Below are 109,190 nucleotides of genomic sequence, written 5' to 3' on the forward strand. Positions count from 1 at the left end.
CAAACTACGTCGGGAACAACAAGCCCCGAGGCTTCATGGCCAACCAAACGTCCACGAAGTGCTGAGACAGGAAACGTCCACGAAGTGCTGAGACAGGAAACGTCCACGAAGTGCTGAGACATCAACTGTCCACGAGGTGCTGAGACATGACAGGCCCCCAATAGGGCAGTTACGGAGCAACCGATGGGTGGCTGACGACGGCGGCTGTCGCCTCGGCGATCGCGCGCTCCTCATCCGTGGGCACCACGAGCACCGGGATGGCCGAGGACGGCGAGGAGATCACGCGGGGTTCCTTGGAGCGTTCGCGGTTCAGGCCGTCGTCGAGCTGCACGCCGAGGGCGCCCAGCCGCTCCGCCACGAGGGCGCGGAACTGGTGCGAGTTCTCCCCGATTCCGGCCGTGAAGACCAGGGCCTTCGCCCCGCCGACGGCCACGTGGTAGCCGCCGATGTACTTCGCGAGCCGGTAGGACGCGACGGCGAGCGCCATGGCCGCCCGGGCGTCGCCGGCTTCCGCGGCCTCCACCACGGAGCGCATGTCGTTGCTGCCGGCCAGGCCCTTGAGCCCGGACTGGCGGTTGAGCATGGCGTCGAGGTCCTCCGGGGACCAGCCGGCCCGGCCGAGGAACACGAGGATGGACGGGTCCAGGTCCCCGGAGCGGGTGCCCATCACGAGGCCCTCCAGCGGGGTGAAGCCCATGGAGGTGTCCACGGACTGCCCGCCGCGGATCGCGGTGACCGAGGCCCCGTTGCCGAGGTGGGCGATGACGGCGTCGAACTCCTCCAGCGGGACGTCCAGCAGCGCCGCCGCACGGTGCGCGACGTATTCGTGCGAGGTGCCGTGGAAGCCGTAGCGGCGGATCCCGTGGTTGGCGTAGAGCTCCTCCGGCACCGCGTAGCGCCAGGCGTGCTCGGGCAGGGTGCGGTGGAAGGCGGTGTCGAACACGGCGACCTGCGGCATGTCCGGCCACTTCTTGGAAATTGCGCGGATGCCGAGCACGTTCGCCGGGTTGTGCAGGGGCGCGAGCGGGTTGAGCCGCTCGATGGCGCGGGTGATCTCGTTGTTGATCAGGACCGGCTCGGCGAAGCGCTCCCCGCCGTGCACGACGCGGTGGCCGACGGCGTCGAGCACCCGGTTGCCCAGGGCCGCGTGGATCTCGGCATCCACCTGTTCCAGCGCCTCGGCGTGGTCGCGGGGGCCCTCGATCTGGCCGTCGCCCTCGCCGCCGGTGCCCATGCCGATCTTTTCGACCAGCCCTTCGGCGAGCACACTGCCGGCCTCGACGTCGCGGACCTGGTACTTGAGCGAGGACGAACCTGAATTGATAACGAGCACGAGCATGGGGCCTCCTACGCCTTGGGTTCTGCGCTGACCCCTGGGGGCGCGTCGGGACGGGCAACACGGCGGAGCCTGGCGGAGCGCTCCATGGGACCCACTATAAATTGCCGGACTATCTTTTGCCGGAGCGGCAGGGCGCCAATCCGTTGCGTAAGCCGCGGCGGGCGCCTAGAGTCGGCGGAGCAACTGGACCACTCACGAAGGGACTTCCATGACCGACGACGCGACGCAGCCAGACAGCACCCAGCCTGAGGGCACCGACCAGGACAGCACGGCCAGCGGGTCCGGGAAACCGGATCCCACCGGCGTCGAAGGCGCGAACCCGGCACTGGACGACACCGGGGACCTCAAGGCCGCCGAGACCGGAGAAGCCCCCAAGGCCCCGGAGAACCTGGAGGACCTGGACCTCACACCGGCGGGCCTGGCCAATGAGCCCGCCAGCCAAAAAGATCCCGACAGCACGGCGGAGCCGGAAAACACTGACTAGGCATGCGCGGCCGCGGACTTGGCGTCCGCGGCCGGCTCGGCGGCCGGCTCCGCTGACTGCGCCTGGATGGCCGTGATGGCCACCGTGTTCACGATGTCCTCCACGGTGCAGCCGCGCGAGAGGTCGTTGACCGGCTTGCGCAGGCCCTGCAGCACGGGCCCGACGGCGACCGCCCCGGAGGACTGCTGGACCGCCTTGTAGGTGTTGTTGCCCGTGTTGAGGTCCGGGAAGATGAAAACGGTCGCCTGCCCGGCCACGGACGAGCCCGGCATCTTCGACTCGGCAATGGCGGCGTCGACGGCGGCGTCGTACTGGATCGGCCCCTCCACGGCGAGGTCCGGGCGGCGCTGGCGCACAAGCTCAGTGGCCTGGCGGACCGCGTCCACGGCCTCCCCGGCGCCCGAGCCGCCGGTGGAGTAGGACAGCATGGCCACCCGCGGCTCCACGCCGAACTGGGCCGCGGTTTCCGCCGAGGCCACCGCGATGTCCGCGAGCTGCTCCACGTTGGGCTCCGGGTTCACGGCACAGTCGCCGTAAACCAGCACCCGGTCCGGCATCAGCATCAGGAACACGGACGAGACGATCTTGACGCCGTCGCGCGTCTTGACGAACTCCAGCGCCGGCCGGATGGTGTGCGCGGTGGTGTGGGCGGCACCGGAGACCATCCCGTCCACCACACCCAGCTGGACCATCATGGTGCCGAAGTAGCTCCCATCCAGCATGACCTCCAGGGCCTTGGCCAGGTCCACACCCTTGTGCGCCCGCAGCTCCGCGTATTTCTCCGCGAACCCCTGCCGCAGCTCCGAGGTGGCGGGGTCGATGATGTTGATACCGGAGAGGTCGATGCCCTGGGTGGACGCGAGCTCCCGGACATCGGATTCGCGGCCCAGCAGGGTCAGCTCGCAGACGTCGCGGCGGTGCAGGATTTCCGCGGCACGCAGGATGCGGACATCCGTGCCCTCCGGCAGCACGATGTGGCGGCGCTCGGACCGGGCCCGCTCGATCAAGTCATGCAGGAAGCGCAGCGGCGTCATCCGTTCCAGCCGCGGCAGGTGCAGCCGCTCCAGCAGCTCGGCCTCGTCCACCCGGCGGGCCCACAGGCCCAGGGCCGAGGCGACCTTGCGGCGGTGCCCGGACCAGATCTCGCTCCGCACCTCGGAGACCCGCTTGGCGGTCACATAGGTGTCGTCCGGGGCGGCGAAGATCGGGAACGGGGCCTGCGCCAGCAGTGAGTAGATGGTGGGATCCGGGGCCAGGCCGCCGGTGAGGATCAGGGCAGAGGGCACCGGGAATTCCGGCGAGAACGACGACGCCAGGCACGCGACGAGCACGTCGGCGCGGTCACCGGGCACGATCACCAGCGCGCCGTCGTCGAGCACGTGCAGGAAGTTGGCCACGCTCATGGCCGCGACCTTCACGGAGCGGACGTCGCGTTCCAGATCGGCGAGGCCAGCCACCTGGCCGATCCCCATGGCGGCGGCGACCTCGCCGGTGGTGGGCCGGGCGATCTCCTCCAGCTCCGGCAGCACGTACACGGGACGGCCGGAGGCGCCCGGGCGGACCTCGGCGGCGATGGCCTCCAGGTCCTCCGGGTCGGCGCGGTTGACCATGATGGCCAGCAGCGTGCACCGCTCGGCGACGAGTTCCTTGCGGGCCACCTCGACGGCGTCGACGGTCTCCGCGACCGTGCGGCCCTTCGCGCCGACGACGGCGACGACCGGGGCGGCGAGGTTGTTGGCCAGCCGGGCGTTGAGGTCGAACTCGACGGCGGCGTCCTGACCGGTCAGGTCCGTCCCCTCCACGATCACGACGTCGCAGTGCCGGGCCATCTCCGCGAAGATCTCCACGCAGCGGGTGTCGATCTCCTCGCGCTTGCCCTCGGCGAGCAGGCTGCGTACCTCGGCGAAGGTCAGCCCGCCGCGGCAGCGCTCGTCGCCGAGGTTGAACCGGGCCTTCATCAGCGCCACCATGGGGTCCGAGGCGGGGTCGTGGCCATTGACGACGGGCTTGAAGAAGCCGATCCGGTCCGCATGCCGGTGCAGGGTGTCCGCCAGTCCCAAGGCGATGAGCGACTTACCGGAGCCCGGGGTGGTCGCGCTGACGTAGATTCCTTTGGCCATGGTTCGCCCTTTGCTGTGAAGTGGTGCTGCTTCCCTCCCAGCCTACTTTCTCTTGCCGGGGGCCGCGTGCCGGGCGGCGTTTCGGGTGGTTTCCGGCCGATTTCCGGCTCCCGGACGGTGTCCGCCGACAGCTTCATACGCCCGCCAACTCTTGACAGTGACGACCAAATGGGATTACCTAATGAACATTCGGTAAATAAAGCTGGAGGCAATGACGCATGGCTGAACTGACGATTTCCGGTGACACCCACCCCATCCTCAAAGACGACCCCGCCTCGGAATGGATGGGCATCGAGGTAGTGGCGCTGGACGACGGACATGCCACGATCCGCATGACGCTCCGGCAGGAAATGCTGAACGGCTTCGGCATGGCCCACGGCGGAATGATCTTCGCCTTCGGCGACACCGCTTTCGCACTGGCCTGCAACCCGGCCAACCCGGGCCCGGCCGACGAGGGCAACATCACTGTGGCGTCCGGCGTCGATATCAACTTCCTCAAGCCGGCGTTCCGCGGCCAGGTGCTGACCGCCGTCGCCAACCGCCGCGCCAGCACCGGACGCAGCGGCCTCTACGACATCCAGATCTACGCCGCCGACCCCGTCACGGGCGCACCGACGTCGGCACCTGCCGCCGTCCCGGCCGCCGTCGTCCCCGCCACGGCGCACGCCGCCACGGTGCCGGGCGAACTCCCCACAGACCTCCCCCCGGGCGAACTCGTCGCCGAGTTCCGCGGCCGCAGCCGCACCATCTCCAAGAAATAGAAACAGGGAACCCCAGATGACCCAAGAAACCGTCGCACCCACCAGTGATGCTGTCCTGGACCGCGAAGAAACCATCTCCCGCGACGAGCTCGAGGCCTTGCAGCTGAGCCGCCTGCAGCACACCGTGGCGTACGCCTACGACCGCGTTCCCCTGTACAAGCGCAAGTTCGACGACGCCGGCGTCCACCCCACGGACCTCCGCGAGCTCTCCGACCTGGGCAAGTTCCCCTTCACCACCAAGGAAGACCTCCGCCTGGAGTACCCCTTCGGCATGTTCGCCGTGCCGCAGCACGAGGTGGCCCGCATCCACGCGAGCTCCGGCACCACCGGCCGCGCCACCGTCGTCGGCTACACCAAGAAGGACCTCGCCGACTGGGCCAAGCTCGTGGCCCGCTCGCTGCGCGCCTCCGGCGTCCGGCCCGGCATGAAGGTCCACAACGCCTACGGCTATGGCCTGTTCACCGGCGGCATGGGCGCCCACGCCGGCGCCGAGGCCCTCGGCTGCACGGTCATCCCGATCTCGGGCGGCCAGACCGAACGCCAGATCACCTTGATCCAGGACTTCAAGCCCGACGCGATCCTGGCCACCCCGACCTACCTGCTGACCATCGCCGACGCGATGATGAAGCAGGGCATCGACCCGGCCTCCACCTCGCTCAAGTACGCCGTGCTGGGTGCCGAGCCGTGGACGGAGGAGATGCGCCACGAGCTCGAGGTGACCATGAACATCAAGGCCTGCGACATTTACGGGCTCTCCGAGGTCATGGGCCCGGGCGTTGCCGGCGAGGCCGTGGAAACCCAGGACGGCAGCCACATCTGGGAGGACCACTTCCGCCCCGAAATCATCGACGCCTTCGACCCCTCCGTGGTCCTGGGCGACGGCGAACACGGCGAGCTGGTCTTCACCTCGCTCACCAAGGAGGCGCTGCCGATCATCCGGTACCGCACCAAGGACCTCACCCGCCTGCTGCCCGGCACCGCCCGCCCCGCGCACCGCCGCATGGGCCGCATCACCGGCCGCAGCGACGACATGATCATCCTGCGCGGCGTGAACCTGTTCCCCTCGCAGATCGAGGAGATCGCGCTGCGCATCCCGGAGCTGAGCCCGCACTTCCAGCTCGAGCTCACCCGCCCGGAGGGCCAGCGGATGGACCAGTTGACCGTCAAGATCGAACGCCGCGAGTCCGTCACGGTCGAGGGCGTCGCCTCGGCGGCCAAGGTCCTGCAGCAGCAGATCAAGATCCACGTCGGCTCCTCCTGCACCGTCGACGTCGTCGAGCCCGGCTCCCTGGAGCGGTCCAACGGCAAGCTCCGCCGGATCTACGACCTGCGCCCCAAGGCCTGACCATCTGAAGTCCAGCCCGCCGGACGGCCCGCCAAGGCCGCCCCGGCGGGCTGACTGATCTCCTGATCGTGAGAAACTAGCGACTATGCCCACAACAGCAACCACCACCAAACGCGGCCGCCCCGGTTATGACCAGCAGTCGGTCCTGCTGATCGCTGTGGACGTCTTCAACCGCCATGGCTACGACGCCACGTCCATGGGCATCCTCGCTGAAAACCTGGGCATCTCCAAGTCCGCCATCTACCACCACGTGCCGTCCAAGGGCGATCTCCTGAAGCTCGCGCTGGACCACGCCCTGGGCGGCCTCGAGGCGATCCTGGACCAGCCGCAGGCCCAGACCGGCACCGCCGAGGCGCGGCTGGAGTTCGTCCTGCGCCAGACCATTTCGGTGCTGGTGGAGCGGCTTCCGTTCGTCACCCTTCTGCTGCGGCTGCGGGGCAACACCGAAATCGAACGCGACGCGATGGAACGCCGGCGCACCTTCGACCACAAGGTCGCGGCCCTGATTTCCGCCGCCCGCGACGAGGGGTCGCTCCGCCAGGACATCGACCCCCGCACCGTCACCCGGCTGCTGTTCGGCACCATCAACTCCATCGTCGAGTGGTACAAACCCGGCGGCTCCCTCTCCCCCGAGAAACTGGCCGACGACGTCATCACCATGGCCTTCCACGGCCTCCACGTCCCGCAGTAGGCCGGCCCCGCCGGCCCTGCACCGCGCGCCTCCCGACGCCCGCGGGTCAGGGTCCGGGACAGCGGTCCGGGGGCAGTTTAAGGGCCGCAGCACGGGTTTCTCCCTCTAATGCCGGCGTGCCCGTGTCAAAGTGCCCCCGCACGGCCGACGACACGTGATGGCTCCTCCCCCGCCCATTGACGGCGTCCGAACCCGGGCCCCGCGGTGAGGACGGCGCCCCGGCCGGCGGACCAGCCCACGGACGCAGAGCGGCGCCCCGCTGAGCCGGGACGCCGTGATTCTGTCAGGTGATCAGAACTCGGTCAGAGCTGGTAGTCAGCTATCGAAGTGATGTTCTCGTGGACGCAGAGAATGTTGTGCTCGGAGTCCATAAACCAGGCGCACTTCTCGGAATCTGTTGTACAAATGTGGTTCTCAGTCTTGAGATTGGGAAGGTCGTAGTCCTGGAACTGGACGCCCTTGGACTCCAACTCCTGGACAGCCCGTTCGATCTCGGAGACTTCGAAACTCAGGGTCGTGTGCTCGGAATGTTTACCGTCCCTGACGGGCATCAGCTGCAGCATGGGGCCGCCGTCGGTGCCGAATAGGTCGCTTCCGTCCTCTGCCACGCCACGGTGCGGGAGACCCAGAGCCTCTGCATAGAAGCGGTGGGCACGCTCAACATCATCGACCGGCAGGACTGTTGTGGCTTTGTTCAAAACTAGGGTCATAACGCCACCTCCTACGTTGAAAATTTTACGCCGGAGCGGGTCGGAAAGAGCCTGCAGATTCCATGCCAACGACCGACGCTCCCGCACCTCCGGCAGCCAAACGACCGACGCTCCCGCACCGAATGCGGGAGCGTCGGGATCGGAACCGCCAGAGATGAGGGAGCGTCGGGACCGGAACCGCCAGAGATGCGGGAGCGTCGGAGGTGGCTACTTCTCTACGAGGGTGAGGACATCGTAGGTGGCCACGATTTCGTCGTTCTGGTTGGTCAGGACGGCGTCCCAGGCCACCTCGCCGTACTCGTCGGTCTCGCGCGGGGTGATCTTCTTGGCGGTCAGGGTGACCCGGATGGAATCGCCTGCAGCCACCGGAGTGATGAAGCGAAGGCTCTCCAGCCCGTAGTTCGCCAGCACGGGGCCCGGAGCGGGCTCCACGAAGAGCCCGGCGCCCCAGGCCAGCAGCAGGTAGCCGTGTGCGACGATGCCCGGGAAGAACGGGTTCGCCTCGGCGGCCTCCTGGTTGGTGTGGGCGTAGAAAGTGTCGCCGGTGGTGTTGGCGAACTTCGTAATTTCATCCAGGGTCACTTCGCGGAGCTCGGATCGGATAGCGTCCCCGATGTGCAGGGTGCTCAGGTGCTTCCGGAACGGGTGCTGGCCCTCGGTCTCGACCGTGAAGTTGCGGTCGGCGCCGGTGTGCCAGACGCCGGTGACCGCGGTCAGCATGTTCGGTGAGCCCTGGATGGCGGTGCGCTGCATGTGGTGCAGGACGGAGCGGATGCCGCCGAGTTCCTCGCCGCCGCCGGCGCGGCCCGGGCCGCCGTGGACCAGGTGCGGGACCGGTGAGCCGTGGCCGGTGGAGCTGCGGGCATCCTCGCGGTTGAGCATGTGCACGCGGCCGTGGTGGGCGGCGATGCCGGTGACCAGTTCGCGGGCGACCGCGGGGTCGTTCGTGCAGACCGAGGCGACGAGCGAGCCTCCGCCGCGGGCGGCGAGGCGGACGGCGTCGGGCAGGTCCTTGTAGCCGATCACCGAGGAGACCGGGCCGAAGGCCTCCAGCGAGTGGACCTCGTCGGCTTCCGGATCCGCCCAGCTCAGCAGCACAGGGGACATAAAGGCGCCGTCGTCGACGACGCCGACCGTCCCGTCCGCGCTGGTGACCTTCGGCGAATCGAGCGTGCCGTACGCGAGTTCGCCGCCAGCGTCGAGCATGGACTGGACGGCTGCGCGCACATCGGCGAGCTGCTCAAGGGACGCCAGGGCGCCCATGTTGACGCCCTCGGCGCGCGGGTCACCGAGGACCACACGCTCTTGGATCCGCTCCCCCACGGCGGTGATGACGTCCTGCACCAGCTCCTGCGGCACGATGGCCCGGCGGATCGAGGTGCACTTCTGGCCGGCCTTGGCAGTCATTTCGGTGACGAGGGACTTGATGAAGGCGTCAAACTCCGGGGTGCCCTTGACGGCGTCCGGGCCCAGGATCGAGGCGTTCAGGGAGTCGGTTTCCGAGGTGAAGCGGACCCCGCCCTTGACCACGTTGACGTGGGACTTGAGCGTGTTGGCGGTCGATGCGGAGCCGGTGAAGGCCACGATGTCGCGGTAGTCGAGGTGGTCCAGCATGGTGCGGACCGAACCGGAAATCAGCTGCAGCGAGCCCTTGGGCAGGATGCCGGACTCGATGATGGCCCGGACCACGGCGGCGGTGACATAGCCGGTGGGGGTGGCGGGCTTGACGATGGTGGGCACGCCGGCGATGAACGCCGGGGCCAGCTTCTCGAGCATCCCCCACACCGGGAAGTTGAAGGCGTTGATCTGCACGGCGACGCCGGGAATGCGGGTGTAGATGTGCTCGCCGGCGAAGGAACCGTCCTTGGACAGCACCTCCATGGGCCCGTCCACGATCACCTGGGCGTTGGGCAGTTCACGCCGGCCCTTGGAGCCGAAGGTGAAGAGCACGCCGATTCCGCCGTCGATGTCGACCATCGAGTCGATCTTGGTGGCGCCGGTCTGGGCGGAGAGCGCGTAGAACTCCTCGCGGCGGCCGTTCAGGTACTGCGCGAGCTCCTTGAGCTTGAGCGCGCGCTGGTGGAAGGTCAGCTTGCCGAGTTCCGCCTGGCCGGTGGTGCGTCCGTAGTCCACGACGGCGGCGAGGTCCAGTCCCTCGGTGCTCACCTTGGCGAGGAGTTCACCCGTGCTCGCGTCCAGGACGGACGCGGCGCCGGCTGCGGAGCCGGCGTCGGGAGTCCACCAGGAATCCCGGATGAAGCTGGGAACGATCTCGACAGTGTCTACTGTGGGTTCCGGAGCAGTTGCAGTGGTGGTCATCGTTGACGGGTCCTTCCAACAGGGGCAAGATCAACACGGCCAGCATTACTGACCGTCCGTTCGGTAATATGTCTACAGTACATGAATGAGGCCTGCCGCACACTAGCTGCGGCGGCACTGACCCGCCGGAACCCCTGGATTTCCGGCCACAGAGGAGACGTTATGACGCCCGAGCCCCGCAGTACCGAGCTGTGGAAGATCACTCTCGGCGAACTCGACGAGAAAATGGGCGTGAAGATCGTTGAGGAATCCGTCGAGCGGGTCGTCGCAACGATGCCGGTGGAGGGCAACCGGCAATCCTTCGGGCTGCTGCACGGCGGCGCGTCGCTGGCGGTCGGAGAGGCCGTGGGCTCCTGGGCCGCGGTCATCCACGCCAGCACCCTGGGCAAGACCGCCGTCGGCGTGGACGTCTCCGCCACCCACCACAAGTCCGCCCGCGAGGGGCTCATCACGATCATCGCCACCCCGATCCACCTTGGCAGCACCGTGACCACCCACGAGGTGCTGATCAACAACGCCGCCGGCGAACGGCTCTGCACGCTGCGGATCACCAACCTGCTGCTGGACCGCAAGGGCTGAGCGGGCGAAGGCTGCGGGGGCGGGGACTGTGGGGGCTGACGGCCGAGGCAACGGGGGGCGAACCCGCCGAGGTCGCCGGAAAGCTGCCCAGTCGCCGGATCCGCTCGGAGCCAAACCGCCGAGGTCGCCGGAAAGGTGCCGGGTCGCCGGATCCGCTCGGAGCCAAATCGCCGAGGTCGCCGGAAAGGTGCCGGGTCGCCGGATCCGCTCGGAGCCAAATCGCCGAGGTCGCCGGAAAGGTGCCCAGTCGCTGTAAGGCTACGGCGACTGGGCAGCCTTCCGGCGAACCCGGCCAGCACGAGCCCGGGTCCGGCGGGTGCCGGTCCGTGGGCGGGAGCAAAGAATCCCGCCGGCTGCATCCAAACGGGGCCGCCGGCCGGTAGTAACGGTGTAAGCAAATCACCGCCCGGATTCGGGCAACTCAACGAGGAGTTTGAAATGCGCAAAACCGTATATGCCGCCGGGGCCCTGTCCATGGTGGCGGCACTCGCCTTCGCCGCCCCGGCCCAGGCCGGCGGGAATCACGACGGCGGCAGGCACCACAGCGACGATGCCCTCCTGTCCGTTTTGCATGGCGTCCCTGGCCTCACCGTGGATGTGTGGGTGAACGGCGAGCTCACCCTGGACGACTTCGAGCCCGGCACCCTCGCGGGCCCGCTGAAGCTCGACGACGGCAGCTACGAGATCGCCGTCACGGCCGCCGACGCCACGAGTGCCGACAGCCCGGTAATCGGCCCGGTCAAGGTCCATCTCGAGGAGGGCCGGAACTACACCGCCGTTGCGCACCTGGATGACTCCGGGGAGCCCACTGCGACCCTGTTCAAGAACGACACCTCGGCCAGCCCCAAGGGCGAGGGCAAGCTGACGGTCCGGCACGTGGCCGCGGCGCCCGCCGTCGACGTCCTGGCCGGCGACACCGCGGTGATCGAGGACCTGGAGAACGCCGAGCAGGAGGTGCTGACGCTGGAGGCCGGAACGGTGCCCGCCGCGGTTGCGGCCGCTGGCACCACCGAGGCCCTGATCGGCCCGGCGGATGTCCCGGTCGAGAAAGGCAAGAACACGATTGTGTACGCCTGGGGCAGCCTGGAGGACGACACCCTCGGCGTTGCGGTCCAGGTGGTCGACTCCAAGCGGCACGGCCACGACCGCTGAGCGGTCCGTCCGGTCCTGAAGCGGCCCGGTCCTGAAGAGCGCACCGGCCAGCGGCGCCTACGGGCAGCACCCACCGGCAGCGCGTCCCACACGGATGCGCTGCCGGTCCGGCGTACACCGATCCCGCCCGCTGATGTAGGGCCGATGGACCCGGTAGGCCCCGGACCCGGACTGTTAGCTTGGAAGGGCTGATTCACCCGACACCGCCGGGTAAGACCGGTCTCACCGGAAGGGATCCACCATGCTCTCAGACACCTCACTTCCCGTCATCAAGGCAACGCTGCCCGTCGTCGGCGAGCACATCGAGGAGATCGCCAAGCGCTTCTACAAACACATGTTCGAGGCGCGGCCGGAACTCCTGGACGGACTCTTCAACCGGGGGAACCAGGCGGACGGACGCCAGCAGCAGGCACTCGCCGGGTCCATTGCGGCGTTCGCCGGGCTGCTCGTGGACAACGTGGACCAGGTCCCGGACCACCTGCTCTCACGGGTCGCCCACAAGCACGTCTCGCTTGGGCTGAGCCCGGACCAGTACCAGATTGTCCACGACCACCTGATGTGGGCCATCGTGGATGTGCTGGGGGACGCCGTCACGCCCGAGGTCGCCGCAGCCTGGGACGAGGTCTACTGGCTGATGGCGAACATGCTCATCAACAAGGAACGCGGGCTGTACAACGCGGTGCACCTCACGCCGGACACGATCTGGCGCACCTGGCGGGTGGCCGAGCGGATTCAGGAGACGGACGACGTCGTCCGGTTCGTCGTCGAGCGCGTCGATGAGCGCGAGGTCAAGCCGTCCCTGCCGGGGCAGTACGTCACGATCAAGATGCGCATGCACGACGGCGTGCACCAGCCCCGGCAGTACAGCCTGACGAAGGCCGACGACGGGCAGCACCGCCAGTTCGCGGTGAAGCGGGTCCGCGGACTCGGGACCCCCGACGGCGAGATGTCCAACCTGCTGCACAACGAGGTCCGGGTGGGCGACGAGGTGGTGCTCTCGGCGCCCTTCGGCGACGTGGTGATGGAGTACACGGACCGGCCCCTGGTGCTGGCCAGCGCGGGGATCGGGATCACCCCGATGGCCGGCATGCTCTCGCACCTCGTCAAGTCCGGCTCCCAGCGGCAGGTCATGCTGCTGCACGCCGATGACAGCGAGGAGTCCTTCCCGCTCCGGGGGCAGGTCCGGGAGGATCTGGCCGCCCTGCCGGACGGGACGCTGAAGACCTGGTTCCTGAACACCACCGTGGGCGGAACCGCGGCCGGATCCGAGTTCTCCGGCTTTATGGACGTCGGAGCGGTGGACCTCCCCGACGACGCCGAGTACTACCTCTGCGGTCCCCTGCCGTTCCTGAAGTCCGTCCGGAGCGCGCTGGTGGCCGGCGGCGTGCCGGCCAAGGACATCCAGTACGAGGTGTTCGGCCCGGACCTCTGGCTCGCCGACTTCCAGTAGGCGGTTAACGGTTCGCTCGAAGCCGGGCGGAGGCTGGGTAACTCCGCCGGCGCCGCGCAGCGGTAGTTAGCGGGCCGCCCGGCGCCGCGTGGCGGCCAGCAGGACACCGCCCAGCAGGAGCGCTCCGCCGGCAAGTCCCGCCGTCGGAAGGATTGAGCTGGCGCCGGTGTCGGGCAACTGGCCGGAGGCGGCCGGAAGGACGGCGGGCGGCGCGGCCGGAAGGACGGCGGGCGGCGCGGCCGGAAGGACGGCTGCCGTGACTACCGGCTCTGCCGGGACAGGCTCCGACGGCGCCGCCGTTGGGGCTGCGGTAGGCTCTACGGGCTCTGCAGGGGCAACGACCGGAGCGTCAACGGTGAAGGTCCGGGTGGTGGCGGGGCTGTCCACCTTCCCGGGGGATGTTTGGACGGCACGGATGGTGAGCAGGCCGGCCGCGGGTTCCTTGAGGGGGATGGACCATTGGCCGTCCGCCCCGACGACTGCGGAGCCGCTGACATCGCCGGTGAGTTCTACCGTTAGCCCGGGGGTTCCGGTGCCGTCGATGCGGGCGGCGGCATTCAGTGCCGCCCCTTCGGCTGGCGTTGTGATCGCCGGTGCGTTCAGGTCAGAGACGTTGACGGTCAGGGAAACTGCGCCGGAGCGGCTGAATCCGTTCACCGTCTCCGCCGTAAACTTCAGCTTTCCGCTGGTGCCGGGTGCGGTGTAGGCCCAGTTGCCGTCGGCATCGACCGGCACTTCAACCGCGTTCTCGTCAACGGTGATGCGGACACTTGAGCCGGCGGCAACGGCAGACGCCGGGGAGGCCGGGACCCGGCCCATGATGGGTCGGCCCGCCATGACAGTCAGGCCTTCCGGCGCCACGAGCCTGGGCTTGTTCAGGAACAGCTGGAGTTGCACACCGTTCGGAACCTTGGTGAGGGCATCCTCGAGGGTGGTGGCGATGGCGAATTTCTCTCCGGACGTCTCGCCGGCCGAATGGGTGCCCACGGCGAAGTTTCCGCTGATCCAGGGTCCGCCGGAGTCTCCCCCGCGGGACTCGACGTTCTTGGACAGGAAGCCGCGGAAAGCCCGCAGGTCCGCGGCTGCGGTGGTTCGTCCGGCCGCCACGTAGATGCCGGTTTCCTCCACCTGCCCGCAGGACCAGCCCTCGGTGCGTCCGGAGCGGCACACTTCCTGGCCCTGGAAGGGCGCAACCGTGCCGATGATCTTTACGGCGGTGGCGCCGGGGTTCGCTGCGTCGGCCCAGGTGCTCGCGGCCGGCTGCAGTTTGATTCCGCCGTCGAGCTCCTCGATGACGGCGATGTCGGTACCCACGTTGCCGGGGGATTCTTCCGTGCCGGTGATCCAGGAGTTGTTCGGTCCGCCGAACTGGCTGAAGCCAAAGCTACCAAGCGGGGCGAGCGTGCCGGGCAGGGGCGCCGACCCTCCCGCAACGGCGGAGGCCGGCGGTTCCAGCTCGGCGGTCCTTGCCGTGCCGTCCTCGGCGCAATGCCCCGCCGTCAGCACGACCGGACGTCCTGCACCGCTGAACGCGCCAAACCCCGTTGAGCAGATGGTCCGCCGGTCAATGGCGAACCCCTCCCCGCCAAAAACATCCGCCTCCGTGGTGACCGGGGAACCCTGCTCCAGCTCAACATTGGCGTACCGGGCCACGAACGCAGCCGGGGAGATCTTCCCGGCCGCCGTGGCCGCCGTCGTCGGGGCAGCTTGCTGGTCCGGGGCCGGCGGCAGGCCTGCTTCGGCCATGTTCGTGCCGCCGGTGCGGATGATGAAGCTTCCTCCGGAGTAGGCTACGGCCTGCAGTCCGGCGGTCCCGACCTCGCGCACGTAGGCCTGGAAGAGCTGCTCGGTGCTGGACGCCAGCAGTTCCGCCGCCGAGGGGGCGGCGGAGGGTGCAGCCGCCGGAGTGGTCGAGGGGTCAACGGTCGGTTCAGCGTCCGGAGCGGCGAGCACGAACTCTGCGGCGATCCCGGCCGTGTTCAGTTCCTCGACCCTGGCCTGCAGCTCGGCGCCGCCGCCTGCGACGCGAATTTTGCCGTCCCGCAGGCTGATCCCCACGTAGCCGGGCAGCACTTGCAGGGAAGGAAGCGCGTCGGCGGCGGTCCTGCCCAGCTGGCCGGCGGCGTTGAACTCCCCGAGGGTCATGCCCAGGTCGCGCCGGACGGCCTCCGCGAGTCCGGCGTCGCTGATGTCCGGAGCCGCTGCAGGCGCCGTCGCCGTCGCGAGAGCCGCACCACCCGCCGTCGTCTGCTCAGCCACCGCCGGGCTGGCGGCCACCGAGGGCGAGGCTGCAGAAACGGGTTCCGGCGCCCCGGCGTCGGCCATCGCAGGAACAGCGTGGAACGAGCCCGCAAGTGCCAGGGCGGCTACCGCGACCGCCCGCACTGTCAGCTGATACTTCGGAGTCTTCACCCGGCTACTCTAGCGCCCCAATTTGGCCAGAATGGCAGTGACCTCCGGGTCCGTTACCCCATTGTGGCGCAGGAACTCCCCGGTCTTCACGTGGCGCACAAACCGCAGCAGGCTTTCCCGCCGCGTTTCGAGCAGCGGCGCGAGAACCTCCTCGGGCAGATACCGCTCATGCGGATGCGGGACCGCCGACACCCGGTGGTGTTCGTTGATGCCCCGCATGGCGCGCTCATAGCCCCCGGCAATCGCGTCCTCGCCGGCTCCGACGAGGTCCTGGAGCATCGCCGCGATCATCCCGCTGCGGTCCCGGCCGGCCGAGCAATGGATCACGACGCCGCCGCGTGCCTTCGCCACGGCCTTGAAGACCCCGGCGAGCTTCTCCGGGAAGATCCGGACATTGTCCGCGTACGACGCCGGATCGTTCAGGTAGGGCACGCAGAGCTCGCGGAATTCGCTGTTGCCGGGGTCCTCGGTGGGGGCGTGCACGACGTCGAACGCCGCCAGGATCCCGGCGCTCACCGGGGGATCAGTATCGCGGCGGCGGATCTCGTCCGGGTTGCGGAGATCAATCACCGTCCGGATGCCGCCGTCGTAAGCCTGCTGCCAGCCGGCGTCGGTAAGCCACTCGCGGCGGCCCATCCGGAACACGCTGCCGGCTACGTGCCAGGCGTTGACGGCCCCGTCCCAGTCCATGGCTCCGGGCACGGTCGCGCCTGGCACGGCCGGCCCCCGGGTTTGGCCGCCGGGCGGGGCAGGAATCGTCATCCTGAAAGCTAAGCACACGTACTGGCGCCGATCCACGGGCTGGATCCATGAAAGTTACCCACAACGGGACTATAACCATGGTGCGGGGCGCAGGCATCCGCGTAACGTAGCGGTGAGCCCGGTAGCCTCCGGGCTCTTTTCAGCTCGCCGGCCACCGGGACTGACACCTCGGCGCGGGGACTGAACCTACGTGCTACTGAGGGGAACACCATGGGAAATCTGAAACTTCGACGCCGGCGAACGGCCCTCGCGGCCGGTCTCGCCACCCTGGCCATGGCGGTCGGTGCGGCGGCGGTCCCGGCGCAGGCCGTGGACAAGACCAAGTACATCGCACTCGGCGACTCCTACGCCGCCGGGCAGGGAGCGGGACCGTACCTGGACAGCTGTTACCGCAGTGACAACACCTATTCCGAGCTCGCCGCTGACACCAAGGCCATCAAACTGGTCAAGAACGCGGCCTGCAGCGGCAAGACGACCCAGGAAGTCGTGAGCACCCAACTGCGCCAGCTGAACAAGAGCACGGAACTGGTGACCATCACGGCCGGCGGCAACAACCTCGGGTTTGGGGCCATCGTCACGGCTTGCGGCGCGGTCATGGTCAACCACACCGAGGCGGCGGCTGCGGCGTGTGATAAAGCCAGCGCGGACGCGGCGGCCATGCTGGGCAGCGGCCAACTGGCAGCGGAGGTGGGCTCGATGATCCAGAGTGTGAAAGCCGCCGCGCCCAACGCCAAGATCGTGGTGACCGGCTACCCCTACCTCTACGACCCGGTACCCGTCTCGGGCGATCCGATGTCCGTGTTCATCAACAAGGCCAAAGAGCTGGCTGACGGGCTGAACTGGGCCATCTACGCTGCCGCCGGGACCGACGCGACGTACGTCGACGTCACGACTGCTTTCGCCGGCCACGGCATCAACTCGCTGACGAACGACCCGTGGATCAACGGAGCCACCGGCACCGCCGACGGCTTCCATCCGACCGCCAAGGGCTATAAGGCGTACTTCGCCGCCCTGAACGCGGAAAAGATCTATTCGGCCCGCTAGCGAGGCTTAGTCCGACTGGCGCCGTCAAGGTGCCGCCTGGTCCAGGCTGGCCGGCCTCTTACCGCCGGGCCAGCCTGGACTCCAGGGCGTTCCGGACCATCGGCCACTCGTGTTCCAGGATGGAAAACACCACGGTGTCCCGCAGCGCGCCGTCGCTGCTGCGGGTGTGGCTGCGGAGCACACCGTCCTGTTTGGCGCCCAGCCTTGCGATCGCCTCGCGGGACTGGTGGTTGAGCCAGTGCGTCCGGAACTCGACGGCGGGGCAGCCCAGCGTTTCGAAGGCGTGCCGCAACAGGAGCAACTTGGAGTCCGGGTTGCTGCCGCTGCCGTGCGTTGACGCCGCGTTCCAGGTGGAGCCGATCTCCACCCGGGGCGTGGCGGCGTCGATGTTCATATAAGTGGTCATGCCGATCACGCGGCCCGCTCCGCCGGTGGCGCGGTCAATCAGCCGCGTGGTGAAGGGCAGCATGGAGCCGCTGTCCTGCAGGGCCAGGCGCCGCTCAATCTCGGCGGCCATCTGCTCCGGGGCGGGCACACTCGTGTACCAGAGGCGCCACAGTTCGCCGTCGCGGGCCGCCTCGACGAGGCCGTCGTGATGGTCCGGGCTCAGCGGCTCGAGGACGACGAACTTGCCGGGCAGGGTGATGGGGGCGATCGCGGGCCGGTCCAAGGAAGTCACCGCACCATCCTACGGGCGGTCGTTCTGGTTAGGCTGGGGCCATGATCACAGTGACCGGCACCGTCCATACCGCCCTTGAGCCCGCCCGGGCCTTCGACTACCTGTCAGCGTTCGAGCACACCCCGGAGTGGGACCCCGGGACCCCGGTGGTGGACAAGCTCTCCGACGGGCCGGCCGCCGTCGGGCACCGGTACCACGCGGAGGCCGAGTTCCGCGGCAAGCGCCAGGCGCTAATCTACGAGGTGACCGAGCTGACGGCGAACCGCATCACGCTGCGCGGCGAGAACAAATCGGTCATCTCCGTGGACACCATTGACGTGTCGCCGGCCGGGACGGGCTCCGAGGTGAAGTACACGGCGGAGTTCCAGCTCAAGGGCTTGCTCAAGGTCGCCGAACCCTTTGTCCGGCCGGCGTTCCGCTCCCTTGCCGGCCCCGCCATGGACGGCATGAAAAAGACCCTCGACTCCCTGGCTGCGTCGTAGCGAAACGCTTTTGAGCGGCCCCGGCGGCGGTCACTGTGGCCGCCTCCGGCGCAGCTTACGAGGTCCAGTCGAAGAAGCCCTTGCCGGACTTGCGGCCGAGTTCGCCGCGGGCCACCTTGTCGCGCAGGATCTGCGGCGGGGCGAAGCGCTCGCCCAGCGTGGAGGCGAGGTATTCGGCGATGCCGAGGCGGACGTCCAGTCCCACGATGTCCGTGGTCCGCAAGGGTCCGGTGGGGTGCTTGTAGCCCAGGACCATGGCGTTGTCGATGTCCTCCGCGGACGCCACACCTTCTTCCACCATGCGCATCGCCTCGAGGGCAATCGCGACGCCCAGCCGTGAGGACGCGAAGCCGGGGGCGTCATTGACGACGACGGCGGTCTTGCCCAGCGCCTCGACCCAGCCGCGGGCCGCCTGGGCCAGCGGCTCCGAGGTGTGCTCGCCGAGGACGACCTCGATCAGGGTGGACGCCGGCACCGGGTTGAAGAAGTGCAGGCCCAGGAAGTTCTGCGGGCGCTGCAGCTCACGGGCCAGCGCGTTGACCGAGATGGAGGAGGTGTTGGAGGCGAGGTAAGCGCCGTCGTCGAGCCGTTCCTCGATCCCCCGCAGCGAGGCGACCTTCAGGTCCCAGTCCTCCGGGACGGCCTCGATGACCAACTGGCGGTCCCTGAAGGCGTCGTAGTCGACCGTGACCGAGAGCCGCGAGACCATCTCGTCCAGGTTGCCGTCGATGGCGCCGCGCTCGATGCTCTTGGCCGCCGCGGATTCCACCCGCTCCCGGGCCGCCTCGGCCGACTCCTCGTCGCGCTCGACGACGAGGACGTTGGCGCCGTTGATCAGGAAGGCGTGCGCGATGCCGGCGCCCATGCGGCCGCCGCCGAGGACGCCGACGGTTGCGGGAAGGTTCGCGGGAAGTGCGGAGTTGCTCATCGTCAGTTCTTCTTCCGGTCTGAATCCTGCTCGGACTTCGTGGCTGATTTCTTGGCCGACTTCTTGTCTGTTTTCTTATCAAGGAAAGCCTGCATGCGGTCGAACTTGGCCTGGGATTCAAAGAGGATCCCCTGCGCCAGCTGGTCGATCAGCGGATGCGCCTCGGCGGGCGCGTGGAACACCGACTTGGTGATCCGGACCGCGAGCGGATCCTGGGCGGCAATCCTGTCGGCCAGGGCGTGCGCCGCCGCCATCAGTTCCGGGGCCTCGTGGATCTCGGTGATGAGGTTGACGGCGAGGGCCCGCTCGGCGCGCAGCACAGTGCCGGCCAGCAGGATTTCCTTGGCCACCGGCTCCCCCACGAGCTCCTTCAGCCGCCAGCTCGCACCGGCGGCGGCAAGGATGCCCAGGCCGGTTTCCGGGTTGCCGATCCGCACCGACGGTGTACCGATCCGGAAGTCCGCGGCGTACGCCAGCTCGGCGCCGCCGCCCAGGCAGAAACCGTCCAGGGCCGCGATGACGGGCATCGGCAGCTTGGCGATCCGCACAAAAATGGTGGAGTTGATGCCCTGCAGGGCGTCGTCGCGGCGGCGTTCGCGCAGCTGCCCGATGTCCGCGCCGGAGGCGAAGACCCCCTCCGTTCCGGCGATGATCAGCACCTTCGGGGTCTGTTCCAGCGCGGCGCAGACGGCGTGCAGCTCATCGACCATCTGCTGGTCGATCGCGTTGCGGACCTCGGGCCGGTTGAGGAGCACCACCAGCCGGTCCCCGCGCTCGTCGACCAGCAGGGTGCTGAAGTCCTGCGGGTTCAGACCCGTCGTCGCGGCCGCCACTACACCCGCTCCAGCAGCATCGCGGTGCCCTGGCCGACGCCGATGCACATGGTGGCGAGGCCGATCCGGGCGTCCTCGCGCTCCATCCGGCCCAGCAGGGTGATCGCGAGCCGGGAACCGGACGAACCCAGCGGGTGCCCCAGAGAGATGGCGCCGCCGTCGCGGTTTACGATCTCGGGGTCCAGGCCGAGCCGCCGCATGGTGGCGAGCGACTGGGTGGCGAAGGCTTCGTTGAGTTCGACGGCGCCGAGGTCGCCGACGCTGAGGCCGGTCCGCGCGAGCACCTTCTGGGTGGCCGGGACCGGGCCGATGCCCATGATTTCGGGTTCGCAGCCGGCGGACGCGCCGTCGATGATCCGGGCGCGCGGGGTGAGGCCGAGCCGCTCGATGGCGGCCTCGGACGCGACGATGATGGCCGAGGCGCCGTCGTTGAGGGTGGAGGAGTTTCCGGCCGTGACCACCGAGCCGCCGGCGACGACGGGGCGGAGGGCTGCGAGGACGTCCATGGTGGTGCCGGCGCGCGGGCCCTCGTCGGTGTCGACGACCGTTTCGCCCTTGCGGGTCTTGACCGTGACCGGGACGATTTCGTCGGCGAAGCGGCCGGCGGCGATGGCCGCGAGGGAGCGTTCGTGGGAGCGGACGGCGAAGGCGTCGGCGTCCTCGCGGGTGATGCCGTCCACGCGGGCGACTTCCTCGGCCGTTTCCGGCATGGAGTAGGTCATCTTGCCGCCGCGGGAGAGTTCGCCCTTCCGGAACAGGGGGTTCACGAAGCGCCAGCCGATGGAGGTGTCGAAGATTTCGCCCGGCTTCGCGAAGGCGGTCCGCGGCTTCTCCTGGACCCAGGGGGCGCGGCTCATGGATTCGACGCCGCCGGCGACCACGATGTCCGCGGCGCCGGACTTGATCATCTGGCTGGCCATGATGATGGCGCTCAGGCCGGAGGCGCAGAGCCGGTTCACGGTGATGCCGGGGATGTGCAGCGGCAGGCCGGCCAGGATGGTGGCCATCCGCGCGACGTTGCGGTTTTCCTCGCCGGCGCCGTTGGCGTTGCCCAGGATGACCTCGTCGATGCTCTCGGGGTCCAGCCCGGCCCGGGCCACAGCCTCGCGGACCACCAGGGCGGCCAGGTCATCGGGGCGGACCGCGGAGAGTGCCCCGCCGTAGCGGCCCACCGCAGTGCGGGCACCGCCTACGAGAAATGCCTGTGGTCCTGCTGCTGCTGATGCCATGGGTACACCCTTCACGCGATAAACGTCACTGTCATCGAATCTGTCATCGAAAGAACTCCCGGCGGCGGCGTCCACGGTTGACCCGCCGGCGCGCCAATTTACTGACCGTTCGTTCTATAAAGATTACACGGCGCGGCAAGGGGGTCAATCAAAGCCCCGCCGGATTACGCGACGACGACGCCGAGATGGCTCGCCATGAGCGGGGCCAGCAGACCGAGCTGGTAGTCGTCGATCACGAGGCCGGAGAGACTTTCCAGTCCGCTAATGGCGCGGAAGTCCGTGCCACGGATGTCGAAGTCCTTGAGCCTGGCGCCGGCGACGTCGAGGGTGCCGATGGTGCAGTTCTTCAGCGCCACCCGGGTCGCGGCGCACGAACCCAGGTCCAGTTCGGCGATGATGCAGTCGCTGATCTGCACGTCCGTGAGCTTGGAACCGCGGAGGTTCACGTAGTCGAGCTTCCCGCCGTCGATCCTCACGGACTGCCAGCCGCTTTCGTAGAGTTCCGCGGAACCCCAGCGGGGGTTGCCGATCTCGACGTCGCGCAGGGTGCTCCGGGCCGCCATGAACACCGGCGCGTACACCTCGGCCAGGATGCAGTCGCGGAAGGTGGCGCCGCGCAGCTGGGTCTCGTTGAAGGACACGCCCTGGAAGTCACACTCGGCGAAGTCGGTGCCGGCTAGCTCCAGTCCGTCGGCGGAGGCCCTGCTGTACCGGACGCCGTCGTACTTCTCCCCGGACCGGAACACCGGGGACGGGTCGTCCCGGAGCTCCGCCAGCCGGACCGGGCTGAGCCGCGGGGCGGTGACCTTCGGCGCCTTGGACGCGGTGCCCCGCGCCACTAGAGCGACTCGGCCTTGGCCGCGATTTCCGCCAGGTCCTTGGCGAGGGCCTTGCGGGTGATGCGCATGCCCAGTCTTCCGAAGAGCGCCATCGCCAGTTTGTTCATCCGCGAGGGATTGACCATGTCGGCGCCGAACGTCATGGTCAGGTCCGTGCCGCCGTCGCGGTCGGCCAGCGTCATGCGGGAGGTGTAGTCCGCCCCGCCCTGCAGCGCCTTCACCGTGGTGCTCCGGGGCGGCTCGGCCTGGGACACCCACATTTCCACGGTTTCCGACCTCCCCATCATGGTGCGGGTCTCCTTCCAGCGCGTGCCCTCGCCGTAGGGGCCGTCGCTGAGCATCTGGATCGAATCAATGCCGGAGAGCGTTGCCGCCGAACCGGGAATATCGGAAATGACCGCCCAGACCTTGTCCGCCGGCGCGTTTACATGCTGGGTCAGGCTGATTTTGTGGTCCATGGCATCGAGCCTAGCCCGGCTCCGGCGCAGATTTCACCCTTGCGGCGCCGGACATCCCCTTGATACGCCTCGACACGAATTTCCCCTCAGGCACCGGACACCCTTGATTTAGTAAGCATGCTTTGTGTTATGGTGAAGGAACGTTGAATTTCAACCGGAAACGAAAGGTGTTTGCACCATGGGTATCGGAGACAAGATTCAGAACGAAGCAGAGCACCTCGGCGGCAAGGCCAAGGAAGCTACTGGAAACGCCACGAACAACGACCAGTTGCGCGCCGAGGGCCAGAAGGATCAGGTCGTCGCAGACGCCAAGAAGGTCGGCGAAAACGTCAAGGACACCTTCAAGAAGGATTAGTCCTTAGCAAAGCGCGGCGGCGGACATTCCTTTGGGGGATGCCCGCCGCCGCTTTCGTGTGCCCGGGTATCGCGGCGCTCGGGACCACATTTTCGTGGCCGCCCGGGCCACCCATTCACCACAAATGGCCGCTAAGCCCGGCTGGGGAGCGGCCCGGCCCCACCCATTCACCACGAATGGCCGCCAAACCACCACGAATAGCGGCCACTTGTGGCGAATCGTTGAAGAACGTCGGGCCGCCGGCCACCCATATGACACGAATGGCCGCCAAACCACCCTGGACAGCGGCCCGAGCTCGCCCATTCACCACGAATGGCCGCCAAACCACCACGAATAGCGGCCACTTGTGGCGAATCGTTGAAGAACGTCGGGCCGCCCGGCCACCCATATGACACGAATGGCCGCCAAACCACCCTGGACAGCGGCCCGAGCTCGCCCATTCACCACGAATGGCCGCCAAACCACCCTGGACAGCGGCCCGAGCTCGCCCATTCACCACGAATGGCCGCCAAACCACCCTGGACAGCGGCCCGAGCTCGCCCATTCACCACGAATGGCCGCTAAACCACCACGTTTAACGGCCATATGCGTCAGATGGATGCATCGTTGGCTCGATCTCCGCTCCTGATCCTGCTCCGGCCCCGGCCCGGCCCCAGAGGGACTTCGGCGCCGCGTCTGACGGCTGCCTCGCCACTCTTGCCCCGGTGGGGGCTGCTCGCAGGATCTTGAGCCTGCCGCTGCTCGCCTGGCACCCTCGCCTGGCCATTTAGCCCAGTCGGGGACCTCTTGGTCTCAGTAATACATCCAAGTCCGAACGAAAAAGTAGGGTACTCACTACTCATAAGAAGTCTCCAGCCTCATTCGTAGACGGCAGCAACGGCATTAACGAGCTTCACCGCTCCGTGCAGGGACCTGGCGATCGGCGCCTGAGTAAAACTAGAGGGGAATTGGTCTCATGAGTGGGAAATCTTTCGTGTTAGCTGCCACTGCGGCGGCCTTCGCGGCATCACTGACCCTGGCGTCACCGGCAGCGGCGACCGTCACGTTCGACCCTGCCACGGGTACCGGCTTTGTTGGCAAGGGGGACGTCCAGGACGTTTTCGCATGGAACAACAAAGCACTCCAGACGCACGCTTCAACGGTCGACTTCCGCGTGGAGTCCGTGAGCGATACGACGTGGACCTGCACGAAAACCCTCACGACGGGGAACGGGCAGACCAAGGAAATCGTCCAGGAACGCAGCACCACCACGAGCGTTCAGGGTCTGGTGGCCACCGCTCCCCGGGTCAACTCCCAGGGCAAGGACGGCCCCGTGACCGGCTTCTACCTCCAGGGCTACGAAGGCACCACGACGCTTGCGACCGACGGCCCCGCGGTGGGATCCTGCCCCGCCACCCAGAGTGGTTTTGTTTACGACCAGAACGCCCAGACAACCCAGTCCGGCGGCGGCCTGGAAGTTACGCATGACGGGACGAACTGGTACAGCATCGGCTAGCCACCTGCGTCGGCGAAGTTCGCATGCGGGCCCGGGATCAACCCGGCGCCCCGGGTTCCTCAGGCCTCGCGCGGCAGTTCCCCAGGCCTCACGCGCTGCCCCTTAACCCAACGACGGCGGACCCCCGCACTGGGGGCCCGCCGTCGTCGTCCGCTTGGATGTTGCCTGTAGCGGTTAGTTGAAGAGTGCGTTCTTCGGTTCGTTGTTCTTGACCTTGTGCCAGCCGAGCCACAGCATGAGCGCGAAGAACGGGATGGTCGCCAGGGTCCAGAGGCCGAGGTGGAACACTTCACCGGTCTTGCTGGTCATGGTATCGAAGCCGATCAGCACCGTGATCGCCAGCAGGGCAATCAGGCCGGCCCAGCTGGCCCAGATTCCGCCGGGCGCGGGCAGGGAGGAGACCTTGCCCTTGGTCTTGCGCAGCGCGATCTGGCTGGCGAAGATGGCGCCCCAGGTGAAGATCACGCCGATGGACGCGGAGTTCAGCGCCAGGTCGAAGGCGTGCGAGCCGCCGAGCCAGATGTTGAGGAGGATGCCCACCAGGTAGACGCCGCCGATGGCCAGGATGGCCGCATAGGGCACGTGGCTCTTGGACATCTTGGTGAGCCACACCGGAGCATGTCCATTGTTGGCCATGGTGCGGAAGATCCGGCCGATCGAGTACAGGCCCGAGTTGCAGGAGGACAGCGCGGCGGTGATGACGATCATGTTCATGACATCGCCCATCCAGCCGAGGCCCATCTGGCCGAACACGGTGACGAACGGCGAGGTGCCGGCGACGTACTGGTCCGAGGGCAGCAGCATGGCCAGCAGGGTGACGGAGCCGACGTAGAACACGACGATGCGGAAGACGACGGCGCGGATGGCCTTGGGCACTTCCTTGGCCGGGTCCTGCATTTCGCCGGCGGTGATGCCGACGAGCTCAATGCCGTTGTAGGCGAAGATGACGGCGTTCAGGACCAGGATCATGACCAGCGCACCCTTGGGGAACATGCCCCCTTCAGCGGCGAAGAGGTTGTTGACCGAGGCGTTGCCGTCGCCGACCTGGGCGTTGGTGATGACCATGAAGGTGCCCACGGCCAGGAAGATGAGGATGGCGCCGACCTTGAGGCAGGAGGCCCAGAACTCGAATTCACCGAACGCCTTAACGCTCAGCAGGTTCACGCCCACGAGCAGCAGCAGCGCCGCGATGGCGGACAGCTCGACCGGCACGTTGGGGAAGAAGAACTGGAAGTACAGGCCGATCGCGATGAGCTCGGCGATGCCGGTCATGGCCCAGTTGATGAAGTACATCCAGCCGGAAACGTACGCGCCCTTTTTGCCGAACATTTCGCCGGCGTAGCTGACGAAGGAGCCCGACGTCTGGCGGTACATGATGAGTTCGCCGAGGGCGCGCATCAGCAGGTAGGCGATGACGCCGGCAATGGCGTAGGAGAAGATCAGCGCGGGGCCGGTGGAGGCCAGCCGCCCGCCGGCACCCATGAAGAGGCCGACGCCGATGGCGCCGCCCATCGCGATCATGGTGACCTGGCGGCCGCTCAGGGATTTCTTGTAGCCCTCGGCGCTGAGGGTCGAGTCGACGACGGCGGGTTGCGCCGTGGTGCTCTTAAGTTCTGTGGGGGTAATTGAAGGCACAGCTGATTCCTTGTAGGTCGGAGTATGGCCGGGAAGTGACCGTGGATTCAAGTACACAAAATTCGGGCCAAGGCCCCTTGTGGGAGCCCAGACATGTACCGAACCTCACAAGTGTCGAAGCTCGCGCGGCTCATCCATCGTACTAGCATTAGCGACCAAGTCGTGACGCGGGCAACACTGCGCGGGTGTTATGCCTAATTTATGGCGCGATTTCGGCTGGAACACCGAACGATATTCGAATTCAGTCCATCAGGCCCCGGCGTACCCGTCAGTTAGGCCGATTTCAGGCCAAGGCGCCGTCAGATAAGGCCGGCCACTAGGCCAAGGCGCCGTTCCGCATCGCATAGCGGAGCCATTTCCCGGCCCCGGCCGCGGTCCCGGCGCGGCTCGCAGCCCGGCTCCCGGTGCTGCTTTCAGCGGCGCACGTGTCGAACCATTCCCCCAGCGCGCGGTCGTGGCTGACCATAACCAGCGTCCCGGCAAAGTCCGAAAGTGCCGCTTCCAGCTGTTCCACCAAAACGGGCGCCAAGTGGTTGGTGGGCTCGTCGACCAGCATCGTCCCGTATCCGCCCAGCAGAAGCCGGGCCAGCGCCAGCCTGCGTTGTTGCCCGGCGGACAAGCTTCCCACCGGGACGTGGAATTCGCTGGTCCGGAAGAGCCCCAGCCGCAGCAGCGCCTCGGCGTGCTCATCGATGTTGCCGCCCAGGCCCGCGGCGAAAGCCGGCAGGAGGCGCAGCCCCGGGCGCTGCGGGAGCTCCAGCTCCTGCTGCAGGTACCCGATCCGGCCGTGCCTCACCACAGTGCCCTGGGCCGGTGCCAGCGTGCCCGCCAGGACGGAAAGCAGCGTGGACTTGCCGGCACCATTGGGGCCGGTGATGAGGATCTTCTGGCCCGCCTCCACCCGGATGTCCGTCGGTTCCAGCCGGGCGGGCACCGACACTCCCCGGGCTTCGAGGGCCGGTCCCGCCGCACCATCCGCCAGCAGTTCCGCCGCCAGCTTCAGGGGCACCGGCGGGCGGTCGATGGGGTTGGCCTCGAGCCTGCGGAGCCGCTCCTGGGCATTCCGGACCTTGCTGGAGGCCGCCTTCTGCCACGTGCCGGCCTTGAAGTCGAAGCCCATTTTGTCGTTGTCGCGCTGGCGGGCGTAGCCCATCTTGTCCGTGACCGTGTCCGCCTGGAGCCGTTCGGCCGCCATCGCGTCCAGCCACCCGCGGTACTGCTGCGCCCAGCGCTCGCGTTCGGCGGCCTTCTCGCGCAGGTAGCCCTCGTAACCGTTGCCGTAGCGGTTGACTGTCCGGCGTTCGGCGTCCACTTCGATAACGGTCGAGGCGACTTTGCGCAGCAGGACACGGTCGTGGGAGACCACCACCACGGTGCCGCGGTGCGCCGCGAGCCGCGCCTCCAGCCATGCCGTTCCGCTGGCGTCAAGGTGGTTGGTGGGTTCGTCCAGGAGCAGGATGTCCGCGGGATCGGCCATCACGCAGGCCAGTGCCACGCGTTCCTGTTCCCCGCCGGAGAGCGAGCCCAGTGTCCTCATCCGGTCCAGGCCGCCCAGGCCCAGCCGGTCCAGCGCCGCCTCCACCCGGGATTCCGCGGCGTAGCCTTCCCGGAGCTGGTACTGCGTCTGCAGGTTGCCGTAGCGCTCCAGTTCGTCCGCTTCCGCATCGGCCAGCCCGTCCTCCAGGCGGTCCAGCTCGGCCTCCAGTTCGCGGAGGGACTCCAGTGCGGCATCGACGGCGTTGCGCACAGTGAACGCATCAGGCAGGCCCAGAGTCTGGGCGAGGTAGCCGACGCGGCCCCGGCTGACCGCGGTGCCCTCGTCCGGGGCCTCGAGCCCGGCCAGAATCCGCAGCAGCGTGGATTTGCCGGCGCCGTTTTCGCCGACGATCGCCACATGTTCACCGGCCGTGATGGCAAGCTCGACGTCGGCAAACAGCTGGCGGTCCCCGTAGCCATGGGATACGCCCGAAAGGCGGAGATGTTCGCTCAAGGAGTCCTCGCAGGTAGTGGCGAGCCTGGCGGCGGCTTGCGTCGTCAAGTATGACACCGCGGCCCCCCACGCGACGCGTGTGCCGCCGTCGGCCGCCGTCCGGCCGGGAACGCCGGCGCCCGGGCGGGCAACGTCAGGCGGCGAGCGCGGCCGCTTTCCGGCGCCGGGCCATCGCCAGCCGGGTGCCGATCAGCCCCTGCCGGGGGCTGAACAGATAGACGACGGCGAACGCGGCGCCCTGCGTCAGGACCACCATCGCGCCGGAGGCGGTGTCCAGGTAGTAGCTGAGGTAGATGCCGGCGATGGAACACAGCGCGGAAATGACCGGCGCGATCACGAGCATCCGGGAGAACCGGTCCGTCAGCAGGTAGGCGGTGGCGCCGGGGATGATCAGCATGGCCACCACCAGCACCACGCCCACGGTCTGCAGCGCCACCACGGACGTCAGCGCCAGCAGGCCCAGCAGCAGGGCCCCGAGGCGCTTCGGGGACAGCCCGATCGCATGGGCGTGCGTGGGGTCGAAGGCATAGAGCGTGAGGTCGCGCCGCTTGAGGATCAGGATGGCAAAGGCGACCACACCCAGCACCAGGACCTGGATGAGGTCCGGGACGCTGACGCCGAGCAGGTTGCCGAAGATGATGTGGTTGAGGTCCGTCTGGCTGGGCGTGACGGAGATGAGCACCAGGCCCAGGGCGAACAGCGAGGTGAAGACGATCCCGATCGCCGCGTCCTCCTTCACCCTGCTGGTGTTGCGGACCACCCCGATCAGGGTCACGGCGATCAGCGCGAACACCAGCGCGCCCAGCGCGAAGGGCGCCCCGACGATGTAGGCGAGCACCACCCCGGGCAGCACGGCGTGGGAAACGGCGTCCCCCATCAAGGACCAGCCGATCAGCACCAGCCAGCAGCTCAGTACCGCGCACACGATGGCGGCGAGCGCCGTGGTGACGATGGCGCGGACCATGAAGTCGTAGCTCAACGGTTCCAGCAGGAGGTCAAAGAGATCCACGGCTCAGTTCCTTCCCGGCTGGTTCGAAACGCCGGGGGCCGACAGGCCGGTCTCCGGAACGTCGCGGTTGAGGACGTCGAGGCCGAAGGCCATGGCCAGGTGCTCCGGCTGCAGCACCACCTCGGGCGGGCCGTGCATCAGGACCTTGCGCATCAGGAGCACCGCCTCGTCGCAGAGCTGGGGCAGGGCGTGCAGGTCATGGGTTGAGACGAGGATGGTGCAGCCGTCCGCGGCGAGTTCCTTCAGCAGGCGCGTAATCGTTGCCTCGGAGCGCTTGTCCACGCCGGCGAACGGCTCGTCCAGGAGCATCATGGTGGCGCCCTGGGCGATGCCGCGGGCCACGAAGGCGCGCTTCTTCTGGCCGCCGGAGAGCTGGCCGATCTGCCGGTTGGCGAATTCGGACAGTTCCACCCGGTCCAGGGCGAGGTCGACGGCGTCGCGGTCCGCCTTGGACGCGCGGCGGGTGAAGCCCTGGTGCCCGTAGCGGCCCATCATCACCACGTCGCGGACGGACAGCGGGAATTGCCAGTCCACGTCCTCGCTCTGCGGGACGTAGCCGATTCCGCCCTTTTTGCGCGCCTTCGCCGGTGATTCGCCGTTGATGAGGACGCGGCCGGCGTCGGGCTTGACCATGCCCATGATCGCCTTGAACAGCGTGGATTTGCCGGAGCCGTTCATGCCCACCAGCCCGCAGATCCGGGCCGCCCCGACGGTGAGTGAGGCGGCGTCGAGCGCCAGGACCTCCCCGTAATGGACGGTGACGTTTTCCACCAGAATGGCCGGATTGCTCATGATGCTGCTCCCGTCAGGCCTTCAGTGATGAGCTTGGAATCGTGCCGGATGAGGTCCAGGTACGTGGGCACCGGGCCGTCCGATTCGGAGAGCGAGTCCACGTACAGCACGCCGCCGAAGGCCGATCCGGTGGCCCCCACCACCTGGCGCATCGGTGCGTCCGAGACCGTGGACTCGCAGAAGACGGCCGGGACGTTGTTGGCCTTGACGAATTCGATGGCCTTGGTGATCTGCTGCGGGGTGGCCTGCTGTTCGGCGTTGACCGCCCAGATGTAGACCTCGCGGAGGCCTGCGTCGCGCGCCAGATACGAGAAGGCGCCCTCACACGACACCAGCGCCCGCTGCGCTTCGGGGACCGTGGCGAGCTTCTGGACCATTTCGTCCTTCACGGACTGCAGCTGGGCCTTGTACGCCGCGCCGTTCGCCTCGAAAACCGCGGCGTTCTCCGGATCAAGCTTCGAGAATGCCTTCACCATGTTGTCCACGTACAGCTGCACATTGACCGGCGACATCCACGCGTGCGGGTTCGGCTTGCCCTCGTAGGAATCTTCACTGATGGACAGCACTTCCACGCCTTCGCTCACCACGGCGTGCGGAACGTCCAAGCCCTCGACGAACTGGGCAAACCAGGCTTCCAGATTCAGCCCGTTGTCCAGGATCAGGTCCGCCTTGGACGCCTTGCGGATGTCCCCGGGCGTGGGCTCGTAGCCGTGGATTTCGGCGCCGACCTTGGTGATCGATTCGACCTGCAGTTTGTCGCCCGCCACGTTCTGCGCCACGTCGGCGAGCACGGTGAAGGTGGTCAGCACGACGGGCTTGTCGTCCGCGGAACCCGGCCCCTGGCCCGGGATGGCAGCACCGCATGCGGCCAGGGACAGTGAGAGCAGGACGGCGGCGACGGCGGCTCCGGCAGTGCGGCGGCGACGCGTTCGGCCGACAACTTTGGCGGACCGAAACAAATTATTAGGCATACCGAATATTATACGGGACCCGGCCGTCCGGCCGCGGCGCTAGGCTGGTGGCATGGGCACTGTTCTCCGCACACCACCGGCGCCGCGGCCGGAACTTTACCGGTTCTCGCGGCTCGATTTCATCACGGCGGGCCTGTACGTGGCGGTGGCCGCGTTCTTCGCCGTGGCCGGCGGGCTGCTGGTCCCGCTGCTCCTCGAGCTGTCCCCGAACCCGGCGGTGGCGTCCTACACGGTCAACCTGATCTTCTACGGCGTCATCGGCCTCCTGGCCCTGGCCGCCGTCCGGCACGTCGCCGCCCGGGACCTCAGGGTGCTCGCCACCAGGCCATGGTTCACCGCGCTCATGGTCCCCTTGGCCGTCGTCGCCATGATGATCCTCACCGCGGTCCTGGTCTCCATCACCGGAACGCCGCAGACGTCGGCCAACCAGGCCGGCCTCCAGGCCCTCATGCAGCAGGTGCCGGCCTGGCTGATGGTGCCGCTGCTGGTGATCGTGGGGCCCTTCGTGGAGGAGTACATCTTCCGCCACCTGCTGATCGGCAAGCTCGGCCGGCGGGTCAACATCTGGGTGTGCTGCTCCCTGTCCGTGGTGCTGTTCGCGGCCCTGCACATCGTGGGCCAGGAGGACCTGAGCCTGCAGGTGCTGATGCCCTACCTCGCGATGGGCGCCGTGCTGGTGTTCGTCTACGTCTGGACCGGCAGGAACGTCATGTTCGCCTACTTCGTCCACGCTTCGAAGAACCTCCTGGCGGTCATCTTCATCTACGCCATCCCGCCGGAACTGATGGAGCAACTCCAGCAAGTGCAGGGCTAACCAAGAGCAACGCGGGCGGAGGTCACCTCTGGCCGTTCGGCGGCATATGGACTATCTTGGGGGCACTTCGCGATAGTTTGGGCGGGCTAAAGCGGCAACCTTTGTTGTGGGAAAGGACCGCCATGAAAGCCCCAGTCCGCCGAACCTCCGCCCACGCCGCACTCGCGGCGCCCGCAGCGCTGCTGGTCCTCGTCCTGAGCCTGTCAGGCTGCATCACAATTCCCGGCGCACCTTCCGCTCCTGCCCCCAGTACGACGGCGGCAGCATCCGGCCCGCCCGCACCGCCGCCGCCGTCGTCGACCCCGGCCGTCACGACGACGACGGCCCCACCGCCGGCAGGCTGGGCCGACACCGTGGCGGCGGTCCGCTCCGGTGTCGCGAAGATTAACGTCACGCTCTGCGACGGAGGCGGAGTCGGTACCGGATTTCTCGTCAGGGATGACCTGATTGTGACGGCGGCGCATGTCGTCACGGACCAGGCCGACATCAGTGTGAGCATGGGAACGGAAATCGTGAGCGCCGAGGTGCTGGGCGTCGACGAACCAGCCGACCTCGCCCTCCTGCGCACATCCCGTCCCGTCGACGGCCACGTCTTCGACTTCGTCACGCTTCCGCCGGAACTCGGCCAAGAAGTGGCGGCGCTTGGCTACCCGTTGGATGCCGACCTCACTTTCACCGCCGGCCGTGTCAGTGGACTCAACCGGCAGCAGACCATCGGCGAACGGACCGTCACCAACCTGGTCCAAACGGACGCCGCCATCAACCCCGGGAACAGCGGCGGCCCCCTGCTGACGCTGGAGGGCGAAGTGGCCGGTGTCGTCAGCTCCAAACGGGCTTGGGTCTTCGGCACCAACCGCGCCGACGATTTCAGTGCCGAGGGCACAGCCTACGCCGTCGATGCCCGCAAGGCTGCCCTCGCCGTCGAGAGCTGGAGTGGACGCACCGAAGCCGTCGCTCCGGCCAGCTGTGGCCTGCCGCCGGCAGACGAGGCCGGCTCCGTCGCCGTCACCGTCAGCTCCGACCATCCCGAGGCCGTCAACGTCGCGCGGAGCCTGGTATTCCATGGCCAATCAATCAATCTGGGCGCCTACGACCTCGCGTTCGCCATCCTGAGCCCGGAAATGCAGGAGCGGATGGGCGGGCTGGAAACCTGGCGCGCAGGCCTGGCCTCTTCCTTCTGGCGGACCCTGGACATCGCCGACGTGACGACGTCGGGAGCGGAGGTGATAGCGGCCGTCCGGCTGCGCACTGTCCAGGACCCTGCGGATGGGCCCGCGGGCCAGGCGTGCTCGGATTGGGCTCTGGAGTACGTCATGCAGTGGGACGGGACGATCTGGCGGATCGCGGATTCCTACACCCCGCAAGGTCCGCCGTCAGCGTGCTGAGACACACCCCTACCGCCGCGCGCGCCGACGTCGTAGTTTCTTTCCATGACACTGAACATCCAGATCGCCGTCGACTGCCGGGACCCGCATACGCTCGCCGACTGGTGGGCCGAAACCCTTGAGTGGGCGGTGGAGCCGCAGGACGAGGATTTCATCCGGTCCATGATCGCGCAGGGCTTCGCCACGGAGGCGGAAACCACGCGGCACCACGGAAAGCTGGTGTGGGGCGCCGGGGCCGCGATCCGCCCGCCCGAGGAACTCGACGCCAAGCCGCCTGCCCGCCGCATCCTCTTCCAGACGGTCCCGGAGGAAAAGACCATCAAGAACAGGATCCACTGGGACGTCAACCTGGCCGGCGCGGACAAGGATGAGGCGCGCGCCGCCCTCGAGGCCCGCGGCGCCACGTACCTCTGGTCCGCCAGCCAGGGGCCGCATTCGTGGCACACCATGGCGGACCCGGAAGGCAACGAGTTCTGCATCAGCTGAGGCGATTACTAGACTCGGACTGTGAGCAACGAAATCCCCGCCAAGGTGTCCGACGTCTTTGACCCCACCCGCTGGCGCACTGTGTCCGGCTTTGACGACTTCCAGGACATGACCTACCACCGGCAGGTGGAGCGTTCCGACGACGGCAGCGTGGTCCGGGACCTCCCGACGGTCCGCATCGCCTTCAACCGGCCCGAGGTGCGGAACGCCTTCCGGCCCGGCACCGTGGACGAGCTGTACCGCGCCATGGACCACGCCCGGATGACCCCGGACGTGGCCACCGTGCTGCTGACCGGCAACGGTCCCTCCGCCAAGGACGGCGGCCACTCGTTCTGCTCCGGCGGGGACCAGAGGATCCGCGGCCGGGACGGGTACCGCTACGCAGAGGGGGAGACCACGGAGACCATCGACCCGGCCCGCGCGGGCCGGCTCCATATCCTCGAGGTCCAACGACTCATGCGCACCATGCCCAAGGTGGTCATCGCCGTCGTCAACGGCTGGGCCGCCGGCGGCGGGCACTCGCTGCACGTCGTCGCCGACCTGACCATCGCCTCCCGCCAGCACGGGAAGTTCAAGCAGACCGACGCGACGGTCGGCAGTTTCGACGCCGGCTACGGCTCCGCGCTGCTGGCCCGCCAGATCGGCCAGAAGGCCGCCCGGGAGATCTTCTTCCTGGCCCGCGAATACTCGGCCGAGGACATGGTCCGCATGGGCGCCGTCAACGAGGCCGTGGACCATGAGCGGCTCGAGGACGTGGCGCTGGAATACGCCGCCGACATCGCCCGGCAGTCCCCGCAGGCCCTCCGGATGCTGAAGTTCGCCTTCAACCTGGCCGACGACGGCCTGGCCGGCCAGCAGGTCTTCGCCGGCGAAGCCACCCGGCTGGCGTACATGACGGACGAGGCCGTGGAGGGCAAGGAAGCCTTCCTGGAGAAGCGCGATCCGGACTGGTCCAGCTTCCCGTACTACTTCTAAGGCGGCCCGATGACTTCCGGAGCTGTGTCTTCCCAACCCCCGAACATCGAACCGGCGCTCAAGGCGCTGGCGGACGCCCTCCACGGCGAGGGCCCCGCCGTCGAACTTTCCGCCGACGCCGACGGCAACGTCGTGGTATCCGCCGTGGAAACGCCGGGCTATGAGGACGCCGCGGTGGTGGTGCGCACCTCCGGCTCCACCGGCGCGCCCAAGGCGACGGTCCTCGCGGTGGACGCGCTGGCGGCGTCCTCCGTGGCCACCGCCTTCGCGCTCAAGGGCGAGGGCCAGTGGCTGCTCGCGCTGCCCGTGCAGTATGTGGCCGGGGTGCAGGTCCTGGTGCGCTCCCTGTTCGCCGGCACCCGGCCGTGGGCGATGGACATGTCCAGCGGGTTCACCCCGGAGGCGTTCACCGCCGCGGCCCTGGAACTCACGGACAAGATCCGCTTCACCTCGCTGGTGCCCACCCAGCTGCAGCGGCTGCTGGACGCGCCGTCGGCCGAAACGCTGGCCGTCCTGCGGCGCTTCAACGGCATCCTGCTCGGCGGCGGCCCCGCCACGCCCGGACTGCTTGCCGCCGCCCGCGACGCCGGCGCCCGCGTGATCACCACCTACGGCTCGGCCGAGACCTGCGGCGGCTGCGTGTACGACGGCTTCCCGCTCGAGGACGTGCTGGCCCGGGTGGACGGGGACGGCAGGATCCTGCTGGGCGGCGCCACACTCGCCGCCGGCTACCTCGGCGAACCCGGGCTCACGGCCGCCGCTTTCCTCGAGGAGGACGGCGTCCGCTGGTACCGCACCAGCGACCTCGGCTCCATCGACGCCACCGGGAAGCTGACCGTCCTGGGCCGGGCCGACGACGTCGTCATCACCGGCGGCGTGAAGGTCTCCGCCGCGCACGTGCAGGCGGAGCTGGAGAAGCTCGACGGCGTGCGGGCCGCCTTTGTCGCCGGGGTCCCCTCGGCCGAGTGGGGCCAGGCCCTCGCCGCCTATGTGGCGCTGGCCGACAGCTCGCCGGAAGGCATCCGCGACTTCACGGCGGGTGCTGCCTGGGCGCCGGCACTGGGCACGCTGGCACCGAAAACCGTGCTGGCCGCCGGTGACCTGCTGATGCTGCCGAACGGGAAACCCGACCGCCTGGCGATGACGGTTCGGCTCTCAGAGCTGCATCAGGGAAAATAGACAGTCCGGGCACTCCCGGTTTAGCCAAACCAACACGAGGTACTGACCGTGGCAACAGCCGCTCAATGGATCCAAGGCGCCCGACTGCGCACCCTGCCGGCCGCGATCGCGCCTGTCCTGATCGGCACCGCGGCCGCGTACGAGATGGACGCCTTCCTGCCGCTCCATGCCGTGCTGGCCGCGCTGGTGGCTCTGCTGCTGCAGATTGGCGTGAACTACGCCAACGACTACTCCGACGGCATCCGCGGCACCGATGAGGACCGGGTGGGCCCGCTCCGGCTGGTCGGCTCCGGCGCCGCGAAGCCCGAGCACGTCAAGTACGCCGCGTTCGCAGCGTTCGGGCTGGCGATGGTGTTTGGCCTGGCCCTGGTGATCCTCTCGCAGACGTGGTGGCTGATCCTGGTGGGCCTGGGCTGCGTCCTCGCCGCCTGGGGCTACACGGGCGGGAAGAATCCCTACGGCTACATGGGCCTGGGCGACTTGTTTGTCTTTGTGTTCTTCGGCCTCGTCGCCACCCTCGGCACCACCTACACGCAGGCCGGCCAGATCAGCCTCCCGGCCATCATCGGCGCCATCGGCACCGGCCTCATCGCCTGCGCGCTGCTCATGGCCAACAACGTCCGTGACATCCCCACCGACCGGAAGGCCGGGAAGAAGACCCTGGCCGTGCGGCTCGGCGACAAGCATGCCCGGGAAAGCTACGTGCTGATGCTCGCCGTCGCGATCCTGCTGCCGATTGTGCTGGCCCCGACCCGGCCGTGGATGCTGATTGTGCTGCTGCTGATCCCGGCCAGCCTGATGCCGTCCTGGCTGATGATCTCCGGGCGGCGCCGCAAGAGCCTGGTTCCGGTGCTCAAGCAGACGGGGCTGATCAACCTCGGCTACGCGGTGCTGTTCTCACTGGGGCTGGTGCTGAGCCACGGGTTCTAGGGGGCTGCGGGGCGCCCTTGGGCTGCCCGCGGCACCACGGGCTCCAGAGTCTGCTTCCTGATACCCGTTGCTTCGCAGGAGGATCGTGTGCCAGCCTCGAAGTGATCCTGTCGCCGGGGCGACGGCGGGCGGCTGAGAGGAGCACGGCATGGGACTCATCCAGATCGACCTGTTCACCACGCTCGACGGCGTCGCGCAGGCGCCCGGCGGGCCGGACGAGGACACCGACAACGGTTTCGCGTTCGGCGGCTGGCAGGCGCCTCTCTTAGACGAGGTCGTCGGCGGGCAGATCGACGCCGGGATGGCCGGGATGGACGCGCTGCTGCTGGGGCGCCGGACCTACGACATCTTCGCCGGGTACTGGCCGCACGCCCACGGGGACATCGCAGAGCTGTTCAACCGGCTCCCGAAATACGTGGCCTCGCGCCAGACGCCGGCCCTCGAGTGGGCCCACTCCACACTGCTGGGTCCTGATGTCGTCGCCGCCGTGCGCGACCTGCGCGACCGGTACGCGGACATCCACGTCATCGGCAGCCTCAACTTCGTGCAGACGCTGTTGGCCGAGCGGCTCTTCGATCGGCTCAACCTCTGGGTGTATCCGATCCTCCTCGGCGGTGGAAAGAAGGTCCTCGCCGGCGGGGTCGTTCCGACGAACCTCAGGCTCATCGAGCCGGTAGTCGCCTCGCCGAAGGGTGCGGTGCTGCATCGCTACGCCCTCGCCGAAGGCACTCCCGGCGTCGGCGACATGTCGGCCGATATGTCCGCCGGCGGCCAGAAGGGCTAGAGGAGCTAGGCGTCCTTCGGGCGGTTGTCCGTGTGGACCGTGATGTCCGGGTGCGCGTCGACCAGGCGGTCCTCGGCGTCGGCGTCGTCCACTTCCCCGGCGCTGCGCAGCGGCTTGGCCTTGCCGGAGAACCGCTGGTGGAGCGAGGCGGCGGCGTCGTCCCGCTGCTTCTGGAAGAAGAGGAAGCTGATCGCGAAGGCCATCATGCCCGCGCAAAGGACGGCCAGCAGCCATCCGAGCTCAAGGTAAACGAACAGCGCGAACAACGGCGCAAAGAGCGCCAGCCGGATCAGGGAGTATTTCAGGAAAGCCACTCTCCAAGTTTAGCCGCCGGCGGCCGCCCCGGCCCACCGAGGCCCTTCTCCCGCACCACCGCAGGACCACCTGCCGCCCACCCGCGGGGCTCCGGCGGGCCTCGTTCGCGGGCCTCGTCCGCGGGCGCGGCAGGCTTCCAGGGTCGCGTCACACTTCCCACCCGGACCAGCGATCAGTAGAAGCCGGAGACTCCCCCGGAGGCTAGACTAATTACATGCTCCGTGTAGTGGTTGTTGTCGCCGTTCTCGTCGTTTTCGTCTACGGACTGGTCGACGTGATCCGCACTGACCCTCGCCAGACCAAAGGCATCTCCAAGCCGGCCTGGATTGTGGTGCAGATCGTCCTTCCGGTGATCGGCGCCATCCTGTGGTTCCTCATTGGCCGGCCGCGCGGGACCAGCCCGGTGGGCACCAATTACAGCCACCCCATCGCGCCCGATGACGACCCGGAGTTCCTGCGCAACCTCGAACTCCGCCGCCGCAAGCAGGCCGAAGCGGACCGGCTCAAGAAGCTCAAGGACGAGCTGGACGCCAAAGAGCCCAAGGCCGACGACTCCAAGGGCACGCGCGGCTCCGAGTCCGGCGAAGCCTCCGGCAGCGGCGACACGCAGGGCACCGACGAGGTCAAGTAGCACCGGTCCAACTTCCGGCGTCACGCAACGGCGCCAGTCAACCCCGCCCCCCGTTTCCGCGCGCGCTCCAATCAGCGCCGCCACTGCACCCGCTCCAATCAGCGCCGCCCCTGCGATCCGCACCAATCACACTCGCCCGTTCCGCACACGCGCCCCTTCATTGCCGATTCCAGGACCCACTCCTCCTCCACACTGTGGATAACCTCCGAGCACCTTCCTGACGGGCGCAGAATGCTCGTATGCACCCGCCCAGCGAGCTTCTTCCGCAACTTCTCAACCAGCCCTTCACGGTGGCCGAAGCCCGCGCCGCCGGGCTGAGCCGACGTCGGACCCGGGCTCGGGACCTCGTCAACCACTGCCACGGGGTGCGCGCCCCGGCCACCACCCAGAACAGCTTGCTGGATCGATTGCGCGCCCTGACTGCTGCGACCGGCGCAGTCGTGAGTCACCTGTCTGCGGCAGTGCTTTGGGGCTTCCCCCTGCCGCTGGCGTTGGAGAACGTGGCTGTTGTCCATCTGACCAGTGATCCGGGCCGGCGGGCCGTGCGGTACAAGAATGTCGTGGGCCATCAGCAGTCACTCGAACCGGACGAAGTCGTGGCCGGGGCCTGGGTGAGGTGCACGTCCCCACTGCGGACGTGGTTCGACCTCGCCGACATACTGAACCTCGACGATTTGGTGATTGCCGGCGACTTCCTGCTGCGCCGGAGGAACCCGCTGACCACGGTCGATGCCCTGGACGCATTCCTCGCCGGGAAACGGGGCAGGCCGGGATACCGGCGTGCCGTGCGTGCCCGGGCGCTGATGCGCGCCAACACGGACTCACCCAAAGAGACCGAGCTCCGGCTGCTCCTGACTCGCCATGGCCTGCCGGAGCCCGGAATCAACGTCCCGATTTTCGACGAGACCGGCGGATGGATCCAGGACCCGGACCTCTCCTACGAGCGGGAAAGGATCGCGATCCAGTACGACGGCGCGCATCACGCCGATCCGGGGCAGCGTCGCAGCGACATCTTCCGAGATGAAAACGCCAGGGATGCCGGATGGCGCGTTGTCGTGTTGACGCAGACGGACCTGGACCCGCTGGCACCCGGCATGACGCCGACTGCCGTGACCCGGGTGCGGGCGGCGCTAGAGGAGCGCGGCTGGACCCCCGAGCCGGGCCGGAGTCCAAGGGGTTCCGCGCCCGCCTCGCGCCCATATGACACGAATGGCCGCTAACCGGGTCCGCATAGCGGCCACTCGTGGTGAATGGGCGAGGAGCCGGGTGGCATAGCGGCCACTTGTGGCGAATCGATGAAGGGAGTCGGCAGGCTCTGCCATCCATCTGACACGAATGGCCGCCAAGCGGGTCGGCATAGCGGCCACTTGTGGCGAATCGATGAAGGGAGTCAGCAGGCTCTGCCATCCATCTGACACGAACGGCCGCTTCCCGAGCCGCCCAAGCACCCATCTGACACGAATGGCCGCCAAGCGGGTCGGTATAGCGGCCACTTGTGGCGAATCGATGAAGGGAGTCAGCAGGCTCTGCCATCCATCTGACACGAACGGCCGCTACCCGAGCCGCCCAAGCACCCATCTGACACGAATGGCCGCCAAGCGGGTCGGTATAGCGGCCATTCGTGGTGAATGGGCGCGGAGCCGAGTGGCTTAGCGGCCACTCGTGGTGAATCGATGGAGAGAGTCGGCCCGCCCGCCCACCCATCTGACACGAATGGCCGCCAAGCGCGTCGGTTTAGCGGCCACTCGTGGTGAATGGGCGCGGAGCCGAGTGGCTTAGCGGCCATTCGTGGCGAATCGCGGAGGCGAATTGGGGGGCGAGTCGCGGAGGCGAATCGCGCAGAGGTGAGGCTGCGGGCTAAAGCCCCGAGTAGGAGTGCAGGCCGTTGAAGAACTGGTTCACGATGGTGAAGTTGAACACCACGCAGAGGTAGCCGACGATCGACAGCCAGGCCGCGCGGGTGCCGGTCCAGCCACGCGTGGCGCGGGCGTGCAGGTAGCCGGCGTAGACCACCCAGATCACGAAGGTCCACACTTCCTTGGTGTCCCAGCCCCAGAACCGGCCCCAGGCCTTCTCGGCCCAGATGGCGCCGAACATGAGCGTGAAGGTCCAGCCGACAAACGCGATGGCGTTGATCCGGTAGGAGAGGTTCTCGAGGCTCAGCGCGGACGGCACGAGGCGCATGAAGCCCAGCTTGTCGGCACCGCCGGCGGCGATGGTCTTCTGCCGGTGCGTCTGGACGAGCTGCAGCGCCGACATCGCGAAGGTCAGGGTGAACAGCGCGGAGGACAGCACGGCGATCGAGACGTGGATGATCAGCCAGTAACTCTGGAGCGCTGGAACGAGGTGCCCCACCGGCGTCCAGTACGCCACGGAGGCAGCCACTAGCATGATGATCGACAGGCCCACCACGAAGGTGCCCAGGAACCGCAGGTCGCGCCGGATCAGGACCAGCAGGAAGACGGCCACGGCCACAAACGCGCCGGTGGTGAGGAACTCGTACATGTTGCCCCACGGCACCCGGCCCGCGCCGATGGCCCTGGTGATGACGCCGGCCGCGTGGATGGCGGCACCCAGCACGGTCAGGGCGACGGCGACCCGGGCGGGCGCGCGGCGCTCGGCGGAGTAGCGCATGGCGCCGTCGGCGGTCTGGCCGATGCCGGCGGCGTTCCCGGAAGCAGCCGCCACGGACGACGACGGCCGCTCGGCCCGGCCGACAGGCCCGGCCACGTCAGCGTCGGCCCGGTCAACAGCGCCGGCGGAAGAAGAGGAGGAAGAAGAGGCCCCGACGCCGGCAGCCACCGGAACGCGGGCGGACGCGGCGCCGGAGAGCTCGGCGGCCTTGAGGTCCACCGCGCGCAGCGTCTTGCTGCTCTTGGCCAGGTCCCACGCAAAGGCGATGAACGCCACCGTGTACGTGCCGGCTGCGAGGAGCATGAACAACTCGCTGTACTGGCCCATGGTTTCGTTGATGGGGAGCATTACTGTTCCTTCTTTGACTCGGAAGAGCCTGCTGTGGACTGGATGAAGTCTGCTGCGGGATGGTCCGGGGAGGCCTGCCCGGCACCGGCACCGGCACCGGCACCGGCACCGGGAAGCTTGGCATCCGCCCGGTCATTATCCGCGCCCCCGCTGGGAGCCGGCTGGGAGCCGCCGTCGTCGTCGAGATCCCAGGCGCCGGCCAGCAGCTTGCGGATCGCGGCGGCCTCGCCGGCGAGCCGGTGGTCCTCGCCGCGGGCGAGGAGGCCGTATTCGACCATGGTGCGGCCGTCCGCGTGGGTTCCGGTCCGGACCCAGACTCGGCGGCGGTTCACGTACAGCGAGGTGACCAGGCCGGCCACCGCCAGCAGCGCGAAGATCAGGGCGTAGAGCTGGCCCGGGTTGTGGTGGATATCGACGCCGATGTAGCGCTTCACGCCGTCGAAGCTGATGGTGCCCTTGCCGTCCGGGAGGGTGTAGCTGGCGCCCGGCGAGAGGGTGATGCCGCCGGCGTCGAGGTTGCGGGCGTTGAGCGGGGTGAGCTTCTTGACGTCGAGTTCGAAGACGTTCTGCGGGGCGCCGTCGTCCAGTCCGAGGTCGCCGTAGTACGAGTTCAGGGTCAGCTGCGGGTTGAACAGCTCCGGGTCCCCGCTGAAGGACACGCCTTCCTCGGTGACGAACGCGGTGGGCAGGAAGAAGCCGGCGAAGGCGAGCTGCTCCGGCTTGGCGTCGGGGACCTTGATGACCGCGGAGGAGTAGTAGTTGTCGCCCTGCAGCTTGGCCACCACCGGCCCCTGCATGGCGATGTTTCCGGCGCCGTCGCGGATGGTGACGACCGGGGCGTAGCCGTTGCCGGTGAGGTACATGCTGGTGCCGCCGAGGGTGAGCGGGTCGTTGACCTTCAGCACCTCTTTCTGGGCGGGCGCGTCCGGGGATTCCTTGGTGGTGACGTCGGCCTGGAAGTCGATGGGCTGGCCGATCTTGCCCTGGGACTCCCGGTCGAACGTGATCTGGAACTTGTCCAGCTGGACCGAGTACGGCTCCAGCTGGCTGCTCTGGAAGTTGGTGCCCGGGGTGAACTGGTCGTAGCCGACGAGCGTGTTCACGAAGGTGTCGCCCTCCACCAGGATGCGCTGCCCGCTGTAGCCGAACAGCCCGCCGATCGCGACCGAGACGAGCACTCCGATCAGCGAGGTGTGGAAGACCAGGTTGCCGACTTCGCGCAGGAAGCCGCGCTCCGCACCGATTGACGGCCGGGCGCCGTCGCGGTCGCGGACGTCGACGCGGTAGCCGCGCCTCTTCAGCAGTCCGGCGGCATCGTCAATGGCGCGCGACGCCGGGATCCCGGCACCGGCGGGAATCACGAGGGTGCCGTATTCGGGCAGCCGGGACAGCCGCGCGGGCGTCCGCGGCGGCTGGGAGCGCATCGCCTTGTAGTGCGCGATGGCGCGCGGGACGACGCAGCCGATCAGGGAGATGAACAGCAGGATGTAGATCGCCGAAAACCACGCCGAGGAGTACACGTCGTAGAGCTGGAGCGAGTCGAGGATCTTGCCGTAGTCCGGGTTGTCCTTGATGTACTGCGTGACGATCGAGGGGTTGGCGGGCCGCTGCGGGAACAGCGAACCGGGCACCGCGGCCACGGCCAGCATCAGCAGCAGGAACAACGCGGTACGCATGCTGGTCAGCTGGGTCCAGGCCCAGCGGAGCATGCCCATCGGCCCGAGCGTGGGAAGGACAGCTTCCGCCTTGGCGGCGGCCACGGGGCTGGCACCGGACTTGGCTCCCGGCTTGCTGCCGGATGTGCCGCCGTGCTGGCTGCCGCCAGGCTGGGAGCCGGGGCGCTTCGTGCCGTCGGCTGGGAGATTCGTCTCTTCGTTCACTCGCTCGCTCATCAGATCGGCAATTTCACATCGGTTTGGAACCAGTACTGCAACTCGGACACCCAGGTTCCCCAGACGCCGCTGGCCATCAGCAGGCCCAGCCCCACCAGGATGCCGCCGCCGATGCGCTGGATGGCGAGCCGGTGCTTGCGGAAGAAGGACATCACGCCGATGCCGCGGCGCACGGCCAGGGCGATCAGCAGGAACGGGATGCCCAGGCCCAGGCTGTAGACGAACGCCAGGAACGCGCCCTTGGCGGCCGAGGACCCGCCGGAGAGGCTCAGCAGCTGGACCGCGGAATACGTCGGGCCGATGCAGGGCGCCCAGCCGAGGCCGAAGGTGATGCCCAGCAGCGGCGCGCCCCACAGCCCGGCGGGCGGCTTCGACTGGATCTTGGCGTCGCGCTGGAGCCAGCCGAAGCCGCCCATGAACACCACACCCATGATGATCACAAGGACGCCCAGCACCTGCGTGATCCACGCGTTCTCCGAGCCGGTGATCAGCGTCCCCAGCTGCCCGAACGCCCCGCCGAGCAGCACGAAAATCACCGAGAAGCCCAGGACAAAGAGCCCGATGCCGGCCAGCATCCGGCCGCGCTTCTGCTTCTGGAGGTCGACGCCGGTCAGTCCCGTGACGTAGCCCAGGTACCCCGGCACGAGGGGCAGCACGCAGGGCGACAGGAAGGAGACGAAGCCGGCGAGCAGTGCCACGGGGATGGCAAGCAGCAGCGATCCGCTCAGGATGGCTTCGGCGAAGGGGCTGTTCACGGTGGCTGGCCCGCTACTCGGCCACGGCAGCGGCGATGAGGGACTTGAGGGTGCCCCTCTGGATCTCGCCGAGGACACGGGAGGCCACGCGTCCCTGCTTGTCGAGCACGAGCGTGGTGGGCACGGCTCCCGGGGGAACCAGGCCGGACACGGCCAGCAGAACAGCGCCGTCCTTGTCGTTGAAGCTCGGGTAGGTCAGGTTGAACGTCTTGTCGAACGCTTCCGCCGTCGCCTTCTCATCACGGAGGTTGACGCCGAAGAACTGCACACCCTGGGGCTTGAACTCCTGGTGCAGGGCCTCCAGCGAGGGCGCCTCCACCCGGCATGGCGCGCAGGCGGCGAACCAGAAGTTGAGCACGGTGACCTGGCCCTGGAAGGCCTCGGCCGTCACCGCGGTGCCGTCAAAGAGGGTGCCGTTGATCGCAATGGCGCTCTTGCGGTCCGCGGCGGCGAATTCCGTCACCGAACCGTCTCCGGCCACGTAGTTCTTGTTGTCGCCGGCCTTGGCCTGCTGTGCCAGCGCGTCCTCCTGGGCGCAGCCGGAAAGGCCCAGCACGACGGCGAGGGCGGCACCGCCCGCCGTCAGGACGCTGCGGCGGGACATCGGTGACGCGTTGGCGTTGTTCTTGGTCATGTTCAGGCTCCGGGGGTGGTGGAGGCACCGGGGAGAAGGGCGGCAGCAGGCTCGCTGTACTCGACGCGCAGGAGGTTCCCGGCGTCGTCGAACACCAGGGAGGTGACCGAGGTGAGGGTGCATTCGCGTTTGCGCGGATCATGCCACAGCGGCTTGCCCTCGGCGCTGAGCCGGGTGGCCCAGATGGGCAGCTGGTGGCTGACGAGGATGGCCTCGGCGCCCTCGCCGCCGAGCTCGATGGCGCGCAGCCGGGCGTCCTGCACCGCGGCGAGGACGCGGGCGGCCTGATCCTTGTAGGGCTCGCCCCAGGACGGCCGGAACGGGTTGCGCAGCATGGGCCAGTGCTTGGGCCTGAAGATCTCGCCCTTGTTGACGTGGAGGCCCTCGAAGTAGTTGGCCGCCTCGATGATCCGGTCCTCCGTGGTGATCCCGAGGTTGAGCGCCTCGGAGATGGGCTGCGCCGTCTCCTGCGCGCGGGTCAGCGGCGACGCGACGAGGTGGACGATATTGGCCCCCTGCGCGGCCCTCGCGCTGAAGTGCTCCGCGAGCATCCGGGCCATCTCCTGGCCCAGCCCGGAGAGGTGGAACTCGGGCAGCCTGCCGTACAGGACGCCGTCGGGATTGTAGACCTCGCCGTGGCGGAGCAAATGAACAGTGGCTTGGGGCATGTGTACCAGTTTCTCAAAGGGCAGGGGCAATGACGAAATCTTCTACGCGAAGTAGAACTGAAGAGTTTCGAGAAATGTTCCCCGGAGTTGGAATAAAAGATGCAAATGCATGTTTATACTGGGTGAAGCAGTTAGTTGAGACTTCAACAAATGATGTTTCAACTGACGATCAGACCACCTGCACGACCCACCCGACACAAGGAGCAACACCATGGCACTTCCCGCTAACGTCACCACCGGCACCTGGACCCTCGACAACTCACACAGCGAGATCGCCTTCACCGTCCGCCACGCGGGCATCAGCAAGGTCCGCGGTCAGTTCAAGGACGCGGAGGCCACCCTGGACCTCGCCGATAACGTGGCCGACTCCAAGGTCAACGCCACGATCAAGACCGCAAGCTTCGACTCCGGCGACGTCAACCGCGACGGCCACGTCCGCGGCGAAGACTTCTTCGACGTCGAGAAGTTCCCGGAAATCTCCTTCGTCTCCAACAGCATCGTTCCCAAGGGTGACAGTTACGAGCTCCAGGGCGATCTGACCATCAAGGGTGTTACTCGCCCGGTGGCGCTCGAGACCGAGTTCAACGGCGTTGCCGTGGACCCGTTCGGCATGACCCGCGCCGGCCTGTCCGCCGAGACCACGATCAGCCGCAAGGACTTCGGCCTGACCTGGAACGCAGTCCTCGAAGCCGGCGGCGTGCTGGTCAGCGACAAGGTTGCCGTCAACCTGGAGCTGGCCTTCATCGCTCCCGCAGCCTAGTCAGTCAACGCTTGACCGGCAGGCCCCCAGGGACCTGGCCGGAACCCCGGCCTCCGGCCGACGGCACCCCGCTTCGTCCGAGTGACGGAGCGGGGTGCCGTGCTTAAGCCAAGCGCGGCGGCACCTCCCAAACTGCGCCCCCGTGCACCGGGTAACCGGGCCGTGGCAGACGGATCCCGACATGCTCCGCAACATGCCGAAGTTCCCTCGATGCGGGCACATTCGCGGTCTAAAGTGAGAGCCATGAGCAACCCCAATGAGGTACCTCAGCCGCAGCAGCCGGGTGCCCAGCCCCCGCATGGCGGCAACGTTCCTCCGTCAGGTTCCCCGCAGCCTCCAGTCCCGCCGCCAGCGCCCGGAGGCTACCAGCCGCCGGCGGGCTACCAGCCGCCACCACCCCCGCCGTCGCGCGGTTTCCGCTTCGAGATGCCCTCGGACCGGCCGAGGAACTTCAATGACGCGATGCCTCGAGGCGGACTCTCCGGCATGTTTACGGTCTCCTGGCTGCCTGTCGAACTCAAAGTCGCCTACTGGATTTGGCTGATCAGCGGGCTGCTGGGCCTGCTGGGCGGGGTCATCGGACTCTTCGGGGCATTTGTGCTTTTGGCCGTCGTCCCGGGCGTGGGATTCCTGGTGCTCCTCCTGGTGCTGGTGGCCCTGGTCCTTGCGGGGGCACAGGTCATCCTGGCGATGAAGATGAAGGAAGGCCACGAGTGGGCACGCTTCGCCCTCACGGTCGTTGCCGGAATTTCCCTGTTGCTGGCCATCCTCAACACCAGCGCGGCCGAGGGCCGGGGTGGAGGCAGCTGGCCGAGCTTCACCATCAGCCTGGTGGCCACCGTGCTGATGTGGCTGCCCAACTCCCAGGCGTGGTTCGCCTCGCTGCGGGGCCGGGCCTGAGCTGCATCAAGCAACGTCCGGCGCCGCCCGTGCCCCGCGAAACCGGCCGCTTGTCGGACGCCCAGGACCGCGTCGAGAATACCTCTCCGGAATGATCCGCGCGGGCGCCGGCCCGCGGTACGGTGGACATAAACCATGCTGGGGGCAGGGCAGGAAGCTGTTTCCGGTATCTGAACCAGACCGCCACGCAAAGGAACGCCCATGAGCACCCCGCCAGTCCCGCCGTCGAACCCGGACTCCCCCGAGCCCGGCGAACAGCCGGCCCCCCGCTACGGCCAGAACGCACCCCAGTACGGCCAGCAGCCGCCGTCGGCGCCCCAGTACGGGCAGCAGCCGCCGTCGGCACCCCAGTACGGCCAGGCCCCGTCCGCGCCGCCGTACGGACAGCAGGCTCCGCAGTTTGGGCAGAACGCCCCGCAGCTCCCCCAGTACGGCCAGAACCCCCCGCAGTACAACCAGCAGGCTCCGCAGTTCGGACAGCCGGGGTACGGGCAGTCCCCTTACGCCCAGTATCCTTCCGACCAGCCGCAGGCCCCGTCCGCGATGCCCAAGCTCGTCAACACGGCGTTCTGGCTCATCGTCGCGTCCGGCGCGGTTTGGATCATCTCCATGTTGACGGCGCTCGGCACCTTGGATTCCCCGCAAATGCGGAACATGTTCGAGGAGCAGATGGCCGCGAGCGGCGCTGACATCAGGTTCGACGACCTCCGGGGATTCCTGGTCGGCAGCATCGTGGTGTTCGCCGTCATCAGCGCCGGACTCTACGCCCTCGTCGCCTTGAATGTTCGCAAAGGCAAGAACTGGGCCCGGATCCTGGGGACGGTCTTCGCCGCCCTGTCGATCTTCAGCATCTTCCCGCTGAGCCTCGGCACCCTGGCCGTTCTCCTGGGCATCGCAGGCATTGTGATGCTGTACCTGCCGGCCGCGTCGCCGTACTTCAGCAAGCGGCAGCCGTTCGCCAACCCCTACGGGCAGCCGGGCGGACCGTTCTAAGCCGCCAGGCACCAGCGCAGCGGGCGCGGGAGCCGGACGGGCCGACTGAAGCTAGTCTGCATCCTCCGGGTCCTGCGCCCGTTGTGCGTGATAGGCGAGGATCTGGAGTTCGGTGGCCATGTCCACCTTGCGCAGGTTGACCCCGGGCGGCACCTGCAGCATCACCGGGGCGAAGCTGAGGATGCTCCTCACGCCGGCGGCAATGACCCGGTCGCAGACGTCCTGCGCCACGGCGGCCGGCAGGGCCAGCACCACCATGTTGGCGCCGGTCCGCTGCAGCACCGGCTCGAGATCGGCGGCGTCGCTGACCCGCAGCCAGCCCACCTCGCTGCCCACCACCATCTGGTCCGCATCGAAGATCGCCACAATGTCAAAGCCCCGGGATTCAAATCCGCCGTACCGGGCCAGCGCCTTGCCCAGGTTGCCGGCGCCGACGATGGCGACCTTCCAGTCGTGCGTCAGGCCCAGCGCCGCGGCAATATTCCGGTTGAGGTACTGAACTTCGTAGCCGACGCCACGGGTCCCGTAGGAGCCGACGTAGGACAGGTCCTTGCGGAGGGTGGAGGAGCTGACCCCGGAGGCCTCGGCCAGGGATTCGGACGAGACCCGGTCGATGCCTTCGGCCAGCAGGGTGGTCAGGGCGCGCAGATATATGGTCAGCCGGGCCACGGCCGCAGGCGGAATCTGCTTGGCGGCAGCCCCTGCTCCCCCGGGCATCGCGTCAGGGGATGAATCCAGCGAAGTCACTATCTGCTCCATTGAGTCGCGTTGTGACTTCCACTCTAGAGCCCCCGCAGTTCAGCGAACAAAGCAGCCGTCCCCACGGCTCCGCGCGCCTCAGGCCTGCTGGCCCAGCGTACGCCGCAGCGTCCGCTCCAGGCGGGCCTCGTCGATCTTCCAGAAGTCCCGCTGGACGCCGTCCACCAGGACCACGGGGATCTCCTCCGCGAAGCGTTCCCGCAGGTCGGCGTCGTCATCCACGGATTGCTCCCGCCAGCCGATCCCTAGGCCCTTGGTGACATGGTCGACGGCGGCGCGCGCCGCCGAGCAGAGATGGCAGTCAGCTTTGGTGATGAGGACGACGTCGGGGCTTGGCATGGCTCCACGGTAGCCCGGCCGCCACTCCCGCGTCGATCCTCCGGACATGTCCAGCGCCGCCGCCACAGCCCCTGCGACGAGAACCGGGTCCGGCGTTGACTAGACTCGTGGCATGCCCGAAGAGAAGTACGCCGCTGTGGTCACTGAGCCTGTTGCCGCACCTCAGCACGGCGAAGCCGCGTTCTTCGACGTCGACAACACCCTCATGCGGGGGGCAAGCCTGTTCCACGTGGCCCGCAAGATGCACCAGCGCGGGGCATTCACGATTCCGCAGGCGCTCGGTATTGCCTGGAAGCAGCTCATGTTCGTGCTGCGCGGGGAGAAGATGGATGACATCCACGCCGTCCGCGACACCGCGATGGACCTGGCCTCCGGATTCACGGTTGAGGACATCGAGGCCCTCGGCGAAGAGGTTTATGACGAAATGATCGAATCCCGGATTTGGCCGGGGGCCAAGGCGCTGGCCGAGCAGCACCTCCGGGTGGGCCGCAGGGTCTGGCTCGTGACCGCGACGCCGATCGAGGTCGCCACGGTGATCTCCACCAGGCTGGGCCTGACCGGCGCGCTCGGCACGGTGGGCGAAATCCTGGACGGCTCCTATACCGGCCGGCTCGTCGGCGAGATTCTGCATGGACCCGCCAAGGCCGTCGCTGTCAGGGCGATGGCCGACGCCGAGGGGCTGGACCTGGCCCGGTGCTGGGCCTACAGCGATTCGCGCAACGACATCCCGCTGCTGAGCATGGTGGGGCACCCCGTGGCCATCAACCCGGATTCCGGTCTCCGCCGCCATGCCCGCGACCACAACTGGCCGGTCTACGACTTCCGCGCCGGACGCCGCGCGGCCACGCTGGGGCTCAAGGCCGCGACCGTCGGGGGCGCCATCTACGGCCTCTGGCGGGGGTTCTCCCGCTTCCGGGGCCCCACCGTCTGACCGCGGCACCACGTTCCGCTGCGCTTCCGGCCCAGCGCTACAGTTCCGGCCCAGCGCTACGCTTCCGGCGGGACGCTGCGCTTTCGGCCCAGCGCTACAGTTCCGGCCCAGCGCTACCCGGATCCGCGTAGCGTCCGTCCGAACGCGCGTCACTCACCCCAACGCGCGTCGCCAGCCCAATACCGCTACCGCTTCGCCACTTTCCGCACCACTTTTCGCTATGCTTCCGGACCGGCGCTACAGTTCCGGCCCAGCGCTACCCGGATCCGCGTAGCGTCCGTCCGAACGCGCGTCACTCACCCCAACGCGCGTCGCCAGCCCAATACCGCGTCGCCCGTCCGAACCAGGCGCGCGATGCCAAGGAAAATGCCCGCTGCCGGGAAGGCAACGGGCATTCACATGATGCGAAGTATCTCTACTTCTTATTGCGACGCTGGTGGCGCGTCTTGCGAAGCAGCTTGCGGTGCTTCTTCTTGGCCATACGCTTGCGACGCTTCTTAATAACTGAACCCACGAAAGTTCCTTACCGGCTAGATGCAGTACCTGCCTGTTGGAAAGGGTCCGCGGGCTAAGCAGCAGACTGTACAACTGACAGGTTCTTACAATGACGTAAAACGTTCCTTAACAGGGTACCGCCTATCGGGGGCACACCACGACCGCAGGCACCGTCCGGCGCCCGCAGATCCTTATTCCGGCCGCAGAAGACGGCGGACGCTCAGCCTGTTTCCGTCTTCCCGTCGACCACAGCACCCTTAAGGTACTGCTCGACGGCGGTTTCCGGCACTCGGTAGGAGCGCCCGAAGCGGACAGCCGGCATCTCGCCGGAATGAACAAGCCGGTACACGGTCATTTTCGACACGCGCATCACATCCGCAACTTCGGCCACGGTCAAGAAGCGCGCGTTGGAGAAGTTAGCCTCCGGAGACATTTCCCTATTCCTTTGCTCAAGCAAACGGCAGCCCCATCTGAACGACATGGCGGTGTGCCGATGCTGAGCCATCAAACAACCATGTGCTAGATACTCTAGGGGCTGATGGTGCCAATGTGAAAGAGCTGCGCGGGAATCTCCGGGGCCGGAAGCGGTTTTTCTGCCGCTCCAACTGGCCACCGCACCGGCCGACCGTGTGACCGCAGCCCGGCCTGACCGCCCCACCGGCCGACCGTGTGACCGCCGCGCCGCCTAGCCGCGGGTCCGGCGGACGCGCGCGGAGGCTGCCAGCTGCGCCAGGACCGAGGCCGTGACATCCCACTCCATGCAGGCGTCCGTGACACTCTGGCCGTAGACGAGGTTATCGGTCCCTGCCGCGTGCTCGGCGACGTCGAGGTTCTGCGCGCCGCCGACGAGGAAGCTCTCCAGCATGACGCCGGCGATGGCACCTGCCGGGGTGCCGCCGCTCTCCAGCTGCGCGCCGATTTCCAGGGCGACTTCGGCCTGCCGGTGGTGGTTCTTGCCGCTGTTGGCGTGGCTCGCGTCAACGATCAGCCGCGGGTTGAGCTGTTTGCCGGCCAGCTTGGTGGTGGTGGCCTCCACGTCCGGGGCGGAGTAGTTGGGTCCCTTGCGTCCGCCGCGCAGGATGATGTGCGTGTCGGGGTTGCCGGCGGTGGAGACCAGGGCGGCCCGGCCCTCGCCGTCAATGCCGAGGAAAGCCTGGGCGGCCCCGGCGGCGCTGCACGCGTCGAGCGCGACCTGCAAGTCGCCGTCGGTCCCGTTCTTGAACCCGATCGGCATGGACAGCCCCGACGCCAGCTGGCGGTGGATCTGGCTTTCGGTGGTGCGGGCACCGATGGCGCCCCAGGAGACGAGGTCCGCCATGTACTGCGGGCTGATGGGTTCCAGGAACTCGGTGCCGGCGGGCAGGCCCAGCGCGGTGACCTGCTGCAGGAACCGGCGTGCGGCGCGCAGCCCGGCGGCGATGTCGTGGCTGCCGTCGAGCCGGGGGTCGTTGATCAGGCCCTTCCAGCCCACCGTGGTGCGGGGCTTCTCGAAGTAGGCCCGCATCACGATCAGCAGGTCTTCTTTGTGCTTTTCGGCCTGGCTGACCAGCCGGCGGGCGTATTCGAGGCCGGCCTTGGGGTCGTGGATGGAGCAGGGGCCGACAATAACGAGCAGGCGGTCATCGACGCCGTCCATGATCGCGCGGACCTCGTCGCGGCCCCGGGCCACGACGTCGGCCAGGCGCGTGTCCAGGGGCAGCTCCGTGACGATCTCCTGCGGGGTGGGCAGCGGGGTGAACTCGCTAACGCGCAGGTTGGATGTGGACTGCTGGGATGCGGGGGCTGCTTCGATGCTCATGGGGGTCCTGTTCCGGGGTGCGGAGCGGGCCCTGATCAGAACCCGCCGGGAAATGGCGAAGGGCAGAGAATGATCTCTGCCCTGTTGGCTCTGAAGGAACGTTGGATGCGTGTCAGCTAGACGCGGGCCCCTCCAGAGCCAACGAAAAATACGCATACCAACGGTTAGTCATGTTTTGACGATAGCCCGGTGGTTGTCTTCCCGGCAAAATTGGGGTCGTAACATTCCGTCCTTGCCGGCGGACCAAGGGCAGATCAGCTCGCGGACCGGCTGGCGGCTCAGGCGGGAGAACAGGGCGGACCAGGCGGGAAATAAGCCCAGGGTCAGGTCCCGGACCCCAGCCCGGCCTCCGCGTAGTAGCCCTCGATATGGTCCGCCACCAGCCGCGCCGCGCGGCCGCCGTCGTGCCCGGAGATGGCCGCCAGGATGCCCCGGTGCTCGGCGCGGAGCCGTGCCGCGGTGGTTTCCCAGTCCGGCAGGTTTCCGGTCAGCCGGCCGGCGTAGTCCTGGATGGCTTCGCGGAGGGAGCCCATCATGGCGCTGACGACGGCGTTGCCCGCGGCGTCCGCGAGGGCCAGGTGGAAGCGGACATCGAGGGCCAGGAACGCCTCCGTGTCGGCGCAGCTGTCCATCTGTTCCAGCAGCCGGGCCGCTTCAGCCAGCGACGGCGACTCCGGGCGCGCCCGGGACGCGGCCCAGGATTCGAGCAGCACGCGCGTCTCCACGATGTCCTTGACGGGCAGGTGCGAGGTGGCGACGTGCAGCCGGAGCGCCGAGCCCAGCGCCGCCGTCGGGTCGGCGATGACGACGGTCCCCGCCTCCGGGCCCGACCCCACGCCGGCCCGGAGCACCCCCATGGCCTCCAGGACCCGGATGGCCTCGCGGACGGAGGTGCGGGAGACCTGGAGCTGTTCGGCCAGGGAACGCTCGGCCGGAAGCCGTCCGCCCAGGGCCAGCTGACCGCTGGAGAGCTGGCCCTCGATCCACTGCAGGACAAGCTGGTGGGTACGCATGGGTCCATCCTACTTGATGTGGTTGGACCACACGCCTAGACTGTGGTTGGACCACACTCCCCCGGTGGCTGAGTTTCGGATTTTAGTCCGGCGGGGATACCGACATCCAGGAACACGAGACCTGCCCGGAGGCAGCAATGACGCAGACCATCGAGCCCGGCAACCCCGAGGCGCCCACGCAACCCGAAGACACCAGCGCGGGCACCCGCTCCACCGCAGCCGCCCCGGGGAGCATTCCGGCCTTGAAGCGCCGCGTCCCTAAGTACTCGGACCTCGCCCCGCTGATGCAGTTCAAGAAGCCCGAGTTCAGCCGCGCGTCCAGGCTGCGGCGTGCCAGCACCATCTGGGACCTCCGCGACATGGCCAAGCGCCGCACCCCGCAGGCCCCCTTCGACTACACCGACGGCGCGGCCGAAGCGGAGATCACCCTGCGCCGCGCCCGCGAGGCGTTCCTGGACATCGAGTTCCGGCCCGGCATCCTGCGTAATGTCTCCAAAATAGACCTGACCACCGACATCCTCGGCAAGTCATCGAGGCTGCCGGTCGGCATCGCGCCCACCGGCTTCACCCGGATGATGCAGTCCGAGGGCGAGTACGCCGGTTCCCAGGCCGCCGCCGCCGCCGGCATCCCCTACACGCTCTCCACCATGGGCACGGCCTCCATCGAGGATGTGGCCGCCGCCGCACCGGACGGCCGGAACTGGTTCCAGCTCTACCTGTGGACGGACCGCGACCGGTCGCTGGAGCTGATCGAGCGCGCCGCCAAGGCCGGCAACGACACCCTGATGGTCACAGTGGACACCGCCGTCGCCGGGGCCCGGCTGCGCGATGTCCGCAACGGCATGACCATCCCGCCGGCGCTGACCATCAAGACCGTACTGGACGCCTCCTACCGGCCGGCGTGGTGGTTCAATTTCCTCACGCACGAGCCGCTGACCTTTGCGTCGCTGTCCCGCTACACCGGAACTGTCGCGGACCTGATCAACTCGATGTTTGACCCCACCCTGACGTTCGATGACCTCGACTGGCTGCGCGAAACCTGGAAGGGCAAGCTCGTGGTCAAGGGGATCCAGACCGTGGAGGACGCCCGCCGGGTAGTGGACCACGGGGCCGACGGCGTCGTGCTCTCCAACCATGGCGGACGCCAGCTGGACCGGGCCCCGATCCCGTTCCACCTGCTCCCGGGCGTCAAGGCGGCGCTCCTGGCGGACAACAGCGACGCGGCGATCATCCTGGACACCGGCATCATGAGCGGCGCGGACATCATCGCCGCGCTGGCCCTGGGCGCGGACTTCACGATGATCGGCCGCGCGTACCTCTACGGCCTGATGGCCGGCGGACGGGCCGGAGTGGACCGGGCCATCGAGATCCTGGAAAAGGACATGGTCCGCACCATGGCCCTGCTGGGTGTCAGCCGGATCTCGGAGCTGACCCCGGACCACGTGCGGCTGCTCTCCAAGTAGCCCGCGCTTCCGCGAGCGGGCAGGTCGCGGCAGTGTTCGTCGGAAACATTGCCGCGAACTGCCACCTCGGCGCGGGAGGGGGCGCGGGGGCGCGGAATCGGCCCAGGAGGGCCGGTTCTAGATGAGGCCCTGGGCGAGCATCGCGTCGGCCACCTTCACGAAACCGCCGATGTTCGCGCCGAGCACGTAGTTCCCCGGATCCCCGTATTCGTCCGCGGTGGCCGCGCAGCGGTCGTGGATGCCGACCATGATCTCGGTGAGCCGTTCCTCGGTGTGCGCGAACGACCACGAGTCGCGGCTGGCGTTCTGCTGCATTTCCAGCGCGGAGGTGGCCACGCCTCCGGCGTTGGCGGCCTTGCCCGGGCCGAACAGGATGCCGGCGTCCTGGAAGACCGCGACGGCCTCGCGGGTCGAGGGCATATTGGCGCCCTCCCCCACCGCGAGCAGGCCGTTGCGAACCAGCCGCGCGGCAGCGCCGCCGTCGAGCTCGTTCTGCGTGGCGCACGGCAGCGCGACGGTCGCGTCAAGGTCCCAGACGGAGCCGCCGTCCACATAGGTGACGGCGGGACGGCGTGCCGCGTAGTCCTTGAGCCGTCCGCGCTCGACCTCTTTGATCTGGCGCAGCAGCGCGACGTCGATCCCGGCCTCGTCCACAACGTAGCCGGAGGAGTCCGAACAGGCCACCACGGTGGCGCCGAGCGACTGGGCCTTGGCGATCGCGTTGATGGCGACGTTGCCGGAGCCGGAGACCACCACGCGCTGGCCGTCGAAGGACCGGCCGCGGGTCTTGAGCATTTCCTCCGCGAAGATCACTGTGCCGTAGCCGGTCGCCTCGGGCCGCACCAGCGAGCCGCCCCAGGAAATGCCCTTGCCCGTGAGGACGCCGGATTCGTAGCGGTTGGTGATCCGCTTGTACTGCCCGAAGAGGTAACCGATTTCCCGGCCGCCGACGCCGATATCCCCGGCCGGGACGTCGGTGTACTCGCCGATGTGGCGGTACAGCTCGGTCATGAACGACTGGCAGAAGCGCATGATTTCGGCGTCCGAGCGTCCGCGGGGATCGAAGTCGGAGCCGCCCTTGCCGCCGCCGATGGGCATGCCGGTCAGGGCATTCTTGAAGATCTGCTCGAAGCCGAGGAACTTCACGATGCCCAGGTTCACCGAGGGGTGGAAGCGCAGGCCGCCCTTGAAGGGGCCCAGCGCCGAGTTGAACTCCACCCGGAAGCCGCGGTTGATCTGGAAGCGGCCGGCGTCGTCGACCCAGGGGACCCGGAAGATGATCTGCCGTTCGGGCTCGCAAAGCCGTTCGAGGACGGCGCCTTCGAGGAACTCGGGGTGGCGGTCGTGGACCGGGCCGAGGCTTTCGAAGACCTCGGTGACCGCCTGGTGGAATTCCGCTTCGCCGGGATTCCGTGCCAGCACCGTGTCCCGGATGGCTTCAAGCCGTGCGTCCATTGCAACTCCCTATAACCCTGGCGCCCCTCATCGGGCGCAACAATCAAGCCTTTCCATGGTGGCACCGGGCAGGCGGGGATTGCCATTCGGGCACCGGAAGGCGCCCCGTGTGACCAAAACGGGGTGGCGCAGGACACAAAGCCGGACACAAACGGGCCGGCGGGACGGACCGGGCCGGGCTACTTCTTGCGGCCGAACTTCGGCAGGCTGGCGAGGAGGTCCGCGGCCCGGGTGGCGGCCCTGCCGACGGTGCGGCCGATCTGCTGCGGCATTTTGTCCTCGCCGGCCGTGCCGACCGGGAGGACGACGGCGGGGCTCAGCGGGCTTCCGGCGGGCCGGCCGGCGAGCGCCGCGGCAGGCTGCGAAGCCGGGGCGGCGGGCGGGGCGGCTGTAGCGGCGGCAGCGAGCGTGTCAGGTACGACCTGAAGCCGGAGTTCCGCCGTCCGGGCCGGCGACGGTTCCACGGTGGCGGCAGCGCCGACGTCGAACGTCTCCAGCCAGCTGGCGACGCCGGCCAGCGGCTTGGGATTGAGGGTGTAGTAGCGCTTCTGGCCCTGGGCGCGCATGCTCACCAGGTCCGCTTCGCGGAGCACCTTAAGATGCTTGGAAATGGTGGGCTGGCTGGCCTCGAGCTCCTGGACCAGCTCCCCCACTGCCTTGTCCCCCTTGCGGAGGGATACCAGAATGTCACGCCGGGTTGCCTCAGCAATGACGGCAAATACGTCGTCTGTCACCATGCCCTCCACACTAGCGACATATACGCCGGATGGCATCCACTAAATTGCGGGCCCCGGCTGGAGCCGCCGGGCATTGCCCCCGTCCCGCGCCCGGTGCTAGAACGGACGCACCGCCTTCCCGGCAGGTGAGGCCGCAGCCTACCGACGCAGAGGAGTGGACCACCATGGGGGATTTCTTCCGGACACAGCTGTTCAACATCATCGCTGCCGTATTCCTGGCCCTGTTCGTGATCGTCTGGGGCACCGTGCTGCTTCAGGTCTGGGTGTTCGTCCCGGAGGTCCCGGGCACCCCGCCCAAGCTGAACGGCGCCGTCGTCTGCGCCGCCGGGGCGCTGTCCACCTCGCTGAGTTCATTAACCGCCTCCGCCCTCGGCTTCACCATGGCCGAGGTGCGCCGGGAGGAGCAGAGCGGCAGTGCGGAGGCTGCCGGCCAGGCGCCGGCCGGCGTCTTCGAGGCCGGCGGGTTCACCACAAAGCTCTCCGGCCGGGTCATCGCCGCGTTGATGGTGTACCTCGTGGTCGGGCTGCTGGTGCTCGGCGTCTGGCTGGTGAAAGGCACCGCCTCCACCGACCTGATCGGGGCGTTCTCCCTCTCGCTGCTGGGCTGGATCATCGGCGCGGCCGGGGTGGTGTTCCAGACCGAGAAGCCCAGCCCGCAGGCCTCCGCAGCGGGTTAGCCGTTTAATCATCTAACTCGCAGCAGGGGCCGTTTTCAGGGCTCATAACGGCCGCAACTGCCAGCTACCTAGTCGAACCAGGGGTCCAGCCCGTAGAGCGGGAAGATTTCCTTGCGGGTGGCCATGACGGTCCGGTCCACTTCGTCGTTCGGGTCGAAGCCGACCTCCCAGGAGCGCCACCAGAGGTCGACGTCATCACCCATCATTTCCGGAGCGGCGACCCCGTACTTGTCCCCGTACTTGTCCTTCACGTAGCTGCGCCAGTCCTCCGGCACGGGGGTGCGCAGCGGGACGGGACGCCCGGCCGCGATCGCGATCAGGTGGCTCCAGGCCCGGGGCACCACGGTGATGACGTTGTAACCCCCTCCGCCGGTGGAGATCCAGCGGTCCTCGCAGTAGCGGGCCGCGAGGTTGCCGATCGCGGTGGCGGCTTCCCGCTGGCCGTCGACGCTGATGTTGAGGTGCGTGAGCGGGTCCAGCCGGTGGGAGTCGCAGCCGTGCTGGCTCACGATGACCTCGGGCTCGAAGGCGCCCACGAGCTGCGGCACCACGGCGTGGAAGGCCCGCAGCCAGCCGCCGTCGCCGGTCCCGGCCGGCAGGGCCACGTTCACGGCGCTGCCCTGTGCGTTGGGCCCGCCGATCTCGTTGGCGTAGCCGGTGCCCGGGAACAGGGTCAGCCCCGTCTCGTGCAGGGAGATCGTCAGCACGCGCGGGTCGTCCCAGAAGATGCTCTGGGTTCCGTCGCCGTGGTGGGCGTCGATGTCGATGTACACCACGCGCTGCATGCCGCCGTCGAGCAGCCGCTGGATGGCGAGGGCAGCGTCGTTGTAGATGCAGAAGCCGCTCGCGCGCTCGCGGGCCGCGTGGTGCATGCCCGCGCCGAAGTTCACGGCCCGGACGGCGCTGCCGTCCAGGATGGCGGCGGCGGCGAGCAGGGATCCGCCGGCCAGCCGGGCACTGGCCTCGTGCATGCCGGCGAAGGCCGGGTCATCCTCGGTGCCGAGGCCGCGTTCCAGGTCCGGGGTGCCGGGATCGGCGCTCACACGCCGCACCGCGGCGACGAACTCGGGGCTGTGGACGGTGCACAGCTCCGCGTCGCTGGCGACGTCCGGGGCCGAGACCGTGACGTGCTCCAGGTCCAGCAGCCCGAGGCTTTCGGCGAGCCTGGCGGTAAGCTCCATCCGTTCCGGGGCCATCGGGTGGCTGTGGCCGAAGTTGTAGGCGGTCATGGCGGGATCCCACACCACCGTCGTTGGCAGTGCGGCCTTGGCGAGCCCCGGGAGGTATGTCATCAATCACAGGCTACCCGAGCGCGGGGGCACGTTCCCCAGTCATTGCGGGGGGTTTAGTGGTTTACTACTGAAGGAAGCAGTTTCAAGCGAGGAAAAGCCACACATGACGCAGAGCCAGTCGAGGTCCAAGAGCCCGGCCAACTGGCACCCGGGCACTCCGGAGCGGGAAGGCCTGTGGATCTTCACACGCCTCCGCGACTTTGTCGACAACATCGCCAACACGTCGCCGGCCCGCCTCGCCCTGACCGCGTTCGGCATGGTGGTCCTGGTCTTCACTGCCTTGTTGTCCCTGCCGGTGTCCTCCGCCACCGGTGATGTCACGCCGTTGCACCAGGCCCTGTTCACTGCGGTGTCGGCCGTCTGCGTGACGGGCCTGACCGTGGTGTCCACGGCGGTGCACTGGTCCTTCTTCGGCCAGCTTGTCATCCTGATCGGCGTCTTCGTGGGCGGGCTGGGGACCCTTACCCTGGCCTCGCTGCTGGCCCTCATGGTGAGCAAGAAGCTGGGTGTCCGCGGCAAGCTGATCGCCCAGGAAGCCATGAATGCCGGCCGCCTCGGCGAGGTGGGCACCCTGCTGCGGATCGTCATCGTGACCTCGGTGGTGATCGAGGCCGCGCTGGCGGTAGCGCTGATCCCGCGGTTCCTGATGCTGGGCGAAAGCTTCGGCCAGGCTGTCTGGCACGGTGTGTTCTACGCGATTTCGGCGTTCAACAACGCCGGCTTCACGCCGCACTCGGACGGCATCGTCCCCTATGAGACCGATTTGTGGATCCTCGTGCCCCTGATGGTCGGTGTCTTCTTCGGCAGCCTGGGTTTCCCTGTGGTGATGGTGCTGCAGCAGAACGGCCTGAACTGGAAGAAATGGAACCTGCACACCAAGCTGACCATCCAGGTCTCGCTGATCCTGCTGGGTGCCGGTACCGTGCTGTGGGGGCTGATGGAGTGGGAGAACCTGCGGACCATCGGCGGCATGAGCGCGGGCGACAAGGTCATCCATTCGCTTTTCGCGTCCGTGATGACCCGCTCCGGCGGCTTCAACCTGGTGGACCAGAACCAGATGGACTCCACCACGATGCTGCTCACCGACGCCCTGATGTTCGCCGGTGGAGGTTCGGCGTCGACGGCGGGCGGCATCAAGGTGACCACCATCGCCGTGATGTTCCTGGCGATCGCGGCCGAGGCCCGCGGTGACTCCGACGTAAAGGTCTACGGCCGCACCATCCCCGAAGGCACCATGCGGGTGGCCATCTCGGTGATCGTCGCCGGCGCCTCCCTCGTCGCCGTGTCGGCCATGCTGCTGCTTTACATCAGCGGCGCATCCCTGGACCGGGTGCTCTTTGAAACTATTTCCGCCTTCGCCACGGTGGGCCTCAGCACGAACCTCAGTGCCGAGCTCCCGCCGTCGGGGGTTTACGTCCTCACCGCCCTGATGTTCGCCGGGCGCGTCGGGACCGTCACCCTCGCCGCCGCCCTGGCCCTGCGCCAGCGCAGCCAGCTGTACCACTACCCGGAAGAGAGACCGATCATTGGCTAGTTCCTCAGGCGCCGTCAACCGCCCCGCCCACAACGCCCCCGTGCTGGTGATCGGGCTGGGCCGTTTCGGTGCCTCCACCGCCGAACAGCTGGTCAAGCAGGGCCGCGAGGTGCTGGCCATCGAACGCGACCGGAACCTGGTGCAGAAGTGGTCCAGCACCCTGACGCACGTCGTCGAGGCCGACGCGACCAACATCGATGCGCTCCGCCAGCTCGGCGCGCAGGAGTTCAGCTCCGCCGTCGTGGGCGTGGGCACCTCGATCGAATCCTCGGTGCTGATCACCGTGAACCTCGTGGACCTCGGCATCGAGCACCTCTGGGTTAAGGCGATCACGCCCTCGCACGGCAAGATCCTGACCCGGATCGGCGCCAACCACGTGATCTACCCGGAGGCCGACGCCGGTGTCCGCGCCGCGCACCTGGTCTCCGGCCGCATGCTGGACTTCATCGAGTTCGACGACGACTTCGCGATCGTGAAGATGTATCCGCCGCGCGAGACCGTGGGCTTCACCCTGGACGAATCCAAGGTCCGCTCCAAGTACGGGGTCACGATCGTGGGCGTGAAGTCCCCGGGCGAGGACTTCACGTACGCGCGGCCGGAGACGAAGGTGTCCTCACGGGACATGCTCATTGTTTCCGGGCACGTGGACCTGCTGGAGCGGTTCGCCGCCCGCCCGTAGCGGCGCGGCGGATTCCGCCTGGCGACACGCGAAAGCCCTGGCGCTGCGCGAAAGCCCTGGCGCTGCCGGAATACGGTAGCGCCAGGGCTTTCGCGCGTCATGAGACGGATTGCGCGTCGCCGCCGCCCCTAATGCCGTCTCCGCGGGGTGGAAGCGGTGATACCCGGGGCGCCGGAGCTGAGGCGCTATGAGGCCCGACGGCGGTCTTCGCAGCCTTCGCGGCGGACTTGGCCGCCTGCTTGCTGGCCCGCACCTTGCTCAGCGACTCCGGATCCACAATGTCAGCAACGGACAGGAAGGCGTTCTCCTGACCGTAGTGGCCGGCGGCCTCGCGCCAGCCTTCAGCCTGGAGGCCACACTGCTTCCCCAGCAGAGCCAAGAAGATCTTCGCTTTTTGCTCGCCAAATCCCGGCAAGGCCTTGAGCCGGCGCAGCACCTCCTGCCCGTCGGGGTCACCCTGCGTCCAGATGGCCGTAGCGTCGCCGTTCCAGTCGTTGTGCACCGTCTCGGCAAGGGACTGGACGCGGCCGGCCATTGATCCGGGGAACCGGTGGACGGCCGGGCGCTCCTTAAACATCTCGACGAACTCTTGCGGATCGTAGCCGGCGATCGCGGCCGGATCCATGGAACCGATGCGCGCCCGGATCTTCTCCGGACCGGCAAAGGCCGACTCCATGGTCACCTGCTGGTCAAGCAGCATGCCGGTGAGCAGCGCAAACGCGTCGTCGCTGAGAAGTTTGTCCGCCGCGGGATCCCCTGTGATATGCAGTTCCATGGGTCCCATCCTGCCACCCGGTCCGGTCTTCGTCATGGGCCGCGCCTGCCGCTAGGCCAGCTGCTTGGTGATCTCTGCGGCCCGGGCGGCGGCGGCCCGGGCGCCGTCGGCGATGATCGAGGGCAGGCCGCGCGCATCAAAGGTGGCGATGGCGCGTTCGGTGGTGCCGTTGGGGCTGGTGACGGCCTTGCGCAGCGCGGTCGGATCCGCGCCGGCCTCGGCCAACATCAGGCCGGCCCCGGCGACGGTTTCCCGGGCAATGAGCAGCGAGAGCTCACGGTCCAGTCCGAGTTCGACGCCGGCGTCGGCCATCGCTTCGGCCAGGTAGAACGCGTACGCGGGGCCGGAGCCGCTGATGGCGGACAGCGCGTCGACCTGGTCTTCGGGGATTTCGACGACGGTGCCCGCGGAGGCCAGGAGGTCCTTGGCGAGCTGGAGCTGCGCCGGGGAACAGTGAGTGCCCGGCGACACGGAAATGACGCCCCGGCCCAGCTGCGCAGGGGTGTTGGGCATGCTCCGGATCACGGGCTGGCCGGCCGGCAGGGCCGCTTCCAGCTGCTCCAGCGACACCGCGGCGGCGACGCTGATGACGATCGCGTCTGGCGCCAGCGAATCGCCGATCTCACGGGCCAGGTCCGCGATCCCCACGGGTTTGACGCCCAGGATCACGACGCCGGAGCCGGTGGCCGCCTGTTTGTTGTTCTCCGGCTCTTCGGCGCCGGCGATGGCCGTGATGCCGTGGTGCCGTTTGGCCAGCTGGTCGGCGCGTTCGGCGCGGCGGACCGTGGCGACGATGTCCGCCGGGTCGGTGCCGCCGGCGATCAGGCCGCCCATAATGGCCTCGTTCATTGATCCACAGCCCAGGAATGCGATTCGGTTGCTCATGCCCCCATCATTGCAGTCCGGCCCGATTCCCAGCCAGCTCCCATCTTCAGGTCAGCGTCTTCACAAACTCCGTGACTAACGTGGTGGTTACCTCATTGAGTGAGGGTGCGAGTGATGCGGCAGGCATGCGGATGTCTGCCCGGCACCGGTGGTCTGCAGCGGGTTTCCCCCATTTTCCCGCAGCGGACCGCCGGTGCCTTCGCCGTTAACGGGCAGCCGCACTCCGGCGGACCCGCATCAGTCCGGCTACTGCCCGGCAGCCCGCAGCCGGGCCTCCTGCAGCCGGGTTTCGAGGAATTTCCGGTCGGCCGCGTTTCCCGCCAGCTGCAGCGCAGCGTCGTACGCTGCGGCGGCCTCACCGTTGCGGCCCAGCCGGGCCAGGAAGTCTGCGCGGACGGCGTGGAACGGGGAGTAACCCTCCAGCCCGAGCGCGTCGATCAAGCGCAGGGCCGGGTCCGGGCCCTCCAGCTCGGCCAGTGCGACCGCCCGGTTGAGAGCCACAACCGGCCCGGGCGCAAGCTCGAGGAGCTGGTCGTAGAGCCGGAGGATCTGGCGCCAGTCCGTGGCGGCGGCGTCGGGCGCGTCGCTGTGGACCGCACTGATGGCGGCCTGGAGCTGGTACGGTCCCGGCCGGTTCCGCCGCAGGCACTGCCGCACCAGTTCCTGGCCCTCCGCGACCAGGGCCCGGTCCCACAGGCGGCGGTCCTGGTCCGGCAGGAGTACAGGGCCGCCGCCGGCTTCCCGCGCGGTGCGCCGTGATTCGGTCAGCAGCATCAGGGCCAGCAGCCCCTTCACTTCGGCTTCGTCCGGCATGAGCGTGGCCAGCAGGCGCCCCAGCCTGATCGCCTCCCGGCAGAGGTCCTCCCGGATGAAGGGACCGCCGGAGCTGGCGCTGTAGCCCTCGTTGAAGATGAGGTACACCACGGCGAGCACCGGTGGCAGACGCGCCGGAAGTTCCGCCCCGCGCGGCACGCGGTACGGGATCCTGGCGTCCCGGATTTTCGTCTTGGCCCGGACCAGGCGCTGGGCCATGGTGGTCTCCGGCACCAGGAAGGCGCGGGCGATTTCCGCCGTCGTGAGTCCACCCAGCAGCCGCAGCGTCAGTGCCACCTGTGCGTTGAGGGCGAGGGCCGGGTGGCAGCAGGCGAACATCAGCCGCAGCCTGTCGTCGTCCACCGTGCCCTCCTTTGAGAATTCAGTGATCACAAGTTCCTCGGGCGTCGGCACTGCCGGGGAGCGTGCCGCCTGCAGCTGCGCGGCCTGGAGCTGTTTGTCGCCGCGCCCGGCCTCCCGGCGCAGCCGGTCGGTCGCCCGGTTCCTGGCCGTGGTGATGATCCAGCCCGCGGGGCTGGGCGGCACACCGGTGGAGGGCCAGTGCCGGACGGCGAGGGTGAAGGCTTCCTGCACGGCGTCCTCGGCGGCATCGATGTCCCCGAGCATGCGGGTCAGGACGGCGACGGCACGGCCGTATTCCTCCCGGAAGATGCGGGCTATGTCCGCCGCCGACGCCGACGCCCCGGCGGGTTCCGGCGGCGGCGCTGGATCCGGCGGCGGTGCTGGATCCGGCGGCGGTGCGGACGCGGTTTCGCGGACCATTTCCGGGGCTGCCTAGTGCTGGACGGGCCGCACTTCGATGGGCAGGGTGGTGGCGCGGGCCAGTTTTTCAGCCCAGCCGAGGGCTTCGTCGAGGTCCGGCGCCTCGATGACGGTGAACCCGCCTATGTGCTCCTTGGCTTCGGCGAAAGGCCCGTCCGTGATGAGCACCCCGGTGCCCTGCTGCCGCACGACGGTGGCGGTCTCGGTCGGATGGAGACCGGCCCCGAACACCCAGGCGCCGGCGGCCTTCATTTCGCGGTTCAGGGCCTCGACGTCCCGCATGATCGGCTCCAGGAAGTCCGGGGCCGGGGCCGGGCCGACGGGCTGGTAAACGCTGAGCAGGTACTCTGCCATGGTGTTGTCCTCCTTGACGATTCGGCCGGTTCCATACCGGCCTCTCACCTACTAGACGAACGGCCGGTGTCCGGATCGACACCGCCCTGCCGGCAGTCTTGCCTCCGGCGAAGCCGTCACAGGGTGCCTGCCTACTGGGATTTCGTGGTGTCCGGCGCCTCTGCATCGGGTGACTGCGGCTTGGCGGGGTGGTCGGTCTGGGTCACGTGGGGTGCGGGGTCCAGCGGACCTTCGAAGACCAGCTGGTCCAGCCGGCGGAGAATCAGGCCTTCGCGGAGAGCCCAGGGACAGATCTCCATGCTCGGAAACTCAAACATTTCCAGGGCAGCTTCCGCCACCAGGGCCCCCGCCAGGAGCTGCGGGGCGCGTGCTTCGGAGACACCGGGAAGATTCAGCCGGTCCTCGACCTCCATCGCCGAGATGCGCTGCGCCCACAGGCCCAGGTCCGTGGCGAACAGTTCCCGCTTGACGTACGGGCCCGCGCCGCTGGGCGCGGCCCCCGCAATCCGGGCCAGTGAGCGGAAGGTCTTGGACGTGCCCGCGACGTGGTTTGCCTTGCCGAGTTTCGCGAAGTCGCGCACCACCGGCTTGAGCGTGGTCCGGATATAGCGGCGGAGTTCCTTCACGCTCTTGGCCGAGGGCGGGTCCTCCTGCAGCCAGTCCCGGGTGAGCCGGCTCGCTCCGAGCGGGACGGACGTCGCGAGTTCGGGGAGTTCATCCTCCCCGTAGGCCATCTCGAAGGAGCCGCCGCCGATGTCGAGGTTCAGGATGGGCCCGGCACCCCATCCGTACCAGCGGCGGACTGCGAAGAACGTCATTGAGGCTTCTTCGCTACCGGTCAGTTCCCGCAGCGTCACAGTGGTCTCATGCTTGACGCGGGCCAGCACGGCCGGGCCGTTGGTGGCCTCGCGGATGGCGGAGGTACAGAACGCCAGCAGGTCTTCGGCCTTGTGCTTGGCCGCGAATTCCCACGCTTCGAGGACGAATTCGATCAGCTCATGCTGGCCGGCGTCGTTGATGCTGCCGTCGCTCTCGAGGAACTGCACGAGGGAGAGCGGGCGCTTGTGCGAGGCGAACGGCACAGGGCGCGCACCGGGGTGGGCATCGACGAGCAGGAGGTGGACGGTGTTTGATCCAATATCGAGGACGCCAAGACGCATAGTGTCATTATTGCGCCCGGGAACGCGGCCCGCCTAACGGGCCGGCCGCGCCCCGACAGCCGGCCTAGGCCTGGCCGTCCTCGCCGGGGACGTCATCGGGCTCGTCGGCGGGCTTGAAGTCGCGGCGGATGTTCGCCACGCCTTCCGGATCGATTTCGAAGCCGAAAGCCGCGCCGGGGTTGATGACCATGCCGAGGTCGTCGCCAAGGTTGCCCAGGATCGCGGCGCCCTGGGTGCCGAGCACGTTGGGGGCGGCCTCCAGGTACTGCTCGGTGACGCGGTTCGGGTGGGAGAACACGGCCAGGACAGGCTTCCCGGCCGAGTTGGCCAGCACCAGCGGCTCAACCTGGGAATCGGCGCCTTCGAGCGCGTCGGAGCTGACGATGTAGACCTCGTTGTTGAGGAAAGCGAGGATGACGTCAACGGGGTTGGCGTCGGGCTCCTCTCCCCGGGCAAGCTTCTCTTCGAGGTCGTTCAGCGGCTGGAGGTCCAAGTGATCGGGCTGTTCAGTCATGTCTCTACTCGATCACGTTGCGCCCGGGTCCGCAAACGCCCGCAGCGCGCCGCAACGCGAGGTCGCCGGAAACCTGCGGGCCCCAGCGCGAAATCGCCGGAAGCGTGCGGGCTCGCGGGGAAACTTCCGGCGAACCCGCACGGTTCCGGCGACCTCGGTCGGGCGGCAGTGCTACTTTTTGGCGGCAGCCTTGCGGGCGGGGGCCTTGCGGGCCGTCGTCGTGCGCTTGACCGGGCCCTTGGCGCGCTTCTCCGCGAGGAGTTCGACGGCCTGTTCCCGGGTGAGCTCCTCCAGCGAGGTGGAGCGCGGCACGGTGATGTTGGTGACGCCGTCGGTGATGTACGGGCCGAAGCGGCCTTCCTTCACCACGATGTTCTTCTCCGAGACCGGGTCCGGGCCGAATTCGGCCAGCGGCGGGACAGCGGCGCGGGCGCCGCGCTGCTTCGGCTGGGAGTAGATCTCCAGGGCCTGTTCCAGCGTGATCGTGAAGATTTCCTCTTCCGAGCCGATGGACCGGGAGTCCGTGCCCTTCTTCAGGTACGGGCCGAAGCGGCCGTTCTGCACCGTGATCGGGTTGCCTTCGGCGTCCTGCCCGAGCACCCGGGGCAGGCTCATCAGCTGCAGGGCCTCGTCCAGGGTGATGCTGTCCACGCTCATCGAGGCGAAGAGCGACCCGGTGCGGGGCTTGGCCTTCACGGGTTTCTTCGGCGGTTTGGGCTTGCCGTTCTTGTAGTACTCGACCGGCTGGTTGGCGAGCTGTTCCTCGGTCATCTCCGGGATGACCTCGGTGACGTAGGCGCCGTAGCGGCCGTTCTTGGCGACGACGGTGTGCCCGGTGTGCGGGTCCGCGCCGAGAACCCGCTCCTCGGGGGCGGCGGTTTCCATCAGTTCGACCGCCTTGGCCGCGGTGAGCTCATCCGGGGCCAGGTCCTCGGGGACGTTGGCGCGGGCGGCCTCCACCACTTCGCCGGTCTTCGGATCGAGGGTGGGGACGGAGCTTTCCAGGTAGGGGCCGAACTTCCCGACCCGCAGCGTGATGCCCTCGGTGATCGGAATGGAGTTGATTTCGCGGGCGTCGATCTCGCCGAGGTTGTTGACGATGCTCAGCAGCCCGGGGTTGGAATCCTCGCCGAAGTAGAAGTGCTTGAGCCAGGCGGGCCCCTCGGCCTGGCCGTTGGCGATCTTGTCGAGGTCCGCTTCCATGTCGGCGGTGAACTCGTAGTCCACGTAGTCGTGGAAGTGCTGTTCGAGCAGCCGGATCACGGAGAATGCGATCCAGCTCGGGACCAGCGCGGAGCCCTGCTTCCGGACGTAGCCGCGGTCCTGGATGGTAGAGATGGTGGAGGCGTACGTCGACGGGCGGCCGATGCCCTTCTTCTCCAGCTCGGCGGTCAGCGACGCTTCGGTGTAGCGCGGCGGCGGGGACGTTTCGTGCCCGACGGCGGCAATCTCCGAGGCGGTGAGCGCGTCGTCCTTGGCGACGTTCGGGAGCCGGCGGGCCTCGTCGGAGTCGTCGTCGCCGCGGCTTTCGTCCTTGCCCTCTTCGTAGGCGGCGAGGAAGCCGGGGAAGGTAATGACGGTGCCGGAGGCCGAGAACTCGGCGTCGCGGCCGTCGGCAGCAACGGCGCCGAGGCGGATCGTCGCGGTGGAGCCCTTGGCGTCGGCCATCTGCGAGGCGACGGTGCGCTTCCAGATCAGCTCGTAGAGCCGGAACTCGTCGCCGGAGAGCTGCTTGGCCACCTGGGCCGGGGTGCGGAAGGAGTCACCGGCGGGGCGGATGGCCTCGTGGGCCTCCTGCGCGTTCGCGGCCTTGCCGCTGTAGACGCGCGGGGATGCGGGCACGTATTCCGGGCCGTACAGCTCGGAGGCCTGGCGCCGCGCGGCAGTGACGGCCTCGTTGCTCAGCGCGGAGGAGTCCGTACGCATATAGGTGATGTAGCCGTTTTCGTACAGACGCTGGGCCACTTGCATGGTGCTCTTGGAGGAGAAGCGCAGCTTGCGGCCGGCCTCCTGCTGCAGCGTCGAGGTGGTGAACGGCGCGGCCGGGCGGCGGGTGTACGGCTTGGTATCGACGGAGCGGACGCGGAAATCGGCGTCCTGAAGCCCGGCGGCGAGGGAGGTGGCGAGGTCCTCGTTGAGGTGCACGGCGTTGCGGGAGGTCAGTTCGCCGCTGTCGTTGAAATCGCGGCCGCTGGCGACCTTGGCGCCGTCGACCATCGCCAGTTTGGCCTTGAAGGAGCCGGACCCGGCGCCGAACTGGCCGGTCAGGTCCCAGTAGGAGGCCGACTTGAAGGCCATCCGCTCACGCTCGCGGTCCACCACCATGCGGGTCACGACGGACTGCACGCGGCCGGCGGAGAGACCGCGGGCCACCTTGCGCCACAGCACCGGGGAGATCTCGTAGCCGTAGAGGCGGTCCAGCACACGGCGGGTTTCCTGCGCGTCCACAAGGTCCTGGTCGACGTCGCGCAGGTTGTCCATGGCGCGGTGGATGGCTTCCTTGGTGATCTCACCGAAGGTCATCCGGTAGACCGGCACCTTGGGCTTGAGCACTTCCAGCAGGTGCCACGCGATGGCCTCGCCCTCGCGGTCCCCATCGGTTGCGAGATAAAGAGCGTCAGCGTCTTTGAGCTGGGCCTTGAGTTCGGCGACCTTTTTCTTCTTGTCCGGGGACACCACGTAGTACGGCTTGAAGTCGTTATCAACGTCGACGGCGAACTTGCCCACCGAGGTCTTCTTCAGCTCCGCGGGCAGTTCCGACGGCTGCGGGAGGTCGCGGATGTGACCAATGGAGGCCTCAACGATGAAGCCCTCGCCGAGGTACTTGGCGATGGTCTTGCTCTTGGCGGGAGACTCCACGATCACGAGTTTCTTGCCGGTTTTGGCCTTGCTTGGCACGGTGCTCCTACAGAAAAAGGTGGCTCGGGCAGATGCGCCCATACCCGCCTAGTTCACCATATTTTGCGGATTCCCGCGCATCCGGCCCCAAACGGAGGGTCCCCGGGCACGACTTCCGGACGTAATGAACCACCGCCGGGCAGGCCTTCGCCGGGCCCGGCCGGGGCGGCCCGCGCCCCTGTCAGGCGGGGCTTCCGGAGGGCTTCGCCGGAGGCTTTCCGCGGTCATCCGGGATCATCGACCACAGGGTCGCCATCCGCTCGGCCCCGTCGGGGACCTGGTCCGGATCCTCCAGCTCGTAGTCCCGCAGCAGCTCGAAGAGCCGGTTGTTCAGCTCCTCCCGCTGGTCCCGGGTCAGATAGAGCAGGTTGCTGGCCAGCACCACGGAGGAGGGCCCGTCCACGGCCTCGCCGCGCTGGCGCTGCTCGTCCCGGGTCTTGGCGTAGGCGTTGACGCGCCGGCGGTAGGCGTCCAGTTCAAGATCCAGCACGGCGAATTCGGGGCTCGCCACCCCGCCGCCCGAGTTGATGGTGAAGTCGGTGCCCGCGGCTTTCCAGCGGCGCTCCCGCGCGTCGCCGGCGGTGGCGGCCGGCACCACGATGCCCCACTTCTGCAGCGCGCGCAGGTGGTAGCTCATGGCGCTCGGCGTGAGGCCGGTCTGTGCGGCGAGTTCGGTGGCGGTCCGGCTCACCTGGGTTGAATACAGTTCGGAAATGACTTCCAGCCGGGCAGCGTGGGCCAGTGCCCGGATCGCTTTTGGGTCAGTGATCTCCACTTTCTTCTCCGGGCGCTGCCGGCGTTTGGGTGCCGGAGGGACCGGTGACTCCGCCATCGGGATTTCTGCATTCACACCACCAGTCTACCGAGCCTCGCCAAACTATGAAAGAAATGCTTGACACCAAAATGTACCGGAGAGTAGCTTGCTATTTATGAAACAGGCACTTCATACGGCGCCGGACGCTCCGCCCGCGCAGCCCCTCTGGCGCAACCGGGACTTCGTCCTGGCCAGCAGTGCCCGCTTCATCGCCACGGCCGGCATGGGCGCCGTCATCATCAGCGTCATGCTGCACCTCCAGAACCTCGCCGCCGCCGGCCAGACGGCCATCGCCGGACCCTGGCTCGTGGCGGCCTATCTGCTCTGCTCGGCGCTCCCCCTGGTGCTGCTGGCGCCGTGGGCGGGCCGGCTGGCCGACACCCGGGATTCCAGGACGCTGGCGACGGCGTCCTCCGTGGTCAGTGCCGCCGCGGTCGCCGGGATGGGGCTGGGCATGCAGTATCTGGACAACTATTTACCGGTGCTGTTCGCCATGACGTTGCTCCTCGACACCGCCCAGGCGGTGGCCGGGCCGACCTGGCAGGCCCTGCTGCCCCGGATCGTGGGCGAGGAACGGACCCCGCGGGCGCTGGGCACCATGCAGGCCACCATCATGATCGCCAGCATGGTTGGACCGGCGGCCGGAGGACTGCTCAGCGGCTGGGGCGGATCCGGCTTGGTGTTTGCGGTGGCCAGCGGCTGCTACCTGGCGATGGGCGTGGCCGCCATGCTGATCCGGACCCGCCGTGGCACGGCCGCCGAGCGGGTCGGCAAGGAGCCTCCGGCCCTGCTGGACGGGCTGCGCCTGATCCGGCGTGACGGCCTGGTCTGGGCACTGGTCCTCGGCGCGCTGTTCTTCATCACCGTCGGCGAGGCGACCAACGTCCTTGAGGTGTTCCTGGCCCGCGACGAGCTCGGCGCCACCGAGACGCAGTACGGGCTGCTGGCCGCGTCGTTCGGCCTCGGGATGGCGTCCGGGGCGGGGCTGGCCAGCCGGATCTCGACCCACCCCACCCGGCTGCGCGTTTTGCTGGTCTCGATGGCCCTGACCTCGGCTTTCCTGGGGATCATGTCCCTGGTGCCGAACATGGAACTGTTGTTCGTGGCCTATACCGCCATGGGGGCCAGCTGCGGGGTGCTGAACGCGTGCTTCGGCGCGATTGCGATCATGCGGATCCCCGAAAGCGGCCGCGGCCAGGCCATGGCGATCATCGGCGGCATGACCCGGGCCGTGTCCATCGGGGCGCTCGCGCTGGGCGGGCTGCTCGGCGCCCTGCTCCCGATCCGGGTGAGCTTCTTGGTCGCCGGGGTGGGTGGGGTCTTGGCGGCCCTGGCCGTCACCGCGTATGTCCTGCCCCGCTATGGCCGCGAGGGCACGGCCGGCCCCGCGCTCCCCGCCGCCGCGCTTCCAGCGGCCGCGTTTCCAGCCGCCGCGGGGTCAGCCGCGGGGGCCGCAGCTGCGGCCGCGCTGGGCGGACCCGCCGCGTCAGGCGGGCAGCAGGAAACCGTCGCGGACCAGGTTCCCGACCTCGGTGAGGAGGCCGGCGCGGAAGGTCCCGGCGTCCCAGTCCTCGCCGCCGCCCAGGAGCGCTTCGAGGGCGCCGATGATCTGCCCGACGGACAGGTCGCCGTCGCACGCTGAGACAAAGCCGGCCAGTTCGGTGCTGAGCAGGTTGGTGCGGCGCAGTCCGGCACCTTGGCGCAGCAGGATGACGCCGGGGTGCTCGGCTCCGGGGCGCTGGTGCCGTTCCTCGGTGACGTCCTCGGCCACGAGCAGGTGCGCCGCCGCCAGGTCGTGGACGGCCAGCCAGTCGGCGCGTTCCACGGCGGCCCCCAGGTGCGGGCCGACGGGCTGCTCGATCGGATAGGTGATCTCCTCGAAGCGCCTCAGCACCGGAGCGGAGCCCGCGGCGGGCCGCCGCAGCCAGATCATCCCGAAGCCGATGGCCTCGACGTTGCGGGAGGCGAAGTCGTCGAGGTACGCGGCGTACGAGTCCTGGTAGAGCCGCCGGTCGCGGGCCTCGGAGGCGTCCTGCAGCCAGGTCTCGGCGTACTGTTCCGGGCTGACCTGCTCGCGCTGGATGAACCAGACGTCCGCGTCCGGACCGGCCCACCCCTGCGGCCGTTCGTCCCAGGCGGCGCCCGCCGGGATCTCCCAGTTGCCCAGGAGCTGGGCTGTCCCGCCGGGGGTGAGAACCGCAGGGAGAGCCCGGACCAGCGCGGCGACAATGTCATCGCCCGGCAGGCCGCCGTCGCGGTAGGTGAACTGGTCCGCGGCGGCCTCCCCGAGGCTGCGCGGCGTGATCACGAACGGCGGGTTGGAGACCACCAGTTCAAACTCCTCGCCCGCCACCGGATCGAGCAGGGATCCCCGGCGCAGGCTCACGCGGGCTTCCAGGTCGGAGGGGTCCAGGTGCAGCTGGCCGGCGTTGAGGAGCAGGTTGAAGCGGGTGAACGCGAGGGCGCGGTCGGAGATGTCCGTGGCGGTGACGTGCTCGGCGTGGTGGAGCAGGTGGAAGGTCTGGATGCCGCAGCCGGTGCCAAGGTCCAGTGCCCTGGCCACGTGCCGGCGGGCGGTGACCTGCACCAGCGTGGTGGAGGCCTGCCCGATCCCGAGGACGTGGTCGTGGCGCAGCACCCCGGGCCGCTGGTGGGCGGCGAGGTCGCTGGCCACCCAGAGCTCCGCGCCGCCGCTGCTGGCAGTGTTTTCCCTCTGGGTGTTTTCCCCCTGGCTGTCTTCCCCCTGGGCGCCTTCCCCCTGGCCGGTTTCCCCGGCGGTTCCGTCCCAGCCGTAGGGCCGCAGGTCCACCTTGGCCTGGACCAGGCCGTCGGCGGACGGCTCCACGAGGCCCAGTTCCAGCAGGCCTGCCGTGCGGATGCCGGGCAGGGCGGCGTCGAGGGTGGCGGCGGGCTGCGGTTCGGCCAGCAGCCAGAAGCGGACGACGGCGGCGAGCGCCGCCGTCGTCGGCTCCCCGTGGCCGGCCTCCTCGGTAACGATCAGCGCGGGCACCAGCTGGTCCCGGCTCAGGGCGCTGTGCGCGGCGGCGCCGAGCAGTTCGGCGACGCCGTCAACGGTGTAGCGGATGCCGCGCAGGTCCGCGGCCAGGGCGTCGAGCAGGCCGGGGAGGTCGCTGCGCGGGGCGTCGGGGGTGTTGCCGGCCGTGAAATGCGTGGAGGGAGTCACCGGACAAGTTTAGTCCCGGCCCGGGGCTAGAGGTGCCTCGCGGCGTAGCTCCGGAGGGCGTCGCGGACGAAGGCTGCCCCGGCTTCGCCGCCGTAGTTCGCGGCGAACCGCGGATCGGCAACGTACACCTCACCGAGCCCCGTGACGTAGCCCTTCACGTCGCCGCCGGCGGCGGAGGCCGCGGCCGGCGTGCCGGGGATTCCGGTGAGCCATTCGACCTGCCGCCGGGCCAGCTCCTGAGCCTCGGTGCTGTCCGCCGCGACGCCGGACGCCGCAGCCGCGGTCCAGTCGCTGCCGAGCTGCCGGGAACGCTGCTTCCAGGCCTCCTTCTCGGCCGGACCCATCCCGCGCCACCAGGAGTCTCCCTGCGCGTAGGCGTCCTTGCCCCAGCGTTCCTCTACCTCGTCCTTGTACTGGATGTGGTCGAAGCCGTCGAACATGTTCTCCGCCATGATCAGTCCTCCTTCTCGCAGTGCTTCGATCGTCCGCCGGACCGAGGCAACCTGCCGTGCCAGCCGGTCCTGTTCCTGCCGGAGCCAGTCCAGATGCCGGCTCAGGGCTTTGACGGCATCGGGCTCGTGACCGAGGACGTCGGCGATGGCCGGGAGCCCCAGCCCGAGGTCCCGCAGGAGCAGGATGCGCTGCAGCCGCACGAGGGACGCCTGGTCGTAGAAACGGTAGCCGTTGTCGCCGGTCCGGATGGGTTTGAGCAGTCCGACGGCGTCGTAGTGGCGCAGCGTCCGGCTCGTGGTCCCGGCGATCCTGGCGATTTGTTGCACGGACCACTCCACGCCGCTGCTCCTTCCGCCCCGGAACCGGCCGCGTCCGGGCCGGTAACCCGATGCTAGAGCTTGACGCTACGTCAAGGTCAAGATCCGTACCTGGCCGGCCAGCCGGCTTTCCGGCCGCATGGGCTTCGTGTCGCGCGCCTAGCTGCAGCCGCCGGGGTCCGTCCTGTGCAGCCGCCGAGCGGGACCGGATGACGGCGGCGGTCGTGGAGGCAGCCAAGGGCTGGGATGAGGCCCTTTGGGGACGTGGCGCACACGACGACCACAGCCCCTCATGCCCATCCTTACTACAACGAGGCGTACAGCCTGCCGGTGGAGGTCCGCCAGCCGCGCTGGTCGAAGAGGGCCGAGTTGCCCATTACAGGGTCCGAAATGTCCCGGTTCTTCCAGGCGAAACGCTCCACGTAGGGCATGGCGCGCATACCCGCGACCGTGCCCCGCATAAAGTCCTCGGTCTGGGCCCGGCTGTACCGGCTCGGTTTCGTGGCAGTGGCCTCCCAGTCAGCGACGGCGTACTCGGTCACCCATATGGGCTTGCCGTACAGGTCATACAGCGTTTTGACCTTGCCCAGGAAGCTGTCCACGTTCGGCCAGCCGTAGCAGTGCATGGTCATGAAATCCACGCGCAGGCCCCTGAGCTTAGCCTTGGCCATGAAGTCCTTCAGCCACGGGCTGGTGACGTACGCAACCTAAAGGTTGGCAAGGCGAAGCCTCCGCATGTCGACGGCCCGTCGAAAGAAGTGTGAATCCCCAGTCTTGGGAAGCGGCTGAGGCTTCCCGTGTGCAAAAAGCCTACTGGGTTGGTTTATCCGGCCGCCCCTAATTTGCGCAGTTTTCCCACAGCTGTGAGCAAGGCTTGGTCACGGGCAGCTTGGGCACTGCACGCTGGAGATCAGGGCCGTCGCGGTCGGCAGCCGGGGAGACGGCTTCCGACCGTGGCGGCGGTAAGTTGGAGGCATGCTCTTCCATTTCCCCGGCTTTCAGCGCGCCCGGCCTGTGGCACCTGTCGCGCGGCCCGTCCGGCACGCGGTCCGGCCCGTCGGGCGCGGCAACTTTGCTGCCAAGCGCGCCGCGCGCGGCCTCGCGGCGGGCGCCGCCGTCGTCCTGGCCGCAACAGCGTGCTCCCCGGCCGGTTCCATCGAGTCGGCCGATGTGCCGGCGTGGAAGGCGACGGCGCTTCCCCGGGCCGCCGGCGTTGTGCTCGAGGACGCGGGAAAAATCCTCAACCGGGATCCGCTGGTCAAAAGCGCACCCGGGATCAGGGCGGGCGCTTACGTCCTGACCATCACCTGCGACGGCGGCGGCAAGGCCTTCTTCGACGTCTCCCTCGACGGCGAGAGGCTGGCTGAGCCCGGGGCGGCCTGCAACGGCAGCCGGGAGACGGCACGCATCAAAGTCCCCGCGGCAGGCACGCTTCAGATCAGCACGTCCAGCGTGGACGCTCCGCTCATTTACGCCTACCACCTGGTACCTGCGGCATAGCAGCGCGGCCGACGCGGGCTAGGCCGGGGTGGTTTGCGCCGGCGGACCCGGCGGTTAGGCTCGGTGCATGGCTGCTACTGGGGGTACGCACTGGACCGTCCGGGCGGCACTGTTGCTGGCGGCCGGCGCTGTTGCCGCTGCACTGGCCGGGTGTGAAGTCGCCGACGACGTTGGCCTTTCACCATCCGGGGCGGCGGCGTCCGCCCGGTCATTTCCGGACCCGCAGCCGTCGCCTGCCCGGGACCCGGAACTCGTTGCCGCCGAAACCCGCAATCTGCTGGAGCTGGAGACCGTCCTCGATGGGTCACCGGAGGGCCTTTGGTTCGGCGGATCGGGCGGGCTCGGCGACACCAGCAGCGGAGGTCTCTCAGCCTCGGGCATCGTCACTCAGGCCGGCCAGTACAAGGTCACTGCGGCGTGCGTCGGGGCACCGGACGCGCACCTGTCCGTCATCCAGGGCGCCCGTCAGGGCGGCACGCTCTTGGAGCGCAACTTCGACTGCGGCGATGTGGCGGAAGCGCTGGTCGATCTGGTGCCCGGGACCGTGTCGGCTCACCTCATCCGTTACGGCGGCAGCCGCGGAACCGGCGCCGTGGCAGGCGTCCGGATCAGCGTCAGCGAGCCGGGACAGTAGGCACTCGCGCAGCGCTGCTATAGCCTGCCGTTAGGCTCTGGCGCCCGGGCACGGGCGGCGTTAAAGTCAGGACATGCACACTGTCCCGGTATCGAGCGGGGCCCGGACTCGCACCGCACGCGCCGTGGGAATTTCATTGACGCTGGCCATGGCGCTGGCCGGCTGCGCCTACGAATACGACGACGATTTCGCCAGCGGGACGCCGTCCGCATCCGCCCCGCCGTTCACCGATGCGGCCCTGCCGCGGGACCCCTCGACGCGGTTGCCCGTCTCCGGGGCTGAGCTGGACGCGTGGCTGGCGCAGGTGCTCCCCGCCACCGAGGGCGAAGTGGTCCACACCGGCTACGGCACGTTGGCGGCTGAGGAGGTACGGACGGAAACCACCGCACCAGTCCCCAGTGGCAGCAGCTATTCGTTGACCCTCGCCTGCCGGAGCCCGCAGCGGGTCTCATTTAGCATCGGCCACGGGGACCTGGATCTGGTGGACCTGAACCTGCGCTGCGGAACGTCACGCGTGAGTGTGGTGTACCTGCCCGAAGGCGCCGTGCTCAACATCGAAGTGGAAGCCAACGCTGGGGCCAACTTCGCCTACCGGGTGAGCCGCATCTGAGGTCCTTCGCCGGTCCGGGAGCATCCGGCGGGCCCCGGGCCGGGCCTCAGACCGCGCAGCCGTCCGGGCAGCGGAGGGTCTCCGGGCTGGCGGCGCAGTCCGAGCAGTAGAGCGTGAGCGTCCGGCAGGACGCGTTGGAGCAGTTCTCGAACCTGCTCGTCGGCGCCGCGCAGCGGACGCATTCGCCGAGGGTTTTCGCGTCCCCGCTGAATTCCAGGTGCATGCGCTTGTCGAACACGTAGAGGGAGCCCTCCCAGAGGCCCTGGTCCTTGAAGGTTTCGCCGTAGCGGACGATCCCGCCGTCGAGCTGGTAGACCTCCTTGAAGCCGCGGTTCACCATCAGACTCGAGAGCACTTCGCAGCGGATGCCGCCGGTGCAGTACGTGACCACCGGTTTGTCCTTGAGCGCGTCGTACTTGCCGGAGTCGAGTTCCTTGATGAAGTCGTGGGTGGTGGCCACATCCGGGACGATCGCGTCCTTGAATTTGCCGATCTGGGCCTCGAAGCCGTTGCGGCCATCGAAGAACACAACCTCCTGGCCGGCCTCCTTCCGCGCCTCCACGAGCTGGTGCAGTTCCTCGGGCAAAAGGCGCGTGCCGCCGCCGACCACGCCGCCGGCGTCGACTGCGAGCTCTCCGGGGGCACCGAAGGACACAATCTCGTCGCGGACCTTGACGCTCAGCCGCGGGAAGTCTGCGGCGCCGCCGTCGGACCACTTCACGTCGATACCGTGGAAGCCCTTGTATTCGCGGGTGGTCTTCACGTACTGCTTGACCGCGTTCAGCTCGCCGCCGATGGTCGCGTTGATGCCGTCCTTGGAGATGATGATGCGGCCGGTCAGGCCGAGTTTCTCGCAGAGCGCACGCTGCCAGAGCCGGACGGCGTCCGGGTCCGGGAGCGGGGTGAAGGAGTAAAAGAGCACAATTCTGTTCAAAGCCACCTTTTAAGGGTACTGGGTGGACCGAAAGCCGCGGCCGCCGGTACCGGCGGGCCGGTCCGGTCACAATTACGTAAGCAAGACCTGTTCCCGGACCCGGCCCCTGTTGCTTGTGGCGGGGCTGGAATACGCTCATCTCATGAGTCTTGAGGCCATGGTTGAAGACACCACTCATCTGCTGGAAATCTGGGTCACCGGCTGGGCCGGCTGCCGAGGATATGAGACACGCAGGGAGGGCCGGTTCCCGGCGGCTTTCAGGGCGGACACCACCCACGAATGGGAATACTTCGCCCACGATCCCTCCGACGCGGAGTTCGCGGCGCTGGCCGCTGCCACCGCGGAGGTACCCGCCCGGATCCTCACGGTCCTCACGAATGACGTTGCGAGGTACCACTTCCTGGCCCAGCAGCAAGGGCTCAACGTCACGTCCGCCTCGCAGACGATGATGATCGTGGATATGGAGACCCAGGACGCCGAGGATCCCTGGCTTCCGGATGATGATCTCAGGTGGGTTCCGTCAAAGATCGACGGTGTCCACCATGCCGTGGTTTATGCCGGGGACGAGGTGGCGGCAAGCGGCCGTATGTTCGTGGTGGGCCACACCGCAATCTTCGACAAGATCGTCACCGAGCCCGGGTACCAGCGCCGGGGCCTGGGCAGCTTCATCATGCGCGCCCTCGCCGCCCAGACTTTCGAGCACGACGTCGAGACCGGGCTGTTGCTCGCTTCACTCGACGGGCAGAAGCTCTACTCGCACCTCGGCTGGACCACGGTCAGCCACGTGCTGATGCTTTCCGCCTCGGACGAGGGCTCGGACCTGTCCGTGGGCTGAGGCCCTCGGCTGGCGGGTCGCGTGCCCCGGACGATTTGAGGCCGGGTGAAAGAATGTACGAGTGAACCCACATGAGTCCCTGATTCCGTTGCTGGGCCGCGGCCCGGACCCGGAACAGCTCCGCCATGTGCGCACCATTCCCGCCCGGCAGGCCGTGCACGCGCCTTGGCCCGAGTGGACCCACCCCGACCTTGTGAACGCCTACGGTTCGCTGGGCATCCACGAGCCCTACCGGCACCAGATCCAGGCCGCCGACCTCGCCCACGACGGCGAGCATGTGGTGATCGCCACCGGCACCGCCTCCGGAAAATCGCTGGCCTACCAGCTGCCGGCGTTGGACGCGATCCACCGCTCCGAACTGCGGGTCCTCGCCGATCCCGGCAAGATCCACGACGACGGCGCCGTCACCCTGTATCTCTCGCCCACCAAAGCCCTGGCTGCCGACCAGCTGTCCGCGATCCGGGCCCTGAAACTCCCCACCGTCCGGGCCGAGACCTACGACGGCGACACCGACCCCGCGTCCCGCCGCTGGATCCGGGACCACGCGAACTTCATCCTGGCCAACCCGGACATGCTGCACTTCGGGATCCTCCCCAACCACGCCTGGTGGGCACGGTTCTTCCGCCGGCTGCGCTACGTGGTCGTGGACGAGGCCCACAGCTACCGCGGCGTTTTTGGATCCCACGTGGCCAACCTGATGCGCCGGCTGCGCCGCATCTGCGCCTACTACAGCCCGGACGGGTCCGGGCCGGTGTTCATCGCCGCCTCCGCCACGGCGTCCGAGCCCGGCACCTCCTTCGGCCGGCTCATCGGCGCTCCGGTCCGGGCCGTGGCCGAGGACTCCTCGCCCCACGGCTCCACCACCGTGGCCTTCTGGGAGCCCGCCCTGAGCGAACTCCGGGGGGAAAACGGCGCCAAGGAGCGGAGAACGGCCGTCGCGGAAACCGCGGACCTGCTGGCCAATCTGGTCTCGGCGCGGGTGCGGACCATTGCGTTCATCAAGTCCCGGCGCGGCGCCGAAACCATTGCCTCCATCACCAAGCGCCTCCTCGACGAAGTGGACCCCAGCCTGCCGCAACGGGTCGCGGCGTACCGCTCCGGCTACCTTCCGGAGGAGCGCCGGGCGCTGGAGAAGTCGCTGCGCTCCGGCGAGCTGCTCGGGGTCTCCAGCACCTCGGCCCTGGAACTGGGAATCGACATTTCCGGCCTCGACGCCGTGCTCGTGGCCGGCTGGCCGGGAACCCGCGCGTCGTTGTTCCAGCAGATCGGCCGGGCCGGCCGGGCCGGCCAGGACGCCCTCGCCGCCTTCGTCGCGAGCGATGACCCGCTGGACACCTACCTGGTGAACCACCCCGAGGCGATTTTCGACGTCTCGGTGGAGGCCACCGTCTTTGATCCCTCCAATCCCTACGTGCTGGGTCCCCACCTGTGTGCCGCCGCCGCCGAACTGCCGCTGGGGTACGCCGAGCTGGACCTGTTCGGTGCCACGTCCGAGAAGTTGCTGGACCAGCTGGTGGCCCGGGGATATCTGCGCCGGCGCCCCGCGGGGTGGTTCTGGACCCACCCGCAAAGCGCCGCGGCCATGGTGAACCTGAGGGCCGACGGTGGCGGCCCGGTGAGCATCGTGGACGCCGACACGGGATCCCTGCTCGGGACCATGGATTCCCCGCAGACGCATTACCAGGCCCATACGGGTGCGATCTACGTCCACCAGGGCGAGAGCTACGTGGTGGAGGACCTGAACGAGGACGATCACTGCGTGGTGGTGCGCCGGGCGAACCCGGACTATTACACCACCGCGCGGGACGTGACCCAGATCGAGGTGCTCGAAACGCAGCGCACCACGCAGTGGGGCGATGTGGCCGTGCATTTCGGCGATGTGAAGGTCACGACGCAGGTGGTCTCCTTCCAGCGCAAGGCGCTGATTTCCAATGAGATCCTCGGTGAGGAGCCGCTGCAGCTTGGTGCCCGGGACCTGTTCACCAAGGCGGTGTGGTTCGTGATGGACAACCGCTCGCTGACCGGTGCGGGGCTGATCGAGGCGCAGTTCCCGGGTGCCCTGCACGCCGCGGAGCACGCGGCCATCGGCCTCCTGCCCCTGGTGGCCTCCAGCGACCGCTGGGACATTGGCGGGGTGTCCACGGCCATCCACGCCGACACGGGGGTGCCGACCATCTTTGTGTACGACGGCCACCCCGGCGGGGCAGGCTTCGCCGAGCGCGGCTACGACAAGGCCCGCGTCTGGCTGGCCGCCACCCGCGACGCAATTAAGGCCTGCGAATGCGAGTCCGGCTGCCCGTCCTGTGTGCAGTCGCCCAAGTGCGGCAACAAGAACAATCCCCTCGACAAGGACGCCGCCGTGACCCTCATCGACGTGCTGCTCAAGGACGCGACCGACCAGATGCGCACCGGGCAGCCGGACCACGCCGCGGTCCCGCTGCAGGCGTAGCCGCGGCCCCAGGTGCCCGGTCACGGCGGCGGCCCGGCCCTGGCCAAACCGGTGGCCGCGCCCAGGGGCGTGCGGACGGCGAGTTCAGTCCGGACCTGGACCGCGTACCCGGCCCCTTCCGCGCAGCTGAGGACGCTGGCGCCGTTCCGGTGTGCCACATCCATGGCGACGGCGCAGGGGACTCCCGGGGCGATTCCCCGGGCAACATCCGCGGCGGCGAGGGCAGCAAGGTCTGCGGCGGCCGCCGCCCGGGACGCCATCGCGGCCGACTGGGCCAGCAGCGCGATCAGGACAGCGGCGAGCACGACGAGCAGCCCCAACCCCAGCACCAGGACGGTGCCGGCCCCGCGCTCCCCGGGTTCCCCGACCGGAGGTGTGCTGCGGCGCTCCGGCGGGCTCATGCGGCCACACTTTGCAGCTGGTGGCGCCAGGCCGGGGGGACCCGGGCCGCGGCCGAAGGTCCGGACGTTTCGCCTCTGGTCCAGGCGCGGGCCGTGAGAGTCCAGGGAAGGAGCGAGCCAACGGCACCTGGGACCTTCCCGGACACCGTGACGCTGAGCCATCCGCCGTCGGACGCCACTGCCGACGCCGCTGAGCCACCGGCGAGCCGGCGGACGATCACGTCCACGGCGGCAGCGTCCTCGCCCCGGGCCAGGGCCCGTGCACCGGCCCGGGCCGCCTCCTCCAGCCGCAGCTGGGTGACTCCCGCCGCTGAACCGGCCAGCAGCAGGGCGAGCAGGAGCAGGACGGCGGGCAGCGCCACCGCGAACTCGGCGGTGACGGCGCCGCGGCTCGTGTCGCCGCCGGCTGCCTGCCGCCACCGGGGGCGTCCGGCGGCTGGCGGGGACGACGCTTTGCCTATGCCTCCTCCGGCCGGCCATTCGCAGCTCATGGCAAGGCGAGCGCCGTACGGATGAGGTTCAACAGAAAACCCCGGACTTCGTCGCTGCGCATAATGAACACGAGGATGCCGGCAAACCCCACAGCGGCGAGTGTGGCAATGGCGTACTCGGCCGTCGCCATCCCCGTCTCGGAGCCAAACAGCCTTCCCAGCCATCGGAGTCGTCTCGACTTTCGACTCTTGAACGGGGCGGCGGCACTGGCTCCTGGATAGATTTCATGGATCTCAGCGCTCTCCGGTTGGGGATGGACTTTCAGCGCCCTGCGGGTTCCGGCCGTCGCAATGGGATGGAGTGACATGGTGTGTTCCTTTCGTTGGGTTCCGGCGGGAGTGCCGGCTGTTCTTAGACTCTTCCGGCTGGGCGGGCGACGCGTAAGGCGCCGATCCGGCCAAGTGGAAAACCCCGACGCGGGCTGTGGAGGAATGCCGCTCCCGCCATCGCCTTCCACCACCGGGGTCAGCCCGGCAGCATTGCCAGCAGGACCGGGACGACGCCCAGGCAGATGAAGGACGGCAGCGAACACAGGCCGAGCGGTACAACGAGCTTCACGCCCAGTGCTGCGGCCTGCTTTTCCGCGGTCCGGAACCGCTCGCGCCGCAGGCGTGCCGCCTGGGCGTAGAGGATGGCGGAGGACGGGGCACCGGTCAGTGCGGCAAATCCCAGCGCATCGTGCACGGCAAGGACTCCCGGCGCACGGACGTCGGAGCTGCGCCAGGCGGTGTCCCAATCGGCGCCGACGGCGAGGGCAGCGACGACCGGGCGCAGCGGACCGCGGATTTCGGGCGCGGCCAGCTCGGCTACGAGCGCCAGGGCACGGCCGAGTCCCGCCCCCGCATCGAGCATCGAGCCGATCAGTTCCAGCAGCATGGCCGCATCACCGAGCCCGGGCCCGCCTGCTGCCCCGGCCGTGTCAGGGATTGTTGTTGAGCGGCGTGAGTGTCCGGTGTCCGGGGCGGGCTGCGTCTGGCGCCGGAGTCTCCGCCTGGCCGGGCCACGGTCCGAAAACGCGGTCACGGCCGCGGCTGCCAGGACGGCCAGCAGCGCAAGACCCGCGGCGTCCGGTGTCATGGCGGAGGCCCCTCTGCCGTCCGGACGAGCCGCGACGACCAGATCCGGCCGGCCGCGGTGAGGGCGAGGCCCGCCGCGAGCGCCGCGACACCCAGCGGGGTTCCCAGCAGGACCTCGACAGGATCCACGCCCAGCAGCACCCCCAGGCCCAGACCCAGGAACGGAAGCCACGTCAGCAGCCGAACGGTCGCACGGGGTCCCGCCAGCGCCGTCTGCCGGGCGGCGTCGGCGTCGTCCTCGGCCTCCAGCTGGGCGGCGAAACGCGTCAACACGTCCGCCAGCGGGCAGCCGCTGGCCTCGGCCACGTCAAAACACGCTGCGAGCTGAAACCAGACCCGGCGCGCACGGACGCCCTCGCCTGCGCCACTCCCCCGGGCCTTTCCGGAGCCCGCTCCCCCGGACCCGGCCGCGGCGGAGCGGATGGCCGCTCCGACCGGGGAACCGCGCACCGCGGCGGCACGGGCTGCGGCAAGCATCCGCGCGGATCCCGGGGCGAGCACCAGGCTCCGGCCCGGAACGTCTTCCCCGGAGACGGGCGCGGCCGGATCAACGCCGTACAGGAGCCACAGTTCATCCCACAACCGCGCGGGAGTCCGGCCGCCCTTCAACAACGCCGCCATCTGTTGGACCAGCAGGGTCATCGATGCCGCCGGGGCGCCCCGGCGCCCCCATCGGGCCGCTTCGCGCGGAGGTGCGGGAGAGCCTGCGGCGAAGTTGCCCCGAGCGCCGGCCAACGCCGCGCGGATCCGGCGGCGTGGGGCTCCCGGCGGGGAAAGTGCCAGGAAGATGGCCAGGGCGAGCACTCCAATGAGCAGCGCAGTCATGCCTCCTCCACCGGGGACGGGTCAATTCCGAGGCGGGCCGCCAACCGCGGCCACGCCGGCCCACCGCGGACGACGCCGGCGCTAATGTCCAGCGCGGAGCCGACCACCAAGCCCGCCGGCGTGTCTTCGAGCACTCCGATACAGGCCACGGTCCGCCCGTTGTTCATCCGTTCCACGTGGACCACTGCGTCGAGGGCGCTGGCCGCCTGCAGCCGGACGGCGTCCTGCCCCATCCCGGCCAGGGCACCCAGCGCGGTTAGCCGTGCCGGCACGTCGGCCGCGGTGTTGGCGTGGATGGTTCCGCCGCCCCCGCTGTGGCCGGTGTTCATGGCAGCCAGCAGTTCACGCACTTCGGCGCCCCGGCACTCCCCCACGACCAGCCGGTCCGGCCGCATCCGCAGGGACTGCCGCACGAGTTCGCCCAGGTCCACCGCGCCGCCGCCTTCGAGGTTGCCGTGCCGCGCCTCCAGCGAGACGACGTGCGGGTGGACCGGGTTCAGTTCCGAGGCGTCCTCAATCAGGACCAGGCGCTCGCCGGGCGAACACAGGCCGAGGAGCGTGGCCAGGAGTGTTGTTTTCCCCGACCCGGTGGCGCCGCTGATCAAAAAACTCAGCCGCCGTTCCACCATCCGCTCCAGCACGGTCTGCGCCAAAGCCCCGAACATTCCGTTCCGCCGCAACTCGTCCATCGAGAACACCCGTTCACGCCGGATCCTGATGCTCAGGAGTGTCCCCGATGTGGAAATCGGCGGCAGGACGGCATGGACCCGGAACCCGCCGTCGAGCCTGACGTCGACGCAGGGTGAACCGTCGTCCAGACGCCGCCCGCCTGCCGACACGAGCCGGGCCGCCAGTGCCCGGACCTGCTGCTCGCCGGTGAACGCGACCGGCGCCCTTTCGAGTCCGCCGCCGCGGTCCAGCCAGACCGAGCCCGGTCCGTTGACGAAGATGTCGGTCACGGCCTGGTCCCGGACCAGGACCTGCAGGGGCCCGAGGCCGTTCAGTTCCGCGCTGATCCCCTCGACCGCGGCCAGGGCGCCGGCGGTGCCCAGCAGGCGTCCGCTCGCCTGGACGGCTGCCGCCACGCGAGAGGGCGTCACCGGCCCGGCGTCGGTCATTACGGATTCGCGGACGGACTCCAGCAGCCTCGCGTCAACGGACGCACGGGCCGGCGTCCGGTAGCGCAGGCCTCCCGTCGTGGCGCCGGCGTCCGGGGGGCCCGGCGCCGAGTGGGCGCTCATCCGTTGCCTCCGGCGCCAAAGTCAAGGACCAGGCGGGCGAACCGCCGGACGTTGCGCTGCCGTCCGGTGTCCAGCAGACGCCCGAGCTCTGTGGCGGCCGCGGCGCGCCTGACGTCCGGCATGATCCCGGCCAGGGGCAACCCTACGGCCTCGGCGATCAGCTCTGCGTCCAACGCGGCCCCGGGTTTGCCGCGCACCACCAGCACCGTCTCCACCGCAGGCAGGTCCTGCAGGAGCCGGGCCGTGGCCACGGCTGCCCGGAGCAGCGCGGGCGCAACGACGATCACCCGGTCGCAGTCCCAGGCGAAGGTCCGCAACGCGTCCCATCCGCGGCCAATGTCCACCACGACGAGCTCGAAGCCGCGCCGGGCGGCGTCCAGTACACCGGCCACGGCCGCATGGTCCACTCCGCTGTGGCGCTCCTTGGTCCCGGGCCAGGAGAGGAACGGGAAGCCGCCAGCCACGGGCAGGGAATCGGCGAGCTGGCGGGGATCGATGGTGCCGCTGGCATCCCCCAGGTCCGGCCAGCGGAGGCCGGGCGTTTCCTCGGCGGCGAGCGCCAGTTCCAGGCCCCCGCCCCACGGGTCGCCGTCCACGAGCAGGACACGCACTCCCTCCCGGGCGGCAGCATGCGCCAGCCAGACGGCTGCCGTGCTGGCCCCGGCGCCGCCGCAACCCCCGACAATCCCGAGGACGAGTCCGCCGGTTTCAGGAGCGCGGGAGCGGCTGAGGTACTCGGCGAGCCAGGACGCGGCCTCGGGCAGCACTGCGACGCGTTCGGCGCCCATGGCAGCGGCCAGATGCCACAAGCTGTCTCCGTCGCCGGTGAGGCCCACGAGAACGGCCGGCGAACGTCCCCGCGGCGGCAGCTCGCGGATGTCACTGCCGAGCAGCACCCCCGCGGCAGAGTCCCAGAAGGGCGCCGCTTCCCGCAGGTCCGCCACCGTGCGCAGCTGGCCGCCGGACGCCGCCACGATGCGTTCCACTTCACCGCGCAGCACGTCGGATCCTGTCACGAGCAGCGTCTCCGCTGATTCGACCGGCACCCACGGCGCCGCGCCGGCCCCGGTGCCTGCCCCGGCCCCGGCCCCGGGACCAAGACTGGACGCTGCTAGCTGGTGCCTGCTCATGCGGCCACTCTTCCCGTCCCCGGAACCGGCCATAACCCGCACCGGCCGCTATGTGGACAAGCCCTGGTCAGGCCAGGTGAACGGGGCACTCCGCACCGCAGGGCAGAATTGACACCATGTACCTGTTGCTCGCCGCCCACTCCGACGGCGCAGCCCTGCAGGAACTCACCGCGGACGGCGCTCCCCACCCGGCCACACCGGAACCGCGGACCGTGAGCGCCGCCGAACTGGCCGGCGTCGTGCGAGAACTCGAACAGCGGAGGCCGCGCTGGATCTGGCACCGCACCCAGGACTGGTACCCCGCCCTCCTCGCCGCCGGCGTCGAGCTGGAACGCTGCTACGACCTCACGTTGTGCGGTGCGATCCTTGCCCACTCCGAGTTCACCGCCCACACCGCGTATGCGCAGAACGCGGAGAAAATGGTCCAGGACGATGAGCTGCAGCCGCCGCGGGCGCTTCAGCCGCCTCCCCCGCCCGCCGACCAGGGCGCCCTGTTCGATGACCCGGGCCTGCGCACAGCACCCCGCCACAGCCCCAAGGACCTCCGCACCGAATTCGCCGCCCAGCAGGAAGCCCTCGGCCAGGCGGGCGGTGCCGGCGCCGAACGCCCCAGCGACAACCGCAGGCAGCGGCTCCAGCTGCTGCTCGCGGCCGAATCCGCCGGCGCCATGATCGCGGCGGAAATGCAGCACACGGGCGTGCCGTGGCGCGAGGAGCTGCATGAGCAGATCCTCGCCGACTACCTCGGCCCCCGCCCTCCCGTGGGCCACCGTCCGGCCAAGCTGGAGGCGCTCACCGCCGAGCTGCGGCAGCTGCTGAATTCCCCTTCGCTGAACCCGGACTCCCCGCAGGACCTCATGCGGGCGCTGCACCGGAACGGCATCGAAGTGAAGACCACCCGGCAGTGGGAGCTGAAGGAATCCAGCCACCCGGCGATCGAGCCGCTGCTGGCCTTCAAGAAGCTCTCCCGCCTGCACGCCGCCAATGGCTGGGCCTGGCTGGATGCCTGGGTGAAGGACGGCCGGTTCCAGCCGGAGTACGTGGTCGGCGGGGTCGTCTCCGGCCGCTGGGCCTCCCGCGGCGGCGGGGCGCTGCAGATTCCGCGCCAGATCCGCGGTGCCGTCCATGCCGATCCCGGCCACAAACTGATCGTCGCCGACGCCTCACAGCTGGAACCCCGGGTGCTCGTGGCGCTGGCGCAGGATTCCAAGATGGCCGAGGCCGCACGCGACAAGGACCTGTATGCCGGCATCGCCGCGCAGGGCTTCGGCGGGGACCGCGCCAAGGCCAAGGTGGCGCTGCTCGGCGCGATCTACGGGGCAACCACCGGCGAGTCCGGGCGCCTGATGCCGCAGCTGACCCGCACCTACCCGCGCGCCGTGGGCTTCGTCGAGCAGGCAGCCCGCGAGGGCGAGGCCGGCCGGACAGTCACCTCGCGGCTGGGCCGCAGCAGCCCGCCGCCGTCCGAGCGCTGGCGCCAGAGCCAGCAGTCGACCAGCGCCGAGGAAGAGCGCCGGGCCGATTCGATCGCCCGCTCGCGGGGCCGGTTCACCCGCAACTTTGTCGTCCAGGGTTCCGCTGCGGACTGGGCGGCCTGCTGGCTGGCGGAACTGCGACGCCGGCTCCGCGCCATGCGCGCGGACGGCGGCCCCGCCGGGGAACTGGTCTTCTTCCTGCACGACGAGGTCATGGTCCACTGCCCCGAGGCCGCGGTGGCCGACTGCATCCGGGCCATCGAGGAAGCCGCGAACGCCGCCAAGGAACTACTGTTCGGCAGGATCCCGGTGGAATTCCCGGTCAGCGTCGCGGTCGTGGACTCCTACGACAACGCCAAATAATCCTGCGGGGTCGCTCGCCGTAACGTACCCGCCGGTAGCGTTGTGCACCGCGTGTGACGGCGGTTACCCTCGATAGGGCCGGTCATTGATCCGACAATGCGCCGGCCATGCAACGACGCATAGATTTTTGGGGAGGCAGCACTTTGGCTGGCATTTTTGAGATCGCCGAGGCCGGCGGGAAGAAGTATTTCTTCAAGCTGACGGCATCCGACGGAACGGTGGTCGCCGTTTCACCGCTGTTCAACACGATCAAGGGCGCAGCCGCGGGCATCAACGCCGTGCGGGAGAACGCCGCGACCGGGCTGATCGTCGACAAGTCCCAGGCGCGCAGCAAGTCCATCGGCTCGCATCACGCTGCCATGAAGGTCTCCACGGGACCCGGCGCCCGGCTGGCCCCCAGCTAAATCCCGCCTCAGCCGTCGAGCCTGCTCCACGTGTCGACATCGAGCAGGCTCTCCCGGTCCCAGGGCACGGCCCACCCCAGCTGGTCGAAGAGCTGGTTAAGGATCATTCCGGTAAAGCCCCACACCACGACGTCGTTGACGGTAAAAGCCGGGCTCTGGAACGTCTGCCCCGCCCGGGTCACCGTGGCCATCACGCGGTTGTCCGGGTCCAGCAGATCCCGGACCGGGACGCGGAAGACCTGGGCGGACTCGCCGTAGTCCACCACCCGCACCGGCGACTGGGACGCCCACCAGCCCAGGACCGGGGTCACCAGGAAGTTCCCTCGGGGAAGGGCCAGTTCCGGCATCACGCCGAGGACCTCGACGCCGGCCGGGTCCAGCCCGGTTTCCTCCTCCGCTTCCCGCAGCGCGGCGTCGGTGACGGATTCGCCCGGGTCGATGCCGCCGCCGGGGAACGCGACCTGGCCCGGATGGTCCTCCAGGGTCTGGGCCCGCTGCAGCAGGAGGACGTCCAGATCGGCCGGGGCGAGGAGCTTGACCGAGGTCGCCGGGACGTCATCGAGGGAACCGAAAAGCATCAATACCGCCGCCCGTCGGACCCGGTCGCCGGGCTCGACGACGAGTTCCCGCCAGCGCGGGTCGGGGGACGGCGCCGTGCCGGCCTCAACCGCGGCGACCAGGTCGACGAGGTCCTGGCGGGCCGTCACAGCGGCTTCCTCTGGGATTCCATCCGGATTTCCGCGGCGCGGTGGGTCTCGGCGAGGAGCTTCGACAGCAGCTCCTCCTGCCCCGGGGCCAGCTCGTATTTCAGCAGCTTCTTCGCCTTCTCCGGGTCTGTCTCCCCCATCCCGTAGCTGGGGCACCAGTTCGCCACGGCGCAGGCGCCGCAGGCCGGCTTGCGGGAATGGCACACGCGCCGGCCGTGGAACACCACCCGGTGCGAGAGCATGGTCCAGTCCCGGGGCTCGAACAGTTCCGCGACGTCGGACTCGATCCGCACGGGGTCATCGGACTCGGTCCAGCCGAAGCGCCGGGCGAGCCTGCCGAAATGGGTGTCCACCGTGATCCCGGGGATGCCAAACGCGTTGCCGAGCACCACGTTCGCGGTCTTCCGCCCGACGCCGGGAAGCGTCACCAGGTCATCCAGCCGGCCCGGCACCTCGCCGTCGTACTCATCCACGAGCCGGTTGCACAGCGCCATGAGGTTCCGGGTCTTGGCGCGGAAGAACCCGGTCGGTTTGATGATGGCCTCCAGCTCGGCCGGATCCGCTTCGGCCATGCTCCGCGCGTCCGGGTACCGGGCGAACAGCAGGGGCGTGATCTGGTTGACTGTCACATCCGTGGTCTGGGCCGACAGCACAGTGGCCACCACCAGCTCGAACGGGCTGCGGAAGTCGAGTTCCGCGTGGGCATAAGGATACTGTTCCGCCAGCGCCTTGTTGATCCGGCGGGCGCGCCGCTTCAACCCCAGCAGCGACTCCCCCGCAGCGCGCGCGCCGGCGCTTTTGGTGCCCGCACTTTTCGGGCCCGCACTTTTTGGGCCCGCGCCCTTGATGCCCGCGCTCGTGATGCCGGGATCTTTCGGTCCCGCGCTTGTCGGGCTGGCCACGGCGCTGCCGGGGACTGCCGTGCTGGACTCGCTGGTCACGGGGTCTGGCTAGCCGCGTTCGATGTTGCTGAGGTCGCGGAGCACGCCCACGCGGCCGTCGGTGTGCTGGACCAGGAATTCGTGGCCCCGGTCCTCGAGGGCGAGCACCCATCCGCCGGGCTCGATCACGAAGGCCGCCACGCCGCTGTGTTCATCCAGGGCGGTGCGTGGCTGGGCGACGGCGAACCAGAATGCCTCGTGGGTCTGGACCTCGTGTTCCTCGGGGCGGCTTGCCGGGTCGACGGTGGCGCCGATCGGCTCCTGCTGGCGCACCTGCGGGTTCACCGTGGTGGGGGCGCTATTCGCGGCGGCTGCGGGAACCTCGGCGGCCCGGGTTTCCTCAGCTCCAGCGGCGGCCCGGGCCTGGGCATCCGGGAGTTGCTGGTCCGCAGGGGCCGTGGCACCGGGGGGCACGACGGCGGCGGCGGCCTGGGTTTGCTCGGCAGCAGACGGCTTCGGTGCGGTGGCGGCGGGCACGACACCCGCGACCTGCGTTTCCGGAGAGCTGACGACCGGCGTGGGCGCGGAGGCCCGGGCCGGTGCTTCCTGGGCGGCGGCCGGCGTCGCAGCCGCCGGGCGAGCTGCGGCGGCGCCGCCTGTTGGGGAGCCCGAAGTAGCGGCGGCGCCCGTTGCGGCTGCCGCACCGGCAGCACCGGCGGCGCCGGACTGTCCGCCCGGGGTCATCTTCTTCGCCCAGCCGGCGACGGCGCTGGTTCCGGCGGCCTTCGGGGCGGTCTCGTCCTTGGCCGGTTTCGGCGCTTTGGGGGCGCGCGGCTTGCGGACGGGGACCGCCGACTCGCGGGCCACGACGTGGGCGGGGACCTCTGCGCGGTCCAGGAAGTCCCCGGCGAAGAACGGAATCAGGCGGCCCAGCACGGTGGCCGCGAGGAGCCCGAGGGCGCCGACGAGGGCCAGCAACATGCTGGGGACATAGGCGCCCGCGACGGCCAGGAAAAAGAACGCGACAGCAAAGGACGCCACCACGGAGCCGAACTGGTCCACCGACAGGGAGCCGATGCGGAGCTTCGTTCCGGGGCTGAGGCGGCGCGCCACGAACAGGGCGGTAACAATCACCGGCAGCAGGATCCCGAGGCCGAGGAAGAAGAGGCTGCCCAGGTTCCAGAGGTTGTAGCGGACGGCAAACATCGGGATCAGCGAAGCCACAAAGAGAATCAGCGTCGAGCCGAACACCGTGAGGTCGCGGATGGTGAACGGCCCGAGGACCGCCTCGTTCTTCCTGCCGGCCGTCTTCCCGCTCGCCTTGTCCACCGTGAAACGGGGTGCGTCCCCGTAGCCGCCGGACCGGTCCGCGCCACCGTTGGCCTGGCTTTGGGCGGGCTGCTTAAGCTGCCCGTTTGTTTGCTCGTTCATTCGGTTCTCCTTAGCATGGCGGCACTCTGGACAGCACCGTCTAACGGCAGGCCGAGCGGGGACCGCAAGGGGTCCCGTCGCCTCCATCGGATGTCACAACTTCATCTCAGCCTAGTCAAGTGGCTGGCCGATCACTAGCTGACAAGCCGGGGACAGCGGGACCGAACCGGACCCTTTTTCCCGGTGCCGGCGGCTCCGTCGGCCGTCATTCCAGCACGAATGTGTGCATCGTCACGCCCTGGCCGTCGACGAGGATCAGCGTCAGCGGAACCGCGTCCGCGCCGGCCGGTACCGTGAATTCGTACGTCATCGGCGCAAGGTCGGCGGTGCAGGCCTTCTCCGCGGCCTGCTCGAAGCTGATGGACACCCGGTCGCGGGCGGTCGCGTCCATCCGGGCCGGGACGGCCGGGCAGCTGGAGCTTCCCCACAGGGTGACGCCGAACCGCCGGGGCTTCTCCATCCAGGTCGATGCCCGCTGCAAGGGCCCGCTGAATCTCATGATTTCCCCGATGTCATCTCCGGCAATGGCACCAGTGTGGCCGAAGCAGCCGGGCCGCACCAGAGCCCCGCAGGGCGCCCAACAACCATTCGGCGCTTAACAAACACCGCTCACGGTTCACTGTGTGACGCGGCACACGTTCGGAAGGGCGCAGGCGTTAGTGTGTATTTCGGAACAGCTCTTTGCGGTACGTCCGTGACCAGCCGATGCCCGATGACGCGCAAGCGGCCCGGCGTTGCGGCGGAACGGGGGTCCCGCGCAGCACGGATCGATGAATGATGAGGTTCACCATGTCCCAGCAGACCCCCGGCTCCACGACGACGCAGGCTCCCCTTGGCGACGCGTTTGAAAACCTGTCGCAGGAGGACCGCAAGTTCGCCCCTTCCCCCGAGTTCGCCGCCAACGCGGTGGTCACCGCCGCGGACTATGCCGAGGCCGACGCCGACCGGCCCGCCTTCTGGGCGAAGCAGGCCCGCGAGCTGCTGACCTGGAGCAAGGACTTCAGCCAGGCCCTGGACTGGTCCACGCCGCCGTTCGCCAAGTGGTTTGTCGGGGGCGAGATCAACGCCGCCTACAACGCGCTGGACCGCCACGTCGAGGCCGGCCACGGGGACCGCGTTGCCATCTACTTCGAGGGCGAACCCGGCGATACCCGCACCTACACGTACGCCCAGCTCACCGAGGAGGTCAAGAAGGCCGCCAACGCCTTCGAGTCCCTCGGCGTCGCCAAGGGCGACCGGGTGGCCGTCTACCTGCCGATGATTCCCGAGGCCGTCATCACGCTGCTGGCCTGCGCCCGGATCGGCGCCATCCACTCGGTGGTCTTCGGCGGCTTCTCCGCCGAGGCGCTGCGCTCCCGGATCGACGACGCCGAAGCCAAGCTCGTCGTCACCGCGGACGGCACCTACCGGCGCGGCAAGCCCAGTGCGCTCAAGCCCGCCGTCGACGAGGCCCTGTCCCACGAGGGAGACGGCAGCGGGCACACCGTGCAGAACGTCGTCGTCGTCAAGCGCAACGGCCAGAACGTCGACTGGCACGAGGGCCGCGACCACTGGTGGGCCGACACGGTCGGGACCGCCTCCGCCGAGCACACCGCCGTCGGGCATGACTCGGAGCACCCGCTCTTCATCCTGTACACCTCCGGCACCACCGGCAAGCCCAAGGGCATCCTGCACACCACCGGCGGCTACATCGCCCAGGGCGCCTACACGCACAAGGCCGTCTTCGACCTGCACCCCGAAACGGACGTGTACTGGTGCACCGCCGACGTCGGCTGGATCACCGGGCACTCCTACGTCGCCTACGCCCCGCTCATCAACGGCGCCACCCAGGTGATCTACGAGGGCACCCCGGACTCCCCGCACCAGGGCCGCTGGTGGGAGATCGTGGAGAAGTACAAGGTCTCCATCCTCTACACCGCCCCCACCGCCATCCGGACGTTCATGAAGTGGGGCAAGGAGATCCCGGCGAAGTCGGACCTTTCCTCGATCCGTGTCCTGGGCTCCGTCGGGGAGCCCATCAACCCCGAAGCGTGGATGTGGTACCGCGAGGTCATCGGCGGCAACGCCGGCAAGAACGGCGAGCGCAAGGAAAACCCGGCCCCGATCGTGGACACCTGGTGGCAGACCGAAACCGGCGCGCAGATGATCGCGCCGCTGCCCGGCGTGACGGCCACCAAGCCCGGCTCCGCCCAGGTCCCGCTGCCCGGCATTGCCGTGGACGTCGTGGACGAACTCGGCGAGTCCGTGCCCAACGGCTCCGGCGGCTACCTCGTAATCCGCGAACCGTGGCCGGCCATGCTGCGCGGCATCTGGGGCGACCCGGAGCGCTTCAAGGAAACCTACTGGTCCCGCTTCGAGACCATGTACTTCGCCGGGGACGGCGCCAAGAAGGACGAGGACGGCGACATCTGGCTGCTCGGCCGGGTCGATGACGTGATGAACATTTCCGGCCACCGGCTCTCCACCGCCGAAATCGAATCCGCCCTCGTGTCCCACCCCGCCGTCGCGGAAGCCGCCGTCGTGGGCGCCGCGGACGAGACCACCGGCCAGGCCGTCGTCGCCTTCGTGATCCTGCGCGGGGACGCCGTGGACACCGGCGACGCGATCGTCCAGGAACTCCGGAACCACGTCGGCAAGGAGATCGGGCCGATCGCCAAGCCCAAGACCATCCTCGTCGTCCCGGAACTGCCCAAGACCCGCTCCGGCAAGATCATGCGCCGCCTGCTCAAGGACGTCGCGGAAGGACGCGAAGTCGGCGACGCCACCACCCTGGCCGACAACACCGTGATGGCCCAGATCGCGCACTCGCTGAGGAAGTGAGCCTGCACCCGGCCCGGGCTGGGCAGGGTGCACATTGGCCCAGATGACTTTCTCCGTGTCGCGCCGGATCGCCGCGTCCGCGGAGGACGTCTGGGCGCTGCTTACCGATACCGGAAAGTGGCCGGCCTGGGGGCCGTCCATCACCGGCGTCGAGCCGGCCACCGCATCCGCAGGGTTTGCGGCGGGCAGCAGCGGCAGGGTCCGCAGCGTCCTGGGTGTGGCGCTGCCCTACATCGTGACGGCGTTTGAGCCCGGACGGTACTGGTCGTGGTCCGTCGCGGGGATCCCGGCCACCGGCCACCGGGTCATCCCGCAGGGCGGCGGCTGCCTCGTCACCTTCACGGTCCCGTGGTGGGCACCGGTCTACCTTCCGGTGTGTGCGCTGGCGCTGCGCCGGATTGAGCGGCTCGCGACGCGTTAGGAACTCAGCCGCCGGAGCAGGCCTCGACGAGGACCACCTCGAAACTGGTTGCTCCGGGGGTGGCGAATTTCGCGTTGACCAGGGCGAGAGTATTGCCGAACAGCGCCGCCGTCGTCGGGACGTCGAAGTTCTCGCTGGTGATGACTTCCTGCACTTCGCCTTTGCCCAGCGACCCGTTCAGTTCGATCCTGCTGACCTGGTTGAGGAAGTTCTGCACGGCCCAGAGGGTGCCGTTCCGGACGACGATGCCGTCCACGTTCGTCATGGGAACCGGGGCCCCGGAGGTGTCCGTGACCTTTATCAACTTGTTCGAGCCGTCGTCCGGGTCCACTAAGTAAAGGGCGCCGCGGCCGGTGTGGGCGACGATCAGCCGGTCGCCGTCGTCGGCGGTGGCGATGCCGTTGAGGTTGAACCCCTCGTCCACGGTGCCTGCGGGGGCCTCGAGCGCCAGGGCCCGGGCGTCGCCGGGCGTTCCGTCGCGGCCGATCGGGATCCGGTAAAGCTCACCGGCGCGGGAGTTGGTGAACCACGCGCCGTCGCGGGTCAGGGTGACGTCGTTGATGAAGCTGGCACCGGCCGGCGCGAGATCGTAGACCTTCACGGTTTTCTTCGTCTCCAGGTCATAGACGTAGGCCTGGCCGGTGGCACCGCCGGCGACGAAGAGCAGGTCGTTCTCCCGGTCGACCTTCATGCCGACGGCCGCCCGGCCCTCCGGCGCCGTGATGAACAGTTTTGCCTTGCCGTCGTCGATGTCTCCCCGGAAGATGTTCCCATTGGGCAGGTCGCCGGCGAAAAAAGTGCTGCCCTCCCCTGCGGCGATGCCTTCCGCGCCGGTGGCGCCGGGGAGGCTGATCACCGGGGTCCGGTCACCCCGGTCCGCGCGGTCGGCGGTCGCCAGGGGCGCCGGCACGAGGAACGCCGCAAGGGCGAGAATGCCCACAGCGAGCCTGCGGACTGGTTTTCCTAAATGATTGTTGCGCATGATGTGCTCCGAAATCGGGCTATCCGCGCGAGCTGACCGGTACGGGAGCTCCGCACGGTGGTCCTTTCAGTTTAGGCAGGCAGACCGGTGCAGGCCAGAGCCGCCGGGCCGCACCGCCCTTTCCCGGGGCGGTCATCTGCGCGCCTTTCCGCCGCCGGGGCGGCAGCCCGCAACGCAACGCGATACATTGGCTGGCATGAGCGAAACCACCTCCGCCGGCGCCGGCCGCGGCACCATCCTGGTCCTCAACGGACCCAACCTGAACCTGCTCGGCACCCGCGAACCCGAGAAATACGGCACCGCCACCCTGGCCGACGTCGAACAGCTCGCCAAGGACACCGGCGCGGCGCACGGACTCGACGTCGAGTGCTTCCAGTCGAACCACGAGGGTGCCCTCGTGGACGCGATCCATGCCGCGCGCGGCCGGGCCGTCGGCATCGTCATCAACGCCGGCGCCTACACGCACACCTCGGTGGCCATCCGGGACGCCATCTCCGCGGTGCAGCTGCCCGCCGTCGAGGTCCACATCACAAACGTCCACGCCCGCGAGGCGTTCCGGCACCATTCCTATCTCTCGGACATCAGCAAGGCCGTGATTGCCGGCGCAGGGATCCTGGGCTACCGGTTCGCCGTCGAGTACCTCGCCGGGCTGCAGGCCAGCCGGGACTGAGCATGTCCCCCGTTGATCCCGTCCGCGGGGACCAGGCGGCTGCCGAACCGGGCACCGGGGAACCGGCAACCGGGAAATCGGGGAGTGCGGAATCCGGCAGTGCGGAATCCGGCAGCGGGGAATCCGCCACGGCGCAGTGGTACCGGCGCTTCGGCACCGTCGACGCGCCCGGCAACTCCGACTGCTACGCCGAATGGTCGGTGGGCATCGCGGAGGACCCGGAGCTGCTCCGGCGGATCGACGAGTGGCCGTACAACAAGCGCCAGCCCCTGCTGATGCTCGCGGCCGCACGCTTCCTCGGCGCGCGGATCAGCCCCTACCCGGACTTCCGGTCGTTTCTGGACGCGCACTGGGAGGACGTCTCGCGGATCGTGCTCACCCGCGCCACCCAGACCAACGAGGCCGGGCGTTGCGCCACCCTGCTGCCGGCCCTGGCGCAGATCGCCAGCACCGGCGGGCGCCCGCTGGCGCTCATCGAAGTCGGGGCCTCGGCCGGGCTGGCACTGTTCCCCGACCGCTACGGCTACGAGTACGACGCCGGTCCCGTGGTCACACGGCTGGCCCCGGCCGGTGCCGCGGCCGGCAGTTATCCGGTCCTGGGCTGCACCGTCACCGGGCCGGTCCCGCTGCCGGCCGAGCTCCCGCGGGTGGTGTGGCGGGCGGGGATAGACCTCAATCCCCTCAACGTCCGGAATCCCGACGACGTCGCATGGCTGGAGGCGCTGATCTGGCCCGGGCAGGACTTCCGCCGCGAACGGCTGCGCCGGGCGATCGCCATTGCCCAGGCGGATCCGCCGCTCCTCGTGGCCGGGGACCTCAACGAGCAGCTCCCCGCCCTGGCAGCGCGGGCGCCGTCGGACGCCACCCTGGTGGTCTTCCACAGCGCAGTGATGGCCTACCTCGACGCGGACGCGCGTGACCGGTTCCGGGCCACCATGGCGCGGCTCGCCGTCGAACGCGGCTGCCACTGGCTGTCCAACGAAGGGCACACGGTGATCATCCAGGCGGACGGCTCCAGCGTGGTCCCCGAGATGGACGAGTCCCGGCTCCGCGGCCGGTTCCTGCTGCTGCACAACGGGAAGCCCACGGCGATCACCGGCCCGCACGGCCAAAGCCTGGAGTGGCTTTAGCGGGTTGCCGCCCGGGCTTCGGTGCGTGTCACTTCGGGGTGCCCGTCATTTCTGGATGCACTCGCCCGGGGAGACAGCGTCGCCAAGTGCCGGAGCCTGGGCGGCAACAGGTCCCAGATCCGCCATGGTGATGGCATAACCGAGCGAGGATTCGCCGGTCGCCTTCGCAAAAATCACTCCCGCCACCTGGCCGTCCGTGGTGAGCAGCGGACCTCCCGAGTTGCCCGGCTGGACGTCCCCGGCGATCCGGTACACGTCCTCCGGCGCGGGATTGTCGCCGTAGATATCCGGGACCAGCACCGTCGCAATGTCCTGCACCGTGGCCGGCTTCGACTGGAACGGGCCGCCATGGGGGTAGCCGGAAAACGCTGCCGGGCTGCCAGCGGGCAGGTCGGAGCTGAGCGGCAGCGGGGCGGAGCGCAGCCCGTCCACGGCCACCACCGCGAGGTCGTGCTGGGCGTCGAAATACACCACGCGCCCGGGCAGGGCGCCGCCGCCGGGAATCTCCACCACCGGTTCCGGCACGCCGGCGACCACATGGGCGTTCGTGACGACGCGGCCGGGCGACACCACGAACCCGGTTCCGGTCTGGTTCTGACCGCACTGGTAGGCGGTTCCCGCGATCTTCAGGACCGACGCCGCGGCCCGGTTCAGGGCCGGGGTGTCGGTGCTGGCGTCCGGGACCGCCACCGGCTGGCCCTGACCGATGCCCTCGAACAGCGTCGGGATGCCGTCGCCGATCACGGCGGACCGCAGCTGGGCCATGGAGGTTTTCAGCGGTACGGGGGTCGCGCCGTCGATGAAGCGGATCACCTTCGACTCGGCGAGCGGCTGGGAGACGAAGGGAACGCCGAGCGCCCCGATGCTGAAGGCCAGCATCGACATGACCAGGGCGGACACCACCACGTTCACGCCGCCGCCGGCCAGCCGGTCCACGGACCGGAGCGGACGGATCCGCACCACGCTGCGGATCCGGCGGCCGATCGCGGTGCCCAGGCCGTGCCCCAGGACCATGAGCAGCACGGCGGTGGCAATGATCGCTGTGAGGCGCCAGCCGCTGTCCTCGACCAGGCCGCTGACGATGGGGACGGAGACAAATGCCGCCACAGCGCCCGCGGCGAACCCGGCGATGCCGCCGACTGTGACCAGGAAGCCGTTGCGCACGCCGTGGAACAGGTAGGACAGCAGCGTCACGATCAACACGAGGTCCAAAATGGTCAAGCCGAACACCAAGGCTCCTTTAGGCAGGTAAGCCCCAATTCTACCGGCGCCGGCTGACAGTTTGCCGAGCGCGGCCGGAGCCCGGAACCGCCCCCCGCTCGCCCCCCGGCCACGACGTTTGGCGCGTTTCGGTGCCAAGTACGTCACAGACGCGCCAAAATTCTGAAACAATGGCTGAAGCGCCCCAGCCGACACAGTTTTAGTCAGGAGATTTCATGGATATCGAGGTATTGCGCCGCGCACCCCTTTTCGCCACGCTCGACGACGAGGCGTTCCGTCTGCTGACGGACGAACTCACCGAGGTGGACCTCTCACGCGGAGCCTCGGTATTCCGGGAAGGCGACCAGGGCGACCAGCTCTATTTCATCGTCTCCGGCAAGGTCAAGCTCGGACGCACGTCCCCGGACGGTCGGGAGTCGCTGCTCGCCATCCTCGGCCCGGGCGAGCTCTTCGGCGAGATGGCGCTGTTCGACCCGAGCCCGCGTACCGCCACGGCAACGGCCGTCTCGGAAACCCGCCTGGCCGGACTGAAGAATGAGAGCCTCAACGCCCTGCTGCGCACCCGCCCGGAGGTTTCGGCGCAGCTGCTGCAGGCCCTGGCCCGCCGCCTGCGCCGCACCAACGATTCCTTGTCCGACCTGGTCTTCTCCGACGTTCCCGGCCGTGTGGCCAAGGCGCTGCTGGACCTGGCGGACCGCTTCGGCCGGCCCGCGACCGACGGTGTCCTGGTGGCCCACGAGCTCACGCAGGAAGAACTGGCCCAGCTGGTCGGCGCCTCCCGTGAAACGGTCAACAAGGCCCTCGCCGAATTCGTGCAGCGCGGCTGGCTGCGCCTGGAGGCCCGCGCCGTCGTCATCCTCGACATGCAGCGCCTCCGCCAGCGCTCCCGCTAAGCCTGTTGAGCAACACACCGAAGGCCGGACCGTGAATACGGTGCCGGCCTTCGGTGGTTAACCCTGCCGCACGCCGCGCAGGGGGACATGCCCATTCCTGGTCTCCCCGCTCCCGGGACATGCCCATTCCTGGCAGCCATGAGTGGACACAACGCCATTATGTCCACCGGCCCGGCCCAGCGGGGGGCATGTCCAGCGGCGGAGTGGGGCGAGCGGAGGGCATGCTCATTTTTGTGCTCCGGAACCGCGGGACATGCCCATTCCTGGCAGCCATGAGTGGACACAATGCCATCATGTCCACCCGCACCGCCCAGCAGGGGGCATGTCCAGCGGCAGGGCGTCAGCGTTCGCGCTGGGGTTCTCCGGCGATGGTCTTGGCCGCCTCGACCTCGAGCATCAGCTGGCCGTCTTCCTCGACGAGCTTCGGCTGGTAGACGTGGGCCTTGCGCTTGTAGCTCAGGTAGGCGATGCAGCCGTTCGCGGCGGCCATCTTTTCGAGCATGATCTCGGAGCCGGGCACCAGCAGCTGGCCGAGGGTGAGCCCGGCCGTGTTCTCCTGGCCCACCTCATCGCCGAGCTCGGAGGTGTTCCGCCCCTCGATGACCTTGCGGGCGCACACCCAGCGACCCCACACACCCTTGCTGGCCAGCAACGACGGCTGCTGGTTCATCGGCACCGTGGCCGCGAAATAGCGGGTGTTGAAGCGGCGGTGCGCGAAGTCCGGGCTGAGCCAGTTGACCAGGGGCTTGAGCAGGTCCGTCCGCACCGAGAGTCCGCGTTTGGCGAGCACGTCAGTGAAGGACTTCTCCTGCTCGGCCACAGCCACGCGGGCCCGCATCCACTCGGCGCTCGACGTTGCCTCCACGGTCGTGGACAGGTCCGGGCCGGCCAGGAGGACGCCGGTCTCCTCGAACAGTTCACGAATGGCGCCCACCACATGGCGGCGCGCCAGGCCGACGTCGGCCGTCCCCATCTGCTCGGCCCAGTGCTGCGGCGAGGGGCCCAGCCAGCCGACGGCGTCGTCGTCGGAGGCCTCCAGAGAACCGCCAGGAAAGGCGAGCACACCCAGCGGAGAGGACCCGGGCCGGTAGCCCAGCCAGGTCTCCAGGCCCGTGGGCGAGTCGCGCAGCAGCACTACCGAGGAAGCGAACCGGGCCGCGCGGGGGGTCCGTTCGCCGTGTTCAAGCCAGCTTCGGGCCGCCCCCTCAAGATCGGGGGGGAGGGCAAACAGGCGTCGGGCTAACTGGGGCACGGGAAACTGACCTGCCTAGGCGAATTCGGCGATCAGTTCGACTTCGACCGGGGAGTCGAGGGGAAGCACGGCAACGCCGACGGCGGAGCGTGCGTGCTGGCCGGCGTCGCCGAGGACCCTGCCAAGCAGTTCGGACGCGCCGTTGATGACACCGGGCTGGCCGGTGAAGGACGGGTCGGAGGAGACGAACCCGACAACCTTGACGACCCGCGTGATGCGGTCCAGGTCGCCGATGACGCTCTTGATGGCTGCCAGGGCGTTGACGGCGCACACGGCGGCGTACTGCTTGGCGGCCTCCGGCGAGACCGTGGCCTCGTCCGAGGCGGCTTCGGTGCCGGAGGAGACCTTGCCGGTCGCTTCAAGCTTGCCGTTGATGAAGGGCAGCTGGCCGGAGGTGTAGACGTGGTTGCCGGAGATCACGGCGGGGACGTAGGCGGCGACCGGGGCGGCCACCTCCGGCAGGGCCAGGCCGAGCTCGGCCAGGCGCTGCTCGACGGCGGACGGCGCGCCCGCTTCGACGGTGCTGCCGGCCGGCGTTCCGGGGACGGCGGCCGCGCCCGGGGCGGCTGATGCGGGGGTGCTCATGGTTACTGTTTCTCCCGCTTCAGGTAGGCAACCAGGCCGTTTCCTTCGGGGCCAGGGACAACCTGGACAAGCTCCCAGCCGTCGTCACCCCACTGGTCCAAAATCTGCTTTGTGGCGTGGATAATGAGCGGAATCGTGGCGTACTCCCATTTGGTCATGAGCTAAAGCCTAGTCCTTGCCGGTAAAGTGGAAAACATGGCGACTGGTAAGAACCCTTTATTTGACACGGCCACCACCCTCGGAAAGATCCTTCTTTTCCTGGGCGTGAGCGCCATTTGTGGCGTCCTGGTGGCGGGGCTGCTGGTCCCTGCAGCCGCTGTTACCGGCAGCTCGGCAAGCGGGTCGATCAAGTTCTTCGAGACCCTGCCGGCCGAACTGCAGGTGGACCCGCCGAGCCAGTCGACGTCGATCCTGGCCTCCGACGGCAGCGTGATCGCCAACCTCTACGCCGAGAACCGCACCCGGGTCTCCCTCGACCAGATGTCGCCGTATATCAAGGACGCGGTCATCGCCATCGAAGACAGCCGCTTCTACGAGCACGGCGGCGTGGACACCACCGGCATCATGCGCGCCCTGGTCAGCACCGCCCGCGGCAACCGGCAGGGCGCGTCGACCATCACCCAGCAGTACGTCAACAACGTCATCAACTCCTCCCTCGAGGCCGAGGGCAAGAGCGACCAGGTCCTGCTGAACGGTGTGAACAAGGGCGTCGGCGACAAACTGCGGGAAATGAAGCTAGCCATCGCGCTGGAAAAGAAGTTCACCAAGGAGCAGATCCTTGAGGGCTACCTCAACATCGTGTTTTTCAACCGCGATGCCTACGGCATCGAAGCGGCCTCCAAGTTCTTCTTCAGCACCTCCGCCAAGGACCTGACCCTGCCGCAGGCGGCGCTGTTGGCCGGCCTGGTCAACAGCCCGTCCTTCTTCGATCCGATCAGCAACCCGGAGAACGCCAAATCCCGCCGCGACCTGGTGCTCCAGTCCATGCTCACCCAGGGCAAGATCCAGCAGGCCGACTACGACGCCGCCGTGGCCACACCGGTGGAAACGAAGGTCACGCCGGCGCGCCAGGGCTGCGCCTACTCCCCGACGGCCCCGTACTTCTGCGACTACGTGCTGCACCTGCTGCTGAACAACCCGGCCTACGGCGCCGACGCCAAGGAACGCGAGCGGAAGGTCTTCCGCGGCGGTCTGACCATCAAGACCACGCTGGACCCGAACGCCCAGGCCGTGGCGCAGGCCCAGGTTGAGGGCTCCGCCGGGGAGAACCCGGACAAATGGGGCGCCTCGCTGGTCTCCGTGCAGCCGGGCTCGGGCAAGATCATCTCGATGGCGCAGAACACGCAGTTCCTCGAGGCCGAAGGCAAGTTCAACAACGTCATCAACTTCAACGTCGACATGAAGGACGCCCAGGGCAATGACCTCGGCGGCCTGGGCGGTTTCCAGCCCGGTTCCACGATGAAGCCGTTTACCTTCGCCGCTTGGCTCAACGAGGGCAAGTCCATGAACACCGTCCTCAACGGCTCCGTCCGCCGGTACCCGCTGAACTACCGGTGGAAGAACACCTGCCCCACCGCGGTGGACGGCGCCTACAACACGGCGGAAAAGCGGCTCGGCGCCGCCGACGACCTGCAGAACGCCGAAGAGGGCTATTACAAGAACATGAGCGTCGTCGACGGCCTGGCGAACTCCATCAACACGATGACGTTCGCCACGGCGGCGGGGGTTGACCTCTGCGGCATCCAGAAGATCGTCGACGCCGCGGGAATCCACGCCGGTCAGACCAACGAGCCCGTTCCCATGACGCGGCTGTCCAACCTGATCGGTGCGACCCAGACCTCCCCGCTGACCATGGCCAGCGCGTTCGCCACCTTCGCGAACGACGGCAAGTACTGCGAGCCGATCGCCATTGAGTCGGTGACCGACGCGAGTGGCGCCCGGCTGCCGGCCCAGGCCACGAGCTGCCGCGATGCGATCAAGCCTGAAGTTGCCCGCGGTGTGAGCTACGCGCTGCAGGAAGTCCTGAACCGTGGTTCCGGCTCCCTGATCAAGCCGCGGATCTCCACCCGCACCAGCTTCCCGATTGCCGCCAAGACCGGCACCAACGACCCCAACAACTCCACCTGGGTGGTCGGCTTCACCAGCGGCCTGGCAACGGCGTCCTGGTTCGGCGATGCGCTGGGCGGCCAGGACCGTCCGGGACGCAACCTGACCTTGAACGGCCAGTTCTATAAGGCCATCGACGGCTACATGATCGCGGGCCCGCAGTTCTCGAACTACATGACGCAGGTGGCCCCGGCCTACGGCACCGAACCGTTCAAGGCCCCGCCGTCGAACCTGGTGAACGGCCCGGCGCCCGCGCCCAGGCCTTCAGCGCCGGCGACGACGGCACCGTCCACCTCGGCACCGACCGCCCCGGCGACGAGTGAGCCCGCCCCGCCGGGCCAGGACAAGAAGCAAGGCGAGTCCAACCGGTGACCGGACCTGACTCGATCGCAAGCCGCGCCCGAAGCATCGGGCGCGGCTTTGCCGTCACCGCCGCCGCCGGTGCCGTGGCCGGCGCCGCCGCCACCGCGTACGGGCTGTGGGAGAAAAACCAGTTCGTCCTGCGCGAAGAGTCCCTGCCGATCCTCCCGGCGGGCTTCGGTCCGATCCGCGTGCTGCACCTGAGCGACATCCACTTCGTGCCCGGCCAGCACCGGAAGGCGGCATGGCTGTCCTCGCTGGCGGAGCTGGAGCCGGACCTGGTCGTAAACACCGGCGATAACCTCAGCCATGTCAAGGCGGTGAAACCCCTGCTGGAGTCGCTGCGTCCGCTGATGCAGTTCCCTGGCGTCTTCGTTCCCGGCTCCAACGACTACTTTGCGCCGCGGCTGAAGAACCCGGCGTCGTACTTCCTGGGGCCGTCCTCGCACACCACGACGCAGACCCAGCTGGACTGGCCGCGGCTCCGCGCCGGCTTCGGCATGGGCGGCTGGGTGGACCTGACCAACCGCTGCCAGTCGCTCGTGATTAAGGGACTGCGCGTTGACTTTTCGGGCGTGGACGATCCGCACCTGGGCCTCGAACGGTACGCCGGCTGGCCCCGCGGCACCAAGGGCCAGGACACCAGACCGCACCTGCGGGTCGCCGTCATCCATGCCCCGTACCAGCGTGTCCTGGACCACTTCACCGGGGACGGCGCCGACCTGTTGCTGGCGGGCCACACCCACGGCGGCCAGATCTGCGTTCCGGGCTTCGGGGCCCTCGTGGCCAACTGCGATCTCCCGACCTGGCGCGCCAAAGGCCTGCACGACTGGGAAAGCCACGGACGCACGACGCCGGTGAACGTGTCCGGCGGCATCGGCACGTCGCGCTTCGCCCCGGTCCGGATCGCCTGCAAGCCCGAGGCTGTACTGCTCACGCTCACTGCGCGTTCCTAAGCCTGCCCCTCCCCCGGCACCACGGGACATGCCCTCCGCTGCGCGCCACGGTTGGACATAGTGGGCTCATGTCCACTCGCCGCGGCCAAAGCTGGACATGTCCCGCGGGCAGCGGCGCGCCGGGCGGCCATTGCGGAATGTAATTACTGGGCGAGATCCTGATGCTGTCACTTTTCATGTGAACCCGGTCACCGGATGACCTAGGGTAGTTGCTACAGGAAACTACATCCAGTTGCGTTAGATATCCGCACGTGCGTTTGAAGAAGCAGGCATGGCCAAGCAGACCTCATTTTTCGCCTCCATCAGCCGTCTCTATCCCCACGTCAGGCCGATCATTCCGCGGCTCGTCATGGGACTGCTCTGCGCCCTGCTCGCCAGCGTGGTGGCCCTGACCATCCCCCAAGTGCTGCGGGTGCTGGTCAACGAGTCGCTCCAGCCCGGCGGCAGCGCGGACGCGGTCTGGATCGCGTCCCTCATCATCCTGGGCCTGGGCATCGCCGAAGCCGGCCTCGTGGCCCTGCGCCGGCAGTTCGTGATCAACCCCGCCACCACGGTCGAGACCCGGATGCGGGTGTCCCTCTACGACCATCTGCAGGACCTGACGGTCTCCTTCCACGACCGCTGGGGCTCGGGACAGCTGCTCTCCCGCGCCATGACGGACCTGAACTTCCTGCGCCGCTGGATGGCGTTCGGCGCCATCATGCTGGTGGTGACCACCCTGACCGTCGTGATCGGCGTCGTCGTGATGTTCACAATGAGCTGGCAGCTGGCGCTGATCTTCCTCGCCGCCGCCGTGCCGATCATGATCTACGGCTTCCGGTTCCGCACCCGCTTCAGCAAAGTGGCACGCCGCAGCCAGGACCAGGCCGGCGACCTCGCCACCACGGTCGAGGAATCCGTCCACGGGATCCGCGTGCTCAAAGCCTTCGGCCGCAGCCGCGAGGCACTGGAGAACTTCAACGAACAGGCCGAGGAGCTCCGCCAGACCGAGATCGTCAAGGCCAAGCACCTCGCGACGTTCAGCCTCGTGGTCACCCTCCTGCCCGAGCTGGCCCTCGGCGCCGGGCTCGTCGTCGGCGTCATGCTGGCCTCCACCGGCGAGCTGAGCATCGGCGCCCTCGTCGCGTTCTTCGCCACCGCCGCCGTGATCGCCACCCCGGTGGAGTTCTGCGGCATGCTGCTGGCCATGGCCCTCACCGCCAAGTCCGCCGTGGACCGGCACTTCGAGGTCATGGACTCGGCGAACACCATCACCAGCCCCGAAAACCCCCGCCGCCCCGCCGAGCTACGGGGCGCCGTCACCTTCAACACCGTAACCTTCGCCTACGAGGACGCCCCGGACAAGCCGATCCTCAGGGACATCAACCTGGACATCAGTCCCGGCGAAACCATGGCACTCGTCGGAATCACCGGCAGCGGCAAAAGCGCCCTGCTCCAGCTGGTCCCCCGGCTCTACGAGGTCACCGACGGGTCCATCACCATCGACGGGGTGGACCTGCGCGAGTTCAGCGTCGAGGAGCTCCGCACGGTCGTCGCCGTCGCGTTCGAGGACACCACCCTGTTCTCCAGCTCGGTCCGCGACAACGTGATGCTCGGCGCCCCGGCCGGCCTCCCGCCCGAACGACGCGAGGCCGCCCTCGAGGAGGCGCTCGACGTCGCCCAGGCCCACTTCGCCTACTCGCTCCCGGCCGGGCTGGACACCCTGATCGGCGAGGAAGGGCTCAGCCTCTCCGGCGGCCAGCGGCAGCGCATCGCCCTGGCCCGGGCCATCGCCGCCCGGCCCAAGGTCCTGGTCCTGGACGATCCGCTCTCCGCCCTGGACGTCCACACCGAGGAACTCGTCGAGACCAGGCTGCGGGAGGTGCTCTCCGACACCACGACCCTGATCGTGGCGCACCGGCCCTCCACCGTGGCCCTCGCGGACCGGGTGGCGCTGCTGGAGGACGGCCGGATCACCGCGGTGGGCACCCACACCGAACTCCTCGCGGTAAACCGCCACTACCGCTACGTGATCGCCAGCCTCGACCCGGAACCGCGGGACCTGGACTCCCATCTGCTGGACTCCGAACTGTCAGGCCTCAACGCCGAGGAGGTGTCCCGATGAGCAGCGCAACGTTCGGCACCGCAAACGAGGACAACGCCCACCTGTCCAAGAGCGAGAGCAAGACCGTCCGGCGCCGCTCCCTGGCCCTGCTGGGCTCGCTCATCCGCCCGGTCCGCCGGCGGTTCTGGCTGACCATCGCCGCGGTCGTGCTGTCCCAGGCGGCGCGGGTCGCCGGGCCCGCGCTGATCGCCTTCGGCATCGACCGGGCCCTGCCCGCCCTGAGCGCCGGCGACAACCTCCCCCTGCTGCTCACCGGCGCCGCCTACCTGGCCGCCGCCGTCGCGACGGCGTGCCTCACCGCCCTGTATGTGACGTCGACGGCGAGGCTGAGCCAGGCGATGCTGCTGGACCTGCGCGTCCGGGTTTTCCGGCACACCCAGCGGCTCAGCCTGGAATTCCACGAAAAATACACCTCGGGGCGCATCATCGCCCGGCAGACCTCGGACCTGGAGGCGCTGCGCGAACTCCTGGACTCCGGGATCAGCTCGCTGGCCTCCGGGATGCTGTTCATGGTGTTCACGGCCGTGACGGTGTTCGCCCTTGATTGGCGCAGCGGGCTCCTGGTCCTCGCCGCCGGCGTGCCGATGTACTTCCTGGCCCGCTGGTACCAGAAGCACTCCCAGATCGCGTTCCGCGAATCCCGCGTCGTCTCGGCCCGGCTGATTGTGCACTTCGTCGAAACCATGACCGGCATCCGCGCGGTCAAGGCCTTCCGCAAGGAACGCGAAAACGCCGCACGTTACGCCGAACTCGCCGAGGACTACCGCCACGTCACAGTCCGCTCCATCAACCTCAACGGCATCTTCCAGCCCGGCCTGGTGCTGATCGGCAACGTCTGCGTCGCCGTCGTCCTGCTCTTCGGCGGCTTCCGGGTGCTCGACGGCGACCTGGCCGTCGGGGTGCTGCTGGCCCTGATCCTGTCCACCAAGCGCTTCTTCCAGCCCGTGGACCAGATGGCCATGTTCTACAACTCCTTCCAGAGCGCCCAGGCCGCGCTGGAGAAGGTCTCCGGGCTGCTCGAGGAGGTCCCCACCGTCCGGCCGCCCAAGAACCCGGTGGCGCTGCACGACGCCAAGGGAACCATCGACTTCAAGGGCGTCGAATTCCGCTACGGCGACGGCCCGGTCATCATCCCCACCATGGACCTGCACATCCCCGCCGGCCAGACCGTGGCGCTGGTGGGCCAGACCGGCGCCGGCAAGTCCACCTTCGCCAAGCTGATCGCCCGCTTCTACGACGTCTCCGCCGGCTCCCTCACGCTCGACGGCGTGGACCTGCGGGAGCTGGCGACGGCGGATCTGCGCCGGAACGTCGTCATGGTCACCCAGGAGGCCTTCCTGTTCAGCGGCTCCGTCGCGGACAACATCGCCCTGGGCCGGCCCGGGGCCTCCCGCGAGGAGATCGAGGCCGCCGCCAGGGCCGTGGGGGCCCACGACTTCATCCGGGAGCTCCCCGAAGGCTACGACACGGACGTCAACAAGCGCGGCGGCCGGGTCTCCGCCGGGCAGCGCCAGCTGATCAGCTTCGCCCGCGCCTTCCTGGCCCGGCCAGCTGTGCTGATTCTGGACGAGGCGACGTCCTCGCTGGACATCCCGTCCGAGCGGCTCGTGCAGGTCGGCCTCGCCGGGCTGCTGCAGGGAATCGGCGCCGACAGCGGCCGGACCGCCCTCATCATCGCGCACCGCCTGTCCACGGTGGAGACAGCCGACCGGGTCCTCGTGGTCCACGACGGGCGGATTGTCGAGGACGGCACCCCGGAGCAGCTGATCGGCGGCGGCGGCCGCTTCGCACAGCTGCACGGGGCCTGGAAGGATTCTCTGGTCTGAGTCCCCCGGGGCTGCGCGCCGTGTGTTGCGGGGGCGCCTGCGGCCCGATTTCGCATCCGGGGCCCTGATCGGATACTCTTGTGAAGTTGCTTTTGAAGTAACGGATCGGGATGTGGCGCAGCTTGGTAGCGCGCGTCGTTCGGGACGACGAGGTCGCAGGTTCAAATCCTGTCATCCCGACCAATCAAGAAGAGGGCCTTCCAGCTGGAAGGCCCTCTTTTTGTGCGCCCGGCCTCCGGCAGGGTCCACGGGCGGGCGGGAGGCCCGCCGTCGAACCCCCGTCGATTGCTCCACTACTGCCGTTTTGACGCACTGTCATGTCTCAGTACCTCGTGGACAGTTGATGTCTCAGCACTTCGTGGACGTTTCCTGTCTCAGCACTTCGTGGACGTTTGGTTGGCCATGAAG

103 protein-coding genes, 1 tRNA gene and 2 pseudogenes are annotated in these 109,190 nt (G+C 68.6%); 46 read left to right on the forward strand and 60 right to left on the reverse strand.

The genetic code is table 11. The features are described from left to right. Positions 1-169 precede the first annotated feature (169 nt). The gene (locus tag ABIC21_RS17145; protein ID WP_354351588.1) at positions 170-1,339 is read right to left on the reverse strand and encodes an acetate kinase; all 1,170 of its coding nucleotides are present in this window, start codon (positions 1,337-1,339) and stop codon (positions 170-172) included. A 208-nt stretch (positions 1,340-1,547) separates the two neighbouring features. Here ABIC21_RS17145 and ABIC21_RS17150 point away from each other — a divergent pair, with 208 nt between their 5' ends. Next, a complete protein-coding gene (locus tag ABIC21_RS17150; RefSeq protein WP_354351589.1) occupies positions 1,548-1,823 on the forward strand; it encodes a hypothetical protein in 276 nt (91 codons plus the stop codon). Here the strand turns inward: ABIC21_RS17150 and pta are convergent. Next, the gene (pta, locus tag ABIC21_RS17155; RefSeq protein WP_354351590.1) at positions 1,820-3,943 is read right to left on the reverse strand and encodes a phosphate acetyltransferase; all 2,124 of its coding nucleotides are present in this window, start codon (positions 3,941-3,943) and stop codon (positions 1,820-1,822) included. The genes ABIC21_RS17150 and pta overlap by 4 nt on opposite strands. A gap of 218 nt (positions 3,944-4,161) precedes the next feature. On the opposite strand from pta, the gene ABIC21_RS17160 reads away from it, so the two are divergent. The 3 genes from ABIC21_RS17160 (at position 4,162) to ABIC21_RS17170 (ending at position 6,740) form a co-directional block, all read left to right on the forward strand. Next, entirely contained in the window at positions 4,162-4,704 is a 543-nt protein-coding gene (locus tag ABIC21_RS17160; RefSeq protein ID WP_354351591.1) for a hotdog fold thioesterase, read from the forward strand. 16 nt (positions 4,705-4,720) lie between these two features. Next, entirely contained in the window at positions 4,721-6,049 is a 1,329-nt protein-coding gene (gene paaK / locus ABIC21_RS17165) for a phenylacetate--CoA ligase PaaK (RefSeq protein WP_354351592.1), read from the forward strand. Positions 6,050-6,134: 85 nt separating this feature from the next. Further along, complete coding sequence (locus ABIC21_RS17170) at positions 6,135-6,740, forward strand: TetR/AcrR family transcriptional regulator (protein ID WP_354351593.1); 606 nt, start codon at positions 6,135-6,137, stop codon at positions 6,738-6,740. A 302-nt stretch (positions 6,741-7,042) separates the two neighbouring features. On the opposite strand, the gene ABIC21_RS17175 is transcribed toward ABIC21_RS17170, so the two are convergent. Both ABIC21_RS17175 and paaZ read right to left on the reverse strand, forming a co-directional pair. Then, the gene (locus tag ABIC21_RS17175; protein ID WP_354351594.1) at positions 7,043-7,450 is read right to left on the reverse strand and encodes a VOC family protein; all 408 of its coding nucleotides are present in this window, start codon (positions 7,448-7,450) and stop codon (positions 7,043-7,045) included. Positions 7,451-7,657: 207 nt separating this feature from the next. After that, the gene (gene paaZ, locus ABIC21_RS17180) at positions 7,658-9,769 is read right to left on the reverse strand and encodes a phenylacetic acid degradation bifunctional protein PaaZ (protein ID WP_354351595.1); all 2,112 of its coding nucleotides are present in this window, start codon (positions 9,767-9,769) and stop codon (positions 7,658-7,660) included. A 162-nt stretch (positions 9,770-9,931) separates the two neighbouring features. Between paaZ and ABIC21_RS17185 the strand changes: the two genes are divergently transcribed. The 3 genes from ABIC21_RS17185 (at position 9,932) to ABIC21_RS17195 (ending at position 12,950) form a co-directional block, all read left to right on the forward strand. Further along, complete coding sequence (locus tag ABIC21_RS17185) at positions 9,932-10,348, forward strand: hotdog fold thioesterase (RefSeq protein WP_354351596.1); 417 nt, start codon at positions 9,932-9,934, stop codon at positions 10,346-10,348. A 438-nt stretch (positions 10,349-10,786) separates the two neighbouring features. Beyond that, complete coding sequence (locus ABIC21_RS17190; protein WP_354351597.1) at positions 10,787-11,500, forward strand: DUF4397 domain-containing protein; 714 nt, start codon at positions 10,787-10,789, stop codon at positions 11,498-11,500. Between the two features lie 241 nt (positions 11,501-11,741). Next, the gene (locus ABIC21_RS17195) at positions 11,742-12,950 is read left to right on the forward strand and encodes a globin domain-containing protein (protein WP_354351598.1); all 1,209 of its coding nucleotides are present in this window, start codon (positions 11,742-11,744) and stop codon (positions 12,948-12,950) included. A 66-nt stretch (positions 12,951-13,016) separates the two neighbouring features. Here ABIC21_RS17195 and ABIC21_RS17200 read toward each other — a convergent pair whose 3' ends face one another. Then, complete coding sequence (locus tag ABIC21_RS17200; protein WP_354351599.1) at positions 13,017-15,362, reverse strand: S1 family peptidase; 2,346 nt, start codon at positions 15,360-15,362, stop codon at positions 13,017-13,019. 9 nt (positions 15,363-15,371) lie between these two features. Next, positions 15,372-16,052, reverse strand: coding sequence for a tyrosine-protein phosphatase (locus ABIC21_RS17205; RefSeq protein ID WP_354351680.1), 681 nt, complete (start codon positions 16,050-16,052; stop codon positions 15,372-15,374). A gap of 282 nt (positions 16,053-16,334) precedes the next feature. Between ABIC21_RS17205 and ABIC21_RS17210 the strand changes: the two genes are divergently transcribed. Further along, positions 16,335-17,168: an SGNH/GDSL hydrolase family protein gene (locus ABIC21_RS17210; RefSeq protein ID WP_354351600.1), complete on the forward strand. Its 834-nt coding sequence runs from the start codon at positions 16,335-16,337 to the stop codon at positions 17,166-17,168. A 58-nt stretch (positions 17,169-17,226) separates the two neighbouring features. On the opposite strand, the gene ABIC21_RS17215 is transcribed toward ABIC21_RS17210, so the two are convergent. Beyond that, positions 17,227-17,847, reverse strand: coding sequence for a GNAT family N-acetyltransferase (locus tag ABIC21_RS17215; protein ID WP_354351601.1), 621 nt, complete (start codon positions 17,845-17,847; stop codon positions 17,227-17,229). Between the two features lie 41 nt (positions 17,848-17,888). Between ABIC21_RS17215 and ABIC21_RS17220 the strand changes: the two genes are divergently transcribed. Further along, the gene (locus ABIC21_RS17220) at positions 17,889-18,329 is read left to right on the forward strand and encodes an SRPBCC family protein (protein WP_354351602.1); all 441 of its coding nucleotides are present in this window, start codon (positions 17,889-17,891) and stop codon (positions 18,327-18,329) included. A gap of 55 nt (positions 18,330-18,384) precedes the next feature. On the opposite strand, the gene ABIC21_RS17225 is transcribed toward ABIC21_RS17220, so the two are convergent. From ABIC21_RS17225 to ABIC21_RS17245, 5 genes are all read right to left on the reverse strand, one after another. Continuing rightward, entirely contained in the window at positions 18,385-19,257 is an 873-nt protein-coding gene (locus ABIC21_RS17225) for a 3-hydroxyacyl-CoA dehydrogenase family protein (protein WP_354351603.1), read from the reverse strand. A 2-nt stretch (positions 19,258-19,259) separates the two neighbouring features. Further along, positions 19,260-20,090, reverse strand: coding sequence for an enoyl-CoA hydratase/isomerase family protein (locus ABIC21_RS17230; protein ID WP_354351604.1), 831 nt, complete (start codon positions 20,088-20,090; stop codon positions 19,260-19,262). Continuing rightward, the gene (locus ABIC21_RS17235) at positions 20,090-21,319 is read right to left on the reverse strand and encodes a thiolase family protein (RefSeq protein WP_354351605.1); all 1,230 of its coding nucleotides are present in this window, start codon (positions 21,317-21,319) and stop codon (positions 20,090-20,092) included. The genes ABIC21_RS17230 and ABIC21_RS17235 overlap by 1 nt, the downstream gene beginning before the upstream one ends. 164 nt (positions 21,320-21,483) lie before the next feature. Beyond that, positions 21,484-22,158 (reverse strand): pentapeptide repeat-containing protein, encoded by a 675-nt coding sequence (locus ABIC21_RS17240; RefSeq protein ID WP_354351606.1) that lies wholly within the window; start codon positions 22,156-22,158, stop codon positions 21,484-21,486. Further along, positions 22,158-22,616, reverse strand: coding sequence for an SRPBCC family protein (locus ABIC21_RS17245; RefSeq protein ID WP_354351607.1), 459 nt, complete (start codon positions 22,614-22,616; stop codon positions 22,158-22,160). Before ABIC21_RS17245 ends, ABIC21_RS17240 begins: the two co-directional genes overlap by 1 nt. A 178-nt stretch (positions 22,617-22,794) precedes the next feature. On the opposite strand from ABIC21_RS17245, the gene ABIC21_RS17250 reads away from it, so the two are divergent. Continuing rightward, positions 22,795-22,971 carry a CsbD family protein gene (locus ABIC21_RS17250; RefSeq protein ID WP_301229724.1) on the forward strand — a complete coding sequence of 59 codons (177 nt, stop codon included), beginning with the start codon at positions 22,795-22,797 and terminating at the stop codon, positions 22,969-22,971. A gap of 955 nt (positions 22,972-23,926) precedes the next feature. After that, a complete protein-coding gene (locus ABIC21_RS17255) occupies positions 23,927-24,466 on the forward strand; it encodes a hypothetical protein (protein ID WP_354351608.1) in 540 nt (179 codons plus the stop codon). Between the two features lie 174 nt (positions 24,467-24,640). Here ABIC21_RS17255 and ABIC21_RS17260 read toward each other — a convergent pair whose 3' ends face one another. The 5 genes from ABIC21_RS17260 to ABIC21_RS17280 all read right to left on the reverse strand — a co-directional run bounded on the left by ABIC21_RS17260 (position 24,641) and on the right by ABIC21_RS17280 (position 30,863). After that, entirely contained in the window at positions 24,641-26,101 is a 1,461-nt protein-coding gene (locus ABIC21_RS17260) for an amino acid permease (protein WP_354351609.1), read from the reverse strand. Between the two features lie 316 nt (positions 26,102-26,417). Next, positions 26,418-28,091: an ABC-F family ATP-binding cassette domain-containing protein gene (locus ABIC21_RS17265; RefSeq protein WP_354351610.1), complete on the reverse strand. Its 1,674-nt coding sequence runs from the start codon at positions 28,089-28,091 to the stop codon at positions 26,418-26,420. 133 nt (positions 28,092-28,224) lie between these two features. After that, the gene (locus tag ABIC21_RS17270; protein WP_502936022.1) at positions 28,225-29,055 is read right to left on the reverse strand and encodes a metal ABC transporter permease; all 831 of its coding nucleotides are present in this window, start codon (positions 29,053-29,055) and stop codon (positions 28,225-28,227) included. Between the two features lie 48 nt (positions 29,056-29,103). Further along, positions 29,104-29,892 (reverse strand): metal ABC transporter ATP-binding protein, encoded by a 789-nt coding sequence (locus ABIC21_RS17275; protein ID WP_354351612.1) that lies wholly within the window; start codon positions 29,890-29,892, stop codon positions 29,104-29,106. Next, entirely contained in the window at positions 29,889-30,863 is a 975-nt protein-coding gene (locus tag ABIC21_RS17280; RefSeq protein WP_354351613.1) for a metal ABC transporter substrate-binding protein, read from the reverse strand. Before ABIC21_RS17280 ends, ABIC21_RS17275 begins: the two co-directional genes overlap by 4 nt. A 52-nt stretch (positions 30,864-30,915) precedes the next feature. Here ABIC21_RS17280 and ABIC21_RS17285 point away from each other — a divergent pair, with 52 nt between their 5' ends. The 7 genes from ABIC21_RS17285 (at position 30,916) to ABIC21_RS17315 (ending at position 37,416) form a co-directional block, all read left to right on the forward strand. Beyond that, on the forward strand, positions 30,916-31,677 hold the full coding sequence (locus ABIC21_RS17285; RefSeq protein WP_354351614.1) for a CPBP family intramembrane glutamic endopeptidase: 762 nt from the start codon (positions 30,916-30,918) through the stop codon (positions 31,675-31,677). Between the two features lie 122 nt (positions 31,678-31,799). After that, complete coding sequence (locus ABIC21_RS17290) at positions 31,800-33,062, forward strand: S1C family serine protease (RefSeq protein ID WP_354351615.1); 1,263 nt, start codon at positions 31,800-31,802, stop codon at positions 33,060-33,062. 45 nt (positions 33,063-33,107) lie between these two features. Further along, a complete protein-coding gene (locus ABIC21_RS17295) occupies positions 33,108-33,548 on the forward strand; it encodes a VOC family protein (protein WP_354351616.1) in 441 nt (146 codons plus the stop codon). Positions 33,549-33,569: 21 nt separating this feature from the next. Continuing rightward, positions 33,570-34,523, forward strand: a complete 954-nt coding sequence (locus ABIC21_RS17300) for a 1,4-dihydroxy-2-naphthoyl-CoA synthase (protein ID WP_354351617.1) — start codon at positions 33,570-33,572, stop codon at positions 34,521-34,523. 9 nt (positions 34,524-34,532) lie between these two features. Next, positions 34,533-35,702, forward strand: coding sequence for an AMP-binding protein (locus tag ABIC21_RS17305; RefSeq protein WP_354351618.1), 1,170 nt, complete (start codon positions 34,533-34,535; stop codon positions 35,700-35,702). A gap of 48 nt (positions 35,703-35,750) precedes the next feature. Then, positions 35,751-36,632 (forward strand): 1,4-dihydroxy-2-naphthoate polyprenyltransferase, encoded by an 882-nt coding sequence (locus ABIC21_RS17310; RefSeq protein WP_354351619.1) that lies wholly within the window; start codon positions 35,751-35,753, stop codon positions 36,630-36,632. A gap of 148 nt (positions 36,633-36,780) precedes the next feature. Continuing rightward, positions 36,781-37,416, forward strand: a complete 636-nt coding sequence (locus tag ABIC21_RS17315) for a dihydrofolate reductase family protein (protein ID WP_354351620.1) — start codon at positions 36,781-36,783, stop codon at positions 37,414-37,416. A 5-nt stretch (positions 37,417-37,421) separates the two neighbouring features. Here the strand turns inward: ABIC21_RS17315 and ABIC21_RS17320 are convergent, their stop codons facing one another. Further along, complete coding sequence (locus tag ABIC21_RS17320; RefSeq protein ID WP_354351621.1) at positions 37,422-37,730, reverse strand: DUF4229 domain-containing protein; 309 nt, start codon at positions 37,728-37,730, stop codon at positions 37,422-37,424. A gap of 215 nt (positions 37,731-37,945) precedes the next feature. On the opposite strand from ABIC21_RS17320, the gene ABIC21_RS17325 reads away from it, so the two are divergent. Continuing rightward, the gene (locus ABIC21_RS17325; RefSeq protein ID WP_354351622.1) at positions 37,946-38,362 is read left to right on the forward strand and encodes a PLD nuclease N-terminal domain-containing protein; all 417 of its coding nucleotides are present in this window, start codon (positions 37,946-37,948) and stop codon (positions 38,360-38,362) included. 239 nt (positions 38,363-38,601) lie between these two features. Continuing rightward, complete coding sequence (locus ABIC21_RS17330) at positions 38,602-39,582, forward strand: hypothetical protein (protein WP_354351623.1); 981 nt, start codon at positions 38,602-38,604, stop codon at positions 39,580-39,582. Between the two features lie 637 nt (positions 39,583-40,219). Here the strand turns inward: ABIC21_RS17330 and ccsB are convergent. Genes ccsB through ABIC21_RS17355 form a run of 5 tightly spaced genes read right to left on the reverse strand, consistent with a single transcriptional unit; the run spans position 40,220 to position 45,293 of the window. Continuing rightward, complete coding sequence (gene ccsB / locus ABIC21_RS17335) at positions 40,220-41,344, reverse strand: c-type cytochrome biogenesis protein CcsB (protein ID WP_354351624.1); 1,125 nt, start codon at positions 41,342-41,344, stop codon at positions 40,220-40,222. After that, on the reverse strand, positions 41,344-43,236 hold the full coding sequence (gene resB / locus ABIC21_RS17340) for a cytochrome c biogenesis protein ResB (protein WP_502936020.1): 1,893 nt from the start codon (positions 43,234-43,236) through the stop codon (positions 41,344-41,346). The genes ccsB and resB overlap by 1 nt, the downstream gene beginning before the upstream one ends. Beyond that, entirely contained in the window at positions 43,236-43,991 is a 756-nt protein-coding gene (locus ABIC21_RS17345; protein ID WP_354351625.1) for a cytochrome c biogenesis CcdA family protein, read from the reverse strand. Before ABIC21_RS17345 ends, resB begins: the two co-directional genes overlap by 1 nt. Positions 43,992-44,004: 13 nt before the next feature. After that, positions 44,005-44,625 carry a TlpA family protein disulfide reductase gene (locus ABIC21_RS17350; protein WP_354351626.1) on the reverse strand — a complete coding sequence of 207 codons (621 nt, stop codon included), beginning with the start codon at positions 44,623-44,625 and terminating at the stop codon, positions 44,005-44,007. Positions 44,626-44,627: 2 nt separating this feature from the next. Then, positions 44,628-45,293 (reverse strand): histidine phosphatase family protein, encoded by a 666-nt coding sequence (locus ABIC21_RS17355; RefSeq protein ID WP_354351627.1) that lies wholly within the window; start codon positions 45,291-45,293, stop codon positions 44,628-44,630. Between the two features lie 211 nt (positions 45,294-45,504). On the opposite strand from ABIC21_RS17355, the gene ABIC21_RS17360 reads away from it, so the two are divergent. The 3 genes from ABIC21_RS17360 (at position 45,505) to ABIC21_RS17370 (ending at position 47,946) form a co-directional block, all read left to right on the forward strand. After that, the gene (locus ABIC21_RS17360) at positions 45,505-46,053 is read left to right on the forward strand and encodes a YceI family protein (protein ID WP_354351628.1); all 549 of its coding nucleotides are present in this window, start codon (positions 45,505-45,507) and stop codon (positions 46,051-46,053) included. Between the two features lie 243 nt (positions 46,054-46,296). Next, on the forward strand, positions 46,297-46,953 hold the full coding sequence (locus ABIC21_RS17365) for a hypothetical protein (protein ID WP_354351629.1): 657 nt from the start codon (positions 46,297-46,299) through the stop codon (positions 46,951-46,953). 201 nt (positions 46,954-47,154) lie between these two features. Further along, positions 47,155-47,946, forward strand: a complete 792-nt coding sequence (locus tag ABIC21_RS17370) for a hypothetical protein (RefSeq protein WP_354351630.1) — start codon at positions 47,155-47,157, stop codon at positions 47,944-47,946. Between the two features lie 51 nt (positions 47,947-47,997). Here ABIC21_RS17370 and ABIC21_RS17375 read toward each other — a convergent pair whose 3' ends face one another. Further along, positions 47,998-48,693 carry a redox-sensing transcriptional repressor Rex gene (locus tag ABIC21_RS17375; protein ID WP_354351631.1) on the reverse strand — a complete coding sequence of 232 codons (696 nt, stop codon included), beginning with the start codon at positions 48,691-48,693 and terminating at the stop codon, positions 47,998-48,000. Positions 48,694-48,783: 90 nt separating this feature from the next. Further along, a complete protein-coding gene (locus ABIC21_RS17380) occupies positions 48,784-49,044 on the reverse strand; it encodes a glutaredoxin family protein (RefSeq protein WP_354351632.1) in 261 nt (86 codons plus the stop codon). A 112-nt stretch (positions 49,045-49,156) separates the two neighbouring features. Between ABIC21_RS17380 and ABIC21_RS17385 the strand changes: the two genes are divergently transcribed. Continuing rightward, entirely contained in the window at positions 49,157-49,975 is an 819-nt protein-coding gene (locus tag ABIC21_RS17385) for an HAD family hydrolase (protein WP_354351633.1), read from the forward strand. Between the two features lie 415 nt (positions 49,976-50,390). On the opposite strand, the gene ABIC21_RS17390 is transcribed toward ABIC21_RS17385, so the two are convergent. The 4 genes from ABIC21_RS17390 to ABIC21_RS17405 form a co-directional block, all read right to left on the reverse strand. Continuing rightward, positions 50,391-50,489: a 30S ribosomal protein bS22 gene (locus tag ABIC21_RS17390; RefSeq protein WP_003792170.1), complete on the reverse strand. Its 99-nt coding sequence runs from the start codon at positions 50,487-50,489 to the stop codon at positions 50,391-50,393. A gap of 201 nt (positions 50,490-50,690) precedes the next feature. Next, complete coding sequence (locus ABIC21_RS17395) at positions 50,691-50,903, reverse strand: helix-turn-helix domain-containing protein (RefSeq protein WP_354351634.1); 213 nt, start codon at positions 50,901-50,903, stop codon at positions 50,691-50,693. A gap of 252 nt (positions 50,904-51,155) precedes the next feature. Beyond that, positions 51,156-52,268 carry a 3-deoxy-7-phosphoheptulonate synthase gene (locus ABIC21_RS17400; RefSeq protein ID WP_354351635.1) on the reverse strand — a complete coding sequence of 371 codons (1,113 nt, stop codon included), beginning with the start codon at positions 52,266-52,268 and terminating at the stop codon, positions 51,156-51,158. A gap of 323 nt (positions 52,269-52,591) precedes the next feature. Next, positions 52,592-53,281 carry a FadR/GntR family transcriptional regulator gene (locus tag ABIC21_RS17405; protein ID WP_354351636.1) on the reverse strand — a complete coding sequence of 230 codons (690 nt, stop codon included), beginning with the start codon at positions 53,279-53,281 and terminating at the stop codon, positions 52,592-52,594. Between the two features lie 137 nt (positions 53,282-53,418). Between ABIC21_RS17405 and ABIC21_RS17410 the strand changes: the two genes are divergently transcribed. Then, on the forward strand, positions 53,419-54,744 hold the full coding sequence (locus tag ABIC21_RS17410; protein ID WP_354351637.1) for an alpha-hydroxy acid oxidase: 1,326 nt from the start codon (positions 53,419-53,421) through the stop codon (positions 54,742-54,744). 117 nt (positions 54,745-54,861) lie between these two features. Here ABIC21_RS17410 and gdhA read toward each other — a convergent pair whose 3' ends face one another. Continuing rightward, positions 54,862-56,199, reverse strand: coding sequence for an NADP-specific glutamate dehydrogenase (gdhA, locus tag ABIC21_RS17415; RefSeq protein WP_354351638.1), 1,338 nt, complete (start codon positions 56,197-56,199; stop codon positions 54,862-54,864). A gap of 179 nt (positions 56,200-56,378) precedes the next feature. Next, entirely contained in the window at positions 56,379-56,936 is a 558-nt protein-coding gene (locus tag ABIC21_RS17420; RefSeq protein WP_354351639.1) for an ArsR/SmtB family transcription factor, read from the reverse strand. Positions 56,937-57,100: 164 nt separating this feature from the next. Between ABIC21_RS17420 and ABIC21_RS17425 the strand changes: the two genes are divergently transcribed. After that, a complete protein-coding gene (locus ABIC21_RS17425; RefSeq protein WP_354351640.1) occupies positions 57,101-57,613 on the forward strand; it encodes a hypothetical protein in 513 nt (170 codons plus the stop codon). Positions 57,614-57,681: 68 nt separating this feature from the next. Here the strand turns inward: ABIC21_RS17425 and ABIC21_RS17430 are convergent, their stop codons facing one another. Further along, positions 57,682-58,905, reverse strand: a complete 1,224-nt coding sequence (locus tag ABIC21_RS17430) for an acetoin utilization protein AcuC (RefSeq protein ID WP_354351641.1) — start codon at positions 58,903-58,905, stop codon at positions 57,682-57,684. A gap of 103 nt (positions 58,906-59,008) precedes the next feature. Here ABIC21_RS17430 and ABIC21_RS17435 point away from each other — a divergent pair, with 103 nt between their 5' ends. Together ABIC21_RS17435 and ABIC21_RS17440 are read left to right on the forward strand one after the other, a co-directional pair. Continuing rightward, entirely contained in the window at positions 59,009-60,439 is a 1,431-nt protein-coding gene (locus ABIC21_RS17435; RefSeq protein ID WP_354351642.1) for a TrkH family potassium uptake protein, read from the forward strand. A gap of 40 nt (positions 60,440-60,479) precedes the next feature. Next, positions 60,480-61,118: a potassium channel family protein gene (locus ABIC21_RS17440; protein ID WP_370871241.1), complete on the forward strand. Its 639-nt coding sequence runs from the start codon at positions 60,480-60,482 to the stop codon at positions 61,116-61,118. Between the two features lie 205 nt (positions 61,119-61,323). Here the strand turns inward: ABIC21_RS17440 and ABIC21_RS17445 are convergent. The 8 genes and pseudogenes from ABIC21_RS17445 to ABIC21_RS17480 form a co-directional block, all read right to left on the reverse strand. Continuing rightward, positions 61,324-61,902, reverse strand: a pseudogene (locus ABIC21_RS17445) (HhH-GPD-type base excision DNA repair protein); the annotation flags it as partial. Positions 61,903-61,944: 42 nt separating this feature from the next. Next, the gene (gene proC / locus ABIC21_RS17450; RefSeq protein WP_354351643.1) at positions 61,945-62,778 is read right to left on the reverse strand and encodes a pyrroline-5-carboxylate reductase; all 834 of its coding nucleotides are present in this window, start codon (positions 62,776-62,778) and stop codon (positions 61,945-61,947) included. 246 nt (positions 62,779-63,024) lie between these two features. Then, a complete protein-coding gene (locus ABIC21_RS17455; protein ID WP_354351644.1) occupies positions 63,025-64,374 on the reverse strand; it encodes an RNA polymerase sigma factor in 1,350 nt (449 codons plus the stop codon). Between the two features lie 12 nt (positions 64,375-64,386). Further along, on the reverse strand, positions 64,387-64,728 hold the full coding sequence (locus ABIC21_RS17460) for a YciI family protein (RefSeq protein ID WP_354351645.1): 342 nt from the start codon (positions 64,726-64,728) through the stop codon (positions 64,387-64,389). Positions 64,729-64,859: 131 nt separating this feature from the next. Continuing rightward, positions 64,860-65,888: a Ppx/GppA phosphatase family protein gene (locus ABIC21_RS17465; RefSeq protein WP_354351646.1), complete on the reverse strand. Its 1,029-nt coding sequence runs from the start codon at positions 65,886-65,888 to the stop codon at positions 64,860-64,862. A 64-nt stretch (positions 65,889-65,952) separates the two neighbouring features. Further along, complete coding sequence (locus ABIC21_RS17470; RefSeq protein ID WP_354351647.1) at positions 65,953-66,402, reverse strand: SseB family protein; 450 nt, start codon at positions 66,400-66,402, stop codon at positions 65,953-65,955. A gap of 171 nt (positions 66,403-66,573) precedes the next feature. Beyond that, positions 66,574-69,300 carry a type I DNA topoisomerase gene (gene topA / locus ABIC21_RS17475; protein WP_354351648.1) on the reverse strand — a complete coding sequence of 909 codons (2,727 nt, stop codon included), beginning with the start codon at positions 69,298-69,300 and terminating at the stop codon, positions 66,574-66,576. A 181-nt stretch (positions 69,301-69,481) separates the two neighbouring features. Then, positions 69,482-70,150, reverse strand: a complete 669-nt coding sequence (locus ABIC21_RS17480) for an ArsR/SmtB family transcription factor (RefSeq protein WP_502936021.1) — start codon at positions 70,148-70,150, stop codon at positions 69,482-69,484. Positions 70,151-70,337: 187 nt separating this feature from the next. Here ABIC21_RS17480 and ABIC21_RS17485 point away from each other — a divergent pair. Next, a pseudogene (locus tag ABIC21_RS17485) lies at positions 70,338-71,489 on the forward strand (MFS transporter); the annotation flags it as partial. Between the two features lie 111 nt (positions 71,490-71,600). Here ABIC21_RS17485 and ABIC21_RS17490 read toward each other — a convergent pair. The 3 genes from ABIC21_RS17490 to ABIC21_RS17500 all read right to left on the reverse strand — a co-directional run bounded on the left by ABIC21_RS17490 (position 71,601) and on the right by ABIC21_RS17500 (position 74,751). After that, the gene (locus ABIC21_RS17490; protein WP_354351649.1) at positions 71,601-73,298 is read right to left on the reverse strand and encodes a DUF7059 domain-containing protein; all 1,698 of its coding nucleotides are present in this window, start codon (positions 73,296-73,298) and stop codon (positions 71,601-71,603) included. A gap of 26 nt (positions 73,299-73,324) precedes the next feature. Further along, entirely contained in the window at positions 73,325-74,089 is a 765-nt protein-coding gene (locus ABIC21_RS17495) for a MerR family transcriptional regulator (RefSeq protein ID WP_354351650.1), read from the reverse strand. Between the two features lie 284 nt (positions 74,090-74,373). Then, positions 74,374-74,751: a glycosyl hydrolase gene (locus tag ABIC21_RS17500; protein WP_354351683.1), complete on the reverse strand. Its 378-nt coding sequence runs from the start codon at positions 74,749-74,751 to the stop codon at positions 74,374-74,376. 292 nt (positions 74,752-75,043) lie between these two features. Here ABIC21_RS17500 and ABIC21_RS17505 point away from each other — a divergent pair, with 292 nt between their 5' ends. The 3 genes from ABIC21_RS17505 (at position 75,044) to ABIC21_RS17515 (ending at position 76,812) form a co-directional block, all read left to right on the forward strand. Then, the gene (locus tag ABIC21_RS17505) at positions 75,044-75,568 is read left to right on the forward strand and encodes a DUF6023 family protein (RefSeq protein WP_354351651.1); all 525 of its coding nucleotides are present in this window, start codon (positions 75,044-75,046) and stop codon (positions 75,566-75,568) included. Positions 75,569-75,635: 67 nt separating this feature from the next. After that, the gene (locus tag ABIC21_RS17510) at positions 75,636-76,202 is read left to right on the forward strand and encodes a hypothetical protein (RefSeq protein ID WP_354351652.1); all 567 of its coding nucleotides are present in this window, start codon (positions 75,636-75,638) and stop codon (positions 76,200-76,202) included. A gap of 73 nt (positions 76,203-76,275) precedes the next feature. Continuing rightward, complete coding sequence (locus ABIC21_RS17515) at positions 76,276-76,812, forward strand: DUF6023 family protein (protein WP_354351653.1); 537 nt, start codon at positions 76,276-76,278, stop codon at positions 76,810-76,812. A 46-nt stretch (positions 76,813-76,858) separates the two neighbouring features. Here ABIC21_RS17515 and trhO read toward each other — a convergent pair whose 3' ends face one another. Next, positions 76,859-77,752: an oxygen-dependent tRNA uridine(34) hydroxylase TrhO gene (gene trhO / locus ABIC21_RS17520; protein WP_354351654.1), complete on the reverse strand. Its 894-nt coding sequence runs from the start codon at positions 77,750-77,752 to the stop codon at positions 76,859-76,861. Between the two features lie 136 nt (positions 77,753-77,888). Here trhO and ABIC21_RS17525 point away from each other — a divergent pair, with 136 nt between their 5' ends. Together ABIC21_RS17525 and ABIC21_RS17530 are read left to right on the forward strand one after the other, a co-directional pair. Next, entirely contained in the window at positions 77,889-78,581 is a 693-nt protein-coding gene (locus ABIC21_RS17525; protein WP_354351655.1) for a GNAT family N-acetyltransferase, read from the forward strand. 61 nt (positions 78,582-78,642) lie between these two features. Continuing rightward, a complete protein-coding gene (locus ABIC21_RS17530) occupies positions 78,643-81,030 on the forward strand; it encodes a DEAD/DEAH box helicase (RefSeq protein WP_354351656.1) in 2,388 nt (795 codons plus the stop codon). A 20-nt stretch (positions 81,031-81,050) separates the two neighbouring features. Here the strand turns inward: ABIC21_RS17530 and ABIC21_RS17535 are convergent, their stop codons facing one another. From ABIC21_RS17535 to ssd, 7 genes are all read right to left on the reverse strand, one after another. After that, positions 81,051-81,431 (reverse strand): Rv3654c family TadE-like protein, encoded by a 381-nt coding sequence (locus ABIC21_RS17535; protein ID WP_354351657.1) that lies wholly within the window; start codon positions 81,429-81,431, stop codon positions 81,051-81,053. Further along, positions 81,428-81,922: a TadE family type IV pilus minor pilin gene (locus ABIC21_RS17540; protein WP_354351658.1), complete on the reverse strand. Its 495-nt coding sequence runs from the start codon at positions 81,920-81,922 to the stop codon at positions 81,428-81,430. Before ABIC21_RS17540 ends, ABIC21_RS17535 begins: the two co-directional genes overlap by 4 nt. Further along, on the reverse strand, positions 81,919-82,230 hold the full coding sequence (locus ABIC21_RS17545) for a DUF4244 domain-containing protein (protein WP_354351659.1): 312 nt from the start codon (positions 82,228-82,230) through the stop codon (positions 81,919-81,921). The genes ABIC21_RS17540 and ABIC21_RS17545 overlap by 4 nt, the downstream gene beginning before the upstream one ends. A gap of 158 nt (positions 82,231-82,388) precedes the next feature. Next, on the reverse strand, positions 82,389-83,000 hold the full coding sequence (locus tag ABIC21_RS17550) for a type II secretion system F family protein (RefSeq protein ID WP_354351660.1): 612 nt from the start codon (positions 82,998-83,000) through the stop codon (positions 82,389-82,391). Further along, a complete protein-coding gene (locus tag ABIC21_RS17555; protein WP_354351661.1) occupies positions 82,997-83,824 on the reverse strand; it encodes a hypothetical protein in 828 nt (275 codons plus the stop codon). The genes ABIC21_RS17550 and ABIC21_RS17555 overlap by 4 nt, the downstream gene beginning before the upstream one ends. Beyond that, positions 83,821-85,065, reverse strand: coding sequence for a TadA family conjugal transfer-associated ATPase (locus ABIC21_RS17560; RefSeq protein ID WP_354351662.1), 1,245 nt, complete (start codon positions 85,063-85,065; stop codon positions 83,821-83,823). The genes ABIC21_RS17555 and ABIC21_RS17560 overlap by 4 nt, the downstream gene beginning before the upstream one ends. After that, positions 85,062-86,195 carry a septum site-determining protein Ssd gene (ssd, locus tag ABIC21_RS17565; RefSeq protein ID WP_354351663.1) on the reverse strand — a complete coding sequence of 378 codons (1,134 nt, stop codon included), beginning with the start codon at positions 86,193-86,195 and terminating at the stop codon, positions 85,062-85,064. Before ssd ends, ABIC21_RS17560 begins: the two co-directional genes overlap by 4 nt. 116 nt (positions 86,196-86,311) lie before the next feature. On the opposite strand from ssd, the gene ABIC21_RS17570 reads away from it, so the two are divergent. Both ABIC21_RS17570 and ABIC21_RS17575 read left to right on the forward strand, forming a co-directional pair. Then, the gene (locus tag ABIC21_RS17570) at positions 86,312-88,033 is read left to right on the forward strand and encodes a bifunctional 3'-5' exonuclease/DNA polymerase (protein ID WP_354351664.1); all 1,722 of its coding nucleotides are present in this window, start codon (positions 86,312-86,314) and stop codon (positions 88,031-88,033) included. Between the two features lie 143 nt (positions 88,034-88,176). Beyond that, positions 88,177-88,437, forward strand: a complete 261-nt coding sequence (locus tag ABIC21_RS17575) for a YegP family protein (protein WP_354351665.1) — start codon at positions 88,177-88,179, stop codon at positions 88,435-88,437. A gap of 8 nt (positions 88,438-88,445) precedes the next feature. Here the strand turns inward: ABIC21_RS17575 and ABIC21_RS17580 are convergent, their stop codons facing one another. The 4 genes from ABIC21_RS17580 to ABIC21_RS17595 all read right to left on the reverse strand — a co-directional run bounded on the left by ABIC21_RS17580 (position 88,446) and on the right by ABIC21_RS17595 (position 91,955). Beyond that, complete coding sequence (locus tag ABIC21_RS17580; protein ID WP_354351666.1) at positions 88,446-89,144, reverse strand: NUDIX hydrolase; 699 nt, start codon at positions 89,142-89,144, stop codon at positions 88,446-88,448. Continuing rightward, positions 89,141-89,911, reverse strand: coding sequence for an endonuclease III (gene nth / locus ABIC21_RS17585; protein ID WP_354351684.1), 771 nt, complete (start codon positions 89,909-89,911; stop codon positions 89,141-89,143). Before nth ends, ABIC21_RS17580 begins: the two co-directional genes overlap by 4 nt. 183 nt (positions 89,912-90,094) lie before the next feature. Beyond that, entirely contained in the window at positions 90,095-91,456 is a 1,362-nt protein-coding gene (locus ABIC21_RS17590) for a hypothetical protein (protein WP_354351667.1), read from the reverse strand. A 205-nt stretch (positions 91,457-91,661) separates the two neighbouring features. Further along, positions 91,662-91,955 carry a hypothetical protein gene (locus ABIC21_RS17595; RefSeq protein ID WP_354351668.1) on the reverse strand — a complete coding sequence of 98 codons (294 nt, stop codon included), beginning with the start codon at positions 91,953-91,955 and terminating at the stop codon, positions 91,662-91,664. 290 nt (positions 91,956-92,245) lie between these two features. Here ABIC21_RS17595 and acs point away from each other — a divergent pair, with 290 nt between their 5' ends. Continuing rightward, positions 92,246-94,276, forward strand: a complete 2,031-nt coding sequence (acs, locus tag ABIC21_RS17600; RefSeq protein ID WP_354351685.1) for an acetate--CoA ligase — start codon at positions 92,246-92,248, stop codon at positions 94,274-94,276. 43 nt (positions 94,277-94,319) lie between these two features. Continuing rightward, entirely contained in the window at positions 94,320-94,697 is a 378-nt protein-coding gene (locus tag ABIC21_RS17605; RefSeq protein ID WP_354351669.1) for an SRPBCC family protein, read from the forward strand. 4 nt (positions 94,698-94,701) lie between these two features. Here the strand turns inward: ABIC21_RS17605 and ABIC21_RS17610 are convergent, their stop codons facing one another. Then, positions 94,702-95,679 (reverse strand): SMP-30/gluconolactonase/LRE family protein, encoded by a 978-nt coding sequence (locus ABIC21_RS17610; RefSeq protein ID WP_354351670.1) that lies wholly within the window; start codon positions 95,677-95,679, stop codon positions 94,702-94,704. 196 nt (positions 95,680-95,875) lie between these two features. Between ABIC21_RS17610 and aroQ the strand changes: the two genes are divergently transcribed. Continuing rightward, entirely contained in the window at positions 95,876-96,349 is a 474-nt protein-coding gene (aroQ, locus tag ABIC21_RS17615; protein ID WP_354351671.1) for a type II 3-dehydroquinate dehydratase, read from the forward strand. Between the two features lie 2 nt (positions 96,350-96,351). Next, positions 96,352-97,479, forward strand: a complete 1,128-nt coding sequence (locus ABIC21_RS17620; protein ID WP_354351672.1) for a DUF2332 domain-containing protein — start codon at positions 96,352-96,354, stop codon at positions 97,477-97,479. Between the two features lie 45 nt (positions 97,480-97,524). Here ABIC21_RS17620 and ABIC21_RS17625 read toward each other — a convergent pair whose 3' ends face one another. Beyond that, positions 97,525-98,709: a MarP family serine protease gene (locus tag ABIC21_RS17625; protein ID WP_354351673.1), complete on the reverse strand. Its 1,185-nt coding sequence runs from the start codon at positions 98,707-98,709 to the stop codon at positions 97,525-97,527. A gap of 206 nt (positions 98,710-98,915) precedes the next feature. Between ABIC21_RS17625 and ABIC21_RS17630 the strand changes: the two genes are divergently transcribed. Beyond that, positions 98,916-99,593, forward strand: coding sequence for a Crp/Fnr family transcriptional regulator (locus ABIC21_RS17630; RefSeq protein WP_011693220.1), 678 nt, complete (start codon positions 98,916-98,918; stop codon positions 99,591-99,593). 340 nt (positions 99,594-99,933) lie between these two features. Here ABIC21_RS17630 and ABIC21_RS17635 read toward each other — a convergent pair whose 3' ends face one another. From ABIC21_RS17635 to sp36, 3 genes are read right to left on the reverse strand one after another with little or no spacing between them, the layout of a single operon-like run. Continuing rightward, positions 99,934-100,845, reverse strand: coding sequence for an NUDIX hydrolase (locus ABIC21_RS17635; RefSeq protein WP_354351674.1), 912 nt, complete (start codon positions 100,843-100,845; stop codon positions 99,934-99,936). A gap of 15 nt (positions 100,846-100,860) precedes the next feature. After that, the gene (locus tag ABIC21_RS17640) at positions 100,861-101,430 is read right to left on the reverse strand and encodes a RidA family protein (protein ID WP_354351675.1); all 570 of its coding nucleotides are present in this window, start codon (positions 101,428-101,430) and stop codon (positions 100,861-100,863) included. A 2-nt stretch (positions 101,431-101,432) separates the two neighbouring features. Further along, positions 101,433-101,588, reverse strand: coding sequence for a Sp36 family protein (gene sp36, locus ABIC21_RS17645; RefSeq protein WP_144671455.1), 156 nt, complete (start codon positions 101,586-101,588; stop codon positions 101,433-101,435). Between the two features lie 37 nt (positions 101,589-101,625). On the opposite strand from sp36, the gene ABIC21_RS17650 reads away from it, so the two are divergent. The 5 genes from ABIC21_RS17650 (at position 101,626) to ABIC21_RS17670 (ending at position 108,965) form a co-directional block, all read left to right on the forward strand. Next, positions 101,626-103,908 carry a transglycosylase domain-containing protein gene (locus ABIC21_RS17650; protein ID WP_354351676.1) on the forward strand — a complete coding sequence of 761 codons (2,283 nt, stop codon included), beginning with the start codon at positions 101,626-101,628 and terminating at the stop codon, positions 103,906-103,908. Beyond that, entirely contained in the window at positions 103,905-104,852 is a 948-nt protein-coding gene (locus ABIC21_RS17655; RefSeq protein ID WP_354351677.1) for a metallophosphoesterase, read from the forward strand. Before ABIC21_RS17650 ends, ABIC21_RS17655 begins: the two co-directional genes overlap by 4 nt. A 271-nt stretch (positions 104,853-105,123) precedes the next feature. Then, a complete protein-coding gene (locus ABIC21_RS17660; protein ID WP_354351678.1) occupies positions 105,124-106,956 on the forward strand; it encodes an ABC transporter ATP-binding protein in 1,833 nt (610 codons plus the stop codon). Further along, entirely contained in the window at positions 106,953-108,782 is a 1,830-nt protein-coding gene (locus tag ABIC21_RS17665; protein ID WP_354351679.1) for an ABC transporter ATP-binding protein, read from the forward strand. The genes ABIC21_RS17660 and ABIC21_RS17665 overlap by 4 nt, the downstream gene beginning before the upstream one ends. A 106-nt stretch (positions 108,783-108,888) precedes the next feature. Then, positions 108,889-108,965 (forward strand) — tRNA-Pro (locus tag ABIC21_RS17670). Positions 108,966-109,190: the final 225 nt, after the last annotated feature.

It is taken from the genome of Pseudarthrobacter sp. PvP090 (assembly GCF_040547365.1).
Lineage (GTDB): Bacteria > Actinomycetota > Actinomycetes > Actinomycetales > Micrococcaceae > Arthrobacter.

Coding starts and splice junctions, on each gene's coding strand:
- ABIC21_RS17380 (WP_354351632.1), bottom strand. CDS start 49,044: ATGCCAAGCCCCGACGTCGTCCTCATCACCAAAGCTGACTGCCATCTC.
- ABIC21_RS17410 (WP_354351637.1), top strand. CDS start 53,419: ATGACGCAGACCATCGAGCCCGGCAACCCCGAGGCGCCCACGCAACCC.
- ABIC21_RS17550 (WP_354351660.1), bottom strand. CDS start 83,000: ATGACACCGGACGCCGCGGGTCTTGCGCTGCTGGCCGTCCTGGCAGCC.
- ABIC21_RS17360 (WP_354351628.1), top strand. CDS start 45,505: ATGGCACTTCCCGCTAACGTCACCACCGGCACCTGGACCCTCGACAAC.
- ABIC21_RS17175 (WP_354351594.1), bottom strand. CDS start 7,450: ATGACCCTAGTTTTGAACAAAGCCACAACAGTCCTGCCGGTCGATGAT.
- ABIC21_RS17505 (WP_354351651.1), top strand. CDS start 75,044: ATGCTCTTCCATTTCCCCGGCTTTCAGCGCGCCCGGCCTGTGGCACCT.
- ABIC21_RS17290 (WP_354351615.1), top strand. CDS start 31,800: ATGAAAGCCCCAGTCCGCCGAACCTCCGCCCACGCCGCACTCGCGGCG.
- ABIC21_RS17460 (WP_354351645.1), bottom strand. CDS start 64,728: ATGGCAGAGTACCTGCTCAGCGTTTACCAGCCCGTCGGCCCGGCCCCG.
- ABIC21_RS17455 (WP_354351644.1), bottom strand. CDS start 64,374: ATGGTCCGCGAAACCGCGTCCGCACCGCCGCCGGATCCAGCACCGCCG.
- ABIC21_RS17250 (WP_301229724.1), top strand. CDS start 22,795: ATGGGTATCGGAGACAAGATTCAGAACGAAGCAGAGCACCTCGGCGGC.
- ABIC21_RS17205 (WP_354351680.1), bottom strand. CDS start 16,052: ATGGACTGGGACGGGGCCGTCAACGCCTGGCACGTAGCCGGCAGCGTG.
- ABIC21_RS17195 (WP_354351598.1), top strand. CDS start 11,742: ATGCTCTCAGACACCTCACTTCCCGTCATCAAGGCAACGCTGCCCGTC.
- ABIC21_RS17650 (WP_354351676.1), top strand. CDS start 101,626: ATGGCGACTGGTAAGAACCCTTTATTTGACACGGCCACCACCCTCGGA.
- ABIC21_RS17660 (WP_354351678.1), top strand. CDS start 105,124: ATGGCCAAGCAGACCTCATTTTTCGCCTCCATCAGCCGTCTCTATCCC.
- resB (WP_502936020.1), bottom strand. CDS start 43,236: ATGAGCGAGCGAGTGAACGAAGAGACGAATCTCCCAGCCGACGGCACG.
- ABIC21_RS17425 (WP_354351640.1), top strand. CDS start 57,101: ATGGGGGATTTCTTCCGGACACAGCTGTTCAACATCATCGCTGCCGTA.
- ccsB (WP_354351624.1), bottom strand. CDS start 41,344: ATGCTCCCCATCAACGAAACCATGGGCCAGTACAGCGAGTTGTTCATG.
- ABIC21_RS17220 (WP_354351602.1), top strand. CDS start 17,889: ATGATCACAGTGACCGGCACCGTCCATACCGCCCTTGAGCCCGCCCGG.
- aroQ (WP_354351671.1), top strand. CDS start 95,876: ATGAGCGAAACCACCTCCGCCGGCGCCGGCCGCGGCACCATCCTGGTC.
- ABIC21_RS17560 (WP_354351662.1), bottom strand. CDS start 85,065: ATGAGCGCCCACTCGGCGCCGGGCCCCCCGGACGCCGGCGCCACGACG.
- ABIC21_RS17400 (WP_354351635.1), bottom strand. CDS start 52,268: ATGAGCATCGAAGCAGCCCCCGCATCCCAGCAGTCCACATCCAACCTG.
- acs (WP_354351685.1), top strand. CDS start 92,246: ATGTCCCAGCAGACCCCCGGCTCCACGACGACGCAGGCTCCCCTTGGC.
- ABIC21_RS17620 (WP_354351672.1), top strand. CDS start 96,352: ATGTCCCCCGTTGATCCCGTCCGCGGGGACCAGGCGGCTGCCGAACCG.
- ABIC21_RS17185 (WP_354351596.1), top strand. CDS start 9,932: ATGACGCCCGAGCCCCGCAGTACCGAGCTGTGGAAGATCACTCTCGGC.
- ABIC21_RS17280 (WP_354351613.1), bottom strand. CDS start 30,863: ATGCCTAATAATTTGTTTCGGTCCGCCAAAGTTGTCGGCCGAACGCGT.
- ABIC21_RS17210 (WP_354351600.1), top strand. CDS start 16,335: ATGGGAAATCTGAAACTTCGACGCCGGCGAACGGCCCTCGCGGCCGGT.
- ABIC21_RS17270 (WP_502936022.1), bottom strand. CDS start 29,055: ATGGTCCGCGCCATCGTCACCACGGCGCTCGCCGCCATCGTGTGCGCG.
- ABIC21_RS17465 (WP_354351646.1), bottom strand. CDS start 65,888: ATGCGTCTTGGCGTCCTCGATATTGGATCAAACACCGTCCACCTCCTG.
- ABIC21_RS17235 (WP_354351605.1), bottom strand. CDS start 21,319: ATGGCATCAGCAGCAGCAGGACCACAGGCATTTCTCGTAGGCGGTGCC.
- ABIC21_RS17160 (WP_354351591.1), top strand. CDS start 4,162: ATGGCTGAACTGACGATTTCCGGTGACACCCACCCCATCCTCAAAGAC.
- ABIC21_RS17470 (WP_354351647.1), bottom strand. CDS start 66,402: ATGACTGAACAGCCCGATCACTTGGACCTCCAGCCGCTGAACGACCTC.
- ABIC21_RS17525 (WP_354351655.1), top strand. CDS start 77,889: ATGAGTCTTGAGGCCATGGTTGAAGACACCACTCATCTGCTGGAAATC.
- ABIC21_RS17605 (WP_354351669.1), top strand. CDS start 94,320: ATGACTTTCTCCGTGTCGCGCCGGATCGCCGCGTCCGCGGAGGACGTC.
- ABIC21_RS17285 (WP_354351614.1), top strand. CDS start 30,916: ATGGGCACTGTTCTCCGCACACCACCGGCGCCGCGGCCGGAACTTTAC.
- ABIC21_RS17610 (WP_354351670.1), bottom strand. CDS start 95,679: ATGCGCAACAATCATTTAGGAAAACCAGTCCGCAGGCTCGCTGTGGGC.
- ABIC21_RS17295 (WP_354351616.1), top strand. CDS start 33,108: ATGACACTGAACATCCAGATCGCCGTCGACTGCCGGGACCCGCATACG.
- ABIC21_RS17315 (WP_354351620.1), top strand. CDS start 36,781: ATGGGACTCATCCAGATCGACCTGTTCACCACGCTCGACGGCGTCGCG.
- ABIC21_RS17385 (WP_354351633.1), top strand. CDS start 49,157: ATGCCCGAAGAGAAGTACGCCGCTGTGGTCACTGAGCCTGTTGCCGCA.
- ABIC21_RS17430 (WP_354351641.1), bottom strand. CDS start 58,905: ATGACATACCTCCCGGGGCTCGCCAAGGCCGCACTGCCAACGACGGTG.
- sp36 (WP_144671455.1), bottom strand. CDS start 101,588: ATGACCAAATGGGAGTACGCCACGATTCCGCTCATTATCCACGCCACA.
- paaZ (WP_354351595.1), bottom strand. CDS start 9,769: ATGACCACCACTGCAACTGCTCCGGAACCCACAGTAGACACTGTCGAG.
- ABIC21_RS17395 (WP_354351634.1), bottom strand. CDS start 50,903: ATGTCTCCGGAGGCTAACTTCTCCAACGCGCGCTTCTTGACCGTGGCC.
- ABIC21_RS17515 (WP_354351653.1), top strand. CDS start 76,276: ATGCACACTGTCCCGGTATCGAGCGGGGCCCGGACTCGCACCGCACGC.
- ABIC21_RS17630 (WP_011693220.1), top strand. CDS start 98,916: ATGGATATCGAGGTATTGCGCCGCGCACCCCTTTTCGCCACGCTCGAC.
- ABIC21_RS17510 (WP_354351652.1), top strand. CDS start 75,636: ATGGCTGCTACTGGGGGTACGCACTGGACCGTCCGGGCGGCACTGTTG.
- ABIC21_RS17150 (WP_354351589.1), top strand. CDS start 1,548: ATGACCGACGACGCGACGCAGCCAGACAGCACCCAGCCTGAGGGCACC.
- proC (WP_354351643.1), bottom strand. CDS start 62,778: ATGAGCAACCGAATCGCATTCCTGGGCTGTGGATCAATGAACGAGGCC.
- ABIC21_RS17640 (WP_354351675.1), bottom strand. CDS start 101,430: ATGAGCACCCCCGCATCAGCCGCCCCGGGCGCGGCCGCCGTCCCCGGA.
- ABIC21_RS17570 (WP_354351664.1), top strand. CDS start 86,312: ATGTACCTGTTGCTCGCCGCCCACTCCGACGGCGCAGCCCTGCAGGAA.
- ABIC21_RS17665 (WP_354351679.1), top strand. CDS start 106,953: ATGAGCAGCGCAACGTTCGGCACCGCAAACGAGGACAACGCCCACCTG.
- ABIC21_RS17190 (WP_354351597.1), top strand. CDS start 10,787: ATGCGCAAAACCGTATATGCCGCCGGGGCCCTGTCCATGGTGGCGGCA.
- pta (WP_354351590.1), bottom strand. CDS start 3,943: ATGGCCAAAGGAATCTACGTCAGCGCGACCACCCCGGGCTCCGGTAAG.
- ABIC21_RS17255 (WP_354351608.1), top strand. CDS start 23,927: ATGAGTGGGAAATCTTTCGTGTTAGCTGCCACTGCGGCGGCCTTCGCG.
- ABIC21_RS17225 (WP_354351603.1), bottom strand. CDS start 19,257: ATGAGCAACTCCGCACTTCCCGCGAACCTTCCCGCAACCGTCGGCGTC.
- ABIC21_RS17330 (WP_354351623.1), top strand. CDS start 38,602: ATGCACCCGCCCAGCGAGCTTCTTCCGCAACTTCTCAACCAGCCCTTC.
- ABIC21_RS17245 (WP_354351607.1), bottom strand. CDS start 22,616: ATGGACCACAAAATCAGCCTGACCCAGCATGTAAACGCGCCGGCGGAC.
- ABIC21_RS17355 (WP_354351627.1), bottom strand. CDS start 45,293: ATGCCCCAAGCCACTGTTCATTTGCTCCGCCACGGCGAGGTCTACAAT.
- ABIC21_RS17420 (WP_354351639.1), bottom strand. CDS start 56,936: ATGGTGACAGACGACGTATTTGCCGTCATTGCTGAGGCAACCCGGCGT.
- ABIC21_RS17275 (WP_354351612.1), bottom strand. CDS start 29,892: ATGAGCAATCCGGCCATTCTGGTGGAAAACGTCACCGTCCATTACGGG.
- ABIC21_RS17595 (WP_354351668.1), bottom strand. CDS start 91,955: ATGAGATTCAGCGGGCCCTTGCAGCGGGCATCGACCTGGATGGAGAAG.
- paaK (WP_354351592.1), top strand. CDS start 4,721: ATGACCCAAGAAACCGTCGCACCCACCAGTGATGCTGTCCTGGACCGC.
- ABIC21_RS17365 (WP_354351629.1), top strand. CDS start 46,297: ATGAGCAACCCCAATGAGGTACCTCAGCCGCAGCAGCCGGGTGCCCAG.
- ABIC21_RS17540 (WP_354351658.1), bottom strand. CDS start 81,922: ATGAGCTGCGAATGGCCGGCCGGAGGAGGCATAGGCAAAGCGTCGTCC.
- ABIC21_RS17435 (WP_354351642.1), top strand. CDS start 59,009: ATGACGCAGAGCCAGTCGAGGTCCAAGAGCCCGGCCAACTGGCACCCG.
- ABIC21_RS17535 (WP_354351657.1), bottom strand. CDS start 81,431: ATGAGCCCGCCGGAGCGCCGCAGCACACCTCCGGTCGGGGAACCCGGG.
- ABIC21_RS17545 (WP_354351659.1), bottom strand. CDS start 82,230: ATGTCACTCCATCCCATTGCGACGGCCGGAACCCGCAGGGCGCTGAAA.
- ABIC21_RS17370 (WP_354351630.1), top strand. CDS start 47,155: ATGAGCACCCCGCCAGTCCCGCCGTCGAACCCGGACTCCCCCGAGCCC.
- ABIC21_RS17305 (WP_354351618.1), top strand. CDS start 34,533: ATGACTTCCGGAGCTGTGTCTTCCCAACCCCCGAACATCGAACCGGCG.
- ABIC21_RS17590 (WP_354351667.1), bottom strand. CDS start 91,456: ATGAACGAGCAAACAAACGGGCAGCTTAAGCAGCCCGCCCAAAGCCAG.
- ABIC21_RS17325 (WP_354351622.1), top strand. CDS start 37,946: ATGCTCCGTGTAGTGGTTGTTGTCGCCGTTCTCGTCGTTTTCGTCTAC.
- gdhA (WP_354351638.1), bottom strand. CDS start 56,199: ATGGACGCACGGCTTGAAGCCATCCGGGACACGGTGCTGGCACGGAAT.
- ABIC21_RS17145 (WP_354351588.1), bottom strand. CDS start 1,339: ATGCTCGTGCTCGTTATCAATTCAGGTTCGTCCTCGCTCAAGTACCAG.
- ABIC21_RS17555 (WP_354351661.1), bottom strand. CDS start 83,824: ATGACTGCGCTGCTCATTGGAGTGCTCGCCCTGGCCATCTTCCTGGCA.
- ssd (WP_354351663.1), bottom strand. CDS start 86,195: ATGAGCAGGCACCAGCTAGCAGCGTCCAGTCTTGGTCCCGGGGCCGGG.
- ABIC21_RS17405 (WP_354351636.1), bottom strand. CDS start 53,281: ATGCGTACCCACCAGCTTGTCCTGCAGTGGATCGAGGGCCAGCTCTCC.
- ABIC21_RS17350 (WP_354351626.1), bottom strand. CDS start 44,625: ATGACCAAGAACAACGCCAACGCGTCACCGATGTCCCGCCGCAGCGTC.
- ABIC21_RS17170 (WP_354351593.1), top strand. CDS start 6,135: ATGCCCACAACAGCAACCACCACCAAACGCGGCCGCCCCGGTTATGAC.